110 protein-coding genes, 2 tRNA genes and 3 pseudogenes (1 of these 115 running past the window's edge) are annotated in these 115,343 nt (G+C 30.7%); 34 read left to right on the forward strand and 81 right to left on the reverse strand.

Annotated elements, in window-relative coordinates; all coding sequences use genetic code 11:
- The 14 genes and pseudogenes from P8H50_RS05880 to P8H50_RS05940 form a co-directional block, all read right to left on the reverse strand.
- A pseudogene (locus P8H50_RS05880) lies at positions 1 to 509 on the reverse strand (F0F1 ATP synthase subunit alpha); the annotation flags it as partial.
- A gap of 27 nt (positions 510 to 536) precedes the next feature.
- The gene (gene atpH / locus P8H50_RS05885) at positions 537 to 1,073 is read right to left on the reverse strand and encodes an ATP synthase F1 subunit delta (RefSeq protein ID WP_300206590.1); all 537 of its coding nucleotides are present in this window, start codon (positions 1,071 to 1,073) and stop codon (positions 537 to 539) included.
- A 5-nt stretch (positions 1,074 to 1,078) separates the two neighbouring features.
- Entirely contained in the window at positions 1,079 to 1,579 is a 501-nt protein-coding gene (locus tag P8H50_RS05890) for a F0F1 ATP synthase subunit B (protein WP_300206592.1), read from the reverse strand.
- 93 nt (positions 1,580 to 1,672) lie between these two features.
- Entirely contained in the window at positions 1,673 to 1,873 is a 201-nt protein-coding gene (gene atpE / locus P8H50_RS05895; protein ID WP_092465958.1) for an ATP synthase F0 subunit C, read from the reverse strand.
- A gap of 34 nt (positions 1,874 to 1,907) precedes the next feature.
- Positions 1,908 to 3,035, reverse strand: a complete 1,128-nt coding sequence (gene atpB, locus P8H50_RS05900; protein WP_300206595.1) for a F0F1 ATP synthase subunit A — start codon at positions 3,033 to 3,035, stop codon at positions 1,908 to 1,910.
- A 69-nt stretch (positions 3,036 to 3,104) separates the two neighbouring features.
- Positions 3,105 to 3,518, reverse strand: coding sequence for a DUF6168 family protein (locus tag P8H50_RS11040; protein WP_366900957.1), 414 nt, complete (start codon positions 3,516 to 3,518; stop codon positions 3,105 to 3,107).
- Positions 3,511 to 3,732 (reverse strand): AtpZ/AtpI family protein, encoded by a 222-nt coding sequence (locus P8H50_RS05905; protein WP_300206597.1) that lies wholly within the window; start codon positions 3,730 to 3,732, stop codon positions 3,511 to 3,513. Before P8H50_RS05905 ends, P8H50_RS11040 begins: the two co-directional genes overlap by 8 nt.
- Positions 3,704 to 4,105 carry a polymer-forming cytoskeletal protein gene (locus P8H50_RS05910; protein ID WP_300206600.1) on the reverse strand — a complete coding sequence of 134 codons (402 nt, stop codon included), beginning with the start codon at positions 4,103 to 4,105 and terminating at the stop codon, positions 3,704 to 3,706. Before P8H50_RS05910 ends, P8H50_RS05905 begins: the two co-directional genes overlap by 29 nt.
- Positions 4,106 to 4,131: 26 nt before the next feature.
- Positions 4,132 to 6,681, reverse strand: a complete 2,550-nt coding sequence (locus P8H50_RS05915) for a tetratricopeptide repeat protein (RefSeq protein WP_300206602.1) — start codon at positions 6,679 to 6,681, stop codon at positions 4,132 to 4,134.
- A gap of 157 nt (positions 6,682 to 6,838) precedes the next feature.
- Complete coding sequence (locus P8H50_RS05920; protein WP_300206604.1) at positions 6,839 to 7,546, reverse strand: ABC transporter ATP-binding protein; 708 nt, start codon at positions 7,544 to 7,546, stop codon at positions 6,839 to 6,841.
- A gap of 7 nt (positions 7,547 to 7,553) precedes the next feature.
- Entirely contained in the window at positions 7,554 to 9,029 is a 1,476-nt protein-coding gene (locus tag P8H50_RS05925) for a DUF5687 family protein (RefSeq protein ID WP_300206606.1), read from the reverse strand.
- Positions 9,030 to 9,356: 327 nt separating this feature from the next.
- Entirely contained in the window at positions 9,357 to 9,635 is a 279-nt protein-coding gene (locus tag P8H50_RS05930) for a hypothetical protein (RefSeq protein ID WP_366900958.1), read from the reverse strand.
- Positions 9,636 to 10,361, reverse strand: coding sequence for a hypothetical protein (locus P8H50_RS05935; RefSeq protein WP_300206608.1), 726 nt, complete (start codon positions 10,359 to 10,361; stop codon positions 9,636 to 9,638).
- Positions 10,361 to 10,699, reverse strand: coding sequence for a PadR family transcriptional regulator (locus tag P8H50_RS05940; protein ID WP_300206610.1), 339 nt, complete (start codon positions 10,697 to 10,699; stop codon positions 10,361 to 10,363). The genes P8H50_RS05935 and P8H50_RS05940 overlap by 1 nt, the downstream gene beginning before the upstream one ends.
- Before the next feature lie 109 nt (positions 10,700 to 10,808).
- On the opposite strand from P8H50_RS05940, the gene P8H50_RS05945 reads away from it, so the two are divergent.
- Positions 10,809 to 11,864 (forward strand): ferredoxin--NADP reductase, encoded by a 1,056-nt coding sequence (locus tag P8H50_RS05945; protein ID WP_300206612.1) that lies wholly within the window; start codon positions 10,809 to 10,811, stop codon positions 11,862 to 11,864.
- Between the two features lie 45 nt (positions 11,865 to 11,909).
- Here P8H50_RS05945 and P8H50_RS05950 read toward each other — a convergent pair whose 3' ends face one another.
- Positions 11,910 to 12,926, reverse strand: a complete 1,017-nt coding sequence (locus tag P8H50_RS05950) for a glycosyltransferase family 9 protein (protein ID WP_300206614.1) — start codon at positions 12,924 to 12,926, stop codon at positions 11,910 to 11,912.
- Positions 12,927 to 12,996: 70 nt separating this feature from the next.
- On the reverse strand, positions 12,997 to 13,605 hold the full coding sequence (locus tag P8H50_RS05955; protein ID WP_300206616.1) for a DUF4254 domain-containing protein: 609 nt from the start codon (positions 13,603 to 13,605) through the stop codon (positions 12,997 to 12,999).
- Positions 13,606 to 13,676: 71 nt separating this feature from the next.
- Here P8H50_RS05955 and upp point away from each other — a divergent pair, with 71 nt between their 5' ends.
- Positions 13,677 to 14,336, forward strand: a complete 660-nt coding sequence (gene upp, locus P8H50_RS05960) for a uracil phosphoribosyltransferase (RefSeq protein WP_300206618.1) — start codon at positions 13,677 to 13,679, stop codon at positions 14,334 to 14,336.
- Here upp and P8H50_RS05965 read toward each other — a convergent pair.
- On the reverse strand, positions 14,325 to 15,248 hold the full coding sequence (locus P8H50_RS05965; RefSeq protein WP_300206620.1) for a DUF6427 family protein: 924 nt from the start codon (positions 15,246 to 15,248) through the stop codon (positions 14,325 to 14,327). The genes upp and P8H50_RS05965 overlap by 12 nt on opposite strands.
- 41 nt (positions 15,249 to 15,289) lie before the next feature.
- Between P8H50_RS05965 and P8H50_RS05970 the strand changes: the two genes are divergently transcribed.
- Complete coding sequence (locus tag P8H50_RS05970) at positions 15,290 to 15,517, forward strand: uracil phosphoribosyltransferase (protein ID WP_300206622.1); 228 nt, start codon at positions 15,290 to 15,292, stop codon at positions 15,515 to 15,517.
- Here the strand turns inward: P8H50_RS05970 and purD are convergent.
- Entirely contained in the window at positions 15,512 to 16,783 is a 1,272-nt protein-coding gene (gene purD, locus P8H50_RS05975; RefSeq protein ID WP_300206624.1) for a phosphoribosylamine--glycine ligase, read from the reverse strand. The two genes, P8H50_RS05970 and purD, sit on opposite strands and share 6 nt — an antisense overlap.
- A 64-nt stretch (positions 16,784 to 16,847) precedes the next feature.
- Between purD and P8H50_RS11045 the strand changes: the two genes are divergently transcribed.
- Entirely contained in the window at positions 16,848 to 17,237 is a 390-nt protein-coding gene (locus P8H50_RS11045; protein WP_366900959.1) for a hypothetical protein, read from the forward strand.
- A 60-nt stretch (positions 17,238 to 17,297) separates the two neighbouring features.
- Entirely contained in the window at positions 17,298 to 18,158 is an 861-nt protein-coding gene (locus P8H50_RS05980; protein WP_366900960.1) for a hypothetical protein, read from the forward strand.
- On the opposite strand, the gene P8H50_RS05985 is transcribed toward P8H50_RS05980, so the two are convergent.
- The 26 genes from P8H50_RS05985 to P8H50_RS06110 all read right to left on the reverse strand — a co-directional run bounded on the left by P8H50_RS05985 (position 18,139) and on the right by P8H50_RS06110 (position 46,774).
- Positions 18,139 to 18,918: a glycosyltransferase family 2 protein gene (locus P8H50_RS05985; RefSeq protein ID WP_300206626.1), complete on the reverse strand. Its 780-nt coding sequence runs from the start codon at positions 18,916 to 18,918 to the stop codon at positions 18,139 to 18,141. The genes P8H50_RS05980 and P8H50_RS05985 overlap by 20 nt on opposite strands.
- A 2-nt stretch (positions 18,919 to 18,920) precedes the next feature.
- Complete coding sequence (locus P8H50_RS05990) at positions 18,921 to 20,330, reverse strand: exopolysaccharide biosynthesis polyprenyl glycosylphosphotransferase (protein WP_300206628.1); 1,410 nt, start codon at positions 20,328 to 20,330, stop codon at positions 18,921 to 18,923.
- A gap of 3 nt (positions 20,331 to 20,333) precedes the next feature.
- Entirely contained in the window at positions 20,334 to 21,326 is a 993-nt protein-coding gene (locus tag P8H50_RS05995; protein WP_300206631.1) for a UDP-glucuronic acid decarboxylase family protein, read from the reverse strand.
- Positions 21,326 to 22,624, reverse strand: a complete 1,299-nt coding sequence (locus P8H50_RS06000; RefSeq protein WP_300206634.1) for a UDP-glucose/GDP-mannose dehydrogenase family protein — start codon at positions 22,622 to 22,624, stop codon at positions 21,326 to 21,328. Before P8H50_RS06000 ends, P8H50_RS05995 begins: the two co-directional genes overlap by 1 nt.
- A gap of 63 nt (positions 22,625 to 22,687) precedes the next feature.
- Positions 22,688 to 24,652: a nucleoside-diphosphate sugar epimerase/dehydratase gene (locus P8H50_RS06005; RefSeq protein ID WP_300206636.1), complete on the reverse strand. Its 1,965-nt coding sequence runs from the start codon at positions 24,650 to 24,652 to the stop codon at positions 22,688 to 22,690.
- A 94-nt stretch (positions 24,653 to 24,746) separates the two neighbouring features.
- Positions 24,747 to 25,874, reverse strand: a complete 1,128-nt coding sequence (locus P8H50_RS06010; protein ID WP_300206638.1) for an aminotransferase class I/II-fold pyridoxal phosphate-dependent enzyme — start codon at positions 25,872 to 25,874, stop codon at positions 24,747 to 24,749.
- Positions 25,871 to 26,482: an acetyltransferase gene (locus P8H50_RS06015; protein WP_300206640.1), complete on the reverse strand. Its 612-nt coding sequence runs from the start codon at positions 26,480 to 26,482 to the stop codon at positions 25,871 to 25,873. Before P8H50_RS06015 ends, P8H50_RS06010 begins: the two co-directional genes overlap by 4 nt.
- Positions 26,482 to 27,087: a sugar transferase gene (locus tag P8H50_RS06020; protein ID WP_300206642.1), complete on the reverse strand. Its 606-nt coding sequence runs from the start codon at positions 27,085 to 27,087 to the stop codon at positions 26,482 to 26,484. Before P8H50_RS06020 ends, P8H50_RS06015 begins: the two co-directional genes overlap by 1 nt.
- A gap of 7 nt (positions 27,088 to 27,094) precedes the next feature.
- On the reverse strand, positions 27,095 to 28,243 hold the full coding sequence (locus P8H50_RS06025; protein WP_300206644.1) for a glycosyltransferase family 4 protein: 1,149 nt from the start codon (positions 28,241 to 28,243) through the stop codon (positions 27,095 to 27,097).
- Positions 28,243 to 29,127, reverse strand: a complete 885-nt coding sequence (locus P8H50_RS06030; protein ID WP_300206646.1) for a hypothetical protein — start codon at positions 29,125 to 29,127, stop codon at positions 28,243 to 28,245. Before P8H50_RS06030 ends, P8H50_RS06025 begins: the two co-directional genes overlap by 1 nt.
- 242 nt (positions 29,128 to 29,369) lie before the next feature.
- Positions 29,370 to 30,143 carry a glycosyltransferase gene (locus P8H50_RS06035; protein WP_300206648.1) on the reverse strand — a complete coding sequence of 258 codons (774 nt, stop codon included), beginning with the start codon at positions 30,141 to 30,143 and terminating at the stop codon, positions 29,370 to 29,372.
- A gap of 585 nt (positions 30,144 to 30,728) precedes the next feature.
- A complete protein-coding gene (locus P8H50_RS06040; protein WP_300206650.1) occupies positions 30,729 to 31,655 on the reverse strand; it encodes a glycosyltransferase family 2 protein in 927 nt (308 codons plus the stop codon).
- Positions 31,642 to 32,325 (reverse strand): O-antigen ligase family protein, encoded by a 684-nt coding sequence (locus P8H50_RS06045; RefSeq protein ID WP_300206652.1) that lies wholly within the window; start codon positions 32,323 to 32,325, stop codon positions 31,642 to 31,644. Before P8H50_RS06045 ends, P8H50_RS06040 begins: the two co-directional genes overlap by 14 nt.
- Positions 32,326 to 32,884: 559 nt before the next feature.
- Positions 32,885 to 34,120: an oligosaccharide flippase family protein gene (locus P8H50_RS06050; RefSeq protein ID WP_300206654.1), complete on the reverse strand. Its 1,236-nt coding sequence runs from the start codon at positions 34,118 to 34,120 to the stop codon at positions 32,885 to 32,887.
- Positions 34,121 to 34,126: 6 nt separating this feature from the next.
- Entirely contained in the window at positions 34,127 to 34,894 is a 768-nt protein-coding gene (locus P8H50_RS06055; RefSeq protein WP_366900961.1) for an O-antigen ligase family protein, read from the reverse strand.
- A 594-nt stretch (positions 34,895 to 35,488) separates the two neighbouring features.
- On the reverse strand, positions 35,489 to 36,058 hold the full coding sequence (locus P8H50_RS06060; RefSeq protein WP_300206658.1) for a hypothetical protein: 570 nt from the start codon (positions 36,056 to 36,058) through the stop codon (positions 35,489 to 35,491).
- A gap of 5 nt (positions 36,059 to 36,063) precedes the next feature.
- Entirely contained in the window at positions 36,064 to 37,050 is a 987-nt protein-coding gene (locus P8H50_RS06065; RefSeq protein WP_300206660.1) for an SDR family oxidoreductase, read from the reverse strand.
- A 2-nt stretch (positions 37,051 to 37,052) separates the two neighbouring features.
- The gene (locus P8H50_RS06070) at positions 37,053 to 38,324 is read right to left on the reverse strand and encodes a nucleotide sugar dehydrogenase (RefSeq protein WP_300206662.1); all 1,272 of its coding nucleotides are present in this window, start codon (positions 38,322 to 38,324) and stop codon (positions 37,053 to 37,055) included.
- A 3-nt stretch (positions 38,325 to 38,327) separates the two neighbouring features.
- Positions 38,328 to 39,179, reverse strand: coding sequence for a dTDP-4-dehydrorhamnose reductase (rfbD, locus tag P8H50_RS06075; RefSeq protein WP_300206665.1), 852 nt, complete (start codon positions 39,177 to 39,179; stop codon positions 38,328 to 38,330).
- Positions 39,176 to 39,721 (reverse strand): dTDP-4-dehydrorhamnose 3,5-epimerase, encoded by a 546-nt coding sequence (gene rfbC / locus P8H50_RS06080; protein WP_300206667.1) that lies wholly within the window; start codon positions 39,719 to 39,721, stop codon positions 39,176 to 39,178. Before rfbC ends, rfbD begins: the two co-directional genes overlap by 4 nt.
- Position 39,722: 1 nt before the next feature.
- Entirely contained in the window at positions 39,723 to 40,589 is an 867-nt protein-coding gene (gene rfbA, locus P8H50_RS06085; protein WP_300206669.1) for a glucose-1-phosphate thymidylyltransferase RfbA, read from the reverse strand.
- Positions 40,590 to 40,593: 4 nt separating this feature from the next.
- Positions 40,594 to 41,604, reverse strand: a complete 1,011-nt coding sequence (rfbB, locus tag P8H50_RS06090) for a dTDP-glucose 4,6-dehydratase (protein ID WP_300206839.1) — start codon at positions 41,602 to 41,604, stop codon at positions 40,594 to 40,596.
- Positions 41,600 to 42,667: a hypothetical protein gene (locus tag P8H50_RS06095; RefSeq protein WP_300206671.1), complete on the reverse strand. Its 1,068-nt coding sequence runs from the start codon at positions 42,665 to 42,667 to the stop codon at positions 41,600 to 41,602. The genes rfbB and P8H50_RS06095 overlap by 5 nt, the downstream gene beginning before the upstream one ends.
- 16 nt (positions 42,668 to 42,683) lie before the next feature.
- Positions 42,684 to 44,372, reverse strand: a complete 1,689-nt coding sequence (locus tag P8H50_RS06100; protein WP_300206673.1) for a hypothetical protein — start codon at positions 44,370 to 44,372, stop codon at positions 42,684 to 42,686.
- A 28-nt stretch (positions 44,373 to 44,400) separates the two neighbouring features.
- Positions 44,401 to 45,900 carry a GH3 auxin-responsive promoter family protein gene (locus tag P8H50_RS06105; protein WP_300206675.1) on the reverse strand — a complete coding sequence of 500 codons (1,500 nt, stop codon included), beginning with the start codon at positions 45,898 to 45,900 and terminating at the stop codon, positions 44,401 to 44,403.
- A gap of 1 nt (position 45,901) precedes the next feature.
- Positions 45,902 to 46,774, reverse strand: coding sequence for a M23 family metallopeptidase (locus tag P8H50_RS06110; protein ID WP_300206677.1), 873 nt, complete (start codon positions 46,772 to 46,774; stop codon positions 45,902 to 45,904).
- 127 nt (positions 46,775 to 46,901) lie between these two features.
- On the opposite strand from P8H50_RS06110, the gene P8H50_RS06115 reads away from it, so the two are divergent.
- A complete protein-coding gene (locus P8H50_RS06115; RefSeq protein WP_300206679.1) occupies positions 46,902 to 47,087 on the forward strand; it encodes a twin-arginine translocase TatA/TatE family subunit in 186 nt (61 codons plus the stop codon).
- 72 nt (positions 47,088 to 47,159) lie between these two features.
- Here P8H50_RS06115 and P8H50_RS06120 read toward each other — a convergent pair whose 3' ends face one another.
- From P8H50_RS06120 to P8H50_RS06130, 3 genes are read right to left on the reverse strand one after another with little or no spacing between them, the layout of a single operon-like run.
- On the reverse strand, positions 47,160 to 48,146 hold the full coding sequence (locus P8H50_RS06120) for a DUF4837 family protein (RefSeq protein WP_300206681.1): 987 nt from the start codon (positions 48,144 to 48,146) through the stop codon (positions 47,160 to 47,162).
- Positions 48,147 to 48,171: 25 nt separating this feature from the next.
- Positions 48,172 to 49,755, reverse strand: coding sequence for a LysM peptidoglycan-binding domain-containing protein (locus P8H50_RS06125; protein ID WP_300206683.1), 1,584 nt, complete (start codon positions 49,753 to 49,755; stop codon positions 48,172 to 48,174).
- 58 nt (positions 49,756 to 49,813) lie between these two features.
- Positions 49,814 to 51,001, reverse strand: coding sequence for a phosphoglycerate kinase (locus P8H50_RS06130; protein ID WP_300206685.1), 1,188 nt, complete (start codon positions 50,999 to 51,001; stop codon positions 49,814 to 49,816).
- Between the two features lie 163 nt (positions 51,002 to 51,164).
- Here P8H50_RS06130 and P8H50_RS06135 point away from each other — a divergent pair, with 163 nt between their 5' ends.
- Positions 51,165 to 52,319, forward strand: a complete 1,155-nt coding sequence (locus P8H50_RS06135; RefSeq protein WP_300206687.1) for a DNA polymerase III subunit delta' — start codon at positions 51,165 to 51,167, stop codon at positions 52,317 to 52,319.
- A complete protein-coding gene (locus tag P8H50_RS06140) occupies positions 52,319 to 53,239 on the forward strand; it encodes a diacylglycerol kinase family protein (protein ID WP_300206690.1) in 921 nt (306 codons plus the stop codon). Before P8H50_RS06135 ends, P8H50_RS06140 begins: the two co-directional genes overlap by 1 nt.
- A gap of 89 nt (positions 53,240 to 53,328) precedes the next feature.
- Here P8H50_RS06140 and P8H50_RS06145 read toward each other — a convergent pair whose 3' ends face one another.
- The 5 genes from P8H50_RS06145 to P8H50_RS06165 all read right to left on the reverse strand — a co-directional run bounded on the left by P8H50_RS06145 (position 53,329) and on the right by P8H50_RS06165 (position 60,923).
- Positions 53,329 to 53,841, reverse strand: a complete 513-nt coding sequence (locus P8H50_RS06145) for an OmpH family outer membrane protein (RefSeq protein ID WP_300206693.1) — start codon at positions 53,839 to 53,841, stop codon at positions 53,329 to 53,331.
- Positions 53,842 to 54,055: 214 nt separating this feature from the next.
- A complete protein-coding gene (locus tag P8H50_RS06150; protein ID WP_300206695.1) occupies positions 54,056 to 54,913 on the reverse strand; it encodes a class I SAM-dependent methyltransferase in 858 nt (285 codons plus the stop codon).
- A gap of 49 nt (positions 54,914 to 54,962) precedes the next feature.
- Entirely contained in the window at positions 54,963 to 56,834 is a 1,872-nt protein-coding gene (mnmG, locus tag P8H50_RS06155) for a tRNA uridine-5-carboxymethylaminomethyl(34) synthesis enzyme MnmG (protein ID WP_300206697.1), read from the reverse strand.
- 167 nt (positions 56,835 to 57,001) lie between these two features.
- Positions 57,002 to 57,412 (reverse strand): rRNA maturation RNase YbeY, encoded by a 411-nt coding sequence (gene ybeY, locus P8H50_RS06160; protein WP_300206699.1) that lies wholly within the window; start codon positions 57,410 to 57,412, stop codon positions 57,002 to 57,004.
- Positions 57,405 to 60,923, reverse strand: coding sequence for a DUF4175 family protein (locus P8H50_RS06165; RefSeq protein ID WP_300206702.1), 3,519 nt, complete (start codon positions 60,921 to 60,923; stop codon positions 57,405 to 57,407). Before P8H50_RS06165 ends, ybeY begins: the two co-directional genes overlap by 8 nt.
- Positions 60,924 to 61,077: 154 nt before the next feature.
- Here P8H50_RS06165 and gltX point away from each other — a divergent pair, with 154 nt between their 5' ends.
- A complete protein-coding gene (gltX, locus tag P8H50_RS06170; RefSeq protein ID WP_300206704.1) occupies positions 61,078 to 62,586 on the forward strand; it encodes a glutamate--tRNA ligase in 1,509 nt (502 codons plus the stop codon).
- Between the two features lie 155 nt (positions 62,587 to 62,741).
- Here the strand turns inward: gltX and P8H50_RS06175 are convergent, their stop codons facing one another.
- Entirely contained in the window at positions 62,742 to 64,571 is a 1,830-nt protein-coding gene (locus P8H50_RS06175) for a T9SS type A sorting domain-containing protein (RefSeq protein ID WP_300206706.1), read from the reverse strand.
- Positions 64,572 to 64,846: 275 nt separating this feature from the next.
- On the opposite strand from P8H50_RS06175, the gene P8H50_RS06180 reads away from it, so the two are divergent.
- Positions 64,847 to 65,785 carry an SPFH domain-containing protein gene (locus P8H50_RS06180; RefSeq protein ID WP_300206708.1) on the forward strand — a complete coding sequence of 313 codons (939 nt, stop codon included), beginning with the start codon at positions 64,847 to 64,849 and terminating at the stop codon, positions 65,783 to 65,785.
- A gap of 214 nt (positions 65,786 to 65,999) precedes the next feature.
- Complete coding sequence (locus P8H50_RS06185; RefSeq protein WP_300206710.1) at positions 66,000 to 66,326, forward strand: hypothetical protein; 327 nt, start codon at positions 66,000 to 66,002, stop codon at positions 66,324 to 66,326.
- Between the two features lie 67 nt (positions 66,327 to 66,393).
- On the opposite strand, the gene P8H50_RS06190 is transcribed toward P8H50_RS06185, so the two are convergent.
- The 3 genes from P8H50_RS06190 to P8H50_RS06200 form a co-directional block, all read right to left on the reverse strand.
- Entirely contained in the window at positions 66,394 to 67,548 is a 1,155-nt protein-coding gene (locus tag P8H50_RS06190; protein ID WP_300206713.1) for a GNAT family N-acetyltransferase, read from the reverse strand.
- A gap of 67 nt (positions 67,549 to 67,615) precedes the next feature.
- Positions 67,616 to 68,095, reverse strand: coding sequence for a DUF1761 domain-containing protein (locus P8H50_RS06195; RefSeq protein WP_300206715.1), 480 nt, complete (start codon positions 68,093 to 68,095; stop codon positions 67,616 to 67,618).
- Positions 68,096 to 68,198: 103 nt separating this feature from the next.
- The gene (locus tag P8H50_RS06200) at positions 68,199 to 70,202 is read right to left on the reverse strand and encodes a glutamine--tRNA ligase/YqeY domain fusion protein (protein ID WP_300206718.1); all 2,004 of its coding nucleotides are present in this window, start codon (positions 70,200 to 70,202) and stop codon (positions 68,199 to 68,201) included.
- Positions 70,203 to 70,333: 131 nt separating this feature from the next.
- Between P8H50_RS06200 and folB the strand changes: the two genes are divergently transcribed.
- Complete coding sequence (folB, locus tag P8H50_RS06205; protein WP_300206720.1) at positions 70,334 to 70,696, forward strand: dihydroneopterin aldolase; 363 nt, start codon at positions 70,334 to 70,336, stop codon at positions 70,694 to 70,696.
- A 91-nt stretch (positions 70,697 to 70,787) separates the two neighbouring features.
- Positions 70,788 to 70,858, forward strand: a tRNA-Cys gene (locus P8H50_RS06210).
- Between the two features lie 171 nt (positions 70,859 to 71,029).
- On the opposite strand, the gene P8H50_RS06215 is transcribed toward P8H50_RS06210, so the two are convergent.
- The 4 genes from P8H50_RS06215 to rnr all read right to left on the reverse strand — a co-directional run bounded on the left by P8H50_RS06215 (position 71,030) and on the right by rnr (position 75,266).
- Entirely contained in the window at positions 71,030 to 71,713 is a 684-nt protein-coding gene (locus tag P8H50_RS06215; RefSeq protein WP_300206722.1) for a LysE family transporter, read from the reverse strand.
- A 191-nt stretch (positions 71,714 to 71,904) separates the two neighbouring features.
- Positions 71,905 to 72,579, reverse strand: coding sequence for a head GIN domain-containing protein (locus P8H50_RS06220; RefSeq protein WP_300206724.1), 675 nt, complete (start codon positions 72,577 to 72,579; stop codon positions 71,905 to 71,907).
- 62 nt (positions 72,580 to 72,641) lie between these two features.
- Complete coding sequence (locus P8H50_RS06225) at positions 72,642 to 72,974, reverse strand: YbjQ family protein (protein ID WP_300206726.1); 333 nt, start codon at positions 72,972 to 72,974, stop codon at positions 72,642 to 72,644.
- Between the two features lie 99 nt (positions 72,975 to 73,073).
- Positions 73,074 to 75,266 (reverse strand): ribonuclease R, encoded by a 2,193-nt coding sequence (rnr, locus tag P8H50_RS06230; protein ID WP_300206728.1) that lies wholly within the window; start codon positions 75,264 to 75,266, stop codon positions 73,074 to 73,076.
- 735 nt (positions 75,267 to 76,001) lie between these two features.
- Between rnr and rpiB the strand changes: the two genes are divergently transcribed.
- Both rpiB and P8H50_RS06240 read left to right on the forward strand, forming a co-directional pair.
- The gene (rpiB, locus tag P8H50_RS06235; protein WP_300206730.1) at positions 76,002 to 76,430 is read left to right on the forward strand and encodes a ribose 5-phosphate isomerase B; all 429 of its coding nucleotides are present in this window, start codon (positions 76,002 to 76,004) and stop codon (positions 76,428 to 76,430) included.
- A gap of 20 nt (positions 76,431 to 76,450) precedes the next feature.
- The gene (locus P8H50_RS06240; RefSeq protein ID WP_300206732.1) at positions 76,451 to 76,897 is read left to right on the forward strand and encodes a GNAT family N-acetyltransferase; all 447 of its coding nucleotides are present in this window, start codon (positions 76,451 to 76,453) and stop codon (positions 76,895 to 76,897) included.
- 11 nt (positions 76,898 to 76,908) lie between these two features.
- Here P8H50_RS06240 and P8H50_RS06245 read toward each other — a convergent pair whose 3' ends face one another.
- From P8H50_RS06245 to rnpA, 3 genes are read right to left on the reverse strand one after another with little or no spacing between them, the layout of a single operon-like run.
- Positions 76,909 to 77,769 (reverse strand): OmpA family protein, encoded by an 861-nt coding sequence (locus P8H50_RS06245; protein WP_300206734.1) that lies wholly within the window; start codon positions 77,767 to 77,769, stop codon positions 76,909 to 76,911.
- 22 nt (positions 77,770 to 77,791) lie between these two features.
- Positions 77,792 to 79,438: a S41 family peptidase gene (locus tag P8H50_RS06250; protein ID WP_300206736.1), complete on the reverse strand. Its 1,647-nt coding sequence runs from the start codon at positions 79,436 to 79,438 to the stop codon at positions 77,792 to 77,794.
- 4 nt (positions 79,439 to 79,442) lie between these two features.
- Complete coding sequence (rnpA, locus tag P8H50_RS06255; RefSeq protein ID WP_300206738.1) at positions 79,443 to 79,808, reverse strand: ribonuclease P protein component; 366 nt, start codon at positions 79,806 to 79,808, stop codon at positions 79,443 to 79,445.
- Between the two features lie 130 nt (positions 79,809 to 79,938).
- On the opposite strand from rnpA, the gene P8H50_RS06260 reads away from it, so the two are divergent.
- Positions 79,939 to 80,097 (forward strand): hypothetical protein, encoded by a 159-nt coding sequence (locus tag P8H50_RS06260; protein WP_300206740.1) that lies wholly within the window; start codon positions 79,939 to 79,941, stop codon positions 80,095 to 80,097.
- Between the two features lie 72 nt (positions 80,098 to 80,169).
- Here P8H50_RS06260 and P8H50_RS06265 read toward each other — a convergent pair whose 3' ends face one another.
- The 5 genes from P8H50_RS06265 to P8H50_RS06285 form a co-directional block, all read right to left on the reverse strand.
- Positions 80,170 to 82,005 carry a M1 family metallopeptidase gene (locus P8H50_RS06265; RefSeq protein ID WP_300206742.1) on the reverse strand — a complete coding sequence of 612 codons (1,836 nt, stop codon included), beginning with the start codon at positions 82,003 to 82,005 and terminating at the stop codon, positions 80,170 to 80,172.
- 62 nt (positions 82,006 to 82,067) lie between these two features.
- Entirely contained in the window at positions 82,068 to 83,681 is a 1,614-nt protein-coding gene (locus tag P8H50_RS06270; RefSeq protein WP_300206744.1) for a S8 family peptidase, read from the reverse strand.
- Between the two features lie 24 nt (positions 83,682 to 83,705).
- Positions 83,706 to 84,569, reverse strand: a complete 864-nt coding sequence (locus P8H50_RS06275) for an MBL fold metallo-hydrolase (RefSeq protein WP_300206746.1) — start codon at positions 84,567 to 84,569, stop codon at positions 83,706 to 83,708.
- A 51-nt stretch (positions 84,570 to 84,620) separates the two neighbouring features.
- Positions 84,621 to 86,807 carry a SulP family inorganic anion transporter gene (locus tag P8H50_RS06280; protein ID WP_300206748.1) on the reverse strand — a complete coding sequence of 729 codons (2,187 nt, stop codon included), beginning with the start codon at positions 86,805 to 86,807 and terminating at the stop codon, positions 84,621 to 84,623.
- Positions 86,804 to 87,652 carry a universal stress protein gene (locus P8H50_RS06285; RefSeq protein ID WP_300206750.1) on the reverse strand — a complete coding sequence of 283 codons (849 nt, stop codon included), beginning with the start codon at positions 87,650 to 87,652 and terminating at the stop codon, positions 86,804 to 86,806. Before P8H50_RS06285 ends, P8H50_RS06280 begins: the two co-directional genes overlap by 4 nt.
- Before the next feature lie 306 nt (positions 87,653 to 87,958).
- On the opposite strand from P8H50_RS06285, the gene P8H50_RS06290 reads away from it, so the two are divergent.
- From P8H50_RS06290 to P8H50_RS06300, 3 genes are read left to right on the forward strand one after another with little or no spacing between them, the layout of a single operon-like run.
- Positions 87,959 to 89,809, forward strand: coding sequence for a sodium:proton antiporter (locus P8H50_RS06290; protein ID WP_300206752.1), 1,851 nt, complete (start codon positions 87,959 to 87,961; stop codon positions 89,807 to 89,809).
- A gap of 3 nt (positions 89,810 to 89,812) precedes the next feature.
- On the forward strand, positions 89,813 to 90,838 hold the full coding sequence (locus tag P8H50_RS06295; RefSeq protein ID WP_300206754.1) for a DUF3137 domain-containing protein: 1,026 nt from the start codon (positions 89,813 to 89,815) through the stop codon (positions 90,836 to 90,838).
- Positions 90,839 to 91,315 carry a hypothetical protein gene (locus P8H50_RS06300; RefSeq protein WP_300206756.1) on the forward strand — a complete coding sequence of 159 codons (477 nt, stop codon included), beginning with the start codon at positions 90,839 to 90,841 and terminating at the stop codon, positions 91,313 to 91,315. It begins immediately after the preceding gene.
- A 330-nt stretch (positions 91,316 to 91,645) separates the two neighbouring features.
- Here P8H50_RS06300 and lepA read toward each other — a convergent pair whose 3' ends face one another.
- Positions 91,646 to 93,442 (reverse strand): translation elongation factor 4, encoded by a 1,797-nt coding sequence (lepA, locus tag P8H50_RS06305; RefSeq protein WP_300206758.1) that lies wholly within the window; start codon positions 93,440 to 93,442, stop codon positions 91,646 to 91,648.
- Positions 93,443 to 93,602: 160 nt separating this feature from the next.
- Here lepA and P8H50_RS06310 point away from each other — a divergent pair, with 160 nt between their 5' ends.
- Complete coding sequence (locus P8H50_RS06310; protein WP_300206761.1) at positions 93,603 to 96,041, forward strand: outer membrane beta-barrel family protein; 2,439 nt, start codon at positions 93,603 to 93,605, stop codon at positions 96,039 to 96,041.
- A gap of 25 nt (positions 96,042 to 96,066) precedes the next feature.
- On the opposite strand, the gene P8H50_RS06315 is transcribed toward P8H50_RS06310, so the two are convergent.
- Positions 96,067 to 97,179 (reverse strand): hypothetical protein, encoded by a 1,113-nt coding sequence (locus tag P8H50_RS06315; protein WP_300206763.1) that lies wholly within the window; start codon positions 97,177 to 97,179, stop codon positions 96,067 to 96,069.
- A 59-nt stretch (positions 97,180 to 97,238) separates the two neighbouring features.
- Between P8H50_RS06315 and P8H50_RS06320 the strand changes: the two genes are divergently transcribed.
- The 5 genes and pseudogenes from P8H50_RS06320 to P8H50_RS06340 all read left to right on the forward strand — a co-directional run bounded on the left by P8H50_RS06320 (position 97,239) and on the right by P8H50_RS06340 (position 101,123).
- Positions 97,239 to 98,471, forward strand: coding sequence for a M28 family peptidase (locus tag P8H50_RS06320; RefSeq protein WP_300206766.1), 1,233 nt, complete (start codon positions 97,239 to 97,241; stop codon positions 98,469 to 98,471).
- Positions 98,472 to 98,535: 64 nt separating this feature from the next.
- A complete protein-coding gene (locus P8H50_RS06325; protein WP_300206768.1) occupies positions 98,536 to 98,919 on the forward strand; it encodes a DUF4345 domain-containing protein in 384 nt (127 codons plus the stop codon).
- 22 nt (positions 98,920 to 98,941) lie between these two features.
- Positions 98,942 to 99,531 (forward strand): annotated as a pseudogene (locus P8H50_RS06330) (heme-binding protein).
- A gap of 43 nt (positions 99,532 to 99,574) precedes the next feature.
- Entirely contained in the window at positions 99,575 to 100,570 is a 996-nt protein-coding gene (dusB, locus tag P8H50_RS06335; protein ID WP_300206770.1) for a tRNA dihydrouridine synthase DusB, read from the forward strand.
- Positions 100,571 to 100,640: 70 nt separating this feature from the next.
- A complete protein-coding gene (locus P8H50_RS06340) occupies positions 100,641 to 101,123 on the forward strand; it encodes a hypothetical protein (protein ID WP_300206772.1) in 483 nt (160 codons plus the stop codon).
- Positions 101,124 to 101,147: 24 nt separating this feature from the next.
- Here the strand turns inward: P8H50_RS06340 and P8H50_RS06345 are convergent, their stop codons facing one another.
- On the reverse strand, positions 101,148 to 102,362 hold the full coding sequence (locus tag P8H50_RS06345; RefSeq protein ID WP_300206775.1) for an FtsX-like permease family protein: 1,215 nt from the start codon (positions 102,360 to 102,362) through the stop codon (positions 101,148 to 101,150).
- Between the two features lie 5 nt (positions 102,363 to 102,367).
- Positions 102,368 to 102,769: a 30S ribosome-binding factor RbfA gene (gene rbfA / locus P8H50_RS06350; RefSeq protein WP_300206777.1), complete on the reverse strand. Its 402-nt coding sequence runs from the start codon at positions 102,767 to 102,769 to the stop codon at positions 102,368 to 102,370.
- 172 nt (positions 102,770 to 102,941) lie between these two features.
- On the opposite strand from rbfA, the gene mce reads away from it, so the two are divergent.
- Both mce and P8H50_RS06360 read left to right on the forward strand, forming a co-directional pair.
- The gene (gene mce / locus P8H50_RS06355; protein WP_300206779.1) at positions 102,942 to 103,370 is read left to right on the forward strand and encodes a methylmalonyl-CoA epimerase; all 429 of its coding nucleotides are present in this window, start codon (positions 102,942 to 102,944) and stop codon (positions 103,368 to 103,370) included.
- Between the two features lie 46 nt (positions 103,371 to 103,416).
- Positions 103,417 to 103,490: transfer RNA gene (locus P8H50_RS06360), tRNA-Ile, on the forward strand.
- A 449-nt stretch (positions 103,491 to 103,939) separates the two neighbouring features.
- Here P8H50_RS06360 and P8H50_RS06365 read toward each other — a convergent pair.
- The 7 genes and pseudogenes from P8H50_RS06365 to P8H50_RS06390 form a co-directional block, all read right to left on the reverse strand.
- Positions 103,940 to 104,308, reverse strand: a complete 369-nt coding sequence (locus P8H50_RS06365) for a hypothetical protein (RefSeq protein ID WP_300206781.1) — start codon at positions 104,306 to 104,308, stop codon at positions 103,940 to 103,942.
- A gap of 6 nt (positions 104,309 to 104,314) precedes the next feature.
- Entirely contained in the window at positions 104,315 to 104,620 is a 306-nt protein-coding gene (locus tag P8H50_RS06370) for a hypothetical protein (protein ID WP_300206783.1), read from the reverse strand.
- 138 nt (positions 104,621 to 104,758) lie between these two features.
- Positions 104,759 to 104,911, reverse strand: a pseudogene (locus P8H50_RS11050) (zinc ribbon domain-containing protein); the annotation flags it as partial.
- A gap of 251 nt (positions 104,912 to 105,162) precedes the next feature.
- Positions 105,163 to 106,656 (reverse strand): hypothetical protein, encoded by a 1,494-nt coding sequence (locus tag P8H50_RS06375; RefSeq protein WP_300206785.1) that lies wholly within the window; start codon positions 106,654 to 106,656, stop codon positions 105,163 to 105,165.
- 3 nt (positions 106,657 to 106,659) lie between these two features.
- On the reverse strand, positions 106,660 to 107,040 hold the full coding sequence (locus P8H50_RS06380) for a superinfection immunity protein (protein WP_300206788.1): 381 nt from the start codon (positions 107,038 to 107,040) through the stop codon (positions 106,660 to 106,662).
- 28 nt (positions 107,041 to 107,068) lie between these two features.
- Positions 107,069 to 108,214 carry a hypothetical protein gene (locus P8H50_RS06385; RefSeq protein WP_300206791.1) on the reverse strand — a complete coding sequence of 382 codons (1,146 nt, stop codon included), beginning with the start codon at positions 108,212 to 108,214 and terminating at the stop codon, positions 107,069 to 107,071.
- A gap of 914 nt (positions 108,215 to 109,128) precedes the next feature.
- A complete protein-coding gene (locus P8H50_RS06390) occupies positions 109,129 to 109,299 on the reverse strand; it encodes a hypothetical protein (protein ID WP_300206793.1) in 171 nt (56 codons plus the stop codon).
- On the opposite strand from P8H50_RS06390, the gene P8H50_RS11055 reads away from it, so the two are divergent.
- On the forward strand, positions 109,277 to 109,336 hold the full coding sequence (locus P8H50_RS11055; protein WP_366900964.1) for a hypothetical protein: 60 nt from the start codon (positions 109,277 to 109,279) through the stop codon (positions 109,334 to 109,336). The genes P8H50_RS06390 and P8H50_RS11055 overlap by 23 nt on opposite strands.
- Here the strand turns inward: P8H50_RS11055 and P8H50_RS06395 are convergent.
- Entirely contained in the window at positions 109,333 to 109,923 is a 591-nt protein-coding gene (locus P8H50_RS06395; RefSeq protein WP_300206795.1) for a riboflavin synthase, read from the reverse strand. The two genes, P8H50_RS11055 and P8H50_RS06395, sit on opposite strands and share 4 nt — an antisense overlap.
- A gap of 66 nt (positions 109,924 to 109,989) precedes the next feature.
- On the opposite strand from P8H50_RS06395, the gene pdxA reads away from it, so the two are divergent.
- The 6 genes from pdxA (at position 109,990) to accC (ending at position 115,005) form a co-directional block, all read left to right on the forward strand.
- Positions 109,990 to 111,069: a 4-hydroxythreonine-4-phosphate dehydrogenase PdxA gene (gene pdxA / locus P8H50_RS06400; protein ID WP_300206797.1), complete on the forward strand. Its 1,080-nt coding sequence runs from the start codon at positions 109,990 to 109,992 to the stop codon at positions 111,067 to 111,069.
- A gap of 72 nt (positions 111,070 to 111,141) precedes the next feature.
- On the forward strand, positions 111,142 to 111,681 hold the full coding sequence (locus P8H50_RS06405; protein ID WP_300206799.1) for a DUF177 domain-containing protein: 540 nt from the start codon (positions 111,142 to 111,144) through the stop codon (positions 111,679 to 111,681).
- Between the two features lie 9 nt (positions 111,682 to 111,690).
- On the forward strand, positions 111,691 to 111,894 hold the full coding sequence (rpmF, locus tag P8H50_RS06410; RefSeq protein ID WP_013869593.1) for a 50S ribosomal protein L32: 204 nt from the start codon (positions 111,691 to 111,693) through the stop codon (positions 111,892 to 111,894).
- A gap of 180 nt (positions 111,895 to 112,074) precedes the next feature.
- Positions 112,075 to 113,070 carry a beta-ketoacyl-ACP synthase III gene (locus tag P8H50_RS06415; protein WP_300206801.1) on the forward strand — a complete coding sequence of 332 codons (996 nt, stop codon included), beginning with the start codon at positions 112,075 to 112,077 and terminating at the stop codon, positions 113,068 to 113,070.
- A 31-nt stretch (positions 113,071 to 113,101) separates the two neighbouring features.
- Entirely contained in the window at positions 113,102 to 113,572 is a 471-nt protein-coding gene (gene accB, locus P8H50_RS06420) for an acetyl-CoA carboxylase biotin carboxyl carrier protein (RefSeq protein WP_300206803.1), read from the forward strand.
- Between the two features lie 83 nt (positions 113,573 to 113,655).
- Positions 113,656 to 115,005 carry an acetyl-CoA carboxylase biotin carboxylase subunit gene (accC, locus tag P8H50_RS06425; protein ID WP_300206805.1) on the forward strand — a complete coding sequence of 450 codons (1,350 nt, stop codon included), beginning with the start codon at positions 113,656 to 113,658 and terminating at the stop codon, positions 115,003 to 115,005.
- 34 nt (positions 115,006 to 115,039) lie between these two features.
- Here the strand turns inward: accC and P8H50_RS06430 are convergent, their stop codons facing one another.
- Positions 115,040 to 115,343, reverse strand: partial view of a hypothetical protein gene (locus P8H50_RS06430; protein ID WP_300206808.1) — the 3' portion only. The gene runs 212 nt beyond the window's last position; the window shows 304 of its 516 coding nt (coding positions 213-516); the start codon falls outside the window, past its right edge — the gene reads right to left on this strand; it ends in the stop codon at positions 115,040 to 115,042.

Genomic DNA, 115,343 nt, shown 5'->3' on the forward strand with positions numbered 1-115,343 from the left:
ATTACTAACTCACGTTGTCCTCTACCAACTGGAATCATGGCATCAATGGCTTTAATTCCTGTTTGTAATGGCTCTGTTACTGGTTCTCTGTAAATAACACCAGGTGCTTTACGCTCTAATGGCATTTCATATGTTTCTCCAGCAATTGGTCCTTTACCGTCAATTGGATTTCCTAGAGTATCAACCACACGACCAACAATACCTTCACCTACATTAACAGATGCGATACGTCCAGTTCGTTTTACAGTTGAACCTTCTTTTACTTCTTTTGAATGCCCTAATAATACAATACCAACGTTATCTTCTTCTAAGTTAAGAACAATTCCTTCAAGCCCCCCATCAAATTCTACTAATTCTCCATATTGTGCATTTGACAATCCATAAGCACGTACAATACCATCCCCAATGGTTAATACTGATCCAACTTCGTCTAGTGAAGCAGATGCTTCAAATCCTGATAATTGTTGTTTTAAGATTGCTGATATCTCAGCTGGTTTTACTTCTGCCATCTTATTATTTATTTAGATATAAATATCTTAGTTTAATATAAATTCTCTTTTTAATTTGCTTAGTTGATTTAAAATACTTGCGTCGTATTGTAAATCCCCAACTCTTAGAACAAAACCTCCTAAGATGTTTTCGTCTATAATATTTTCTACCGCAACTTCTTTTCCTGTGAGTTCTTTAACTTTTGCTAAAACTTTTACCTTTAAATCTTCTGTTAGCGGTAGAGCTGTGGTTACTGTTGCAAGTTCTGTACCTGTTAATTTATCGAATAAAACAGAATATTGCTTAGCCACTTCTGGAAGTAAAGCAATTCTTTTATTAGACATTAAAGTATCTATTGCATTAGCAGTTAAAGGGTTTATGCCTTTAAAAATTTCTAATAATGCAGATTTTTTAATTGAAGGACTAACCACAGGACTATTAAGCACATCACTTAACTCTATATTTTCTGCAATAGTTTTTGCTATTAGCTTCATATCGTTATTAACAACATCAGTTGTTTTTTGATCTTGTGCTAAACTTAACACTGCTTTTGCGTAACGTATTGCTGCTCTTGATCCTCCCATAACTACTAGTTAAGTGTTGCTTCTCCTAATAAAGAATCAACTAATGCTAATTGCTTGTCTTTGTTAGTTAATTCTTGGCGCACTACTTTTTCTGCTATATCTATAGATAATCCTGCAACATGACTCTTTAGTTCTGCCATTGCGGCTTTCTTTTCGCTTTCTATAGCTGCTTGCGCTTGAGCAATCATTTTGTTTGCCTGTGTTTGTGCTTCTGCTTTAGCATCGTCAATCATTGTGTTTTTCATCTCACGTGCCTCTTTAAGCATAGCTTCACGCTCTGCTCTTGCGTCGTTTAATAACTTTTGGTTATCTGCTTGAAGATTTTGCATTTCTAACTTTGCTTTTTCAGCAGCATCTAATGCATCTTGTATGCCTTCTTCTCTTTCGTTTAAAGAATTAAGAATTGGTTTCCACGCGAATTTTACCATTAGGGCTATTAATGCTAACAATAGTATTGTTGACACTACAAATAATCCTGGCGAAAAATCATTTAATAACTTATCCATTTCTAAATGTATTTAAAGTTTTGTTTGTTTAATTTTAAAAACACAACCTGCAACCAACCGTTGCAGATTTGTGTTTTAAAGTTTGATTGCTGCTTATTTTCCTAAGAATAAAGCACCGAATGCTAAACCTTCTAAAAGTGCTGCAATAATAATCATTGCTGTTTGGATTTTTCCTGTTGCTTCTGGTTGTCTAGCAATACCTTCCATTGCTTTTCCACCAATTTGACCAAGACCAATTCCTGCTCCGATTACGATTAAACCTGCTCCAATTAAATTGTAAGTTACTGGTTCCATAATAATTTGACTTTAATTAATTAAACAAAATGTATTAATGATGTTCGTGCTCTGCTACTGCCATACCTATAAATAACGCTGAAAGCATTGTAAAGATATACGCTTGTAAAAAAGCTACTAAAACCTCAATTAATGTTATAAAAAATGATAATACTAATGACAATCCTGTTGCACCAACGACTCCTAAAGATTCTTTTAAGGTGAACATAATTGCTATTAAACTCATTACCACAATATGACCTGCTGAAATGTTTGCGAACAAACGCACTAATAATGAAAACGGCTTTATTACTAAAGCGCCTGCTAATTCTATAATTGCCAATACTGGACGAATTAAGACAGGTACTCCTGGCATCCACAATATGTGCATCCAGTAGTCTTTGTTTCCACTAACCGTATATATTACTAATGTAAAAATAGCTAGACATGCTGTTACCGCAAGTTGACCTGTTACATTAAAACCTAAAGGTGTTAAACCTGCTAGATTTAATAACCATATAAAAAAGAATACTGTTAATAAATAACCTGTGAATTTTCTGTAGTGCTTTTCGCCTATATTTGGTCTTGCTATTTCGTCTCTAACATATAGCACAAGAGGTTCTAATACTCTTCCAAAACCTGTTGGTACTTGTTTTGTTTTGTATTGCTTTGCTAATCTTGAAAACGCAAACAACATAAATAAACCAATAAGTAAAACTCCAACTACACTTTTAGTGATTGAAAAGTCTAACACTTTGTGTGCATTTGTTGCATGATGATCTGCATCGTAAGCAACGGTTGTCGCTCCTGCATCTAATTCGTAGATTTTTGAATGAATTTTTACAAACTTAGAACCGTTTTTCTCTACAATTACACTTCCATCATCATTGTGATGAAACTCTGAAGACATAAATGTTGCTAATCCATTACTAGACCATAAAATTACTGGTAAAGGAAATCCTACATGTTTACGCTCACCTTCATCGCTTGTGTAAGAGAACAATGAAAAATCGTGAGAATCTTGAATATGGTGAAGTATATAATCTTCAACTTCCTTTTTTGTATCTACTTGACCACCATCTGATTTACCATCATTAATGGTTGTGTCAGCCATTACAAAAGCACTTGTAAAAAGCATAGATAAAAGGACGAAAAATTTAAAAGTTTGTTTAGCTACCTTCATTGTTAAAAAAATCAAAAAAACTGTGTTTTTAAATTCCGTGCAAAGGTAGGTAATTATTTGAAAATAAAATTAATTTTTCTTTAATAACTTTTTATCCTGTTTTTTGTTCAAAATCTTAGCTATAAAATAGACTTCAAGAAATAAAAATAAAAAAACTGGTATTAGTAGATTTAAGCCTTCTAATTTGGTTAAATTTTTGTCGCCAAGAATACTGTTTTTGAAAATTAAAACGAAGAACATAATCTTAGTAAAAAATGTAAACATGTAAATATAGCCTAATTGTGAAGCCCATTTAATAGATTTGGAAAGGAGCAAGAAAACAGAGACTATAATAAAGGACGCAGAGAAATGAAAGCTATACATTTGAAAAAGAGAAAAAGGCAAGTAGCTTTTTGAATTGTTTAAAATGAAATCGTGAATAAAAAAAACAACAAGAAACAAGCTCAAAAAAGAGATAAAATAGAGAACAATTTGCTTAATCATTGTCCTTAGAGATTTTTAAAACTTGACTTATTACTAAATACATTGCAGCAAATACTACAAATAATGTCATTATATTTTCCCAATACGTGGTGTTAAATTTTGTATCTAACCAATTCCCAAAAAAATTACCTAACCAGATAGCTCCTCCCATTTGAAAAGCTACAGAGGTAAACCTTAAATATGGATTAAGCGATTTTTTTTGTTTCTTTTTCACTTTTAAAATCTTTTACAGTGCTTTTCATCACGCAAGAGACGTTAAAAGTTGCACCAGGTTCTACTGCTAATTTTTCAGTGATTACATCTCCTTCAATATATGCAGAAGATTTTAAAGTTAGTGTGCCAGTGAGTTTTAGTTGACCTATTAATTTACCTTCAAAATACGCATTAGAACTCTCTAAAGAACCATGTATTTCTCCTGTTTTTCCAACTACAACTTTACCTGAAGTTAATACATCTCCTTCTATAATACCATCTATTCTTATATCTCCTTCGCTATAAAAAGTTCCAACAATTTTGGTGCCTTTTGCTATTATGTTTTGAATTGAAGAGTTTTCGTTTTGTTTATTTTTTTTATTTTCAGAAAACATTGCTATTAAATTTAGGGTTAGGCGAACTATAGGTTAGTTGTGTATACTTGTAGGTTTTTATGAATTTGAATAATTCTATAATTATTAGTTGATATTCCAAAATATGGACGCTCAATTTTTTCTCGTAATTCTTGAGTAAATAAGGCATTAAACGCTTTTGCTGTCTCTATACTTCTTAATCCGTGTACTACTAAAAATGTTTTGTCTTTATCGTAAACATCTATAGAAGTAGACATATTGTTATAATTAGCTTCAAATAGTGTCTCGTCTAAAGTTTTCTTAAAAGCATTCATTTCTTCTGTTTCAGAACTTGCAAATTGATAGACTACTTTGCACTTGGTTGCGCTTGCATCGTCTTGAAATTCTGATTTTTCTAATCCTTTTAAAGACTTATCTATAATGGATTGTGCTTGTACACCTTCTTCTGTATTTGCATAATTTACTGCAACATCGTTTAACGCTTTTTTGTAGGCATTAAAACCTTGCAATCTACCTTGCGCAAAAGCTTTTAATAATTGAAATTTAGGCACAATAGCGTCTCCTTCAAAAGTACTAGCATACAGTTCGCATTTTTTTATTACAGCTTCAAATTCTTGAGCTTCAAACTGTCTATACGTGTCTTCATAAATACTTTCTGGACTACTATCGTCTTTAGCTAAAGCTGTTTCAGGATTGCTTAAAATTTGTGCGTAACGCGACTCTGGGTAATTAGTAATAATGTCGTTTTTAAGTATTTCTGCATCTGCAGTATTTTCTAAAATTTCGTTTATTTTAAATAAATTGTATTTTGAAGGTAATATTAAGCGTTCTTCTGGATTGTTTTTTAACACCTTTGTAAACTTAGATTTAGCCAAGTCGTACTCTTTAAATTTCTCTTTGTAAATTAATCCTAATTGGTAATAGGCAAAATTACGCTCTTTAGAGATACTGTCTATTACTTTTTTATCTGAAGGAATTTGTTCTAAATAAAAATTAGAATCTAAGAATTTATCGCCTTCTGTACTTGCCAAATCTGTATTAGAGCCTGTTTCTGATTTTGTGTTTCTTGAACCGTCTGACCATCTCCATTCATCTTGATTTTCTCTGTCTCCCCAAATACGCTGAAATTCGTTTTTGCCATATGCAACCGTTTGGTCATTATAAAAATAAAATGATGAAGTATTTGTGTTTCCATTTTTAGGATTAACAATGTTTCCAGGATTTTTGCCTGCGTTATTTTGAGCCAAACCTGCTTTTTGTTTTTCTATTGCTAAACGTTCTGCTTCTGCCTCTTTTGCTAGCTTTAATTTTGCAACATAATCATCAAAATAAGCTTGTCGCTCTGGATTACTCATATTTACTAAACGAATTATGCTATCGTTTACTTCGGCTATACCTTCGTAATAAATAACATCGTCTAGATTTTCTCTTTTACGTTTAATAATACGATATGGCTTACTGTTTTTAACCATTTTAGTCATCGTACTATCAAAATAAGCTCCTGCAACTTTATAATTATTGTTATCGAAACTCATGTCTCCAAGAATCTCGTAATTTCTTGCCATTAAGATTTTATCTTGAGAATTTGTACGAAGCGACTTGTTGTAATATTCTATTGCTAAAGAATCTGAGTTTTGATTAGAGTGGTATTGCGCAACTTGATGGTATATTTGATCTAGAAAAGGTCTGTTTTCTCGATCTTCTTCTAAATCTGTTAAATACTCTATAAACTCTAGTTTATTTCCTTTGTTGTAATCGAAATTTTTTGCTTTTTCAACGTGAGCACTTATTAGGTATTTACGAGGGATTTTTCGATTTAAATCTATTACTTTATCAAACGCTAAGTTTGCACTGTCTTTATCTTTTAAAGCATTGTATAGCTGGCCTTCTATAAAGTAATATCTGCCTTCTTCGTTACGCTTTTTTGTTGCGTTTGCAGCAATTTTAATTTGGGCTAATGCGCTATCCAGAGACTGTGTGTTAATATAGGCTTGTGCCATTGTAGAAGTAGCATCTGCTAAGTCCTGTCCTTTTAACTCTACTTGTTCTGTAAGTGTTTTAATATTTTTAATAGCTAACTCATTGTTCTCTAAACGTAAATTAGTTTTTTCTCTCCAAATTCTAGCTTGATTAATATTACTACTTGCTGGATATTTATATAAAATGTAATTGAATGCTTCTAATGCTGGCACAAAACGTTGGTCGAAATAACGTGCCTTTCCTAAAAGTAAATACGCTTCGTCTATTTGTGGATTGTACTCTTTACCTTGAATATTCATACCATGTTTCTGTATGGCTTTTACAGCTTTCTCTTCTGCAGTATTAAAGCTTGGATTTTTAGATTCTCCAGGCATGAATAGTTCTTCTGAAACTTGCATACGCTCTATTGGTAAGATTTCCCAATAGTTATCTCTGTAAGCATCATTTAAAGTTTTTCTTCCTTGCTCTAGAGCGTTATATCCATTAAACAAGGCATTATATTCTGTAGTTACCGCATGAAAATTTCTAGTGATAAAGCTGTTTTTTTTACGCGAACAGCCTGTTATAACTAAGGCAGAAACTGCTATAAATAGTATGTGTTTTTTTACTGTTTTCAACGGTGTTGTATTTAGTCTAATACATAACTTTAAACTTAAACGAATATTGTTAGCTATTAGATAAGCACGTAAAAATAAGCATCTTTTTGAGTTTTAGCGAAAAAACGATAAGAAATTCTAGAAAAGCAAGTATTAGGTTTTAAAAGTTTTAATTCGTTTAGGACTCTGTAACTCCAGAAAAATGAGCTTCTAATTCTTTTAAAGTAGCTTCACTTGTAGCTAGATCTTTAATTACTTCACCTTTTTCTAATACTACAATACGCTCACAAACATCTGTAACGTGCAATAAATCGTGACTTGACACCAAAACCGTTACACCTTGAGTTTTTGCTAAATCTTTAATAATCCCTTTTAATCTAATTTGTGTTGTTGGATCTAAATTTGCAAAAGGTTCGTCTAAAATTATAACTTCTGGATTACCAATAAGTGCGGCAACAATACCTGCTTTCTTTTGGTTTCCTTTACTTAAATCTCTTAAATATTTTTTTTGTTTAAGAATTTCGCCATGGAAAAAATCTTCAAATTGTGCTAAAATCGCATCTACCTCTTGTTTATTTTGTCCTCGAAGTTCGCCAATAAAATAAAAATACTCTTCGGCTGTTAAGTAGCCAATTAAAAAGGTTTCGTCTATAAAAGCTGAAGTAAATGGTTTCCAGTCTTCACTTTCGCTAACTAAAACGTTATTGTTTTTTATATGTCCTGTTGTAGGTTGAATAAGGTCTAAAAGCAAACTAAAATACGTTGTTTTTCCAGCACCATTATTACCAACTAAACCAAAGCTTTGTCCTTTTGGAATGTCTAAATTTTCTATGTTTAAAACCGTTACACCGTTGTAAGATTTTGAAAGGTTTGTAGTTGTTATCATTGCACTATTAATTATTTTGTTTGTAGGCAGCCAAAGTTTTATATTTTTCTGCTTTGTATATTTTTTCTATTATTTCGAAGACTTTGTTTTTAAACAAAAAGCCAAATAAACCAAAAACGGCAACCAATACAAAACCTAGCATTTCTCCTTGTATAAAATGTCCTACAGCGTAGATTATCATTGGTAATACTAATTTTGGGATAGTTAACAATAAGGTTTTTACATTAAAGGCTTTTTTGTCTCCAAAAGCTTTTTTGTTAGATGTTAAATCTATTGGAGTTTTAATATATGCGCCTCCCCAAAGTACAACATGAGAGTTTACACCTATATTGTAAATAGCTCCAACAACAACTGCTGCATAAGCTTGCCAACCAAAATAAAGGTAAAAGGATGCTAAAAGTGTTGATGCTATAGTTGCAATAACCATTAAATACCATTTTGATTCTAAATACTCTTTGTAACGAATATTTTGACTCATCATTAACGGATAGTATGCACTATCCCAACTTGGTACAAATTGCCCGAAACTAAACAGAAAGCCTCCTGAAATAAAAATTCCAGCAAAAACACGCCAAAAAGGGCCATCGTAGACTTCTACAGCTCCTGTAAAAAATAACAAGCCATAAAAAATAAAAACAACGCTCATGATTACTGTAGTTTTAGAACGTTTATTTCTTTTTATAAGTTTTATATCGTTTTTTAAAAAGGTTGAAACACTACCAAAACGATCTAACCAAGACATATTATCTGTCTCAGCAATGTCTACTTTTTTTGCTAATCCTGCATCAAGGTAAAAGTTTTTTCTAAAATAACTAAAGGCCATTTTATAAAGCACAAATGCTAAAACTAATGGAATTATTGCCAAATAAGGTCTATCGAAAAAGGCTTGAAAAATTGGTGCTGAATAAACAGTAATATCAAAAATATCATAATATATTAAACCTCCTAAAGTAATTAAAATGCCTATTATAGAATAGAATACAACGTCTTTACTATTTACAAAGATGTTGATAAAGTTATTACAGAAGAACAAACCTAATAAAGCTAAATGCCATCCTAAAACATTAACAAATTCGTGGCCTCCTTTTAGAATTAAAACAATAGAAAACGGAATAAAAAAGAAACCATGTAGAATATTAAAAAAAGAGATAATGGTTTTATTAATACCAAAACTTACTATTTGATTTTTCTGCAACGGTAAATACAACAACGGTTTAATATTGACAATTGGCATTTTTTGTAAAAAATACCGGATCACTAAATCTACAGCTAAATAAAAAATAAGATACTTATTAATTACTTTTAAAGGATTTGGATCTACAAATTCTTCTATTATAAAGTAAGCACCTATGCCTATTCCAACTGCATATAAAAGCATAAAAAAGGCTCCTATAATCATAAATATTTTAAGCACAAGATTTACTTTAAAAGAGGCAGATCTAAAAAAAGACTTCCATTCTAGGCTAATAAAATGTTTGAGCATGATTTTAAGTTTGGTTCGTTACAAAGGTAAGTATTAAAAGTAGTCCATTTGTTACAAATAAAATTCTGGACAGGTATCTTTTAGTAACTTTTCTGCTTTACTTGGAAGTAATTCTAGACTTATATAGCTTATTAAAACCAAAACGGTAAAAGCTAAAGCTAGTCCACCAATTTTATAACTATTAGTTATAGGAGAATCTGAAATGGTAAAGAAAACATGAATTTGAGCTAAAACACTAAAACGGTTCCTCCAGCTTGTCTAAAAATTATATCTTCAAGCATCCATTTTTTATTTTTATGTTTAAATACTTTAATTAATGTATAGCTTTTATAGGTGCTCCAAACACCAATTGAAGATGTTTTTGTAATTCCAACAGGCGGTATTGACACTATGTTTAATGCTATGAGGCCTAAATACGAAAACACCAAATTTTTTAAAGGCTTTAGTTTTGGCTTCTTCAAAAGACAGCTGTGGTTGTTCTTGCCACATGGCTTCAATATCGTTTGCAAGATGGTCTACCAATTCGGTTTGTAAATCGTAATACTCTACATAGTGTTTTCTTGTAAAAGTGTATAGATTTTGTATTTGAATTTGTGATATTTTCATTTAAGATAATTTCAATTTATAAAGCGCTTTATTTTCTTTTAGGATTTTTAAATACAAATTCATTGAGGATCTTAGAAATTGATACATAATGACCAACATAATTACAAAAAACTCATAAGGTTTAGGCTCGGTTTTTTCGTAAAAGAAAGTAAGAGATTGTAATCCTAGGTTGTAAATACTCCAGTATAATATAGAAAAAGTGCCAACCATATTAAAGCTTAGGGACTTTTTTAGAGCTTTTTCTTCAAACGTATGGTAAAACCCATAAAATGTAGGAAGCATTAAAATTAATAACCCGCTAAATACTGTAATTTTAGGGAAATACTGAAAAACAGTTAAAACGAGACCAGAGAAAGCTAGATATTCAACTATAAACTTATAGTTTAACATATTGTTTTTAAAGGTTTTAATCGCTTGATTTCTATATTTTCTTCCTAATTCTTTCTGCTTTTGTTTTGTAAATTTTTCAAATCCTTTTTTATCTGCATATAAACCGGATTTCATTAATTTATGGTTATAAATAACATAAGTTTTTAAATTGTTTCCAAAACCTTGATGTACTTCTTGAAGTGCTGCGTTAAAAGAAAGACCTTTATTAGTCATTTTTTCTTCAACTGAATTAATGATATGGTCTAAGAGTTCTAAACGTACGTCCCAATATTTTACTTCGTTTTTAATGAGGTAATTTTCAATAAACCGTATTTCTTTTAAACTTAATTTAACCATTATTCTAAACTTAATTTAGGATTAACTAATGCTTGCATAGTTGCAATATAACTTGCTAATTCACTTAGTTGATGACTCGATTCTTTTTCTCCATTTTCTGTAATTTTATAATACTTACGCAAGCGATTATCTACTTTTTTCACCTCAACATCAAGCAACCCGTCAGCTTCTAGTTTGTGCAACGCTGGATATAAGGCGCCTTCTGTTATTTTTAATTCACCTTTAGTTAGTTCTTTAACTTTTTGGGTTATTTCGTAACCATACATTTTATCACTTTCGTTTAAAAGTTTTAAAATAATAGTAGTTAAACTGCCTTTATATAATTTAGAATTACTCATGGCTCAAATATACATAATTTTCTTATGCATAAAATACTTAGGTATTATTTTTTTCTTAATTCATTTTTATTAGTTTAAAGCTTCACTATTTTTACAAAAAAAACAAAACATGGCCCATTTTCATACATTATCTATTAAACACATTTTACGTCAAACCGATAAATGTGTAACTATTTCTTTTTCTGTTCCAGAGCAACTAAAACAAAATTTCAGCTTTATTGCTGGACAATATATTACGCTAAAAACAGTAATTAATGGCGAAGAAGTGCGTAGAGATTACTCTTTATGCTCCTCACCAAAAAGTGGAGAACTTACTGTTGCTGTTAAAGAAGTAGAACATGGCACGTTTTCTAAATACGCAAATAACACCTTAAAAGAAGGAGATGCCATAGACGTTGCAGAACCTCAAGGACGATTTACTTTTACTCCAGATAGTTCTAAAACAAGAACTGTAGCTGCTTTTGCTGCTGGAAGCGGTATTACTCCTGTATTAAGTATTGCAAAAACAGTTTTAGAAGAAGAGCCTAACAGCACTTTTATTTTGGTTTATGGTAATAAAACAAGTGAAGACACTATCTTTTTTAATGAGTTGCTTAAACTACACCACAATTACAAGGATCGTTTCTATATAAAATTTGTATTTAGTCAAGCGCAAGAACCTGATGCTTTATTTGGACGTATTGAAAAAAGCACTGTAAATCTTATTGTAAAAAATAAATACAAGCACACCACTATAGATGCTTTTTACCTTTGTGGTCCTGAAGCCATGATACATACTGTAAAAGATGTATTAACCCAAAATAACATCTCTAAAGACCGAGTATTTTTCGAACTTTTTAAAGTTGCTAAAACAGAGCAAGCGATTGAAAACTCAGTAAATAAAGGAGAAACTGAAATAAAAGTAATTGTGGACGACGAAGAGGAAACGTTTGTAATGTCACAATCTCAAACTATTTTAGAAGCTGCTTTAGATAAAGATATAGATGCACCTTACTCTTGCCAAGGTGGTATTTGTAGTAGCTGTATTGCCAGAATAACTGAAGGCGAAGCGACCATGAGGCAAAACAATATTTTAACAGATAATGAAGTAGCAGAAGGTTTGGTGTTAACTTGCCAAGCGCATCCTACAAGCTCAAAAATTGTTGTAGATTATGATGATGTTTAAAAAGCACTCTGTTAGTGTTTAAGTCTTAAAAAATAGAATTTGTTTTTATAAAACAGATTCTATTTTTTTTATAACAGTTTCAGGTGCAATAGTTCGTGAGGCTTCTTTATAATGTTCAGGGTACTTGTTTCCATAAATAGAGGTTGGTATTAATGGAAACTGCTCTCTATTAGCTAGTATATTATGTGATTGTGGTTGATTAAATGGCGAAAAACCAGCAAATGGATGTGTAACATTCCAAATCGTTATTACTTTTTTTCCTAACATTGCAGCAATATGTGCATTTCCAGAGTCCATAGATAGCATAACATCGAGGTTTGAAATGACTTGCAACTCCTCAGTTAAAGTTAATTTTCCTGCCAGATTAATAACATTATCATATTTATTTTGAAAACTATTTAATGTTTTAATTTCTTCTGGTCCTCCACCAAATAAAATAACTTTATGTGTTTTAGATAATTCTTGAATAACACGCTCTAATAAATCTAATGGATACATTTTAGATTGGTATTGAGCAAAAGGCGCAATACCTATCCAGTGTTTATTATCTTTTACTAACAGTGTTTGCGTACTATCTTTAAGTTTTAATTGTTTAGGAAAAGTAGGATTACTGAGCGCTAAAGTGTAGCCTAAGTTTCTAAACACATCTGCATACCGCTCGTGTGTTGTTTTTAATTGCTGAAATAATTTTCCTGAAACTAAAGCTTTTTTATCGTTTCGGCCTTTATCTATTTGCTTGAAAGTCTTTCCAAAGAAAAAAAACTTTAAAATCTTAGTTCTTAAAACATTGTGCAAATCTGCAACTTGATTTATTCCAAGATGCTTTAGTTCTCTAGAAAGTTTAAAAAGCCCGATAATACCTTTATGCTTTCCTTTTAAGTCTGCAGCAAAGACTGTTACATTTTCTAAATCTTGAAAAAACGGTTTAAAAAATGGTCTCGTTAAAACAGTAAGTTTAACCTTAGGATGTTGTAGTGTAAAAGCACGTAAAACAGGAACACACATAGCAACGTCTCCCATTGCAGAGAGACGAATAACTAAGATGTGTTTTGGTTTTGGCATATTAAAATACTTGCTTTGTATAGCAAAAACGCCATCGTGTAGATGATATTCCTGACTTGGCAGGCATAAATTACTTCTGTCCTCTTAAAACAGGATTTAACTCATCGTCATTATACATTTTCATTTGCTTATACACTTTCATGTACTTATCTCCAACAGCTATATCTTGTAATAGCGTATCTATTGCTGAGGACAAATCGACTTGTTGATCTAGTAAAATATCTAGTTTTTTTTGGCAAGCCGCTTTATGAGAATCTGAAGCATCTGTTCTTGTCGCCTCTTCTTTCATATGATACACTTTTAAAGCAAGAATAGAAAGCCTATCTATAGCCCAAGCTGGACTTTCTGTATTAATAGTTGCAGTCTCTTTAACAACAACATCGTTATGGCGTTCTAACAAATAACTGTCGATATATTCAACCATATCTGTTCGGTCTTGGTTAGAGGCATCTATTTGACGTTTTAATTTTAGCGCTGCAACAGGATCTATTTGTGGATCGCGAATAATATCTTCGTAATGCCATTGCACTGTATCTATCCAACATTTTCTATATAGTAAATGTTCTAATAAATGAGAGTCTTTATCGTATTCGTTTATAAATGGTTGATCTACGCTATTTATAACGTGATATTTTTCAATAACGTCTTGAAATATTTTATTGGCTTTACTGGTAAACATGATTTTTTATTTTAATATACAAATATAGTTCTAAATAATTAACTTTACATTCCAACTGTTATTTCAAACCTATGCTTACTCATAATTTATCTGAAGAAAATTCAATTTTAAACACTTTTATTGCTGAAATACGTGATGTTAACATTCAAAAAGACAGTATGCGTTTTAGGCGAAATATAGAACGTATAGGTGAAATATTAGGTTATGAAATGAGTAAATCTTTTAGTTTTGAACCTAAAAAGATAACGACTCCATTAGCTGAAACTGAAGTGCAAACCATAGAAAACGAGGTCGTTTTATGTTCTGTATTAAGAGCTGGTGTGCCTTTACATAATGGCTTATTAAACTATTTTGATACTGCCGAAAATGCTTTTATTTCTGCCTATAGACATCATTTAGAAAAACCTGAAACATTCGAAATTGTTGTCGAGTATTTAGCGTGCCCAAGTTTAGAAGGTAAAACATTAATTCTTGCAGACCCAATGGTTGCAACAGGACAATCGCTATTGGCTACTTTTGAAGCCTTGAAACCTTTTGGTACTCCAAAAGAAATTCATTTAGCTGCTGTAATTGGAGCTCAAGAAGGGATTGATTTTGTAGCTAAAAATTTTCCAGAAAACACCCATTTATGGATTGCTACAATAGACAAATATCTTAATAGTAAAGGTTATATTGTTCCTGGCTTAGGTGATGCAGGAGATTTAGCTTTTGGAGAGAAATTACAGCATTAATAAAACAAAAGGTAGTACTAAAAGTGCCAAAAAAAAGACTTCTTTAAACCATTTTTCTTCTATAGTTTCTATATAGTTTGAAATAATAATACTTAAAGGTGCGAACAAAAATAAAAATTCACTCCCATCTTTTTTATTAGCAATAATTAAAACTATTGTAGCGATTATACAGGCTACAAATACTACTTTGTATGAAGGTCTATAGGTTTTTGCTTTCTTTTTTAAATCTTTTAAATAAAACAAGGAGGACCATAAGCCAAATGACAGCAACACTGTAATTACTGAAATAAATTGAACAGAATTATAGGCTGTAAAATTATATCCTACAATTGGATTTATATTTAGGGTTGTAAAAAAATCGTTGTTGTAAAGTAGCGAAAAACCAACTGCAATTATTACCGTAGCCGTTAATCCTAAAAAAGGAATAAGCCATTTTTTAATTTCGGATTCTGCATAAAATAAAAGTGCACTAAAAATGAGTAGAAAAAACAGAATCGACCAAAAATAAAATACGCTTGCCAAACCAATTAAAAAGCCTGCATCAAATAGTTTTTTTACTTGTTCTTTTTGGGTTCTTAAACTAAGAATACGTCTTAAAGCTAAAAGCACAAAAAAATTAGATAATACAATTTCCCAGTCTGTAAGCACCTGTGGTATAGTTAATAAAAACGAACTAAACAATAAAATTTCGGTATTACCTTTTATAGATAATGAGTTTTTAGAAACTATAAAATCTACTAATAAAACCGATAAAAAGCAACACAAGAAAACAGCAAAAAATTTAAAAGCTGACACTGTGTTAAAATTAAAATCACTGTGCTTATTAATTGCTATAAACAACGCTAATAAGCACCACGAAAAAACAACTAAAAAATTAATTGGTTTAGATTTTGTAAAAATACTTGTTATCATTATCTGTTTTTGTATTTTTGTGTTTTAATAATATACTACTTATGAAAGATTTTTTTTACGGCATACAAGACTTTTTTGTAAATGTTGCTTTTGCACCATACGATATGTTTAGAGCATTAGAACTAGAAAACTGGTTTGCAGCAAATGCTGTTAACTGGCTTTTTGCAATTATTGGAATGGCAGCTTTTGTATACTGGATGCTGCAATTAAAATCATTTAGTAGTAATAATGAGGAAGATAAAAGTATCACTTCTCATTCTTACTTATAAATCGAAACCAATATCTTTTCTATAATTCATCTTATCAAAATGTAGTTTTTCTATGTTTTGATAAGATTTTTTTATGGCCTCTTGGTACGTTTTTCCATAGCTAGTTATTGCCATTACGCGTCCACCAGAGGTTACGATTTTATTGTCTTTTATTTGTGCTCCAGCATGAAAAACGATAGAATCCTCTACGTTTTCTATACCAAAAATTTCTTTTCCTTTCTCGTAAGCTTCTGGATAACCTCCAGAAACAAGCATAACTGTTGTTGCAGCGCGCTCGTCTATTTCAATATCAATTGTATCTAAAGTTTGATTAGCTACTGCTTGAAAAACCTCTACCAAATCATTTTTTAAACGTGGTAAAACGACTTCTGTTTCAGGATCACCTAAACGCACATTATATTCTATAACAAAAGGATCGGCTCCCACTTTAATTAAACCAATAAAAACAAAGCCTTTATATGGTAAATTATCTTTTTGTAATCCGTTAATAGTTGGTATTACAATACGTTCTTTAATTTTAGTCATGAAAACGTTATCTGCAAAAGGTACAGGAGAAATGGCTCCCATTCCACCAGTATTTAAACCAGTATCACCTTCACCAATACGCTTATAATCTTTTGCTGTAGGTAGAATTTTATAATGTTTACCGTCTGTTAATACAAAACAGCTTAATTCTATACCGTCTAAAAACTCCTCAATAACAACTTTAGCACTAGCATTACCAAATTTAGAATCTACTAGCATGGCTTTTAGTTCGGCTTTGGCTTCTTTAATATCTTCTAAAATAACCACTCCTTTTCCAGCTGCTAAACCATCTGCTTTTAATACATAAGGTGGTTTTAGTGTCTCTAAAAACGCATAACCATCTTCAACAGTATTGGCATTAAAACTTTGGTAAGCTGCTGTTGGTATGTTGTGCTTAATTAAAAATTCTTTAGCAAATTCCTTACTACCTTCTAATTCGGCCGCAGCCTTTTGTGGCCCAATAACCGCAACGTTTTTAAGCGCTTCGTCATCTAAGAAGAAATCATGAATACCAAATACTAAAGGATCTTCTGGGCCTACAATAACCATGGAAATATTATTGTTTAATACAACCGTTTTTATAGCTTGAAAATCAGTTACGCTAACAGGAACATTAGTAGCAATTTCGGCAGTTCCAGAGTTGCCAGGAGCAACATAAAGGTTTCTACAGTTGTTGCTTTGTGCAATTTTCCAAGCGATGGTATGTTCTCTTCCGCCTGAGCCAAGTATTAAAATGTTCATAGTTGTAGTTGTTTGGGCAAAAATAATTATTTCCTTTACAAATTCATATTTATAATTTTTTCTTTTGAATCTATTTAATCTTTCATTAAAACTAAAAGGCTTTCCAATACATAAAGCAAAGCTTGCTTTGGAGAAAATTAAGGTGTTATCTCCTAAAGAGAAAACACAATATATCTTAGATAAAAGAACAGAAATTGTAACCCATCATTTACAACACAATCCGTTTTATAAAAAATTTGCAGCACATGCAAATGTGAAAGATTGGAACAGTATTCCTGTTTTGACTAAACGTGATTTACAGCAACCTTTAAATAATAGGCTTTCTAGTGGTTTTACAAAAAAAAACTGCCAAATAAATAATACATCTGGTTCTTCTGGTTATCCGCTTTCGTTTGCTAAAGATCAATTTTCTCATGCTTTATCTTGGGCTGTTTTTATGGATAGATACCGTTAGCATGATTTAGATTTAAATAGTTCTAAGCAAGCGCGTTTTTACGGTATTCCTTTAAATAAAATGAGTTATTATAAAGAAAGACTAAAAGATAAATTGAGTAATAGGTTTCGGTTTTCGGTTTTTGATATGAGTGATAAGCAACTCGCTAAAAATGTAAAATTATTTGGTAATACTAACTTTGAATACCTTTATGGTTATTCTAATGTATTAACACTTTTTGCAAAATATTTAGAACGCAAAAATAGTGTTTTAAAAGACAACTGTGGCAGCCTAAAAGCTTGTATAGCTACCTCTGAAACTTTGTTTGAAAACGATAAAAAACTTCTAGAAAAACAATTTGGAGTACCAGTAATTAACGAATACGGTTGTGCCGAATTGGGCTTAATTGCTTTTCAAAATAAAGACGATAAATGGCTTATTAATAGTGACGATTTATATGTTGAAATTCTGGATAAAAATAACAATATCTTGCCTTTTGGAAATGAAGGAAGAATAGTTATTACGTCTCTGTATAACAAAGCACATCCTTTTATTCGCTACGATTTAGGTGATATTGGTACGCTTTCAAAATCAAGCACCTTACATCAACCAATTCTAGAATCTTTATCAGGAAGAACCAACGATACATTAAACTTGCCAAGCGGAAAAACTGCTGCTGGTTTTACCATGTATTATGTTACTAAAACGGTTATTGAAGACACTTCTAAAATAAAAGAGTTTATGCTAGAACAATTTAAACTCGATACATTTAAAGTGAGTTATGTTGCAGACGAAGCACTAACTGAAGTACAAAAAGCTACTGTAAAAAAAGCGTTAGATGAGTATTTAGAACCTGGTTTAACCGTTTCTTTTGAAAGAAAAGAAAGCTTAGAGCGAGCTAAAAGCGGTAAAGTAAAACAGTTTATTTCTTACGTAAAGTAATTGTTTGTTTGCTTTTTATAAAAAAATGTTCGTATAGAAAAATAAGCATATAATAGATAGATTTAGTTGTAGAAAAACTAAGGCCTTTTTTATAAACCCAATAATTGTGTTTTAACAATTCTAATTTGTTAGAAGATATAGAGTTGTCTCTAACACGGTAAAGTGCTAGAGATTCTTCCAAGCTTTTAGCTGGTTTACCTGAAAGTTCTATAGCTTTTAACCATAATAACCAATCTTGGCGTTTGCGCAGATTAGGCGCTTTTACTTTGCCCAGTTTCTTTGCGTTGTAAATTCCTGTTAAGTTAACTATATAATTACTTTTTAAATATTTCTTATACGTTAAAACAGGTAGTGCTTTTATTAATTTGTTTAAAGGTTTACCTTTTTCGTCAATTTGCTCGTAACTATAAAAACAGACCTCACAACCTTGATCTTGCATAAAAGCGATCTGTTTCTCTAATTTTTTAGGTTTCCAAAGATCATCTGCATCTAAAAACGCGATGTAATCACCTTTGGCTGCCATTACGCCTTTGTTTCTAGATACTGCAGCACCTTGGTTCTCTTTGTTTTTAATAAGCTTAATTTGGTTGTTTCCTGCAATAAAATTATTTACAATAGTAATAGTGTTATCTGTAGAACAATCGTCTATTAAAACAAGCTCCCAATTGGTATAAGATTGTTGTAAAACAGAATGAATTGTTTGGATAATAAACGCTTCCGAATTATAAAGTGGTGTTATTATAGAAACGAGTTGGCTCACAATTAATAGGCTTTTTCTTGACCTCTAAAAATATTTAAAGTAGTTTGAATTATTATTTTAATATCTAATAATAGCGACCAGTTTTCAATATAAAAATTATCGAATTTTATACGGTTAATTATGTCTTCGTCATTTTTAATTTCACCTCTATAACCTTTTATTTGGGCTAAGCCAGTGATTCCTGGTTTTACATGATGACGAAAAATAAAATTATATTTATCTATTTTTTTAGAATAGTCTTCAGTATAAGATAACATATGTGGTCTTGGTCCTACAACTGACATATCTCCTTTAAGAACATTAATAAATTGTGGTAACTCGTCTATACTTGTTTGGCGTAGAAACTTGCCAATTTTAGTAAGCCTGTTATCGTTTTGCTTAACGTAAGTGCCTTTAACTTCTTTAACTGTTCTTAGTGATCTAAACTTATAACAATTAAATTCTTTATAATTTATTCCATTACGCTTATGCTTATAAAATAAAGGGCCTTTAGATTCAATTTTTATTAAAATAAATAAAAGAACGGAAACCCAAGACAAAATAAAAACAATAATAAATATCGAAAACAAAACATCGAAAGTTCGTTTTACTAATTTATTAAAATCATGATTTATTGCGACTTGTTGTATGGACAACACAGGAAGATAATTGTAAAAATCAGTTTTTAAACGCTTAGAAAATAGCTTTTTAGTTTCAGGAATAAATTTAATATTACAATGATGGATATTGGCATACTTTACAAATTCGTTTACTTGGTTTTCAGTAAGTTCATCTATAGCACAATACACTTCATCAATACCATCATTAGCTTCTAAAAAAGAAAAACTTTCTTTTAAATTTCCGGTAATATCTTCTGCTTTACTATTACTAAAACGCGCTAATAGTTTGTAGCCTAGTTCTTTTTTTTGAAGAAAAATTGTTTTTAATTCGTTTGCTCCTTCAGTGTCGCCAATAATAACAACTCTTCTTACGTTTCCTTTTAATTTTAATCTATAAGCTCTAAGCATATAATAGCTTAAAAGTTTTATAAAAGCAATGATTGCAAATGAAGATGTTAAATATTTAAAGGTTATAAAAGCCTGAATGTTAACACTTCTAAAAATACCAATAAATGCGTATACTAAGATTGAAAATATTAGAAACTGTTTAACTAAAAGTGATAAAATATTTAATGCTGAAGTGTATCTATAAACACTATAAAAACTAATAAAAGACGTTGAGAACATCCAGAATAAAAAGGAATAAACAATGTAAAGAAGGTGTTTGTTATTTAAGTAAGCCGAAGAGAAAAAGTGTAAGTTTTCTTCATTAAAATTAAACGAATAAAACGCAAGAAAATTAATAACAAAAAGGTCGAAAAACACTAAAAGTGGTCTTATTAACCAAGAATATCTTCCGCGTATGTATTCCATTTGCTACTTGTTATTATAACTTGAAAAGTCTTTGTGTTCGCTTTTATAGAGTTCATCTTTACTTAGACTTTTAAAATAATCAAAGGTAATTTTCATACCTTCTGCTCTTCCTACTTTTGGTTGCCAACCTAGCAACGTTCTAGCTAAGGTAATATCTGGTTGCCTTTGCATAGGATCATCAACAGGTAAATCTTTATAAATTACTTTCTGTGTTGTATTTGTAAGTTTAATAATTTCCTCTGCAAAATCTTTTATTGTAATCTCGTTTGGATTTCCAATATTAATAGGATGACTATAGTCGCTTAATAGTAACTTATATATACCTTCAACCTGATCGTCTACATAGCAAAACGAACGTGTTTGCAATCCATCTCCAAAAACGGTTAAATCCTCTCCTCGTAATGCTTGTCCCATAAAAGCAGGGATTACACGACCATCGTTTAGTCTCATTCTTGGTCCATAGGTATTAAAAATACGAACTATACGTGTTTCTAATCCATGAAATCTATGGTAAGCCATTGTTATAGATTCTTGAAAACGTTTAGCTTCATCATAAACACCTCTTGGGCCAATGGTGTTTACATTTCCATGATACTCCTCTGTTTGAGGATGCACCAAGGGATCTCCATAAACTTCTGATGTTGAGGCAATGAGTAATCTAGCTTTTTTGGCTTTTGCTAAACCTAGTAAATTATGGGTTCCTAAAGAGCCTACTTTAAGTGTTTGAATTGGGATTTTAAGGTAATCTATAGGGCTTGCAGGAGATGCAAAATGTAAAATGTAGTCTAAATCTCCATTTATGTTAATAAACTCTGTTACATCATGTTTAATAAAGCTAAAATTAGGATGGTCTTGAAGATGTACTATATTTTTAATATCTCCAGTTATAAAGTTATCCATACCAATAACATGATAGCCTTCTTTAATAAAGCGATCGCACAAATGTGAGCCTAAAAATCCTGCTGCTCCAGTTATTAATACTTTTTTTAAACTCATTATCTTCCTATTGATACGTATTTAAAACCTTCGTTTTCAATGTCTTTAACATCGTATAAATTACGACCATCAAAAATAACATTACTGTTCATTGCTAGCTTCATTTTGTCTGTATTTGGTGTTCTAAAAATACTCCATTCGGTACAGATTACTAAAGCGTCTGCATGTTCTATGGCTTGATACATACTTTCTGCATAGTTAATTTTATCGCCCAACTTTCTTTTAACATTTGGCATAGCCTCGGGATCGAAAGCTGTAATATTAGCACCAGATTGTAATAAGCTATCTATCATGAAAAGTGCAGGCGCTTCTCGAATATCGTCGGTTTCGGGTTTAAATGCTAATCCCCAAATAGCGATATTTTTTCCTTTTAAATCGTTATTAAAATGAGACTCTATTTTAGGAATTAATACAAGTTTTTGTCTTGCATTAACGTTAATCACTGCGTCTAAAATTTGAAAATTATAATTATTATCTTTTCCAGATTTGTGCAATGCTTTAACATCTTTTGGAAAACAAGAACCACCATAACCAATGCCTGGGAATAAGAAGCGTTTTCCTATTCTAGAATCTGTTCCCATTCCTATTCTTACCTTATCGACATCTGCACCAACCTTTTCACAAAAATTAGCAATCTCGTTCATGAATGTTATTTTTGCTGCTAAAAAGGCATTTGAGGCATATTTAGTAAGTTCAGCAGACTTCTCGTCCATTATAATTATTGGGTTTCCTGAGCGCACGTATGGCTTGTATAGTTTTTCCATAAGCTTAATAGCTTTTTCACTACTTGCGCCTACAACTATACGTTCTGGTTTTAAAAAATCGTCTACGGCAAATCCTTCTCTTAAAAATTCTGGGTTAGACACCACATCAAAATCTACAGTTGCATTTTTAGCAATAGCTGCTTCTACTTTTTCTGATGTACCAACTGGTACAGTACTTTTATCGACAATTACTTTATAGTCTTTTATAAGTTTACCAATATTGTTTGCTACTCCTAAAATATACTTTAAGTCGGCCGAACCATCTTCATCTTCTGGTGTTGGTAAAGCTAAAAATATAATATCTCCATGTTCTAACCCTTCGTATAAATTTGTTGAAAACCTTAAGCGATTCGCTTTAATATTTCTTTCGAATAAAACATCTAAATGTGGCTCGTAAATTGGTACTTTACCGTTCTGCATTTGTTTAACTTTATTCTCATCTATATCTATACAAAGCACATCGTTTCCTGTTTCTGCAAGGCAGGTACCTGTTACTAAGCCTACATATCCTGTACCTATAACTGCTATTTTCATATGGGGAATTATACTAATTATATTAAAAAAGCTTCAAACTAATGAAGCTATAATATTTAAATTTTAAACTATTTTTTTGTCTAGTCTCTCAAAATCTGAATTCATACTTAAAAACTCTGGTACGATGTCTTTCATTTTAAGTACTATTTCCTTTTTGGTGCCTTCTTTGGCTATATCTGCGAGATCTAAAATTAGCTTGTTAATTATGTTGTAATCATAGCTTTCTATTTTGGCTATCATTATTTTTTCGTTGTACGTTGGTAAAGTTTGACAGTTGTCGTTTAAAAGCTCTTCGTATAACTTTTCTCCTGGTCTTAAACCTATAACTTTAATATCTATTTCTTTATAAGGTGTAAATCCAGCTAGACGAATTATCTTTTTTGCTAAGTCGATAATTTTTACTGCTTCTCCCATATCAAAAATAAAAACTTCGCCTCCATTTCCCATTGCTCCTGCTTCTATTACCAGTTGGCAAGCTTCTGGAATAGTCATGAAGTACCTAATAATGTCTGGGTGTGTTATGGTTAATGGTCCTCCTTCTTCAATTTGTTTTTTAAACAAAGGAACTACAGAGCCATTAGAACCTAATACATTACCAAACCTTGTGGTAACGTATTGGGTTGTAATTTTGTTATCTGTTTTTAATTTTTCTTGTAATGCTTGAATATATATTTCTGCAATACGTTTTGATGCTCCCATGACGTTACTCGGGTTAACAGCTTTATCTGTAGATACCATTACAAATTTTTCGGCTTTGTATTTATAAGCCATATCTGCTATATTTTTTGAACCTACAACATTTGCAAAAACTGCTTGAGCTGGATGTTTTTCCATTAAAGGTACATGCTTATATGCTGCTGCATGATAAACAACATTAGGTTTATATGTTTTAAAAACATCATCTATAATATCTCTATTTCTTACATCTGTTATAATAGCTTCAAAATCTAAATTTGGAAAATTTTGATTTATTTCATGTTGAATGCGATATAGAGGTGTTTCTGCATTATCTAAAATTAAGAGTTTTTTAGGTTTATAATTAACAACTTGTCTAACAATTTCACTGCCTATTGATCCTGCTCCTCCTGTTACTAGAATACATTTATTATAAATTTCTTTTGCTACTAGCTTGTTGTCTAATTTTATTGGTTCTCTTTCAAGAATATCTTCAATTTGAATTTTTTCAATTTGGTTAGATAAGCTTTTATTGTTTTCTATATCTGAAATTAAAGGCGCTCTAAAGACTTTAAAATTATATTCTAAACAATTGTCTATAATTTCTATGCTTTCTTCTTTAGATAGTTTATTATCTGCTATTATTAATGCTTGAGCACCATTTGCTCTTAAGGTTACGGCTACTTTTCTATGTAAGTGTACAATTGGAAGCCCTAATATTTCTTTACTTTTATTTTTCCCTTCTTTATCAATAAAACCTAGCACTTTATATCTTGAAGGTTTTTCAGACTTTAATGCTGAGGCAATAGCAATTGCATTCTCGTCTGTACCAAAAACCAATACATTTATTTGATCTTCTGAATGTTGTAAGTTGATATAGACTTCGAAAACTTGTTTTACTAATATTCTAAATAAAAATAACCCACAAAATGATATTATTGAGTAGACTAAAATCTCTGGAACTAGAAAGATACTAACCTCAGTAATTACAAAATATAAATAGTGAATACCTAAGGTTGTAATTAATGTTGCCGCAGATGCTAAAAAAAATTTTACTGCATCTATAAAGGTAGAGTGCCTTATTAAACCAGCATAAGTTCTAAAAAATATAAAGAATATAATGTTTACAAATACAACTATTAATTCTTGAACTGTTGGAAGGTAGGATATGTAAAGAGTAGAGTTCTGTAGGTTTCCAATAATAATTTTAGTTATAACTAAAGCTATTAATAAAATAGTGCTGTCAAAACATAGTATTGCCCATCGTGGCAAATAGTTAATATTTTTAAAATCTATCTTTTTTCGACTAGATTCTAAAACTTGAAACAGTGCTTGTTTTAATTTTCTAAACATTTAGACTATTATAATTGGGACTACAAATATCATAATTATAATTACAATATAGAAATATAACAGCGTATTCCAAGCAAAATAAGTATATTAAGGTTTATTTAAGAGATTCTACTATTCTATAAATTCTCTCTCTCTCTTGTTTGGTAAGATTTGATCCACTTGGTAAACATAGTCCACTATTAAATAACGTCTCGCTTATATTAGAGCCATAATAAGGTGCATTTTTAAATACTGGTTGAAGATGCATTGGTTTCCATAATGGTCTTGTTTCTATGTTTGCTTCTGTCATTTTATGATACAGTTCATTTTTTGTAAAAGGTGCATTTTCACCTATAATGATACAACTTAACCAATGATTTGAGAATCTATTTTGATTTACTTCTGTAAAAACTGTTACCTCTTTTGTGTCCTTAAATAATTCTTTGTAGAAAGTATTCATTTCACGTCTCAATTTTATATGCTTATCTAAAACCTCCATTTGACCACGACCAATTCCTGCACTAATATTACTCATTCTATAATTATAACCAATTTGCGAATGCTCGTAATGTATTGCTTCGTCCCTAGCTTGTGTTGCTAAAAAAATTGTGTTTTTCTTTTTTTCTTTAGTATTACAAACCATTGCTCCGCCACCCGAAGTTGTAATTATTTTATTTCCATTAAAAGATAAAATTGAATAGTCTCCAAAAGTTCCACATTTTCTTCCTTTATAGGTTGAACCTAATGCTTCAGCAGCATCTTCAACTACTGGAATATTATACTTTATGGCAACTGCTAATAACTCGTCAACTTTTGCTGGCATACCATAAAGGTGAACTATTATTATTGCTTTAGGTTTTTTACCTTTAGATATTCTGGCTTTTATTGCTTCCTCAAGATGTATTGGACACATGTTCCAAGTTTCAGATTCGCTGTCTATAAATATAGGTGTTGCGCCTTGATATATTATTGGGTTTGCTGAAGCCGAAAAAGTAAAGGTTTGGCATATTACCTCATCGTCTATATCTACTCCTAGTTGAACCAATGCTAAGTGAATTGCTGCTGTTCCTGATGATAATGCTGCAACATGCATATCTTCTTTAAGATATGTTTCTATATCTTTTTCAAATCCAGTTACGTTTGGACCTAAAGGTGCTATCCAATTAGTGTCGAAAGCTTCTTTTATATAGTTTTGCTCGTTTCCTCCCATATGAGGTGATGAGAGCCATATTTTTGAGTTCATTTCTTATTGCTTTTAATTATTCTGGCAGGATTACCAACAACTATTGAATAATCTGGAATATCATCTATCACTACTGATCCTGCGCCAATTACACTCCATTTACCTATTCTGATATTAGGTATAACGACTGCGCCTGCGCCAATATGAGTGCCTTCTCCAACTTTTACATTACCTGTTAAAGTGGCATTAGGCGATACGTGCACAAAGTCTTCAATTACACAATCATGTTCTATTACCGAAGATGTATTTATTATGCAATGATTACCTATTTTAGCATTAGAATTAACACTAACATATTGCATTACAACTGTGCCTTTTCCTATTTCACTGTAAGCTGATATAAAACAATTACGATGTAGTGCAGTAAAATATCGTGATTCAATATTATTTACAATTTGTTTTCTTATTTCATTGTTTCCAATAGCAATTATTAACTCTCCTTTTTTTAAGACCTTGTTGTCTTTTTCTAATTTACCTAAAAATGGAATATCTTGAAAACTCTCTAACAGCAGGTGGTCATCAAAAACACCAATAATTTTATTATTAGTAGAATTAATAACATCAACTACAACTTTAGCATGACCACTAGCTCCAAATAAATATTTCATTAGTTATTTCCTGTATATTTTTCGGTTGTTACTGCGTTAACAGCGTTAATACCTTCAGATTTTACTACTTTTAAAACTGTTTTTAGCAGTATTTTAATGTCTAGAATTAAACTTATGTTATTTACATACCAGACATCCAATTCAAATTTTTTAGACCAACTAATAGCATTTCTTCCATTAACCTGAGCCCAACCTGTTATTCCTGGCTTTACATCATGCCTTTTTTTTTGAGTTTCATTGTATAAAGGTAGATATTCTGGCAATAATGGTCTTGGCCCAATAATACTCATATCTCCTTTTAAAACATTAATTAATTGTGGGAGTTCATCTAACGATGTTTTTCTTATAAATTTTCCAATACTGGTTAATCTTTTCCCATCTGGTAGAAAATCTCCATTGGAATCCTTCTTGTCTGTCATTGTTTTAAACTTAATAACTTTGAATATTCTTGTATCTTTTCCAGGTCTTTGTTGGAAAAAAAAGGGTTTACCATTGTTATTAACTAATAAAAAAACTAATACAAAAATAAAAATAGGTGAAAAGATTATTAAAGCTAATAAGGCAGTAATGCAATCTAATAATGGTTTAAAAAAAGACTTATACATATAATATCTATTCGAATGTTTTGTATTCTTTTAAAAGAGCTTTGAAAAAGCTAGATCTTTGATATTTGTTTACTATTATTTCTCTAGTATTATTTTGGATATTTTTATATTCTTCTGTATTTTCTGCGTAATTTTTCATTTTATCATAAAGAGAGTTTACACTCTTCACCATTACAATACTTCCATTAATATTATCTTTAATAATCTCATTACAACCATTAATATTCGAAACTATACTAGGAAGTCCCATAGCTCCAGCTTGCATAACTACATTTGGAAATCCTTCTCTATAACTTGGAAACACTAGCACATTAGATATTGCAAAATATGGTCTAACATCTTGCTGATAACCTGTAGTTATTATTTTTATGTTCTCATTTATTGTCTTATTAGTTTTTTCTTTTATGGGATCAAAATCTGCCTCTGTAGGTCCAACTAAGAGTAATTTTATTGAATTAAGTTCTAAACTTAGTTTATTAAAAGATTCTACCAATTCATTAATTCCCTTATCACTAACAATTCTACCAACAAAAATAAACACAAAATCTTTATTAGACACTTTTAAATCTGCTCTTAAAGATTCTTTATCATTTTCATTAATTAGTCGTGGGTTAAAATAATTAGTGTCTATTCCATTAGAGCTTCCGTTTCCAATTACCTTTATTTTTTCCGAGGCTGTAAAATTCTCTTGCTCTATTATTGATTTTAGGCCATAGGAATTAGGATACACTCTATTTGCACAACTATAAGTTAATTTCTCTATATAATTTAGTATTTTTCGCTTAAAGCCTTTTGCTTCTAATAAAGGTAAACCAGCAACCGTATGCAGTCTAATTGGAACATTTGCTAGTTTAGCTGCTAACATTCCTATAATACCTGCTTTTGGAGTGTGTGTGTGAACTATTCTTGGCTTTTGTTTTTTTAAAAAAAAATAAAGTTTTACTAATGAGGCTAAATCTTTTAAAGGTGTTATTTTTCTTGTCATTTCAACATTAAATGTTGAAACTCCCTCTTTCTGTCCTATCCTTTTTAGAGCCTTATCGTCAGACGAAACAGCTATAACGTCATAATGTTGATTCATAAAGTTTAATTGCCCTTCAAGCAATTTATTTAATGACATTGGAACAGTTGTAATTCTTATCAATTTCTGTTTCATTAAATTCTATTATTTTTAATTTTAGCATAAAAAGTAAACATCAATAAATATAGGTAAGGCATAAACATAACTCTCATGCGAGAAGCCAAACCTAAATTGTAAAGATAGGAACTAAAAAAAAGTATTAATAGAATTACTGTTAATGATAAAAATACTTGTTGCTTAAATATAAATTTATAGGCTTTGTTTTTTATCACTTCAAATATAAATTTAAATAAAATTATTGCAGTTATTAGGTTTTCAATAGATATTAGATATTGAAAAAACGTTTTAGAATCATAAAAAATAGGCTTAAATAAAACTAAAAACATACGGTAAAAGTATGTTGAATTTTCTAAGTCTATAGATGATGTACCATTATTTTGACTGTAGACAACTATCCGTTGGAAGCTTTGTTGTATCTCTTCAAAGTTTAAATTATCAACTCTTAAGAACCCTTTTAATATGGGTAAACTTATTATTGTTCCCAATAATGCTAGTAAAACTAGCATTATTTTATTCATTTTAATATTACAGAGAATAAACACAAAGTAAGATACAAGAATAATCCCAAACAAATAAGGACGTATAAGTAAAATAAATACTAAAGATATTATTAAAGGAAAACTGATAAGACCTTTTTTAACTGTCTGGAAAAACACAATACTCATGAAATAAAATACAAGTGCTTCTTTTGTTAATCCAGCTGTCCAAAAATGTAATGATGGTGTTAATATTAACAATAACGATAGCAACATTAATATGTTACTATCTAATTTCTTAATTTTTGAAAAAATAAAATTTAAATAAAATGTAAAGCCGACTAAGCTAAATGTAGAAAAAAAAAGCGATAAATTAAAATACGATATATTTAATTTTACTAACGGATAAATTAATAAACTCATGAACTTGCTTCCTGGTTGTGTAAAATCTGAAATATTATTACTATTTAAAGCACGTTCGTAAAAAATATAACTATCGAACTGTTGTCCATTATTAAAATTATAAAATAAAAAAAGAGAGACAATATGAATAATATATAGTAGTAGTATTATAATTCTCTTGTAACAACATTCGTGTCTTTTTATAGTTCTATAAAAAAAATAACAAGTAAAAATAATTAGTAATGTGAGAAATAATATATTCATTAAAAATTCTTAAATAAATTTAGATAACTTTCGCTATTTGCTTGAATACTATAAAAGTCTTCAATTATTTTTCTGTTTTTTAAACCAATTCCTCTGAATTTTATAGGGTCAAGTTGGACTTCTTTTAATGCAGAATACCATTCATCTTCTGTTGAAGCAAATAAGTTACCATTTCCTTTATCTACCTTCACATTCGCCTCTAATGGAGTTGAAATAGTTGGTTGTAAGCATGCCATATACTGAATTAACTTAAAGGCGCATTTTCCATTATTAAATTGATTTTTCTCTAGAGGCATTATACCAACAGAAAACTTATGAATTTCTAGCAACTCAGTAGCTTCAGACCAGTCTATTATGCTTATTGGTAAACCAACAAAATTTTTAGACAGTTTTTTATCAAAACCTATGAATCGGAGCTCAAAATTTATTCCTTCTTGCATAAATCTATTAAATACAGGAATTAAATCAAGAAGGTTTTTAGAGGTTGTGCTGGATCCTATCCATCCAATAACAAACTTATCTTCCATCAATTTTTGCTCCTTAATATAATATTTTTTTAAATCTATGGATGTTGGTATTTCAGTTATGTTATTGTTGTATTTAGTTGCATAAGCTGTCAAGTAAGGACTTCCTGTAATAACGTGGCTAGCGTTTTTTATTACTTTCTCAATCTTGTGTTGAAATAGGGTTCTAACTATTGCGTTTTTGTGCTGATCATAGTCGTGAAAAGCCGCATCATCAAAATCGACTATGTACCTTATTTTAAAAAACATAAAAAAAAAGGTGTTATATGGTAAAAATGGTGTGAATTCGTATTGAACAAAAACTAAATCTTTCCGTTTAATTAATAAAATTTGTATTATCTTTTTTATATAGAGCTTTGATAAATAGCTTAGTCCTTTTAAATTTCGATATGATATTGCTGGTTTATAATCGCTATCAAAGAAAGGATATATCTTGCAGTTATATTTCTTAAAATAAGATTGGTATTGGTATATCCTATACCTACTACTCGCTCCTTTTTTAGTATATTTTGGAAAAAATTTTATAACCATAATCTAAGTTAAATTAATACATACTAGGTTCAAATATAAAACACTCAAAATAAGTATTAAGTATTAATATTAAGAAACTATTTTTTTTGAGATATAAATTATAAATAACCAACTATAAAGCAAAGATACCAAATAGAAATGCTCTTGTAAATAAGATAACTCTAACAAAAATATAAGTATAAAAGAAAGAATATTTAATATTAAGGAGAGATATCCTTTACTCGAGCGAAATAAAAAAATCACTTTTGATAGTAGTCCTCACTTTCTTTAGGTGTTTGCATAACTGGTTTAAATTAGTCGTTCTTATCGATTTGCAAAACCAAACCTTTTAATGTAAAGCAATTTGTAGCTCTTAAAAACCTCAAAAAAGCCTTTTAAATCCAACTTGATCATTTCTGAAAATAGTCTTAATAAAGGCTCAATAAAAATAATAATAATAAACATGATAACATATTTGAAGCAACTTAAATGTTTTTTGCTAAAGATCAAGATGGAGTCTAGAGAATAAAAAAGTCTTTCTGCCTTAACGCTTTCTGATGCTCCACCTCCTTGGTGAAAAATTTCTATTGTTGAATCGTAATAAATTTTACCACCATTATCTACTATTCGTTTAGATAAGTCTAAATCTTCATAATACACAAAATAATCTTTACTAAACCCATTTGATTCTAAAAAATCTTTCCTTCTAATCAAGTAAAATGCCCCTATAACGTGATCAACATATTTGGATGATTCGTGGTCCCAATCACTCATATGAACACCTTTAAAAACATTAGGAAACAAGATGTTAAGCTTAAGCAGTTTGTTTATATACCTATTTACTGTTAGGTATCTAGCACAACTTCTATGTGTAATTTTATTCTCATCTATTTGTTTACAACCTAACACAGTAATTTCTGGTTTCTCTTTAATAACACTAATAGCTTTAGATAAGGAGTTTTTAAACACTTTTGTGTCTGGGTTCAAAAACAATAAATATTCTGACTTAGAGGCCTCAACTCCTAGATTACATGCAGCACCAAACCCCTCGTTCTTTCTGTTTTTAACAATTTTAATTGCCTTGTCTTTAAAATTGCTTAAAATCGAGGAGTTAGAGCCATTATCGACTATAATAATTTGAATTTCGTCTAATGCACTAAACTCAATTATTGATTGTACACATTGATTAACTAATTCTTCTGAATAATAATTTACAATGATTATACTAAGTTCAATTCTATTGTGGCTCATGTTTATATATAGATGTAAGTTTAAATATTCCTGCAAAGAAAATAAACATAGTAAATAGTAACGTTATAGCCCTAGTACTTAAGATAAAACCGCAAATAAAAAAAAGGAAAAGCGCAAATGAAAATTGCTTTATAAATAGATTCTTAGATTTAAAGCCAACGTAAAAAACATAAAGAAACATTGATAGAATTATAATAAATGGAAACAATCCATTATCTAAGTAAAAATCTACTAAAAAAAATTCGGAGGTAAAAGAAGACAACGAAGCAGATGCATTTTCATGTTTGTAACCATTAAGATAAACTTCTCTAAAATTACCATATCCAATTCCAAAAATAGGATTGTCTTTTATCATTTCTATGGAAGAATCTAAAATATATTTTCGTTGGTTTATGCTACCGTCAAATAATCTACTGTTATTTAATCTTTCGTAAATTCTAAAACTAGATTTTAATTTATCCTGAAAAGTCTCACTAAAGCTAACTATGAATAATGCAATACTAAGAAAAAATGAAGAATAAACAATTGCTTTAACATGTTTTCTAAGATAAACTAAAAGACATATTATAATTATTAGTACAGCTAATTTTGAAGCCGTTAATATTAATGTTAAATAAATTAATAGCACTAATAGTTTGTTTTTCCATGTTTTGTTTTTTTGGAATTGCATAACACCTAATGGAAAAACTAAAAAAGCACATAAATTCAAAGGGTTTGAAAAAGTAGAAATAGTCCTAAAAGATATTAAAATATAATCAGGAAAATTATTAACCCAAAAAATAGTTGGTAACATAAACTCTAAAAAAACTGTTTGAAGTATACCATAAACGCAGACAATCCAAGTTGCAGTATATAGACCTTTAATTAAGTATTGAATGGATACTTTATTTATATAGTTTATTGTTAAAACAAAAACAGAAAAGTATTGTGCCCAACGTAATTGGTACTTTATTTTAGAGGAAATATCATGAAAGTCATTAATTAATAATGAAATTATAGAAAATATAATTAGTATGAATAAAAATATCGAGCCAATATTTACTGTTATTTTTTTCTTTATATAAATATATAAGAAAAATAAAGTAATATGAATATAAATAAATAACTCAGGTAATGAAACTACTTTTAGAAGGTATTTTGTAGGGTTAAAAAAAATTATAGTAATAGGTATGTAGTATAAAAAATTATACTCTATAAGCTCTGTAAGCTTTTTTTTGTTGACTAAAAACTTATCCTTTCTCACTATAAAAAATATTTGTAATGTAAATTAATAATAGATAAACAATACTGGCTAAAAGGTTAATATAAGATAAAATACTAAAATCATATTTTGGAAGAAGCCAAATAGAACAAAGAGAGCTCAGTAAAACAACAATTACTATGTATAAAGTTAAAATTTTAGTTTTTTCTAATGCTTCAAGTTTTTTCTGCAATATAATAGCTAGTTGCCATATTATCGCGCTAACAGCTAAAGGAATGACTATTTTTTTAAGAAGGATAATGTTGTTTTCATCTGTAAAGCCCAAATACTTTCTTAAAATAAAGTCTTGAAAATAAAATAATAGCCCTAAAAATGGTAAACATATTAGCATTAAAGTAATTAACCCTCTCTTAAGTGTTTTTTTAAATAGTACTTTATCTCCACTACTATGAATATTCATAAGTAAAGGTTGGTAAACGCTATTAATTGGGTTTACCAGTTGAGTGAAGATTTTAAATATTACATCGTAAACTGCTGCGTATTGGGCTAAAACAATAACGCCTAAATAACTTTTTACAATATATTTCTCAATACCGTTTGCGCTTGGTGAAAAGACCATCCAAATACTTAATGGTAAGCCAAAACTTAAAAACTTCTTAACCATAGAAAAATCAACAGAAATAAATTTTATTTTTATTGATTTAACCAAATAAATATACGAAGACATATAACTAATAAACAGGGATAAAAACAAGGTTTCAAGTACATTAAAAAGAGATAATGTTTTTAGTCCAACGACACATAAAACAAAACCTAAAAGCCTAATTATCTCAGCTATGGAAAACCTCAAAGATTTTAATTCCGCTTGTGTTTCAATTAATTTAGAAGTATAAATACAGGCTGATATGTACCCAATCGCAATTAAAAATATAAGAAGAATAGTTTCTTCTTGAATATTTAAAGAAACAACTATCAAAAGAGGTACAACAGATATTAACGCCATTACAAAAGAAATACTATGTGCTTTTCCATAGAAAACCTTTCTATCTATATACTCACCATGATATTTTATTATGGACTGATTGACCCAACCTATAGATCCAGAAACAAAAATTAAAAAAGTAACATATATTATAATATAATTACCATAGTTTTCTTCTCCAAACCATTTAATAAATAATGGGATTATAGCCAAAGATATTAGCGCTGTTAGTGCTTTACCAAAAAAATAGATTAGGACTTTAAATTCTACTGTTTTAATCATATATCTTTATTTCCTATCAAATATATTCTTTGCTAACAAAGAGTTAATTAATGTAAACGATAGAACTCCTGTCATTCTATCGAACAAGTTTTCGAAAAAAAGACAAATAACGATAATTATTAAGAAACTTAAATAAGAATACTCTTTGTTTTTAATAGCCATTCCCATATTGTAATACATCATAAAGATAAAAGATATTAAAAGTAAAGGGCCTCCAATTAGAATAAGATTATAATAATAGTTATGAGAATTTAATTTATTAAGATAGAATTTTAAATATTGTTTAGTGGTTTTAGAATTTGCAAAGTTTTGATCATTTAATTGGTCTTGAACATCGCCAATACCATATCCAAAAATTGGCGATTTACTTATTACTTTTGTTGATGTTTTATTAAGAAAAAACCGTTCTGATATTCCATTTAAATCACTTTCTTCGAGACCATCTTGATTTTGTATTGTTTCTTTTTTAAAATTGTTAATTACAACATCTTTCTTTACTATAACTGCTGAAATAATAATTAAAACAATTACACCAGATAAAAACGCTGCAAGTTTTTTATTATATTTTAAAAACAAAATATTAATTGGTAAAATAGTGACAACTAAAAATATCACTGTTAGCGATTTGAAATAAATAATTGAAATTAAAAAAACAGCCAGCAATAGTAACAGAATAAGTTTTGTAATTATAGAGTTGTTTCTTTTAAAATATAATTGAATTATAAATAAGCTTGCTATTAATAAGTTTATTGAGTTATATGTTTTATGTAGCATAAAAAACGGTTCTTTTTTTTGCTCTGCACACCATAAAAAAGTTTTGAATTCATTATCCCATACATAAGGTATTTTCTCAAACAAAGAGAGCTCACTAATATCGTAAAAACAATGTTCTACAGAATAGTGTAAAAAATAATATAAGGTAAATATTAAAAATAAAAAATTAGATAAAATAAAAAATAGATAAAATAAAAAATATTCGTTTTCGCTATACTTTCGTTGAAGATATACAATAATTAATGGAGAAATAATAAACGGAAGAAGCGTGTTTATTTTTTTAAAACCCGCATTAAGATTTGCAGTATATAAAAGTGTAAAGGTAATTAAAACAATAAATAAGTTATTGATTAACAAATACTTATATTTTCCTTGTTTTAAATTACGAAGCCCATATCTCCAATTAAATGCTATTGAAAGAAATGAAAAACATATTAAAAGTATTGAAGAAATATTATAAGGTAATATAGGAAAAAAGAGTAATAGTAAAAGAAGAAAAAAAGTAAGTTTACTATTAAACCTTTTAAAGATTTTAGTCTTTTCTTTTAACCTAAAAATTAAAGTTTTTCCCAAAACACTATTAAATTATTTACTCTATAAACGGACAAGTTCTTTAATTAATAATGGTGTACTTACAAGATATGGATCGTAAGATTTTTTTTCGTTTGTTGTAATAACTTTTAAAATAATTTTATTGTTTTCACCAAATGAAATAAATTGGTTGTTAGTGAAGTATTGGATAAAATTTGATGCATCAATTATTAGGGTTTCTTCATCGTAATTAATCAATATCTCTTCAAGATATATTTCTTTCATATTAGAATTACTACCTAGGTCTAACCTTATTTTTTCTGGATAAAAATCTATTAAATCAAAAACAAGTTCTTGGACTTCCTTTTTTCCTTCAAAACCACGGCTTATTGTGTTTTCTTGCGAAAATGGAGTTGTTGCTAATTCACTGAAAAAAAGCTCAAACGAGTCGTTCTGAGGAAATATACCTTTAATAAATATTTTACATATTTTACTCTTAGGCTTACTTGTTACTGCCTCTGTTTTTTCCTCTTCGATAACTATATCTTTAGTATTGCTCTTTTTTTCTTTTCCACAAGAAGAAACGAATAGAAGTATTACTAATTGTAGAGCTGCTTTTTTAAATAATTTCATAATAATTAATTGTTGTTTTTATACCAATTCAAAGCTTTTTCAAGACCCTCTTGCAGCTTAAATTTTGGTATATAATTTATCTCTTTTTTTGCTTTATCTATATTAGCTAATGAATCACGAACATCACCTTGCCTTTGATCTCTATAAATAATGTCTGTCTGAGATTCTGTTAACTTCTTAATAGTATTCCAAAGATTATTAATACTTATTCTTTCTCCAACAGCAACATTATAAACATTGTGTTGAATTTGATTTGATAGTAAAGCTTTAATATTTGCTTGTACTACATTTTCTATAAATGTAAAATCCCTAGTTTGCTCACCATCACCATTTATATAAACCTCTTTATTGTTTATTGCTCCATCAAAAAATAAAGGTATAACTGCTGCATATGCACCTTTCGGGTCTTGTTTTGGGCCAAAAACATTAAAATATCTTAATCCGACACTATGAAAGTTATAAGTCTTAGAGTAGATATCAGCGTATAATTCATTAACATATTTTGTTATTGCATAAGGAGAAAGGGGCTTACCTATAACATCCTCTATTTTAGGTAAAGCTTCACTGTCTCCATATGTGCTTGAAGATGCAGCGTAAACCATTCTTTTTACTGTCTTAGAATCCTTTGCGCATTGTAAAACATTTAAAAACCCATTGACATTAACTTCGTTAGAAGTAAGCGGGTCTTTTATAGATCTTGGTACAGACCCTAAAGCTGCCTGATGCAAAACATAATCAACTCCATCAATTGCCTTTTTACATGCTTCAATATTTCTTATATCTCCTAAAATAAATTCAAAATTCAAATTTTCAATAAATGGTTCAATGTTGTGCTTAAACCCATTAGACAAATTGTCTAAAACTATTACTTTTTTTGCATTGTATTTTAGTAAATACTCAACTAAATTAGAACCAATGAAACCTGCTCCTCCAGTAACTAAAAAGGTGAAGTTCGATATATCTGCTTTATGGTATTTTGTGTTATATAACATCTTTATAATCTTTTATTAACTTTGTCGTATTTTAAACTTCCTTTAACATCGTAAACAATGGTGTTTTCGTTTTTTAAAGCGTTAATATTAATTTCTTGGAATGTTTCATGAGCAACAACATGAATTATTGCATCATATCTTCCTTTTAGGGAATCAATTATGTCTAACCCATATTCGTGCTTTACCTCTTCTGCTTTTGCCCAAGGATCATATACATCTACATCCATATTAAAATTTGATAGCGCATTATAAACATCTATCGCTTTGGTATTTCTTATATCTGGACAGTTTTCCTTAAAAGTTATTCCTAACATTAAAACTTTAGCATTCTTAATTGTAATATCATTTTTAATCATAAGTTTTAAGACTTCGGTTGCAACAAATTCTCCCATAGAATCATTTAATCTTCTTCCTGCTAAAATAATTTCTGGATGGTATCCAACTTCCTGTGCTTTTTGTGCTAGATAATAAGGATCTACACCTATGCAGTGTCCACCAACTAAGCCTGGTTTAAAGGGTAAAAAATTCCATTTAGTAGCAGCAGCTTCTAACACTGCATGCGTGTCAATATCTAATTTATTAAAAATTTTAGCTAACTCGTTTACAAAGGCGATGTTTATATCTCTTTGTGCATTTTCTATTACCTTGGCAGCTTCTGCTACTTTAATTGAAGGCGCTAAATGTGTTCCAGCTGTAATAATTGATGCATATAGCTTGTCTACTTTTAGTCCAATTTCTCGAGTAGACCCAGAAGTTATTTTTTTGATATTAGCTACAGTATGTGTTTTATCTCCTGGATTAATGCGTTCTGGAGAATATCCGCAATAAAAATCTTTATTAAACTTTAACCCACTAATTTTTTCTAAAACCGGAACACACTCATCTTCTGTAACACCAGGATAAACCGTTGATTCATAAATTACAATATCTCCCTTCTTTAAAACACTACCAATAGTTTCTGAAGATTTTATCAATGGAGTTAATATTGGTCTATTATTTTTATCTACTGGAGATGGAACTGTTACAATAAAAACTTGACTTGAAGCGATAGAACGAACTTCACTTGATATAGTTAAACCTGTTTTTTCGCTTTTTTCAAGTGCGGTTTGTAAATTAACATCTGTAATTTCTAAAGTACTGTCGTGTCCGGAATTCAAATCACTTACTCGAGTTTCGTTAATATCGAAACCTACAACTTGATATTTCTTTGCAAACTCCACAGCTAAAGGTAAGCCTACGTATCCTAAACCTATTATTGCTATTTTATTATTCATTTTTTATAATTGTCTTAAACAGTTTTCAAGGCTTGTTCTCCAATAAGGGATTGCCATTGAAAAATTGTTTTTAATTTTTTCTTTATTTAAAATACTATAAAGCGGCCTTTTGGCTGGTGTTGGATAGTTTTTGGTTGGGATAGGTTCTAAACTTAAATTCATTTTTTTAATATCAAAAATTGCTTTAGCAAAGTCATACCAACTAGCTGTTCCTTCATTACTGTAATTATAAATACCATAACTAGGTTTTTCTGAGGTAATCAAGGTCATTATTGCATTAGCTAGGTCCATTGCATAGGTAGGTGTACCTATCTGGTCTGAGATGATTGTAAGTTTATCTCTTTCAGAACCCAATTTAAGCATTGTTTTTACAAAATTATTTCCAAACTCAGAGTATAACCATGATGTTCTAATAATATAATACTTTGTTAAAATTGAAACTATTTCCTTTTCTCCATTAAGCTTAGTTCTTCCGTATACAGAAACTGGATTTGTTTTATCATTTTCATTGTACGGGTGATTTGATTCTCCGTCAAAAACAAAATCTGTAGATATATGAAACAATGTAGTTTGTGATTGTTTACAAGCTAAAGCTAAATTTCTTGCTCCTTGCTCATTAACTCTTGCTGCAGACTCCTCTTGTTCTTCTGCTTTATCTACTGCTGTATATGCTGCACAGTTTATGCAATAATCGTATTTAGATTCTAAAAAGGCCTTATTAACGCTGACTAAATTAGTAATATCTAAATCTTTACTATCCATAAAAACCAATGCCATGGTTTCGTGTTTTTTAGAAATTGCATTTAAACATTTTCCTAATTGACCATTAGCTCCTGTTACAAGAATTTTTTTCATTTAAACAACTCTTTTAACGTTGGAAGAATTTTATCTTTTTCAGAAATAATAAATAGACTTGGACTTAGTTTCCAATCAATATTCAAGTCTCTATCATTATATATCAATCCATTTTCTGATGATTTGTTGTAAACGTTATCACATTTATAGTTAAATACTGCTGTCTCGCTTATAACTATATAACCATGAGCAAATCCTCTAGGAACAAATAACTGTTTTTTATTTTCAGCAGATAATTCTACTGCAATATGTTTTAGGAAGGTGTTTGATGTAGGTCTTAAATCTACCGCTACATCAATAACAGCTCCTTGGGTTACACGTACTAATTTAGCTTGAGCAAATTCTCCTTCTTGAAAATGAAGACCTCTTAAAGCTCCTTTTTTTGAAAAGGCCTCGTTATCTTGTATAAAATCTACAGGTTTATTTATTAAAGATTCGAATTTATTTTTATTGTAGCTTTCAAAAAAGTAACCTCTTTCATCACCAAAAATACTGGGTTCAAAGATGAAACAATCTTTAAGGTTTGTTTCTTTTATTTGCATATTACTCTTGATTTACTAAGCTAATTAAATGCTCGCCATATCCACTCTTTAGTAAAGGAGTCGCAAGATCAATTAATTGTTGTTTTGATATAAATCCACTACTATAAGCCGCCTCTTCTATTGCTCCTATTTTTAAACCTTGCCTTTCTTCTATAACTTGAACAAATTGAGAAGCCTGCATTAGAGAATTAAATGTTCCTGTATCTAACCAGGCAGTTCCTTTGTCAAGTATACTCACTTTAAGCTTTCCTCTCTTCAAATACTCTTTATTAACGTCTGTTATTTCTAACTCTCCTCTATGACTTGGTTTAATGTTTTTAGCGATTTCAATTACTGAATTATCATAAAAATAAATTCCAGGAACCGCGTAGTTAGACTTGGGTTTTTCTGGTTTTTCTTCTATAGCTAATGCTATTCCATTTTTATCGAAGTTAACAACTCCATAACGCTCTGGGTCAGTTACATGATATGCATAAACAATACCTCCATCAGGATTATTGTTCGATTTTAAAAGATCAGATAGTCCTGTTCCATAAAAAATATTATCACCTAAAATAAGAGCAACTTTATCGTCACCAACAAAATCTGCACCAATTATAAAAGCTTCTGCTAATCCGTTGGGTGCGTCTTGTACAGCGTATTCAAAACTGCATCCTAAGTGACTTCCGTCACCTAATAATTGTTTAAAAAGTGGTAAATGTTCTGGAGTAGAAATAATTAAAATTTCTCTTATACCAGCATGCATTAAAGTTGATAGAGGATAATAAATCATTGGTTTGTCATAAATAGGCATAAGTTGCTTGCTTAGCACCTTAGTTAATGGATGTAAACGTGTGCCAGATCCTCCTGCCAATATTATTCCTTTCATTTATTTATGCGTTATATTTTTTTAAATACCATTCTATGGTTTTCTTTATTCCAGATTCAAAGTTTTCATCTGCTTGCCACCCTAATTCTTTTTCAATTTTAGAAGCGTCGATCGCATATCTAAAATCGTGACCAGGCCTGTCTTTTACAAAGGTGATTTGTTCTTTATATGATTTTTTTTCTGGTCTAACCTTATCAAGAATGGTACAAATTACATCTACAATATACAAATTGTCCCTTTCGTTTCTACCTCCAATATTATAGGTTTCTCCTGTTTTTCCGGTTTTGTAAACTAAATCTATCCCTTTACAATGATCTAGAACATATAACCAATCACGAATATTTTTACCATCTCCATAGATTGGAATATTCTCTCCTGAAATGGCTTTTCTAATAATGGTAGGAATTAATTTTTCGTTATGCTGTTTCGGCCCATAGTTATTAGAACAATTAGTAGTAACTACATTCATGCCATAGGTGTGAAAGTAACTGCGCACTATAAAATCTGAGGCTGCTTTAGAGGCACTGTATGGGCTGTTTGGTGCATATGGCGTTTGCTCTGAAAACAAACCGGTTTCTCCCAAAGTCCCATAAACCTCATCTGTAGAAATATGATGAAATCTTGCGTTTTCAAAACCTGTTTTTATTTGATTTGGACCAACCATCCAATAATTTTTTGACACATCTAATAAATTAAATGTTCCAGTAATATTTGTGTCTATAAAAGCTCCTGGGCTTTTAATAGAATTATCAACGTGAGATTCGGCAGCAAAATGAATGACACCTTGAAAATGATACTTACTAAAAAGTTCTTCTATTAAACTTCTATTACAAATATCTCCTTCAATAAAAGAATAGTTTTTGTTTTTAGAAACATCTTCTAAATTTGAAATGTCTCCTGCATAAGTAAGCTTATCTAAATTTATAACTTTTGTATCATTGTTTTGTTGTAGAAAATATTTAATAAAGTTAGAGCCTATAAAACCTGCTCCTCCAGTAATTAAAACAGTATTAATCTTCATAATTTTTAGTATAAATTACCACTCTTTTTATAATATAAAATAGACATAATAAAATAAATCCTAATGCAGGAAATACTAGTGAGTACTTTTCTAATAATCTAGTAGCTCGATAACCTACAGGTTGAAAACTAGAAATAACATCTACAAATGTATCTTCAGTTATACGCTTTTCATCTAGTTTTCTTAATTCGTTTCTTAAAGCTAACTCCTTATCTAATAAAGCATACTCTTTAGTGTCTAGCTCTTTTTCCTTTGTTAAAAGAAATTCTCCAGCATTAATACGTTGTCCTGGGTTTTTAGATTGATCTTGTAATGCTTGAATATAAATGTCTTGAAGATTTTCTACCTCCTCTAAACTCTTTTCAAGATTCGCTCTTTGTATTTTGTAAAGCAAAGTATCTTTAGCTTTTTTAGAGTTTGAATATGCGTTGGTAAATGCTGAATTGACACCATAAGCTAAATCAGTGAAAATATCTTTTTTATTAGACTTTGCTGTGATTAGAAAAATACTTGCAGAATATATGCTTCTGTTTTCTACATAACTTTCAAAATCAGCCCTTGTGCGTCCAACACTGTCTAGTTGTTTAACGAAGTTTTGATATTGTAGAATACGCTCGTTTTCTGTTTCAGGTCCTGGCTCAATATCAAAACCTTTTATATTTTTTAGGTCTATTTTATTTGTACTATCTGAATTAAAAATTTTATCTAATTGTTCATAATCTTCATTATCAATTAGTGCATTAAAAAAACTAATATTATTAACTAATTGAAATTTAGAATCAAAATATGGTTTAACCAACATTTCAGATTGGTATACTACAGGTTTTGATCGTTCTAAAGCATATCCTATTATTGCGGAGATTAAAATAACTCCTAATATAACTTTCCAATTATCTATAAATACTTTTATAGTATGTATAATCACTGAAAAAACAGCTTTTAAAATTGAAACTATAAATTTAAAAAGCCTGCTAAAAGCATCTCCAATAAGATTAAAAAACACAATTAAATCTACTTCTTCGCTTGCATTTTTGTTTGGTGGTAATTCTTGACTCATAATATTATTCTAGTGGTTAATTGAATATTTGTTGTAAAATTTTTCTTGTAATTAAATAGGTTGGTTTAACACCTGAGGCTCCTAGGCCTCCTGAGGCTAATGTACTTCCTGTTTCTAATGGGTTATCACTTGCATAATAGGCATATCTTACTTTAACATCTGGATTAATACTTCGTCTTACTTTTGATGCTGCTTGAATAGCTTTTTGATAATGTGCACCTTCCATTTCAAGACCTATAACATTCCATGTTGAAGTAAAAAAGAATTTTAAAATGTCTTTGTTTTGAAGCGATGTTCCTAATACAGTAATCATACTGCCTTCGTAAACTGTAACACCTTGTCCTTCTAAGTCTTCTTTTGTTAGCTCATTTTTAAAAGGATAATTATCTGCTGTTCCCTCAAAAATATGTGCTGAAGGTATCATGATATCTCCTTTTCCTCCTTCTAGTATACCAGCTTTTCCCATAATTGAGATTGACTCAACATTTAAATGGGTCTTATCTTTTTGGTTCCCATAAGGTTTTAAAAACTCATCAATTGTTTCATAAGCTTGCTCACCAAAGGCATAATCCATTACAAAAAGTACTGGTTTTTCGCTTGCTTTCTCTTCTTTTTTTAATCCTAAATCTGTTAAATCTAAATCTAGCTTTGCTGTATCAAAAATCTGAACATTTATGTTGGTTCCAGAGGTATCTTTGATGTATATCATACCTTGCTGTAACGCTTTTTGTGTTACTTTATTGCGTAAGCTTTGATTTTCTGAACTACTTAACGCTTCGTAAACCTCAAAAATATTCTTTTTGGCAGCTAAACTTTTAAGTGCTTGTGGTGCATACAACGTGTTCATGACACTATGTAAATTAGCACTAATAATATGAATTGGCCTTGTTAAGAGACCATTATTTTTTAATGTTTCCTTTATGGTATCTGCCCAACGTTCTCCATGAATATGGTGACCTAAACGCTCACGTAAAACAGGACTAAAAGTAATGGTGCGTTTGTTATTATGTATAACCTCGTCTATTGCTAATTTTCCTAACCAATAGACAATTTCTAATAAACGTTCTGGATGTTTTGCAGTTGCAAATACACCATAAACATCGCTTAACTCTTTAAAAGTACGCCCTAAAATATTTGCAGTATGCGTTATTGCTATTTCGCGCTCTTGATTGGTTAATTTCTTTTTACTTAAAACAGCAAGCTCTAATTTGGTCCAATCTCTGGTTGTAGAACCTTTATCGTCTATAACAACGCGTTTAAAAATTTTATGTGATTCTATAAAAAGAAATGTTAAATGAGTTAAAATATCGTAAATCTCACTACGTCCACGTGTGATTTCAATATTCATTTGCTCCTCATCAATCCTGTAACAATTACGTCTTCTTTTGGGTGGAATTATAGCTTCAAAATGAGAATCTGCATAACCTTCGTCACTGGTAAGATTAATAAAACGACACTCTTCTATTCCTATTGGAAGTCTATCTATAACATATAATAAACCTTCTAATTCTGCTTTTTCATCTGCAATAGAACCATAAATCTCTGGTCTTAAAACTAATAGTGCTTCGCGTAAGGTTTCACCAGAAATTCCCATAGGTTTATAAAAACCACGATTGAATAAATGTCTCATTGTAATGTACATTTTTTCAATAGCATTCGAGCTTTCTTGGGCTCTAGTTCTCTCGTGTTTTTTAATTTTAATCATGTATCTTCGTTAGCTGGCAAATATAGTATTATTTACTTATTATTTTAGTATTTAAAGCATCAGCTATTTTGCGATCGTTTGCTAAACGTGGAATTTTATTTTGTCCACCAAGTTTTCCTATAGATTTCATATAATTTTGAAATCCGTTTTTTTGAATTACAGTTATTTTTAAGGGTTGTAAAACCTTACCAACAATTAAATCTAAATAGTAGCTGTTTTGCTGCTGTAAAGCTTGATCTATTGATTTTGCTAAAGTTGAAATACTTTCTGGTTCGTTTTCAAATTCTATAAACCATTCGTGATATGGCAATCCAGAATTTGGGCTAATTTGTGGTGCTACTGTAAACTCGTTTATTCTTACTTGAGTATTTTCTGTAGCTTGTTTTAATGCGTGTTCAACTTCTTTACCAATAACGTGTTCTCCAAAAGCTGAAATAAAGTGTTTTATACGTCCAGATACTATAACACGATATGGTTTTGTGCTAGTAAAAATAACTGTATCGCCAACATTATAAGCCCATAATCCTGCGTTTGTTGAAATAATTAAAACATAGTTTTTACCTATTTCTACATCTTTTATTGTGATGCGTTTAGGATTTTTAACAAAAAATTCTTCGGCTAAAATAAATTCGTAAAACATTCCAGAATTTAACTGGAGCAACATGCCTTTTTCATTCTGCTTATCTTGAAAAGCAAAGAAGCCTTCGCTTGCAGGATATAATTCTATACTGTCAACTTTTCTTCCTATTAAGTTTTCGAATTTTGCACGATAAGGTTCGTAATTAACACCACCAAAAATAAAAAGATTAAAATTTTTAAAAATATCGCCTACTTTATGACCTGTTTTTTTCTGAAGCTTTTCAAAATACATTTGAACCCAAGATGGAATGCCAGAAATAATAGTCATGTTTTCTGGTAAGGTCTCTTCAACTACAGCATCTACTTTGGTTTCCCAATCTTCAATACAATTGGTTTCCCAAGATGGTAGTCTGTTTTTTTGAAGGTATTTTGGCACGTAATGTGCTACAATTCCTGAAAGCCTTCCTAATTGTACTCCGTTTTGTTCTTTTAGAATTGGACTACCTTGCAAAAAAATCATTTTACCATCTACAAATTTAGAATTTCCGGTTTCATGGATGTAAAGCAAAATGGCATTTCGTGCAGCATTTACATGATTAGGCATGCTTTCGGCAGTAATTGGTATATATTTTGCGCCAGATGTTGTACCAGATGTTTTTGCAAAATAAAGTGGTTTTCCTTTCCAAAGAATATCTTTTTCTCCTACAACAACTTTATCTACATATGGTTTTAGTCCTTCGTAGTCTCTAACTGGAACACGTTTTACAAAATCGTCATGATTTTTTATATTACCAAAATCATGGTCTTTACCAAATACAGTATGCGAAGCTTCAGAAATTAAATTTCTAAATACTTTTTCTTGAGTTTCGATAGGGTTATTAGCCCATTTCTGGACTTTTTTATAAATCCTTGATGCAAATGGTTTGGCAAGTATTGATTTTATTGACATATTATTTCTTAAAATCTATAAAGTTGGTTGGGTTTACAGAATAGCCATCGCTCCATAATTCGAAATGTAAATGTGGTCCTGTTGTTAAGTCTCCTGTGTTTCCAGACGTAGCAACTACTTCGCCTGCTTTTACAAAATCGCCTTGTGCCTTTGTAAGCGTAGCATTGTGCTTATAAACCGAAATAAGGCCGTAACTGTGTTCTATTATAATTACATAACCTGTTTGGGCTGTCCATTCTGCAAAAATAACTGTACCATCTGCAGCAGCTTTTACAGGAGTGTTTTTTGCCACCACAATGTCTACAGCATAATGTTTTTCTTCTGCATTATATTGTTCACTTATTTCTCCGTTAACAGGAGGAAACAATACAAAATTTGTTTTAGATTTAGCTGTTTCAAAAAGGCTATATTTATCTTCCTTATCTACTTTTGCTCTTAAAATAGAATCTGCTTCATTGGCAGATAAATTTATTTTGCTTTGGTCAACTTCTGCTGCTTCAATAATAGAATCTCTATTAAAACTTACTGCGGTTACTTCTCCTTTTAATACTTTTTTAATTGATGCATAGTATTGATCGTTATAAGTAATGACCTGTTGTAAAGAATCTGTTTTAAAGTTAAGCTCTACTGCTTGCTTTTTTAACGCTGTTGATGAGTAGCCTGGAATGTATTCACGTAATGGTGTAAAAGCAATGAGTAAAATAGTGAAACCTATTAACATTACGCTAGAAACACCAACAAGTACAAATACATTTAATAGTGTAAGTCTGAAAGATAATCGTTCCTCAAAAGTATCTTCGTTTAAAATGACTAAACGATACTTGTGCAACAATTTTTTCGAAAGTTTTTTTCTAGGTTTAGTCTTCTTTGCCATGAGATCTCTTATTGAAACAAAAGTAAATAAAAATATAACTTCAACTATTTAACAATATGCTAAAGTTAGGTTTAAAACGCTTTAATTAAACTTAAATTACTAACTTTGTATCTTAAATAAATTTATTATGATATCAACAAGTATATTTTTAGGTGCAATAGGTCCTTGGCAAGTTGGATTAATTGTAATAGCCCTTTTATTACTATTTGGAGGCAAAAAAATCCCAGAACTTATGAAAGGACTTGGTAGCGGCATTAAAGAATTTAAAGACGCTAGTAAAGAAGATGAGGAAAACGCTAAAGAAAAAAAGTAAATTTCAGGATTTAAATTATATAAAAAAACCATCGCAATGCGATGGTTTTTTTATATTCTATGTTTTACTAAATTAGTCTATTCTAATAGATTTTATAATAGATTCCATCTCAAACACATAATCACGTTTAGACACTGATGGTGCAAAAGCAAAACCTTCTGCAACTACGTATCTATCGTTAACCTTATCTTCAATTAAGTACATAATAAAAGGTCCAGACATGAATTGTTTTTTTACATCCCAAAGCCCTTTAACTTCTATTGTTGGTTTATTATCTATTATGGTTTCGTATACGTGAGGAGCATATGCCATTTCTGTAGCCATATAACTTCCATCTACAGGTCCTGGAATATATTTTTTACCTATTGAATCTCTTGTTTTTATAATTTGACTTACCAAACTATCATTCTTTTTTATAGCACTTAATGGCAGCTCGTAAAATACAACGTTAGTATACCCTGTAGGTATATCTCGTTTTATCCAATTAAATTTATCCTCTGGTTTAGCTATTGTATTCGCTACTCTATAATACGATGGAAAACTAACATTTATACCTAAAGACTCTTGAATAGCTTTGCTTCTAGATAATGATTTAGACATTTGTTTTTGCTTGTGTCTAATTTCTTCGGCTTTTATGGCTTCTATAATTTTAGCTGCATTTTTGGCAATCTGAGCTTTTATTTCAGCTATATCTTTACCAGAAACTGTTACTATTTTTTGAGGTCTTGCGTATACATCTCTTTCTATTTTAAAACTTGCTTCGCCTAGTTCTACTTTTAAAATACTTCTATTATTTTTTGCAAAACCAGTAAAGACTTGTATTGGGATTTGTGACAGAGAAAACATGGGTTCTGGTTGCGGTAAACCATCTATAGATTGTGCCATGAGCGCTCTAATAGTTTCGCCTACGCTATTATTCCATAATTCGTTATCCACAACAATGGCAACTTTATTAAATGGTCCAGCAGAATCAGGTACTATTTTTACACTTTTATTATCACTGTTATTACAAGAAAATGTAGTTATTACAATAGCTACTAATAAAATAATTTTACGCATAATACTATATTGTTTTGTTTAGTTACTAACTTTTAGACAAACGTAAAATCATGCCTAGTTTTAAATTAGTACCACTAATATCGTTCCATTCTTTAATATTTTGAACAGAAACTCCAGGAAATTTTTGAGAAATACTCCATAATGAATCTCCACTTTTAACTTTATAGGTCTTTCCATTAAATTTAGCGGTGCTTTTAGGTTTGTTTGATGCGTTTGTTACCGCTGAAGGATTTCGTGGATAAACCGTTAAGCGTTGCCCTATTTTTAAATTATTACTTCGTAAACCATTCCATTGTTTTAATTGGCTTACGCGAACTCCAAATTTTCTGGCTATTTTACCTAAATAATCGCCTTGTCGAACTTTATATCTTGTTTTTGTATCTGCATTTAATAGTTGTGGTAAAGGTTTTTCGCGTTTATCGAATTCTGCTTTTGCGAAAGCATACATTTCATTTTCATTATTTACAAAAGTGCCAACAACATCTCTAGGCAACCTCAAGGTGTAGTTTTTTCCTTTAATGTATGGAATAATATCTAACTTATATGACGGATTTAAAAACTGAAGTGTTTCCATTTCTACACCTGTAAATTCTGAAACTTGATCTAAAGTTATCATTTGTTTTACATGAATAGTATCAGTTTCTACATAATTAAATATGGGTTTGTGTTGAACAAAACCATGTTCTTTAGCATATTCAAAAATATACATTGTAGCTAAAAATGCTGGCACATAACCTGCCGTTTCACGTGGTAAGTTTGGTCTAATATTCCAATAATTTTTATAACCACCAGAACGCCTAATGGCTTTACTTACATTTCCTGGTCCCGAATTATAAGCCGCTAATGCTAAATCCCAATCTCCAAAAATCTCATAAAGTCTTGCTAAGTATTTTGAAGCAGCTTCTGTAGATTTAATTGGGTCGCTTCGCTCGTCTACATAACTACTAACATCTAATCCATATTGCTTTCCAGTAGCAAACATAAATTGCCATAAACCTGTTGCACCTACTCTAGATTTTGCTCGAGGTTTTAAAGCAGATTCTACAATCGAGAGATATTTCATCTCTAAAGGAATATTATAGTTGTCTAACTCACGCTCAAACATAGGAAAGTAAAATTTACTTAAACCCATTAAACGCTCCATAGATTGGTGTCTGTTTTTTAACCAATTTTTTATTACGCTTTCTAATTGAGGATTGTACTCTACATTAAATGGTGTTCTAGCGTTTAAACGTTCTAGCCTAAGCTTTAAAGTATCTGTTGGGAGTTCTGGGTAATAAACAGCTTCGTATTTTAAGTCTGTGACCTCACGATAAATAGTATCGAAAAGCGATGTGCTATACAACTCTTCCATCCACTTTTTATCGATTTCTAACGCTAAAGGATTGTCTTGTAACTCTTTTGTTAAGTCTATTTTCCTAATTGGTTGTATAGCCTTTTTAAAAAAAGCTTTTCCGTCTACAATAGTGTCTATTACGTAATTTTCACCAGCAATTAAATCGGATTCTGTAAGCCTTGAGGTTTTTACAGAAAGTGAATCTTGTGCGTTGAGTTGCAAGCCTATTAAAATAGAAAATAATACAATTTTATAATTGAAAACTATTGTCATTAAATAAAAGTTATGTTTAAACCAAACGCTAAAGTTGTAAAAATGTTATAAATCTAGTTTACTCTAAAATAGCTGCAATTCCAGGAAGTGTTTTACCCTCTAAACTTTCTAACATTGCGCCTCCACCTGTGCTTACATAACTTACTTTGTTCTCGAAACTAAATTGTTTTACTGCAGCAACAGAGTCTCCTCCTCCAACTAAAGAAAAGGCTCCATTTTTAGTAGCTTCTGCAATAGAATTTCCTAGAGCTATTGTACCATTAGCAAAGTTTTCCATCTCGAAAACGCCTAGTGGACCATTCCATAAAATGGTTTTGCTTTGCATAACAACATCGTGAAATTGTTTTCTAGATTCTGGACCAGCATCTAATCCCATCCAACCATCTGGAATTGCTGTTATGTCACAAACTTTAGTATTTGCATTGTTATTAAAATGGTCTGCTATTATAGAATCTATTGGTATATATATGGTAACATTTTTAGCTTTGGCTTGTTTTAAAATATTTAATGCCATGTCTAATTTATCGTCTTCTACTAAAGAGTTTCCAATGGTTCCTCCTTGCGCTTTTACAAAGGTAAAAGCCATACCTCCTCCAATAATGATAGCGTCTACTTTATCTAAAATATTTTCTATTACTGTAATTTTAGACGACACTTTTGCGCCTCCTAAAATTGCTAAAACAGGTCTATCATCAGACTTTAAAACTTTATCTATACTTGTTATTTCCTGCTCTAATAAATAACCAAAACACTTGTTTTCAGGAAAAAATTGTGCAATAATAGTAGTGGATGCATGTGCTCTATGCGCTGTTCCAAAGGCATCGTTTACATAAATATCTCCAAGTTTTGAGAGTTTTTGGGCAAAATCATAATCTCCTTTGGTCTCTTCTTCGTGAAAACGTAAATTCTCTAAAATTAAAAGTTCTCCTGGTTTTAGGTTTGCAGCTTCATCCTCAGCTTCTGTTCCTATGCAATTGGAAACAAATTTTGTTTCTACTCCTATAAGGTCCTCAACCTTGCTAACAATATGTTTTAAAGAAAACTCGTCTTGAGTGCCTTTTGGACGACCTAAGTGAGACATTAGTATGCAACTTCCTCCATCTTCTAATACTTTAATAATTGTTGGTTTTGCAGATGCAATTCTTGTGGCATCTGTTACATTAAAATTATCATCTAATGGCACATTAAAATCTACTCTTATAAGTGCTTTTTTATCTTTAAAATTAAAATCGTTTAAGGTTTTCATAGTGTTTTTATATACTTTTTATGTTTCAAATATATATAAATAGTGCGATACCTTTTGGAGATAAAGTGTTTAAAATTCGTTTTAAAACCATAACTGCTTAAAAAAGTAGTATTTTCTTTGACGTTACTTTCTAACTATACTAGGTATAAACTATATTTGCTATATGCTATTTAGTGATATTATTGGTCAAGCACATATAAAAAAACATCTTACCACAAGTGTTGATAATGGTCGTGTACCTCATGCTCAATTATTTATTGGTCCTGAAGGTTCTGGAACTTTACCAATGGCAATAGCCTATGCACAATATCTTTTATGTATTAACACTGAAGGTGAAAACACCAATGGAAATGCTACTTGTAATTTAAAATTTAATAATTTTTCGCATCCAGATTTGCATTTTGCTTTTCCAGTTACTACAAACGGTAAGGTTAAAAAACATCCTGTATCAAGTCATTTTTTAGAAGAATGGCGAGATTTACTTACAAAGCAACCTTATGGAAATTTATTTGATTGGTATAAACAATTAGGTGTAGACAATAAACAAGGACAAATTGGTGTAGATGAAGCTCAGGATATTATAAAAGCCTTAGCATTAAAAGCTTATGAAGGCGGTTACAAAGTGATGCTAATTTGGATGGCAGATAAAATGAATACTGCAGCTGCAAACAAACTTTTAAAGCTTATTGAAGAGCCTCCAAATAAAACTGTTTTTCTTTTAATTGCAGAAGATGAAGAACAAATAATTAACACCATTAAATCTCGATGTCAATTATTACATTTTCCACCTTTAGCAGAAATTGATATAAAAAACGCACTTATTAAAAACTATGGTTTAAATGAAGCTATAGCAACTAAAATTGCACATCAAGCCAACGGAAACTACAATAAAGCTTGCGATTTAGTGTATAACGATAGTGAAGATATACAGTTTGAAACTTGGTTTATTTTCTGGATTCGTGCTGCTTTTAAAGCAAAAGGTAATAAAGCAGCAATACACGATTTAATAAAATGGAGTGAGGATATTGCTAAAACAGGTCGCGAAACTCAAAAACAATTTTTAGACTTTTGTTTGCAATTTTTTCGTCAAGCATTACTATTAAATTATAATGCCGAAGCTCTAGTTTATATAGACATAAAAACTAAGAAATTTGAATTGAGCAAGTTTGCACCTTTTGTACATAACAATAATATTTTAGATATTTCTAACGAATTACAAGACGCTATTTACCATATTGAACGTAACGGAAATTCTAAAATTATTCTTACAGACTTATCTATTAAATTAACGCGATTACTTCATAAAAAATCTGAATAATGAATCCTTTTAATTGGTTTGTTATTCTTAATCCTACAGCAGGACATGGAGCTGCATTAAAACAATGGCCAAAAATTCAAACGCATTTAAAAGCTTCTGGTTTTAAATATCAGTTTCAATTTACAGAAACTGTTGGACATGCTTCAATAATTGTATTAAATGCTGTAAAAAAAGGTTTTAGACACATTATTTGTATAGGTGGAGATGGTACATTACACGATATTGTTAATGGTTTAATGCTGCAAAAAGAAGTAGATTCTTCTGCTATTTCTGTTGGTATTATTCCAATAGGTACAGGAAACGATTGGATTAAAACTTACAATATTCCACATAGAATAGCAGACGCAATACAACTTATAAAAAACAACAATACTAAAGTTCAAGACCTTGGTAAAATAGAGTTTTTAGATTCTAAGAAACCAGTACTTTATTTTAATAATCTTGCTGGAATAGGCTTTGATGGTTTGGTTGCAAAAAAAACCGAAAAGCTTAAACATCTTGGTAAATTGTCTTACTTAATTGCTGCTTGCCAAGCTTTTATTCGTTTTAAAAATTTTAGTGTGGAAATTATTTATAATAACAACCGTTTCACAACGCAATCTTTAATGGTTTTGGTTGGTTTGTGTAAATATTCTGGAGGAGGTATGAGACTAACAGATACTCCGGATCCAAAAGACGGTTTGTTTGATGTGACCAATGTAACCCAATTTTCTATTTGGGATTTTATTATCCATTTACCTAAATTATATAATGGGAAAGTAAAAGCTGCTAAAAAAGTAAATACCTTTAAAACAGAATATCTTGTTATATTAACCAATAAAAGGATAAGTGGTTTTTATTTACAAGCAGATGGAGAAGTTATACCAGCAGAAAACATTGCTGTTTCTTTAATTAAACAAGCCTTTACTTTTTACTGCTAATTGCTTTAACAAACTTATAATGAACGTTTTAAAATTAAAAAAAGCGCTAAACATATATTTAGCGCTTTTTTAATATCTTTTACTACTAATTATTTTTTATAATTGGCATCTATTTCTTTAATGATAACGTCAGACAAATCAGATGACTCTTCTGCATATAAAACAGTACCTATAGACTCGTTAGTGCCAATAATAAATTTATAACCATTAGCTTTCCCGTAATCTTTAACAGTGCTTTTCATTTTAGAAATTAAAGAATCCATTTCTGTTTGATATGCTGTTTGCATTCTCGTTTGTTCTGCTTGCATACCTTGTTGGTATTGCTGCACTTTCATTTGAAAAGGTTGCAATAATTCTTGTTGCTTCTTTTCTGAAAGCCTGGCAGCTTTAACCTGAAGTTCATTGTATTCTGCTTGGTATATTCTACCTAAACTATCTGCTCTAGATTTAGACGATTCGTTTATTAAATCGTATTTAGTTTCAATGTCTTTTTTCTCTTGAATCTCGTTAATTACCTTTCCATTGTCAACGTAACCTATTTTTTGTTCTTGACAAGAAGCCAATGTAAATAATGCAACTAATGCTAATATTAAATTTTTCATTTTTTTATAAAATTTTATGTTGGCGCAAAAATAGAAAAGTGAACATAATTTTTGTCTATTAATTTAGAAAAAAGAAATTATAAGAAAATCTTATAACAAAACACAACTCTTATAGTTTAAAACTATAAAAAACAAGTTAAAATTAGGCGTTTTAATGCACTTTTATAAATTTGGCAACAAAATATATTGCTTAAGCTTTTTTAATGTTTAAAAACTAATCTTTGTCGTTTTTTATTACATAAATAAGTGAAGAAAACTCTCCAGAGCGTTTTGCTTTACTATTAGACAGCCATCCAATAAAAAATGCAGGTATAATTTTTAATAAACTGTTTTTATATTTTTCTGAAAGTAGACTCACATAAAACGCATCGAAAACCATTGGTAGAGTATTTACAACTTTCATCTCTACGGTTTTAAATAATCTAAGTATTGATTCTCTAGAAAAATGCCAAAGATGTCTAGGCACATCGTAAGCTGCCCAAAAGTTTTTATAATATTTAGCGTCGTAACTTTTATAATTAGGAACTGCAATTACTAAAGTGCCATTTGGTTTTAGTAATGTTTTTAAAATTAATACTTGCGCATGTAGATTAGGTAGGTGTTCTAAAACATGCCACAAGGTAATAACATCGAAACTTTGGGCTTTAAAAACTTCAAGTTTTTCGATATTAAAAACGGAGCCTTCACAACTTTTATTTGCTATATCTCTTGCTTTTTCATTAGGTTCGATTCCAAAAACCTCCCAACCATCGTCTTTAGCTGTTTTTAAAAAAGCACCTGTTCCACAACCAATATCTAATAGGTTTTTTTCTTCAGAAGAAAATGAATTAATAAGCTTTAATTTTCGTTTTAAAGCCATGTTTCGAATAACATGATATGTTTTTTCAAAGAGATTGCGTTTAGCGTTTGTATGCGAAATATAGTTTTCACTTTTATAATATTCTGGAAGTTTTTCTACCAAAGGTTGAGGAGTGGTTTCTAAATAACCATACTCATTATTTACTATCAATTGAAACTCTTCTCCTGAAACAGAATGGTCTTTAACTTTAATATATGTTTGTTGTTTCTGCACTATTTTGTGTTTTGTTCCACGTGGAACAGTAATTAAATACAATCATAACCTATCGTCCCATATAAACTAAAAGCACTGATATATCTGCTGGCGAAACTCCACTAATTCTTGAAGCTTGAGAAATATTAACTGGTTGAATTTTATTTAATTTCTCACGTGCCTCTAAGCTCATTGATTGTAAATTAGAATAATTAAAATGAGGTGGTATTTTTATATTTTCTAACCTGTTTAGTTTGTCTGCATTATTTTTTTCTTTATCGATATAACCAGAATATTTAACTTGAATTTCTGTTTGTTCAATAACTTCAGTATCTAAGTTATGGACCTTAATATAATCATCTACTGACTTAATTTTACGCATATCATCTATAGTAATATTTGGTCTAGCAAATATTTTATGCATCTTTCCTTGCTGTTTTACTGTAGCAGAATTCTTTGCTTCTAGAATAGGATTTGCTTCTTCTTTAGTAACACTAGTTTCTTTAAAAAAAGTAACAAAAGCTTTAGAGGCTTTAAGTTTTTCTTCCATTCTTTTAAGACGTTTTTCACTAGCTAAGCCCAATTCATAACCTTTAGGTGTTAACCTGAAATCTGCATTATCTTGACGTAGCAAAGTTCTGTATTCTGCACGAGAGGTAAACATTCTATATGGTTCTTCTGTGCCTTTAGTGATTAAATCGTCTACTAAAACACCTATATAAGCTTCGTTACGTTGTAAAATAAAAGACTCCTTCTCTTGTACTTTAAGCGCTGCATTTATTCCTGCCATAAGACCTTGTGAAGCGGCTTCCTCATATCCTGTAGTTCCATTAATTTGTCCTGCAAAATATAAACCTTCAACAAGTTTAGTTTCTAAGGTGTGTTGTAATTGAGTAGGTGGAAAATAATCATACTCTATAGCGTAACCTGGTCTAAAAAACTTAACATTTTCAAAACCTACTATAGAACGCATAGCTTTAAATTGCACATCTTCTGGCAAAGAAGTAGAAAACCCATTAACGTACATTTCTACAGTATTCCAACCTTCAGGCTCTACAAATAATTGGTGACTGTCTTTATCTGCAAACCTGTTAATTTTATCTTCTATGCTTGGGCAATATCTTGGTCCTAAGCTTTTAATTCTTCCATTAAACATTGGCGAACGATCAAAACCTTCACGTAGTAAATCGTGAACCTGCTCGCTTGTATGAGTCATATAACAAGACCGTTGGTGCTCTAATGGTTTGGTGATGTCTAGGTAAGAAAACTTTTCTGGAACAAGATCTCCAGGTTGTTCAACCATTTTTGAATAATCTAAAGAACGACCATCTACTCTTGGAGGTGTTCCGGTTTTCATTCTTCCAGATTCGAAACCTAGATTAACCAGTTGTTCTGTAATACCAGTTGCAGCCTTTTCACCTGCTCTTCCTCCACCAAAATTCTTATCTCCAATGTGAATTAATCCATTTAAAAACGTACCATTAGTTAGTACTACAGATTTAGCTTTAACTTTTATTCCTAAAGAGGTGGTTACACCAGTAACTTTTCCGTTTTCAACTATTAACCCAGAAACCGTCTCTTGGTAGAAATCTAGATTTTTAGTGTTTTCCAAAAGCATTCTCCAATCTTCTGCAAAACGCATTCTGTCGCTCTGTACTCTAGGACTCCACATTGCTGGCCCTTTAGATTTATTAAGCATTTTAAACTGTATAGCAGAGGTGTCGCTTACAATACCACTGTAGCCTCCCAAAGCATCTATTTCTCTTACTATTTGGCCTTTTGCAATTCCACCCATTGCAGGATTACAAGACATTTGGGCAATGTTTTGCAAATTCATGGTTATAAGTAAAGTCTTGCTTCCCATATTTGCGGCAGCTGCGGCAGCTTCACTGCCTGCGTGACCTGCTCCAACAACTATAACATCGTAAATTTCGTTAAACATAATTTTATATTCTTTAAAAGTGTTTAATGTTTATTAAAAACACCTCATTAAAACAATATTTTGTTTGTTCCACGTGAAACAATTGATTTGATACAAGCATAATGTTCCACGTGAAACACTAAATCAAATTAATAAAAGTTTGCAAATATACTACGAATTAATGAATTCTAAATAAACGTTTTAAGATAGAACTCTTCTTTAGCTCTCATAAGTTTGGCGTCTTCAGGAGTCTTGTCCTTGTAGCCACAATAATGCAAAATACCATGAACCATAACACGCTGTAATTCTTCGTAAAATTGTACTTTGTAATCATTAGCATTGTCTTCTACACGTTCAGTAGAAATATAAATATCTCCTTGTAAGGTTTTTCCTGTAGAATAATCAAAACTAATAATATCTGTAAATGTATCATGATTAAGGAATTCTACGTTTATTTTATGAAGATATTCATCGTCGCAAAAAATATAGTTGATCTCACCTTCTATACAGTTCTCAGTAAGAATAACTGACGATAGCCACTTAGATAACTTAATTTCGTTAGTAAGATTAAAATTGTTTTCGTAATTAAAACTAATCATTCTTTTGTTTAAAATACTCTTGTACTTTTTGTTTATATATTTGCTGCAAAGGTAAGGCTTGTTTATTCAAAATTTCGGTAGTGTTGAAATATTCTTTAGCTCTTGGAATTTGATTATTTGTAGTGTTTGTATACTCTTTTTTATTAACTTCAGATTTACGTTTATTATCTTGACCTTGTTGAAAGGTCGCCTTCTCTAACTTTAATAATTGGTGTTGCAGATTCATCATTTTAGATAATACTTCATTTGTTAAGCCACTATTTATTAAATCTAATTCTACATCTTCCATTTGTTTAAGAAGTTGTTTTGCTTGAGCTGGTGTTCCTAATCCCATTTTCTCATCTAAAGCGAGTTTATCTTCCAGTGCTTGACGGATTAACTGTTGTTGTTGGTAGATTTTATATAGTTCTCCATTGACATCTTCATTAAAACCATCTTGACCGTCTTGGCTTCCTCCTTTACCTTCACCATTATTCCCTTTACCTTCTCCTTCTCCCTTTCCATCGCCTTTACCTTCGCCCTCTTTCCCATTTTTACCGTCCTCGCCTTTATTACCATTTTCTCCTTCTTTTCCATCCTCTCCTTCATTACCAGGTTTTTTGCCTTCACCTGGTTTTTCTCCTTGCTTGTCTCCAGGTTTCTCTCCTTCTCCTTCTTGAGGTTGTCCGCTTTCACTTTTATTTTTAGTATCTTCTGCTTGCTTATTAAGTTCTTCTTGACTTATAATAATGTCTGGTAACGGCATACCCCCTTCTCCTTGACCTGATCCAGGAGATGGCATAGCATTCATTAAACCGTCTAAAGTGTCACTTAAAAAATTAGCTAGATTATTTGCAGAAGTAACCGTGTACTGCTGTGAAGAAACACCTTTGTATATGTTGTTTTCTGCTAACTCTGCAAGTGCTTTATCAATATTAAAATACACTTCAGAAATCTCTTTATTAACTTGTTCAGAGATTTTAGGTTGACGTAATGAAATAGCAAATAAGCTGTCGTCTATATGCTCAAAATGTGTACGTAAATCTTTCTGTTTTTTTAGGTATGTCGCATATTCGTTATGGTTAACTTCTATACTTTTAAATTGATTCATAACCTTCTCCTCATCAAATGAAAACAACACTAAGTTGTCTAAAATTTGACGTAACATTTCTATATCTTCTTGAAGTGCTTCACCTCCTGCTCCACCTTGTCCCATTTGGGCTTGTATTTTCATGCTCATCTCTTTCATTTTTTGGGCTGCAGCTTTTTGTTTCGCTTTGGCTTTAGCATTTTGTTCTTCTTTTGCTTCTTCTTCTTGAATATCTTCTTTTTTATCTAATGCTTCAGTAGCTTTCTGCTGGTCTTCTTTTACATTTTCTTCTTTATTCTCATCTCTTGGAAGCTTTAGAGGTTGTTTAAGTTGCTTATTATCTTTTTCAAGTTCATCTAGTTGTTTTTGTATGTCTTCAAACTGTTTGTTTAAAGCGTCTTGCTGTGCCTTGGTATTCTCTTTTGAGTCTTTATTAGCTAATTCGTCTTGTTCTTTTGCAAGCTTATCTAACTCATTACCAATCTTTTCCATTTTTTTAGAGACATAGTAACGCTTTGTAAGTTCTAACATTTGCTCCAAACTTCTTTTTTGGTTTTTTGCTTTTTGGGCGAGTTTGTCTAATTTCTCAGAAAACTCTTCCTTATTCATCTTATCACGCAATTTTTCAAGCTCCTCAAGAAGTTTTTCGTCTTTTTTAAGCTGTTCTTCATTTTCTTTTAATCGCTCTTTTAGGTCTTCTTTAAATTGATCTTCTTTTTTGTTTTCTTTTTGAAAATCTTCTAAATTCTCTTGTAGCTTTTTATTAAACTTCTGCATCATTTGCTCTTGCTGCTTTTGGCGCTTAATAAAGTTTTCGAATTTCTTTTTATCATTAAAATTAAGTTCGCTTTTTTCCTTTTGTGTTTTTGAGAGTTCTTCTAATTCTTTTTGCTGGTCTTCAAACTTTTCTAAAGATTTATTTAAATCTTGAATGGTTTCATTTTGCTCTTGTAACTGTTTTTGTTCTTCTTCATCTGTAGTGCGTTTTCTATAGCTAAACACACTACTTTTTGTGCTTTTGTTTTTATTAACAGCATCGTTATCGAAAACCTCAAAGTATAAATCATAGCTTACACCTTGGGTGATTTGTAAATTGTTTGGAAAGGCACTAACAAATTGGCTGAAATTAGATTTAGAAATTGGTATGACTTCTGTTTTTTTATCCTTATTGTTTCCGCTAGGATAATACACTAGCTGTAACTTGTAAAGTCCGTAATCATCACTCACTTGTCCTAAAAAGTATAAGGATTGTTGGTCTAAAGAATCGACTTTTGACTGTAACTTCAACTCTGGATATTCGTCTCTTACAACTTGTATATTAAACGCTAAATTTTCGTAATCGTTTAATTTACTGTTGCTTGTAGCAATACTATAATCTATAGTATTGTATAACCTTTTGGTCGTATTAAAATTGCCATTATTAGTATTATTAAACAACACAGTATCTTTAGAATAAAGCGTTGCGTAATCTGTAGCTTTCGTTCTTAATTTCCAAGTCACATTAGTTCCTGAAGGCACAACTGCATTTCCTGAACTTTTTAAGACCTCATCTCTTTTATTAGTGTAATTTGGATAATCTAAAACCATATCAAAACTAAGCAAAGTAGGTACAGGAGCCACAGTAATGGTATAAGGTTTTGAGGTTACATTATTAGCAGATAAGTAGAACGTGATGTTGGTTTTTGGTTGCTCGAAAACATATTCAAAAGCACCAACGCCAAGTTGCTGAAGATAATAGGTCTCGTTGTTAAATGTTATTTGTGCGTTTTCTGGTGTTACCTCTCCTGCTGTTTTTACAATTAATCGAAACTCTTTATTTTCGACAGCTTGCATGTCTTCATTTAGAACAAAAAACTGAAATGGTGCTGGAGGTTCATAAGCGGTCTGATAATTTACAACGCGCTCATAACTGTCGCTAAACCAATTTAATTTTCCTGAAATGGCTGTTACTAAAATAATAAGCAGTGGAATGGTTGCATATTTTAGATATTTCGCGTTTTTTTTAAAATTAATAGCCAATTTAAAAGGAATTGGTGTTAATTCTGCCGATTTCTGGTCGATACTTGCTAGAAGGAGTTCAGAATTTGATGTTGTATTTTTAAGCTGAAGAACATTTAATAATTTATCATTTACTTCTGGAAAATGATTACCAATTAATACAGAAGCGTCTTCGTAATGTATTCCTTTTTGAAATTTAAATAGTTTGGCAAGAGGTAATATTATAAACTTTGAAAATAAAGCGAGTTCTACGCTAACAAACAACCAGAATAAAATGGTTCTTGCAGAGGAGTTAAGCCATAAAAAATGCTCTACTAAAAGAGTTATTAAAAAGTAAAGCAAACCTATACTAAAAAACAAAATCACACCTTTAATCAACTCATTGACGTAATATTTTCTAATAAATTGCTCTAATTTATATTGTATGTTTTTAAAATTATTCAAAATAAAATTGCTTTTTAGCTTTATAACTCACTAAAATACATTTTTATTTTCTAAACAATATTAGCTTTTTGTTAAAAGCTTATTTTAAACAAAGCCCTCTTTTCTTTGTACTGTTCATATATCAAATTATCTTTGCCAAATCAAATTAAAAAAAATGTCTAAAAACGTTCGTGTGCGTTTCGCACCAAGTCCAACAGGACCATTACATATTGGAGGAGTTAGAACCGCACTTTTTAATTATTTATTTGCAAAAAAACACAATGGTACTTTTGTGTTGCGAATAGAGGACACAGACCAAAACAGGTTTGTTGAAGGTGCAGAACAATACATTATTGATGCATTAAATTGGTGTAATATTCCTTTTGATGAAGGACCAAACAAAAACGAAAAATTTGGGCCTTACAGACAGAGCGAGCGTAAACATTTATATAGAGAATATGCAGATAAACTTATTACTTCTGGTCATGCTTACTATGCTTTTGATACCGCAGAAACTTTAGATTCTAAAAGAAAGGAGTACGAAGCAAATAAACAAACATTTATATACAATTGGCATAATCGTTTAGAATTAGACAACTCTTTAGCGCTCACTGCTGAGGAAACTAAAAATAGATTAGATAATGGAGACGACTACGTGATTCGTTTTAAATCGCCTCAAGACCAAACGCTTCATCTTAAAGATTGCATTCGTGGTGATATTAAAATTGACACCAATGTTTTAGACGATAAAGTATTATTTAAAAGCGATGGTATGCCAACCTACCACTTGGCAAATATTGTAGACGATTATTTAATGGAAATCTCTCATGTTATTCGTGGTGAAGAATGGTTACCATCTTTAGCATTACATGTGCAATTATATACTGCTTTTGGTTTGGAAGCACCTGAATTTGCACATTTACCTTTAATACTAAAACCTACAGGAAAAGGAAAATTAAGCAAGCGTGATGGTGATAAATTAGGTTTTCCTGTGTTTCCATTAGAATATACTTCTCCAGAAGGAGACGTCTCTAAAGGCTATAAAGAAGAAGGTTATTTTGGAGAAGCTGTAATTAATTTCTTAGCTTTTTTAGGATGGAATCCAGGAACAGAACAAGAACTTTTTAATCTAGAAGAATTAGTTTCTGCTTTCGATTTAGATCGCGTAAATAAAGCTGGAGCACGTTTTGATCCTGATAAAACAAAATGGTTTAACCACCATTATATGCAAGAACAAAATAATGAGGTTTTAGCTGAAGTTTTTAAAACAATGCATTCTAAGTTAGACGATATTGATGTAAATTATATTGCCTTGGTTGTAGGTTTAATTAAAGAACGTGCAACTTTTGTAAGCGACTTTTGGGGTTTAAGCAGTTTTTTCTTTGTTGCACCTGAAAAGTATGATGAGAAAGCCTGTAAAAAAGCCTTTAAAGAGGATACCAAAGAGCTAATGACGCATCTAATATCAATAATAGCATCTATTGAAGTTTTTGACGTAGAAACACTTCAAAAAGAAATAAAAGGATGGATTACCAGCAACTCTATTGGTTTTGGAAAAGTAATGATGCCCTTACGTTTGGCCTTAGTTGGTGCTTTACAAGGTCCTGATGTTTTTGATATTATGTATTTAATTGGTAAAAACGAAGGTGTAAAACGTATTGAAAAAATAGTTTCTATGCTATAATGCCTTTTCTCATTTGAAAAACCGCACTAAAACACCTTTTATATTTTACTATGATTTCAAATTAGAATTGATATAAAACTTAAAAGGTTTCATAAAAAAGCGAGCTCATATTAATTTAGAGCTCGCTTTTTTATTTAAATAATGTTATGTGTAATCTATTCTTTTATAAACTTTAAAACAGTGTCAACATCTGAAAATTTAATAAAATAGGTGCCAGTTACTAAATTAGATACATCCATGGTATTAGAAGTTATATTAACTGTTTGGTTTTTTACTTTTTGACCTAACATATTAAAAACAATAGCATTGTGCTCTTGCTTAATATTCTTTAAGGTTATTATTCCATTTGTTGGGTTTGGGAATATTGAAATTGTATTTGCAGCAAACTCATCTACACTTAAGTTACAAGTGTAAGGAGGCATATTATATCCTTGAGCTGTAAACCTATCAGTAATTGCTTGAATATCTGCACAAGTATAACCACCAGCAGTTCCCATGTCTATGGCAGCTTGCCTTACAGCTATGGCTGCGTTTTCTTGATTGGTACCACTATTTGTCATACCTAAACCTTCTAAAAACGCTCTGTCTGTTTTATTTCTTCCTATATCTTCCCAAATTTCCATTAAAGTAGTTGCCCACATTTGTCCATCTGTATGTATTTGTCCTGTTAAGTTAGTTGGATATTGTCCTGTATAAACAGTTGTTCTTCCGTTCCAACATGGATTATGTCCATCCCAACCAAAAACAAAGTTTCTTGCAGCATCGCTTACAGACCACAATCCTAAGCTTCTTTTGTAAGAATTTGCCCAATAATCTCCACTACCTTCACTTAAGCCGTCTACTTGCGATAAACCACCATTAGTTATCCAATCGTGTAAACCATGGCCTAACTCGTGAAGTATAACATCTGCATCTTCTGCATCATCAACACAACCTTCACCAAAATTTAAAGTTCCTGAGGTATAAAACGAATTATCTGCTCCACTTGCTCCATGTGGATCAAATCGAATAACGCCTCCATTTTGTGGTGGTGCTAAAGCTATACCTAAATCGTTATTAATATATCTCATTGATTTATCTGTATGATAATACACATTTACTGCTTCGAAGCCATCTTCTTGTCTATTAAATTCAAAATTATTTGTGCTTTGTATAAACAAACCTTTATTAGGCGATGTTAATTCTGCAATTTCAGTAAAAGGACCTCTTAATCTATATTGGCCTCCAACTAATTCAATATCTAAAAGGGTTACGGCTGTTCTTGCGGCATCTAAAGCGGCATTGGTAGCATCGTTCCCGTCAACAAATTGTCCTCCAAAAGCACTTGAGGTTGCTGTTAATGGATCTGTATCATAAATCATTGCAGAACCTGTTGCCATAAAAGATACAGATTTATTTTGCTTATTGGCTTGCTTTTTCTTGTCTTTGTCTTTGTCTCCATGATAATAAATAGCAATGTCTTTAGAACTTAAAATAGCTCCTGTTTGCGCATCTACCATAACTTCCCAACCTCCAGATTTTGAATAGGCTTGAACAAAAACTCTATACGCTAAAGCTGTTTCATTATTTTGATTAATAAGAAAAAGGGCTCTCTCTTGTTGAATAATACTAGAAACTTCAACATTTAGATTGTTTAATGCAATATTAAAAGCTTCGGTCTCAGTAATACTTGGTGTTGTGTTTATGGTTTGTATAGAGTCTTTATAAGTACTTGCATAATAAGTAACAGTGTTTCTATTAGATACATGAACTGTTACTTCAGCATCAAACACCTGTACTCCATTCATCATTTGATAAAAACGAAATGTTTCTCCAGCTAAACCTGCTCTACTAAACAACATTTCGAAAGTATGATGTTCTTGTATGTTTAGTTCGTGTTTATTATCCTCTAACCAGTTTGTAGCAACGGTTAACTTTTCTACTTGAGCAAAAAGCGAAAAGCAGCTGAATACGCTAAATAGGGTAAAAAGTAGTTTTTGTTTCATAATTTAATGTTTTAAGTGTATGTAATATAGTTAATTTAACCTTAGTAGTTTATCTAGTATAAAAAATTTTGAAATATAGGCTTAAAAATTTAATATTACTTACAACAAAAAAAATGTAACAAACATAGCCAAATAGCTACTAATAAGGAAAGTTGTGTGTTTTTCATTGTAAATAGTAATGTAAATGGATAAATATAACTTATTTTAGTATTTCAAATTTTATAAACTTTAAAAGCTAATAATTTAGCTTTTTTTAATCTTTTAAAAAAACTGTCATGGGAAAAATTTTTCTTATTCCGATTTTATTCTTCGGAATCATCATTCTAATTTCGGCTTTCTTCGTTGTAAAGCAACAAACTGCTGCAATTATTGAGCGTTTTGGTAAGTTTCACAGTATTCGCCAGTCTGGTTTACACTTAAAAATTCCACTAATTGATAAAGTGGCTGGACGCTTAAGCTTAAAAATTCAGCAACTAGATGTTATTATTGAAACTAAAACGTTAGATGATGTATTTGTTAAGTTAAAAGTATCTGTTCAATATAAAGTAGTTACAGCTAAAGTTTATGATGCATTTTATAAATTAGATTATCCTCACGAACAAATCACGTCTTATGTTTTTGATGTAGTACGTGCCGAAGTTCCAAAAATGAAGTTAGACGACGTTTTTGTTGAAAAAAACAATATTGCATTAGCAGTAAAAGCCGAGTTAAATGATGCCATGATTGATTATGGTTTCGATATTATTAGAACTTTAGTAACAGATATTGATCCAGATCCTCAAGTAAAAATAGCAATGAACCGAATTAACGCTGCAGATAGAGAAAAAACAGCTGCACAATATGAAGGTGATGCGCAACGTATTTTAATAGTAGAAAAAGCAAAAGCAGAAGCAGAAAGCAAACGTTTACAAGGACAAGGTATTGCAGACCAACGTCGTGAAATTGCTCGTGGTCTTGAAGAAAGTGTTGAAGTCTTAAATAAAGTTGGTATTAATAGTCAGGAAGCTTCTGCCTTAATCGTTGTAACACAACATTATGACACCTTACAAGCGATTGGTCAACATACCAACAGTAACTTAATTTTAATGCCTAATTCGCCGCAAGCAGGAAGCCAAATGTTAAACGATATGGTTGCTAGTTTTACAGCAAGTAACCAAATTGGTGAAGCTATGAAAGAAGCAAAACTTAATAAAAACAAGAAATTAGGTAATTAACATTTAAAACCTATTACGTTATGTTAAAAAAAGTATTTACATCCTTTTTATTTGTTTAACTGCTCAGGTTTTTTCGCAAAACACAGAAACACTTAAAGCACATGCTTTACGAGATGCTAAATAAGCTACACAGGCAACTTTAAAAGAAGATTTTAAAAAATTACTAACTTATACACATCCAAATATTTTAGATGCTGCTGGTGGCTCAGAAGTTATGGAATCTTATTTAAAAACAACTTTTGCACAAATGAAAGCAGACGGTTTTGCATATGAGGTTGCGGAAACGAGAGCAGTTTCAGATGTTGTAAAAGAACAAGGAGAATATCGTTGTTATGTTGAAAATTATATTGTTATGGTTATGAAAGACAAAAGAATTTTCTCCACAAGCTATATGTTAGGTTTTTATAACGAAACAAGCAAAAGGTGGTCTTTTGTAGAAGCAAAGGAAATGAAAAATACGGGTTCTATAATTGCTTATTTTCCAGATTTTAAAACCAATTTAGATATTCCTGAAAACACAATGAAAATGGAAGACATTTAAATAGCTTCTTTCTTTACAATAATAAAGGCAAACTCAATGAGTTTGCCTTTATTATTTTTAACACTATTTATTTAAAAGGATGTCTTTCTACCCATTTAGTAACTGGATTTAGGTATTTAACAATTAATTTAAGCATAGAATTTGCTAGGAAATTGGTATGCTTCATATAAATTTTCATGGTTTTTGGTTTTGCACCAACAGAACTCTTAATTTCCATTGCTGTTCTAGCATAAACAATGCTTTTATAGCTATTTTCAATACCATATTGAGCCATATCGAAAAGCATATTTAAATACATTTGGTGTTTATATTGATACTTCTGATTATAGCCTAAAAAATAAGTTTCTAGAATTTTATTATTGAGTATTAAAGTAAAAAACCCAACAAGCTCTTGATCTACAAAATAACCAATAACTATAAAGTTTTCCTTTAGTTCTTTTTTTAAGATTTTAAAATGATTTTTATTTAAGATGAATGAGTTTACACGTGCATTGTGTGAAACATTTTTATAGAGTTGAAAAATTTCTGACTCTAAAACAGTTAAATCTTCTAAAGATAATTCTCTTTTAAAAAGCTGTTTTCCTTTCTTTCTTGCCGACTTATAGCGATCTCTATACTTTTTGGTAAAAGCTGTTATATAATCTTCAACAGATTCCCAAGACTCTGGAACTTTAAAAATCATATTAGGTTGCACTTGTACTTTATAAAGCTTGTGCGCTTTAAAAAATGCTTGATTTTTATGTATAGTGTCTGTTTCGAAGTAGTCTTTAAAAGCAATTAACCTTACTTTTTTATTGTGCTTTTGTTTAAGTTGGGATGTAATGGTTTTAATAGCCAGGGAAACTTGATTTAGGTAGTCTATATAACTTATGCTTTCGGTTTTAAAGTACAGACCATGCTGTCCTGTGTGCATAATATTACCAATAATTAAAGCATTACCAGTTACAATTTTTGAGATGAGATGTTTTGTTTTTTGAATTAAATATTTATCGTTCGTGTTTCTAAAAATATCTTCTAAATACATTTCTACACGTTGTATTATAGCCAACCCAACAAGTTCATTGTTTTTAAAAATACCTAAGTAATTTGAAGTAATATTTTTAGGGCTTGATTGTTCTAAGGCCTTTAAAAATGCGGTTTTTAAAAACAAGTCGTTGTTTGGCAAAGCATCCCAAGAGTATGGGAGTTCGCTTACTTTAGAATAAATTTTATAATCAATCAAAATTCTAGACAAGAAAAAAGACCGAAACAGTACATTTCAGTCTTTGTAAAGTTAGCATTTATACTCATTATCTCCAACCGCATATAATGGCTCCCATAATTGCTAAAGAAACGATCCAATATCCAGAGTTGATAAAAATATATTTCCAGCTTTTGCGTTCAAACATTCTGTTTATTGCAATAACAGGTAAAAACAAGAAGACACCTGCTAAAACACCGTGTAGAGCACCATGTTTAAAGGTTCTAAACTCGTTTCCATATTCTTCCATAAAAGCAAGATAAGTTGCAGTTTCACCTAATTCTCCTTGTGCTAATGCAAAAGCTCCCATTTGATGATTAGTTAATTGTTGTAAGAAGAAGGCTAAAATAAACGATAAAAACAAGGTTAGACCAAAAATAAGAGCCATGTTTCCACTTTTCATTTTCTCTTCAGTCATTTCTGCTTCTCGCATCCATACATTACCAAAAAGTTTTGGGTTATACCATAAAAACCCTAGAACAAGAGGTGCAATTGCTGCTACTAAAATTGCTAAAAAATTAAATTCCATATTTATAAATGTATTAGTTAGATCGTTCAATTTACAAAAAAGTAATTACTTAAAGATTTTATTGATTTATTAACCACACAACAAGCTTAAGGTTTGTTATTTATTATTTTAATGCACTAGCTTCGGCAACAAGCAATTCATTTTTATCGTTTAAAGCTTTAGAGATAAAATCATTAATAGCATCATTTTTTTGTAATCCGTTGTCTAATAAAACACCCAAACTTATCATAGTAATTAAACGAGTACCTGTTTTTTTAACAGCAGTTCCAAATAGAGGCTCTAAATCTTCATACGTAACGTTTTTAGCTAACTCTTGAATTTCAGCTTTCGCCTTTTCGCGTTGCTGGTCTTGCATACGATCGTACTTTTTACCGTAAGATTTTATTTGCTCGATAGCTGAACGCTTATTTTGTTGTGGTTGCTTTTGCAAATTATTATTCTCTTTCGGCTTTACTTTAGCCCATGAATCTCTTAATCCAACTGTTTTATTAAATACTAATTTTTGTGATGTGGAATCTTTATCTACATTAAAATAACCTAAACGTTGAAACTGAAACTGCTCTCCTATTTTAGCTTTAGTTAAACTTGGCTCTACAAAAGCTTCTATAATTTTTAAAGAATTAGGATTTATAAAATCCATAAAATCTTTGTCTGTATGACTATCTGGAGCTTCGTCTGTAAACAATCTATCATATTCTCGCACCTCAACTTTAATGGCATGTTTTATAGAAACCCAATGTAAGGTACCTTTTACTTTCTTTTCTGTGTCTTCAGAATAAGTACAGTGAACTTCTGTTACATTACCTTTAGCGTCTTTTACAACACGTTCTGCTTTAATAATGTATGCGTTTTTTAGTCTTACTTCACCTCCTAATGTTAAACGAAAAAATTTACTTCCTGCTGCTTCTTTAAAGTCTTCCTTTTCAATATATAGTTCACGAGAAAATGGTACTTTTCTATAACCAGCACTATCATCTTCTTGATTATTTTCTGCCTCAAGCCATTCTTCTTTATCTTCTGGATAATTGGTAATAATTAGCTTTATTGGATTTAAAACAGCCATAACACGATCTGCTTTTTTATTTAAATCTTCACGAATACAAAATTCTAAAAGCGATACATCTATTATATTTTCTCGTTTTGCTACACCAACAGTTTCTACAAATTTTCTAATAGCTTGTGGTGTGTAACCACGACGACGTAATCCTGAAATAGTTGGCATTCTTGGGTCGTCCCAACCTGAAACCACACCTTCTTCTAAGAGTTTAAGCAACTTGCGCTTACTCATTATTGTATAATTAAGGTTTAAACGCGCAAACTCACGCTGTTTTGGCAACATAGGATACTTGTTCTTGGCGAAACCGAAAACTTGCTCCTTAAACCAGTCGTAAAGCTCTCTATGAGGCTTAAATTCAAGAGAGCATAATGAATGCGATATTTGTTCTATATAATCGCTTTCGCCATGCGTCCAGTCGTACATTGGATAAATACACCAATCATTAGCTGTACGATGGTGATGCTTTTTTAATACACGATACATAATGGGATCACGCATGAGCATATTAGGATGTTGCATATCTATTTTCGCGCGTAAAATATGTTCTCCTTCATTGCATTCTCCAGCTTTCATTTTTGCAAATAACTCTATGTTTTCTTCAACTGTTCTGTTTCTATATGGACCATCTATTCCTGGTTGTGTAGGTGTTCCTTTTTGCTCTGCCATAGCTTCGCTAGATTGAGAATCTACGTATGCTTTGCCTTCTTTAATTAACAAAACAGCCCAATCGTATAGTTCTTGAAAATAGTCTGAAGAATATAGCTCTTCTGCCCATTTATAGCCTAACCAAGAGACGTCTTCTTTAATGGCATCAACATACTCCTGCTCTTCTTTTGCAGGATTTGTATCATCGAAACGTAAATTTACTGGTGCATTATATTTTTCACCTAAACCAAAACTAATACCAATGGCTTTAGTGTGGCCAATATGTAAATATCCATTAGGCTCTGGTGGAAAACGAAAACGTAATTTATCTTTAGATAATCCGTTTGCTAAATCTTCTTCTATAATATGCTCTAAAAAATTGAGCGCTTTTGTTTCTGTAGACATAAATAATACTATTAATTCCTTAACATAATCGTTTGTAAAATTAGTTAATTTTATTCTTAAAGAATTCTCAAGTGATTATAAATTAATTTAAAACGCTTTTTTAGGTACATTTGCCAACATAAATACTGAAAATGGGAATAATTAAAGTTGAAAATATCCGCGTTTACGCTTATCATGGTTGTTTAAAAGAAGAAACAGCTATAGGAAGTGATTATCGAGTGGATTTAAAAGTAAAAGCTGATTTACAAAAAAGTGCTAATTCTGATGCGCTTAGCCATACTGTAGATTATGTGCTATTAAATGCAATTGTTGTTGAAGAAATGGCAACACCAAGTGCGCTTTTAGAGCATGTTGCAAAACGTATTTTAGACCGCATTTTCACTGAAGATAAACTAGTTACCATCGCAACAGTTGCTGTTAGTAAAATAAATCCACCAATAAGTGGAGATGTAGAAATGGTGACTATTGAATTAACAGAAAAAAGGAAAAACTAAGCGTTTTTAAATTTATTACCAATCTAACAGAAGTTTATTTGGTATAAGTAGCGTAAAAAGGGATTTATTTTTATATTTGCCTACCTAATTAGGTGTCGTGGCCGAGTGGCTAGGCAGTGGTCTGCAACACCATCTACAGCGGTTCGAATCCGCTCGACACCTCGATAAAACCTTCAACTTATGTTGAGGGTTTTTTTATGTTTTAAATTTTATGAAAATTTAGAGTAATGGTTTACAGCAGCTCGAATACGCCTAAATGCTCAAGAAATCTTTAGTGAAAACAGAAGGTTTTTTTATTTCTAATTTTTAGGAAAAATACTTAATTGAAAGAACTTAATGATTGGTTTGCTCTTCGATTTGATCTATAATTTGTTGCGGATTCAATTTATCTTTAGGAAGAAAGCCTTTAATAATAAGTACTGTACCACAAACCGCTAAAATAAGACCTAAAAAACGTTTAACCTTAATAATAGCTTGAGGTGTTAACTTGTTTTTTAATTGTTTTGCTAGTAATATTTTTATTATATCTGTAACAAAGTAAGCTGTTATCATGGTTCCAAAAAAAACAATAAACCTATTGGTATTATTATCTAAACTAGGACCAACAACAATAATGATTCCCAACCAAAAAACAAGAACGCCAATATTTATAAAGTTTAAAAAAAAGCCTTTAATAAATAATGTAAAATAGTTTGTTTTTGGTGCTGATAGCTGTTTGGTATCTATGGCTTCTTTTTTGGGTTTTTTAAAATATATAATGAATCCATAAACCGCTAAAATTGTGCCGCCAAACACATATAAACCTGGTTGATTACTGAGGTTTTCTAATAACTGAAAACTAGAGAAATAGGCAATTGCAATAAATAAAATATCTGCTAGAATAACACCTAAATCGAAAGCTAAAGCTGCTCTAAAACCTTTAATTACACTTGTTTCTAGAAGTACAAAAAAAACAGGACCAATCATAAAAGCTAAAAAAAAGCCTAATGGTATTGCTGCCTGAATATCTTCAATCATAAAAAAGGAAAGTCTATTTACTACAAAGTAAAGAAATTATGTGATTAAAGTAAAGAATTAATAGTTTTTAGTAAGCTATTGTTATTTAAACACAAAAAGCTTCAGAAAATATGAAGCTTTTTTATATTCTTTTAATGAGATTATTTGGAAGCCTATTTTAAGCAAAGACTAAAAACTTAAAATAACAGAATTTAATTTTTAATCTCTATTCTACCTCCAAAAGTTTGTTTTTTCTTAACGTTTTTTGGGTTTCCATAAATATAAATGTCTCCACCTGCTGTTATTCTTGCATCTACGCTTTCGCTAGCATTAATATCTGCTTCACCTGCTGCTCTAATTTTAACTTTAGTGTCCTTAGAGATGAGTTCTTTTCCTTGATAAATACCACCTGTGTTTATGGTTACATCTTGAGATTTTGATTTTCCTTTAGTTTCTATAATTCCACCAGATACAGATCTTACTTCCAGGTTTTTAACATCTAATCCTATTTTTAAAATAGCACCTTCTTGTACTCTAAGTTCTATTTTATCTTGTTCTATAAGCTCATTACCAACAATTTTTGCACCTTCATTACCATCTATAACCTCTAGTGTTGTGTAGTGTACTGCTACAAATGTTTTTGTGCCATCAAAAGTACGCTCAAATTTCATACGTACTTTTAATATGTTATTTTTTGAAATAATTTCTACATCGTCTGCATCTTGTCCAGAGATAACAACTTTGTTTTGGTCTGATTTTACCAAACTAATATGAATTAAATCGTAGACTTTAACGGTTGTAAAGTCTTGTACAGTCATCTCTTTTGGGTTTTGAGAAAAGAGAGAAATTGAAATAAATAGAGAGATTACAAATGTTACTAGTTTCATAATAAAAATAATTGTTTCTTATAAAGAGTCTATAAAACTAGAAGTGTTACAGTTTTTAAATATTATTTTTCTATTACAACACTTACAGCTGTTCCTGTTATTGAAATTATTAATGTAGCTGATTGCAATAAAGGTTCTATATCTACTTTAATACCAACTATAGCATTTGCATTTAAAGCTTGAGCGTTACTTTTTAATTTTTGAAATGCTTCCTCTTTAAGATTTTGAAGTCCTTCTTCGTAAGCTTCATAATATTTTTTCATACTAAACATATCTTTAAAAGACATCTTTTTACCTTTATAAGAATAACTTGAGTTATATGAAATTCCTGTTACAATACCTTTGTATTCTACTATTCTAAAACCTTCTATAGAGTTTGTTGTTGTAAGTACCATAATTAATTTTTTTATATTGGTTTACTAATTTAAAAAATAAAGCTTCTCGATACAATTCTGAAGGCTTTTAGAATCACTCGAAGTGATAAATATTTAAACTTAAGGTTTTCCTATTAATTCGAAATCTAAATGACGTTTAATTAAATCGGCTTGTTTTACTTTTACAATAACTTCATCACCTAGTTGGTACATTTTTTTTGTTTTTTGGCCAATTAATGCAAATTGCTCTTGATCGAACGTATAGTAATCTCCTTTAATATCGCGTGTTCTTACCATACCTTCACATTTATTGGATACAATTTCTACGTAAATTCCCCAATCTGTTGCTCCAGAAATAACACCTAAAAACTCTTCGTCTTGGTGGTCTTGCATAAAACGAATTTGCATATATTTAATAGAATCTCTTTCGGCTTTTGTTGCTAAATATTCCATATCACTCGAGTGTTTACAACGTTCTTGGTATACTTCTGTATTTGCAGATTTTTCACCATCTAGATAGCGTTGTAATAACCTGTGTGCCATAACATCTGGATAACGACGAATAGGAGAGGTAAAGTGACTGTAATAATCGAAAGCTAAACCGTAATGACCAATGTTTTTGGTAGTATATTCTGCTTTAGACATGGTACGTATTGCTAAAGTATCGACTAAGTTTTGTTCTTTTTTTCCTTGAACATCACTTAATAACTTATTTAAAGATGATGCTATACCTTCTTTATTGTTGAAATTAAGCTTATGTCCAAATTTAGATACAACGCCTTGTAAAGCCATTAATTTATCTTCGTTTGGTTCGTCATGTACTCTGTAAACAAATGTTTTTTCTGGTTTTTGTTTTCCTATAAACTCTGAAACCTTTCGGTTTGCTAACAACATAAATTCTTCAATTAATTTATTGGCATCTTTACTGGTTTTAAAGAATACACCAACTGGATTAGATTCTTCATCTAAATCGAATTTTACTTCTACTTTATCGAAACTAATCGCACCAGAACGCATACGTTGTGCACGCATAATTTTAGCGAGTTCGTCCATTTTTAAAACTGCATCTGCAATGGCTTGATCTGTTTTGTATACTGCTCCTGTTAGCGATACTTCGGCTGGAATAGTATTATTTTTATTTTCTATAATTGCTTGTGCTTCTTCGTAAGCAAAACGAGCATCAGAGTAGGTTACTGTTCTACCAAACCATTCGTTTTTAATATTAGCTTTAGTATCTAATTCAAATACTGCAGAAAAGGTATATTTTTCTTCATGCGGTCTTAAAGAACAGGCTCTATTACTAAGAATCTCTGGAAGCATTGGTACTACTCTGTCAACTAAATAAACAGATGTTGCACGTTCGTAGGCTTCATCGTCTAGAACAGTGCCTTCTTGAAGGTAGTGAGAAACATCTGCAATATGGATTCCTATTTCGTAATTACCATTTTCTAAAACAGTAAAAGATAAAGCATCATCAAAATCTTTTGCATCTTTTGGATCTATGGTAAAGGTTAAATCTTTACGCATATCGCGTCGCTTTGCAATTTCTTCTGGTTTAATATTTAAATCTATAGTGTTTGTGTAGTCTTCAACTTCTTTTGGAAATTCGTATGGTAAACCATAATCTGCAAGAATAGCGTGAATTTCGGTATTATGTTCTCCAGCTTTACCAAGTACTTTAATCACTTTTCCGTTAGGAGAATCAGCTTTTTCTGGCCATTCTTCCATAGTTACTAGTACTTTGTCACCATCTTCTGCATTCTTGGTTTTATTAATTGGTACAAAAATGTCTGTTTTCATTTTGTTACCATCAACCACTACAAATGCAAAATTTTTGCCTTTATGAATTTGAATAATGCCAACATAATCCGTTTTTGCTCGTTTAATTATTTTGGTTATTTCGCCTTCAAGTTTACCTTGTTTTCTACGTTTATAGATGTATAATTCTACTTCATCACCATTCAACGCTTTGTTAACATTATTGGATGCTATGTAAATATCGTCTTCAAAATCTTCGCAAATAACATAACCGTTACCCCGTTGTGCAGCATCGAAAATTCCTGTGTGATATTCTGTATTATTTATAATCTGGAATTTACCACGATCTATTTCTTTAATATCTTCTTTAGCTTTAAGTTGCGCTAATTTTTTTATAATCTGATTGCGACTACTAGCATCGTTAACACCTAATTTAGCTGCAATTTGTTTGTAGTTATAAGATTGGTTTCTGTCTTTTTTTAAAATACTTAGAATTGTATTTGTTAGGTTAGAAATCTTGTTATGTGAAGGTTTCCTGTGTTTCTTTTTTGTCATTTAATTTGTAATCATATTGAATTTCTAAAGTTAAGTGAAATTCTGTTATTTTTTAACTTAATATAAGCGAAGAGAGGTTATTAAGTTTATGCAAAGCTACGTTTTTAATATTAAATCGGTATTTCTTTAATATTAAGTTAACTAAAACTCTTATCAACATTTATAATATATATTATTATTCTTTATTTAAAATTAAAAAAAAAAATGATGATGATTATTGCTTGTGAATAGCGGTATAACTTTTTAAGGTTTTAATTGTTTAGGTTACTTTTCTCTTTCTACTAACAGTTTATAAACATATTAAAAGACTGGTTTTTATACTATTTAACTTTACTATTAACAACTGTTTATAACCTAAGTTCACAACTAATTTTTAATAAGTATTTTATTTTTTTGTGTTGGTATCTGTTCTTTTTTTAATGATAAATAACCAAAAGAAAATAGCTAACTTTTTTGGTGGTTAACTTTGTACTTTAGTATGAAAATTTAACTGGAAAAACCTAATAAAAGTTTTAATAACCTATAATTAGATATTAACAAGTAGTCAATAATAAATAGTACACTTGTTAACAGCAACTATAAATACTACTATAGTATTCGTTTTATTAAACTTAAAAAATTTGAATAAGTAAAAGGTAGTATGTTATGGATACTTATAATCAATTATTAACTTTGAATTTATAAATAATTTAAGAATAGATTTCTGTGAAAGCGGAAAATAAAAAACTTTTTTCAATGAAAATATCTATAGGTAACGATCATGCTGGTACAGATTATAAATTTGCTATTGTAAAGCATTTAGAAGCTAAAGGTATTACAGTTCTAAATCACGGAACAGATGCCACAGAGAGTGTAGATTATCCAGATTTTGTTCATCCTGTAGCAAAAGATGTAGTCTCTAAAATTTCAGATTTTGGTATTTTAATTTGTGGAAGTGCCAATGGTGTAGCCATGACAGCAAATAAACATCAAGGTATTAGAGCAGGTATTTGTTGGACTAAAGAAATTACAGCACTTACTAGACAACATAATAATGCAAATATTATTTGTATTCCAGCGCGTTATACAGCTATACAACAAGCTATTGCTATGGTAGATACTTTTTTAGAAATTGACTTTAAAGGAGGAAGACACCAAAACCGTGTAGATAAAATTCCGTGTTAATATTATTTTAAAATAAAGCTATGCTTAATATAGTTATTAAACCATTTAATGAACTTTCTATACTAGAGTTGTACAATTTATTACAATTAAGAAGTGAAGTGTTTGTTGTAGAACAAGATTGTGTATATCAAGATATTGACGGGAAAGACCAAAATGCATTACACGTAATTGGTTATAAAAATGACAGAATCGTAGCTTATACTCGTCTTTTTAAACCAGGAGATTATTTTAAAGCATCTAGTATTGGCAGAGTAGTAGTTGCTAAAAACCAAAGGCAATTTAAGTATGGTTACGATATTATGGAAGCCTCAATTAAGGCTATAAAAACACATTTTAATGTTACAGAAATTAAAATATCTGCACAGTGTTATTTAAAAAATTTTTATAATAATTTGGAGTTTTTTGAAATAGGAGAGGAGTATCTTGAAGATGGAATTCCACATATTGCTATGTTATATAAAAAGTAAAAAATTATTATTTAATTCTTCTCTGTAACATAAGTAACTAATATCTCGACTCTTCTATCTAATTCTGGTGCACCACCAAGAGGAAACTTTCTACGCATACCAACGTATTTCATTCGTTTTTTATCGACACCTTTTTTAGCTAAATAATCGTAAATAAAACGAGCTCTTGCAACCGATAGATTTCTCTTTCCTGTTTTTTTATCTACTGCATCTCTACTGTTTTGCGTACAACACACATGACCTTGTATTGTAAAATATATATTTTTATTTTCTACCATAATTGTAGCTAGCTCTTCGAGTGTTTTTTTAGAACTTGAAGTTACATAACTATAACTTGTTTTAAAATAAATTTTATCTAAACGAATTTTATCTCCTTTTTTAACAGTCCCTTTTTTTATATCGTCTGTGGTTTTTTCTTTTGTTTTTTCTTTGTCTACAATTTCAACCGCTTCTTTAATATCTTTTTTAGGTGTTTTTTTGGTAACAATTACTTCAACTTTTCTATTTAAACCACGAATTTGGTGCACTTCTTCTTCGTTTAAAACTTTTAAAAGTATTTCTCCTTTTCCATTAACATTAGTAATTAAATCTGGATCTATACCATAACCAGAAAACATATCTTTAATGGTATTTGCACGATTTTGAGAGAGTTCTAAATTGTATTCGTTTGTACCTCTATCGTCTGTAAAACCGTAAATAGAAACTTTTTCTACTGGAATACTATCTAGAGAAGATATAAACAGAAGTAATCTGTTTTCTTCTGTTAAAGGCACTTCATATTTATCTGTATCAAAATAAACATCATGAGTTAATTCTTGTTGTGAATATCCTGATAATGATACCAATAAAAAAAGAGTAATTAAATATTTCATTTTAATATATTTTTTATTAAAATTAGTTTAAATAGCGCTTGTATTTAGTTGGATTTTCTAATATTTCTGTAGCTTTTTTAATTTCGTTATTATGAAGCTTATAATACTCGTATAAACCTTCTCTATAGACATAGCGTTTAATAATCTCATCACTTAATAAACCCATGAGTTGAGATTTATTATCGTCTAAAGCTTTAATTTTTGATTGGTTTAGATTTTGAATTAATGTGTTATAATCACGTTGAATATCATCATCTAAATTTTCTGTTTTAGCTATTTCTAAAGCCTTATTAAGAGACTTTTCTGTTTCTGTCTCGAAAGAGAACTCTGTAGTATTTAAAAATGTTTTAAACTCTTTAAAATCTGAATCTGTTAATTTCCAGTCGTTAATATTAGTAATATTTGTGTTGTTATAGTAGTATTTTGTTGCAAAATCAAAAATAGTTTGGCTACTTAAAACAGCCTTTGTAATAGTAGAATTTTTTGTGTTTTCTAAAGCTTCATCTGGAAAAACACCACCACCATCAAAAACTTGTCTTCCGTTTTTTGTTTTAAAAACATTATAATCTTTTTGTTTTACTCTTACAGCATTTCCTTTTTCGTCTTTATTCCAGTAGTCTAAAGCTTGAATACATCTTCCAGAAGGTGTATAATAACGAGAAATAGTAACTTTTAACTGTGTTCCATAAGTCATTGCTTTAGATCGCTGCACTAAGCCTTTTCCAAAACTTCTTGATCCTACTATAACACCTCTATCTAAATCTTGTATGGTTCCAGATACAATTTCACTTGCAGAAGCACTACTACCATTAATTAACACAACGAGAGGAATCTCTGTATCTATAGGTTCATTTTTTGTATAATATGTTCTATTGTATTTTTTTACTTTAGATTTTGTTGTTACAACTAGTTGTCCTTTTGGAACAAATAAATTAACAACGTTAACAGCTTCACTTAATAATCCGCCAGGATTTCCACGTAAATCTAAAATTATATTTTTTGCACCTTGAGCCTTTAAATCTTTTAAAGCATATGCTGTTTGTTGTGATGTTTTTTGGTTAAATTTTGTAAGCACTATGTAACCAGTTGTTTCATTAATCATAGAAAAATGAGGTACAGCATCTATTTCTATTTCACTATGTTTAACTGTAGTTTTAGCTGTTTTACCTTGTCTTACGTATGTTATTTCTGCAGACGAGTTTGGCACGCCTTTAAGTAGGTTTCCAGCATCTTCTTTGTAATTAGCAACTAGCTGTCCATCTATTTCTATGATTTCGTCTCCAGCTTTTAAACCTGCTTTGTCTACTGGATACCCTTTATAAGGCTCTATTATAACTAGTTTTTCTTTTAATATTTTTACATGAGCTCCAACTCCTGTATAATCTCCAGTTCTCTTAATTCTTTCAGCTTCAACATCTTGTTCGTTATAAAACTTCGTATAAGGATCGAGTTCGTTTAACATGTTTTTAATAGCATTATCCATTAAATCTCCTGGATTAGTTTCGTCTACATAATTCATATTCAACTCTTTAAAAAGAGTGGTGAATATTTCAATTTGCTTAGCAATTTCAAAGAAATCGTTATTAAAGGTTTTAAATGCTGAACCTGTAAGTAGTATTGTAAGTGCTAAAATAGGGATGAGCACTTTTTGTTTTAGTAATTTTTTCATTGTTCTAGCTATTAGAAATAAAGTCTGTAAATTTAGAGATTACCTTTTTTGTTTTAGTATTTACCAATTCAAAATCTGGCATATCTTTACTAATATATAATATCATTAACGCGTAATCGCTAACTTCATTATTTATTAACATGGATTTATTTAATCTGTAAGCTTCTCTTAACAAGCGTTTTATACGAATTCTATCTACTGCACGCTTGAAATTACGTTTACTTACTGAAACACCTACCTTTAAAGATTCACCATGTTTTAAATACACCAACCGCAAAGGATATGCCGAAACCGATTGTCCTTCAAGAAATAATTGCTCGATGGTTTTTTGGCTCTTTAATTTTTCGTGTTTATTATAGGTTAGTTTCATTTGTGTTGATATAAAACAAATATAACAAATACATACAAGTTTTAAGCTTCATTTTTACATATGATATATGTCATATTTTATTTTTTAGATTTCTCTTAACTTAATGTTTTATTATTAAAACCTTTTAAGAATGGGAAATTTAAATGTTACAAAACTTTTAGCTAAACAAATCTTTCACCTTTTTGGTTTTAGAGGTCAAAAGTTAGATAACACACATCTTTTGTTTAATAACAGAGAGCGTGTTGCCAGAGTAGATTTATATAAAAACGAAATTTGGTATAAAAATTAATAATGTGGTTTATTAAATACAAAAAAGCCTTATCAGTAACGATAAGGCTTTTATTTTTATGTTGTTATCTTTTTACTTTTTATTATTTGTCTTGTCTATATCTGCCATTAAATTATTGGTATCAATTTCTACGCTTTTTACAGTTTTTTTAGCGTCAAAAGAATACGTTGGGTAAGCCCAAGCCCAATCTTTAATAATAGTTGCACTTGTTGGTTTTTCTCCACGCATCATTTGTAGAGGTATGTATATACTTTCTTTAGAACCATCGGTATAAGTAACTTCAAGATCTATTGGCATTGGCATTTCGCCAATACGCTCTAAAGTAACTGTGTTACCTTCTATACTTTTTACACCATAATCTATTGTGTTTGTAGTCATAGTCCAATCAGTTAAATACCACTCTAATTCTAAACCAGATACTTTTTCTGCAACGCGAATAAAATCGTTTGGTGTTGGGTGTTTAAAAGACCAATCTGTAAAGTATTGTTTTAATGTTTTCTTTAAGTTGTCTTCACCAATAACATAACCTAATTGAGATAAGAAAACCGATCCTTTGTTATATGCTGTAATACTATAAGCCATATTCGTTTCGTAACGGTCTGCATGTGTTGTTTGTGGTTTTTCTTTTCCAGATTTTGCTAAGTAAGTATAACCTCTATAAGCTCCTGCTGCAGGATTATCACTGTTCTTATTGTTAATTTCATCCATTGCATGATCACTAATATAACTAGTAAAACCTTCGTCCATCCATTCATGCTTTCCTTCGTTTGTTGCTAATAAGAATTGAAACCATGTATGTGCCATTTCGTGCGCTGTAACACCCATTAAACTTCCTAATTTACGTTTTCCAGTAATTAAAGTACACATAGCATATTCCATTCCTCCATCTCCACCTTGTATAACAGAGTATTGATCGTAAGGATATTTACCAACATTTTCGCTAAAATATTGCATCATTTCAACTGTTTTGGGCTGAAGGTCTTTCCAGAACTGAAGATTTTCTGCTGGCAAATCGTTTTTGTAATAGAAATGAAGCATTGGGCCATTAGGTACTTGCATAGTATCGTGAATATAATCTGGATCTGCAGCCCAAGTAAAATCATGAACATTTGGTGCCTTAAAATGAAGCGTTTTTTTATCACCTTTAACTACTGGGTTAGGTTGAAGATACCCTGTACCACCAACAACATAGTTCTTATCAATAGTTAATTTTAAATCAAAATCTCCCCAAACACCATGAAATTCTCTAGCAATATATGGGTAAGCGTGCCAGCCCTCAAAATCATATTCAGATAATTTAGGATACCACTGCGTCATTGATAAAGCAACACCTTCTGCATTATTTCTTCCAGAACGACGAATTTGAACAGGTACTTGAGCATCAAAAACCATATCGAAAGTTACACTTTCTCCAGGTTGAATAGCCTTGTTTAAAGTCACCTCTAAAATTGTTCCAACGGTTTCGTGCTTTACACTACTTCCGTTTTGTTTAAGAGAGGTTACGTTTATATAACCTATTTCATTAGGCTTTAGTTTGCTTATTCGGCTTTCTTTTTCACTATTAACCTCGTTTACCATTCTTCCATCTGGATCTATAATAGATTGTAGTCTTGCATCCATTTCACTTCCTGGTTGAAATGCATTAAAGAATAAATGATAAAACACTTTATTTAATACATCTGGAGAGTTGTTAGTATAAACCAATGTCTGTTTTCCTTGATATTGGTAGTTATTAACGTCCATATCTATCTCCATTTTATAGTCTACATGTTGTTGCCAATATGTTGATTTTGCAGAAGAAGAATTTGTTGTAGAACCTGTTTTAGTTGATGTTGAAACACTTTTTGATGAGCCACAACTCATTAAAAATAAAGAAGCCGAAAAGCTAAAAAGAAGCACTTTTTTCATTTTAATTTATTTAAACAAAAAAGCCTCAGTAATTATTACTGAGGCTTTTTTAAGATTATTAATTATTTAGATAATTGCGATGCCATAATTAAGGCATTATAAGCATTAACCATTTTACCAGACTTTGTTAAATCACTAAATGGTCTAATATCTTCTGCATTACCACCTACAACAACTTTAGTGTTAATAGCTAAACCAGAGTCCATAATAACTTGCTTAACTTGAGCAGCAGTTAATTTAGGGTATTGAGACCAAACTAAAGCAGCAACACCAGCAACAGCAGGAGCAGCCATAGACGTTCCGCCTTTAGTATCATATTCGTTTTCTGGTGTTGTAGAATATATTTCAGCTCCAGGTGCAAAAACGTCTACGTTTTGTTTTCCGTAGTTAGAAAAACTAGCAACCATATTTGTACCATATTTTGGGCCTAATGCGCCAACACGAATATACGTATTACTAACTTCTACATAATTTACATTATCATCTGGAAAATTAGGTTCGGTATCTACATCTTCACTAGAGTTTCCTGCTGCGTGAACAAAAACAACACCTTTATCACTTGCATATTTTATTGCGTCTCTAACCCAATCAGCATGTGGAGAAAAACTTTTACCAAAACTTCCGTTAATTACTTTTGCACCATTATCTACTGCATATCTAATGGCTTTAGCAACGTCTTTATCATATTCATCTCCATTTGGTACAGCTCTAATAGCCATAATTTCTACATTGTTACCCACACCATTTGCTCCTAAACCATTGTTACGTTCTGCAGCAATAATTCCAGCAACGTGAGTACCATGACTTTCAGATTTTTTAACAGGCATCACGTTTCCGTTTCCGTAACCAGGTTTATCGTTAAAATCGTTAGGATTATCTCCTGTTTTTCTACCATTAAAGTCTTTGTTTAGGTTATAAGCTACTTGATCTCCATAATACTCAATACCTCCTTTTATTTGGTCTAAAACAGCAGGTAAAGAAGGTGCACCTCTAGAAAACATATTAGTTGCTGCTTGAACTGCTCCTTTTAATGTTTCATCTTCTGTTTCTATAGCTGCAACTTCTTTAGCAGTATAATCTTCTTTATTAAAATGAGTTGTTAATGTTTTGTGCGCACCACCAACCATTTTGGTAAGACCATCCATTTGTTGTTTTCCAGCAAGTGCTTGATTGTAATCCGTATCTAATTTAGCTTTAGCCTCTGCAAATCTTGGAGCACTTGTGTCTCCACTTGCTACTAAGCGAACGTATTCTAATTGCTCATCGTAGCCATCTCCTAAAAAGTTCCAGCCATGAATATCATCTACATAACCGTTTTTATCATCATCTATACCATTGCCAGCAATTTCTTTTTTGTTAGTCCAAAGTACACCATCTAAATCTTCGTGAGAGATATCGATTCCAGAATCAATAACTGCAACTATTATTTTCTGTCCTTTTTTTCCTTTTATAATTTCAGCGTAAGCTTTATCTACACTCATTCCAGGAATAGTGTCTTTTGCAAGGTCTAGGTGTCCCCAATTATGAGCTTCTGCTTCTGTAAGCGCAGCTTCTTTAAGAGGTGAAGTGTCTATGTTTTCTAATGGAGTTGTTAAAATTGGTGCTCCACCACCACAGCTAGATAAAATAGCTGCTGAAAATACCGAAAACAAAAGTGTTTTATTTATTAATTTCATGTTATAAATGTTTAGTTGTTTTTATTAAAGATTAAAAATATCATTACTTGAAAAAGTCCCCTTTAGTCTCACTCCTTTTTCTGTGTGTTTCACAGTAATTAACTCATTAAGTGCATCGTGTTCCAAAAATAAGTAATAATTATTATCTGCGGCTAAATTTAAGAATTTTTCTTTTTCGTCTAGAGTTAATAAAGGTCTTGTATCGTAACCCATTACAAAAGGTAAAGGAAGATGCCCAACAGTAGGTAGTAAGTCTGCCATAAAACAAATGGTTATACCGTTGTAATTAATCATGGGAATCATTTGTTTTTCGGTATGACCATTAGCAAAGAAAATATCAAATCCTAAAGCTGAATTTTTTAAGATATCATCCTCTGGAAGTTTAGTAAATTTTAAATGACCACTGTCTTCCATAGGCATAATATTTTCTTTTAAAAACGAAGCCACTTCTCGACGATTGGGTTGTGTTGCCCATTCCCAATGTTTCTGGTTGCTCCAGAAATGAGCATTTTTAAAAGCTGGCTCTAAAAGTGTTCTATCTTTGTTGTATTGAATAGAGCCTCCACAATGATCGAAGTGTAGATGCGTCATAAAAACATCTGTGATATCATCGCGATGAAAACCATATTTTGCTAGTGATTTATCTATAGTATCGTTTCCCCAAAGATGATAATAGCTATAGAATTTTTCGCTTTGCTTGTTTCCCATTCCTGTATCTATTAAAAAAAGACGTTTTCCATCTTCAATTAGCAAACAACGAGCAGCAATATCAATCATGTTATTGCTATCTGCTGGATTGGTTCTAGTCCAGAGTGATTTTGGAACTACTCCAAACATAGCACCTCCATCTAGCTTAAAATTTCCTGCGTTTATTGGGTACAAATTCATAATTGCAAATTATGAAAAACTATGGAATTGTGAGTAAGTGTTAAGTTTTTATTAAGAAACAACTTGTTGCAAACGCTTACCAAAATCGTAAAGTGCTTTTATTTCTTTAATACTTGCTAATCTTTCTCTTCCAAAAATAAGTAAATCTCGACCATTAGACTCTACGTGGTAGTATGGGTTGCTTTCAAAGAAATGAGTGATATCATCTGTAAAAAAAGCTTGAATAGCTTGAGTGTCTTCACCTAATAAATAAAATCTATTAGAGAAATCAGTATGATTTTCTATTGGAATATCTTTAAAGCCAGCAAAAGCATAGACTTTTTCTAGAAAACCTTCTTGGTCAAGTGTAAATTCTGGGATGTTTTTATTTAATTTTATGTGAAGCATGGTCGAGCGTATAACTTCTTTAGCAATAAACTCACCTTCTGAAAATTCTATATCGAAAGTGTTTAGTGTTTTATTTTTGTCTATTAATTGATTGTAGACATAACTAATTTTTTTTGTTCTAAAAAATAGAAAGTTATCTAAAAAATGGGTTTCTCTTACTTTTTTAGAGGTATAATTTAATTGATAATCTTCTGCTAATTCCTCTATTGTTTTTTGTCTTCTTGTTAGGCTATTTTTTATAAGTTTTGGCACTGGTAATAAGCGACGCAAAGCAAAAGGATGTTTAGAATCTGTATCATGTAAATCTAGACCAAGAACCTCGAAATGACCACCTCTTTTAATAAATAATTCTTGATAGTTATTTAGATTCTCCATAACTGTATGATCGACAAATTTACAAAGCGAGAAATCTACTATTACATCTTCTGTTTCTGGAATGGCTTCAATTTTTGATTTTAACTTATAGAAATTTAAAAAGCTACAAAAATGTTTAACACTTACATAATAATTACGATCCTCTTGATACATTAAAACATTTGGCTTTAATAAGTTTCGCCCAAAAAGACCAAAGCTCTTATTAATGATTATATGGATAATAAAAGTTACAAAAACACCTGAGGCAATGCCAGAAATTAAACCTACTTTTAGTGTAACTAATAGCGTAACAAAAAAGATAATAAGCTGCTCTCTACCTATTTTAAAAATCTTTCTTATGTTTTCTGGAGCGGCTAATTTATAGCCTGTATATACTAAAATTGCCATTAATGCAGGTAATGGAATACGTTGTAATTGAGTGCTAAATAGCACAATAAAAACAACTAAAAACAGGGCATGAAAAAAGTTCGAAGACCTATTGCTAGCTCCATTATTTACGTTTACAGAGCTTCTAGCAATAACGGTTACAACGTTTAATCCTCCTAAAAAACCACTACCAACTGTTGCTAAGCCTAAGGCTTTTAAATCTCTGTTTACATTACTACGTCGTTTTTTTGGATCAAGTTTATCTACCGCTTTAATACTTAATAAGGATTCTATACTCGCTATCAACGTAAGTGCCAATACGCTTGTCCAAAAAGGAAAGGTTGCTATTTTACTAAAATTTACAGTTGGTAATTGAGCAATAATTTCAGAAAACTCTGGTATTCCAGAAATCATATACTCCAAAGCGATTGGGTTTTTTTCGTGGGCTACTAATTCAAAATAATAACTAAATGCGATGGATAGTATTACAATCCACATTGGAGCAGGAATTAATTGTAAATATTTGTTTCTAATTTTTGAATAAAATATCATAATTAGAAAACTTAATACACCTGCAATCGCAGCAAAAACAAGACCTGTATTATCGTAGTGAACAGCATCGTTAATGGTAAATGGAATTTCTAGTAGGTAATCTATAGTGTCTTTTCTTTTTATACGATGCGCTAACATAATATGAAATTGTTTACCAAGAATAATTAGCCCAATTGCAGCAAGCATACCTTGTATAGCTGAAGATGGAAAAAAATCTGCTAATTTTCCTAAACGTAAAAAACCAAGCACTAATAAAATAACACCAGAACAAATTATGGCTGCATAAGCACTTTCCAACCCTAGTGTAGTAATAGCTACCAAAAGCACACCAACCAGTCCGTTTCCTGGCCCAGCTATTGTAACATTACTACCTCCTAAAAGCGATACTAAAATACCACCAACAACCGCAGCAATAACACCAGCAATTGGAGGAGCCTCGCTTGCCATTGCTAAGCCTAAACCCAGAGGTAAGGCTATAAGACTAACTACAAAACCCGAAAAAATATTTTTGGGTAATGCCTTAAAAAATGTTTTTATGTTGTTCTTTTTTTTGCTCATTGAATAATTAAAACATCTGTTGGTAACTCGGTTAAAATATGCTCAATATCGTGAGGAAACAACCTGTCCCAAAAAGACATTTTTGTTGGTGCATTCATTATTAACAAATCGGCTCTCGCAATTTGAGCATAATGACCTATAGAGTAGCCTTGCGTCCCGAAAATGGGTTGCGATTTTATGGCTATATTTTGAGTATATTCCTTTGGAATATCTTCAATGATATGGTTTATTCTTGAGCGTTCACGGTTTCGCAAACGTTCTTTTATAATTTGTGCTTTTCTTAAAGATTTATCATCTTCAACATTAACATGAATTTCGTTTTGTTTTATTTCTTCAACAATGGTTAATTTTTCCGCTTTAAGTTTTAAACCAATATAAAATGCAGTAGCAATAGTTTGTTCTGTTTTTGGGTCTTCCAAACCATTAACAACAATGTGTTGACAAGGTACGCGCTCTATTGATGGATTAATAAGTAATAATAAACAGCACTTTGCTTTTCGGGTAATTTTTCGAGCTATAGAACCAACATAATAAGTAAACAGTTTTTCTCTTTTAGCAGCACCAATGATTAATAAGTCAATATTTTTTTCTTCAGATGCGTTTAAAATAACGTCAACTGGATTACCAGGTTTAAAGAGGATTTTATAGCTTAATTTTTCATTTTTAAAATTGTCTAGAAAGTTTTTTAGGATTTTTATTTTTTCTTCAGAAGTCTCACCTACATGAATAATTACAAGTTTACATTCAAAAAATAATGCTAACCTTGCAGCTTCGTATAAGTTAGCTTTTAAGTTAGGTGAAAAGGCAACACCTATGCCTATGGTTTTAAATGGTTTTGGAAGCACGTACAGAAAAATTTCAAAAAAAGTGAAGATAGTATTTTTTACATTAACACAAATTATGCAATACAACTTCGTAATGAAGGTTGAAACTACAATAAAATCTATTGTTTTCTTAATTTAAGCATAGCATTGTTATGGTTAAATTAAAAAACAAAGCAACGCTGTAGGTTTTGCAGTAGTTTCAAGATGTAATAGATTTTCTATTGCATAATTTGTGTTTAACCAAACAAGTCGTTAAGATTTGTTAATAGCTTGTAAGTTTTGATATAATTATCTTTAACTTTAACATTTAAAAACAAGAACAACATTATGTTAGAATTAGCAGGAATTATTATATTAGGAATACTAGCACAATGGGTCGCTTGGAAATTTAAAATTCCAGCTATTTTGCCCTTAATATTAATAGGCCTTTTAGTAGGACCAATTGCTGCAGAGTTTTTAAGTGAAGATGGTACCAAATGGATAGAGCCTATTTGGAATGGAGAAAAAGGACTCTTTCCTGGAGAAAGCTTGTATTACTTTGTGTCTTTGGCCATTAGTATTATTTTATTTGAAGGCGGTTTAACCCTAAAGCGTTCTGAAATAAAAAATGTAGGTCCAGCAATAACAAAACTAATAACCATAGGCTCTGCAGTAACTTTTTTTGGTGCAGGTGTTTTAGCGCATTATATTTTTGAATTAAGTTGGGATTTGTCGTTTTTATTTGCTGGCTTAATTATAGTTACAGGACCTACTGTAATTACACCTATTTTAAGAAACATTCCTTTAAAGAAAGACATCTCCACTATACTAAAATGGGAAGGTATATTAATAGACCCAATAGGAGCCTTAGTGGCTGTATTAGTTTTTGAGTTTATAAGCGTTGGTGGAGATAGTGGTTTTACAAAAACAGCCTTTTTAGAGTTTGGTAAAATTGTGTTATTTGGTACCACTTTTGGTTTTACATTTGCACATGCTTTAGCTTTTGCAATTAATAAAAAAATGATTCCTCATTATTTATTAAATGTTGTTGCGTTGTCTACAGTGCTTCTTGTTTTTGTAGAATCAGAAATTTTTGCTCATGAGTCTGGCCTACTTGCCGTTGTGGTTATGGGAATGGTTCTAGGAAATGGAAAATTAGAAAATTTAAAGGAATTATTATATTTTAAAGAATCGCTTAGTGTCTTATTAATTTCTATACTATTTATATTACTTGCTGCTAACATTAATATAGAAGATTTAATGTTACTATATACTTGGAAAACAGCTTTGCTTTTTGCTGTTGTTGTTTTTATTATTAGACCAATTGCAGTGTTTTTAAGTACTCATGGTTCTAAACTAAAGTTTAAAGAAAAACTCTTTATTAGTTGGGTTGGACCTCGAGGTATTGTGGCAGCAGGTATTGCTTCCTTATTTGGAAGTAAGCTTATAAAACAAGGTGTAGAAGGTGCAGAATACATAACTCCTTTAGTCTTTATGATTGTTTTAGGAACCGTATTGTTAAACGCAACAACAGCACGATTATTTGCTAAAATAGTTGGTGTATTTTTAACAAAATCTGATGGAATATTAATTGTAGGTGCCTCTAAAGTTTCTCGTTTAATTGGGCATTATTTAGAATCTAATGGCAGACATGTGGTGTTAATAGATAGCAATCAAACCAATATTGATAAAGCAAAAGAATTAGGTCTTGAAGCTATAAACACCAATATATATTCTGATACTTTAATGGATAATATTGAATTAAACGATGTTGGCTATTTAATGGCTTTAACAGGAAGTAACGATATTAATAAGTATGCTATTAATAAATTTAGTAGCCAGTTTGGAGAAAATGGTTCGTTTAGGTTGGTAAGTGTAGACGAAATGCTGGATAGTAATAACAATCCAAAAGAAGGATTATTTTCACATACAGATGATTTTACAACACTTAGTGATGTTACTAGAAAGTTTCCTAGCATTCAAGAAATTGAGTTAAAAGACAAAGCACATTATACTAGCTTAATTGAACTCTCTGATAACGATAAAGATATTATTCCATTATTTTTAAAGAATGAAGCTTCTGAAATACAAATTATATCTTCGTATAACAAAGATATTGAAAACGTTGGAAAAAACTGGTGTTTAGTTTACCTAGGCAAACCTTTTGATGTTGAAAAAGTAGCGAATGAAGAAGATTAATTAATGAATAGTAAACTTAAAGATATACTTAATAAAAAAGCAAAAACCTTAGAACGCAAACGTAAAGTCGTTTTACTATGGTCTAAAGTTTACAGAATAATCATAGTGCCTTTAAAAATAACCTTTAGAGCTTGTTCTTTTATTTTAGCAATTATATGCGCTGCATTTCCTCCAGCTTTAGTTTATCTATTAATAACTGGAGTTATTTACTTTTTACTTGAAATTATAAATAACCCACTTAAAGCTTATAATAACAATTTTAAGAAGAACATTATACCAGCCATTTATAAAGAATTAAATACCTCTATCACTTATTATCCATCTGCAATACAGGTGTCTGATATTAAAAAAAGCGGATTATTTAAACCATCTTATTTTAATAATAAAACACATTTTGAAGGAGACGACTATGTTGTTGGAAAAGTTAATGATACAGAGTTTTCTATTAATCACATTAAGCTTTATAACGAGGTTGTAGATTATTTAAAAACAGCAGGAGGCTGTTTGTTTTCAATTTTATTATTCCCAATCTTTATTATAAGAAACCTTTTTGCAGATTACGCCCACGATGATGAACTTCCTTTATTGGGCATTGTAAAAAAGAAAGAAGTTATTTATGATGGGTTTTTTATAAAAACGACATTAAATACGACTTTTAATGGTAGAATTATTCTTATTCCTAAAGCAATGGACAAGGCTAATGGTAAAGAGTATTTATCAGTTTTTGGTGTTAAATTAGTACGTTCCTTAGACAAAACTATTGATGCTAATTATAATGTTTACAGCACTAACAATTTTTTGTCAGATCAATTTTTAATTGAAAACATAAGCAACACATTACAGTACATTTTTAAAGAAGAACAAACACCAACCTTGACGATTATTAATAACCAGCTACACCTCTTTATTCCAAGACAAAAAGAGTTGTTTAAAACGAGTGTTCATAACAAAATAAAAGATGCTTCTTTTTTCGATACTTATTTAAGAGATATAAAATATATAAACGACCTTATTTCTAAAATTAACTAAATGGATAGCACATACAACAACCACATAGACTATTCTAAATACCAAGTAGATGAAGTAACAGAAACCATTTCAGATGCTTTATTCTTTCCAGTTTACATTGGTAGGGTTTTAGTACTTAATCTGGTTGTTTTTTGGATACTGTTATCTTTGTTCTGTATCTTTTTTATCGATAATACTTTTCTAAGTTTTTTATATTGGTTTTTAGCTTTTATAATTTCTATTCCATCTATAATATTGTTTTCAATTGTAAGGTTGTTTAGCACCATTAAAAGTGATATTGATAAAGTGTTTAAAATTACTTTAGAAACATCTAAACACGTTTATGAAGATGCAGGATTAATTAAACAGCAACGCGAAGAAAGCGTTCCTATTAAAACAACCTTTTCCGATGTTTTTAAAGGTGTAGCGATCTATGTTATTAGACCTTCATTGAAGAAAGTATTACAAAAACGAATAAAGTTTTTGCTTGGCCACTAACATTTTTAATAGATCTTATTTTTAAAAAGACAGTTATTAAATCTCCACCAGTAATAGAAGTTGATTTAGATAGTGAAGACCATATTATCTTGAAAGAAAACACTAAACTAGATAAAATAAATAAAGGCGGAACAAAAACAACATCAGTAGCTTTTACTGTTGTTAAGTTTCCTTTTCGATTAGCGCTTATAATTTATGGACTAGTAAATTTTACGCTTAACTATTTACTTTATTTACTGTTTAGATAATGTTTATTCTTAATAAGTTTAAAACAAAAATGCTTTCTTAAAAAGAAAGCATTTTTAAAATCTAATATAGTCTAAAGCAAGATTAATCATTCAACTTTAAAACAGCCATAAACGCTTGTTGAGGTATTTCTACATTACCAACTTGGCGCATACGTTTTTTACCTTTTTTCTGCTTCTCTAAAAGTTTACGCTTACGTGAAATATCTCCACCATAACATTTTGCTGTTACATCTTTACGTAACGCTTTTACAGTTTCTCTTGCAATAATCTTTGCTCCAATAGCTGCTTGAATTGGAATATCGAATTGTTGACGCGGAATTAATTCTTTCAACTTTTCTGTCATTTTTTTACCAATATGGTGAGCGTTATCTGCATGAATAAGAGCAGAAAGTGCATCAACTGGTTGAGCATTTAATAATACATCTAAACGCACTAATTTTGAAACCTTCATACCAATTGGATGGTAATCAAAAGAAGCATAGCCTTTAGAAACGGTTTTCAATCTATCGTAGAAATCGAAAACAATTTCTGCTAAAGGCATTTCGAAAGTTAACTCCACACGAACAGGAGTTAAATACGTTTGATTAGTAATCATACCACGTTTCTCTATACATAAACTCATTACGTTACCAACAAAATCTGACTTTGTAATTATAGTAGCCTTAATAAACGGTTCTTCAACGCGATTAATCATGGTTGGTTCTGGTAAATCACTTGGATTATTTACAATAAAAGGAACATCTGGTTCTTTATTTGTGTAAGCGTAGTATGATACGTTTGGAACAGTAGTAATGACTGTCATGTCAAATTCACGCTCTAAACGTTCTTGAATAATTTCCATGTGAAGCATTCCAAGGAAACCACAACGAAAACCAAAACCTAAAGCAGCAGAACTTTCTGGTGCAAACACCAAAGAAGCATCGTTTAGTTGCAACTTTTCCATAGAGCTTCTTAGCTCTTCGTAATCTTCTGTATCTACAGGATAAATACCTGCAAATACCATAGGTTTTACATCCTCGAAACCTTCAACAATATTTGTAGTTGGGTTTGCAAAATCTGTGATAGTATCTCCTACTTTTACTTCTTTTGCGGTTTTTATTCCAGTAATTAAATAACCAACGTCTCCAGTTTTTACACTTTGTTTTGCAACTTGTGTTAGTTTTAATGTCCCAACTTCGTCTGCGTAATATTCGTTATCTGTAGCAACAAACTTAATTTTTTGTCCTTTTTTAATTTCGCCATTAAACACTCTAAAATACGTTTCAATACCTCTAAACGTATTGTAAACCGAATCAAAAATTAAAGCTTGTAATGGTGCATCTGGATCTCCTTTTGGAGCTGGAATACGCTTAATAATAGCTTCTAAAATATTTTCAACACCAAATCCAGTTTTTCCACTTGCGTGAATAACCTCTTCAGGATCGCAACCTAAAAGCTCTACAATATCATCTGTAACCTCTTCTGGATTTGCACTTGGCAAATCTACTTTGTTAAGTACAGGAATAATTTCTAAATCGTTTTCAAGTGCTAAATATAAATTAGAAATGGTTTGTGCTTGAATACTTTGTGCTGCGTCTACAATTAATAAAGCACCTTCACAAGCAGCAATAGAGCGTGAGACTTCGTAAGAGAAATCTACGTGACCAGGAGTATCAATTAGATTTAAAATATATTTTTCGCCTTCAAAAGTATAATCCATTTGTATAGCATGAGACTTAATGGTAATACCACGTTCGCGCTCTAAATCCATACTATCTAAGAGTTGCGCTTGTTGTTCACGAGCAGTTACAGAACCTGTTGCGTCTAGTAAACGATCGGCAAGTGTGCTTTTTCCGTGGTCAATATGTGCAATAATGCAAAAATTTCTAATATTCTTCATAATCTATCTGCTCTTAAAAAGAAAGAGATTGCAAATATAATGCAAAAATTGCCCATTTTTTAGATTTTCTTCTGAATAGAAACATCTATTGATTATTGCGATTTTCCGCAATAAAAACTAAAAAAAAAGTTGTTATATTGCTTTTGCATTATCAAAATTGATGAAACACCTCTTTTACCTACTTATTTTTCTTTTTTCTTCGGAAATTATTGCTCAGGAATATACTATTTCTGGGACAGTTGTTGATGAGGAAAATAATGCGATTCCTTACGCTAATGTAGTACTTCATGAATCTGTTGCACAAAATATTGAAGGTAGTTCAGGAATTTCAGGAAATAATCGAAAAGGCGCTGTTACAGACGAAAACGGTTACTTTGAGTTTACCAATTTAAAAGAATATGGATACTTTATTATGTCTAGTTATATTGGTTATAAATCTAAAAAAACTCTTTATCCAATTCAGCTTTCCAAAGACGAGTATCTTAAAATTATTTTAATAGAAGATACACAAGCTCTAGAGGAAGTTTCTTTAACATCTAATAAACCCACTTTAAAAAAAGAAGTTGACCGATTGGTTTTTAATGTTGCAAACACCTCACTAAGCGAAGGAAGTATTTTAGATGTTTTGCGAAGTACACCAGGTGTTTTAATTTTAGAGAATACCATTACAGTAAAAAATGGGTCACCAACAGTTTACATAAACGATAGAAAAGTAAACCTCACAGCAACAGAAATTACACAGCTTTTAGAAAATTCACCTGCAAACACTATACAAAAAATCGAGGTTATTACTAATCCACCAGCAAAATACGACACTGGAAGTGGAGCGGTTTTAAACATTGTTATGAGCAAAAACTTAATTACAGGTTATCGTGGTAATGTATTTAGTAATTTTACCCAAGGTGTGTTTTCAAGATATAATACAGGAATTAATCAGTTTTATAAAACAAAAAAAATAAACCTAAACCTAAATTATAGTTTTACTAAAAACAAGATTAATAGAGTAAACGATAACACCATAAACTATCTTGACAATTCTGGAAATTTAGACCAAAAATGGCAAACTAATAATAATAGAAATTCTAGAACAAAAGCACACAACATAAACTTAAATTTCGATTATTTAATAGATGATAGCAACACGTTAAGTTTGTCGTCTAATGCCTTATTAACTCCTTATTATCGTTACAGAATACATGGCCAAACAGATGTTACAAATAGTTTAAATGAAAGCCTTTATAGTTTTAATGCTAATAATTATTCTCAAGACGAAAAACATAATTTAGGTTTCGATTTAGACTTTATACATCGTTTTGAAAACAAGAGCAAACTAGTATTTAATACACATTTTACAGACTATAATTACTACAGACACCAAGACGTTAATAGTACTTATTTTTTTACAAATAATACTAATAATTTTAGTACTGCTTTTTTAACAGATAATAACCAGAACACTAATATTCTAGCGTTTAAGATGGATTACGAACAGCCAGTAGACGATAGCACTGAATTAGCCTTTGGTACAAAATGGTCTACCATTAATACTAATAGCGATATTACTCAGTTTGATATTAACCAAAACACAGGTTCCGTAGATTTTAACGCTCAAAACTCTAATGCTTTCGATTATAAAGAGTCTGTTTTTGCAGCTTACATGAGTTATAAAAAAGCATGGGAAAAATGGAGTTTTAGTGGAGGATTGCGATTAGAACAAACACGTGTTGAAGGTTTATCTGTGTCAGATAACGTTAAAAGTAATCAAGAGTATTTAGAGTTCTTTCCAACATTAAGTTTAAGCCATCAAGTATCAGAAAAAACAAGTGTTTACACAAATTACAAACGCAGCCTTTCTAGACCTAGTTATCAGTTATTAAACCCGTTTAATTTCTTTTTAAACGATAATACCATAGCAACTGGTAATCCTAACTTATTGCCATCTTTTACAAATCACTTTGTGGTTGGTACAGAAATTAATAAACGTTACACGGTAGAGGCTTATTATAAAGATATATCTAATCAAATTAACGAGTTACCAAAACAAGATAATGCTAATAATTTTCTAATTTATTCTCCAACTAATATTGGTAAAACCAAAGAGCTAGGATTCGATTTTATAACTTATTTTGATGTGAATGATAATTGGTCTGTTTATTTTGTGACTTCTTTTTATAATATTCAAGACGAAGCTTTTATAGATAATCAATGGCTTAAAACAGATCAATGGAGTAATTACTCTGTATTTAGCAACGATTTTTCTTTTTTAAAAGACAAGAGTCTTAAAGCAAACTTTACATTAACTTATGTTGGTAAAAACCAACAAGCATTCCAAATTGCAGACTCTCGTTTGGTTTCAGATTTGTCGTTTAGCAAATCGGTTTTTAAAAATAAAGGTACTTTGTCTCTTGCTTTTGCAGATTTATTTAACACACAAGATTTTGTAATAAGTTCAAGATTTGGGAACCAAAACAATGTTAATTATAGCGATTTAGATAACCGTTATGTTAAGCTAGGTTTTAGTTATAAATTTGGAAATACAGGATTAAAAACCAATGCTCGCAATAAAAACATTAATGAACGCGAAAGATTAGAAAAATAAAAAACATTTATTTTTTAAGCTTTTTTTAATCCTGCCACTCTGCAATAAATAAGTTTGTATCACGACCACCACCATTATTTCTATTAGAAGAAAAAGCAAGTTTCTTACCATCGTTAGAAAACACTGGAAAAGCATCAAAAGTTTCACTGTGTGTTACACGCTCTAAATTTTTACCATCAATATCTATTAGGTATAAGTTAAAAGGAAAACCACGTTCTGCTTCAAAGTTTGAGGAGAATAATACTTTTTTTCCTGAAGGATGAAAAAACGGGCTCCAATTTGCATTTCCTAAGTCAGTTAATTGACGTAAATCGCTGCCATCTGCATTACAAATGTAAAGTTCCATATCTGTTGGCTCTACTAAGCCTTCAGCTAACAAATCTTTATAGTCTTTAATTTCTTCTTCTGTTTTAGGTCTAGACGATCTAAAGATAAGTTTAGTACCATCTGGTGAGAAAAACGCACCTCCATCATAGCCTAACTTATTAGTAATTTGCTTGACATCGCTTCCATCAATATTCATGGTGTATAATTCTAAATCACCACTTCTAGTTGAAGTAAAAACAATCTTATCTCCTTTTGGTGAAACAGTTGGTTCTGCATCGTAACCTTTTTCGTTGGTTAATTGTTTAACAATATTGCCTTCTAAATCTGCAATAAAAATATCGAACGAATCGTAAACTGGCCAAATGTATTTTCCGTTTTTACGTAAAGGAACTTCTGGACATTCCTCATCTACCAAATGTGTAGATGCGTATATTATATGCTTATTGTCTGGCATAAAATATGAGCAAGTTGTGCGTCCTTTTCCTGTACTAACCATAGGTGGTATAGTACCATTAAAAGTCTCGTCTGCATTCATTAAAAACATTTGGTCGCAACTAACATTCCATTTTTCGTAATTAGATTGAAAAACCAATTGCTTATCATCAAAACTCCAGTAAGCTTCAGCATTATCACCACCAAAAGTTACTTGACGTAAGTTTTTAAAATGAGTTTCTTCAGGGAAAATTAACGGATTATTAGCAGCTGTTTGCTCTGTAGTTGCTGTTGTTTTTTCTGTTTCCGTTTTCACTTCATTTTTACACGAAAAAGAAATTAATGCAATAAGTAATAAATAGAATAGAGGTGTTTTCATCTTTAACTTTAATAAATGACATATAATGCCTAATTTTGTGCAAAATTAATACTCTTATCATGAAATACATAATCACATCACTTATTTTATTGTTTTTAACAGCATGTAAAACAGAAACAAAAGAAACTATTAATACAGTTTCTATAAAAGAAGACGTCGCTTTTCTAGCGTCTGATGCCCTAGAAGGACGACAAACAGGAAGCGATGGAGAACAAAAAGCAGCAACATATATTGCCGAAAGATTTCAAAATATTGGATTACAAGAAAAAGGAACAGAAAAATATTTTCAAACTTTTTCTTTTCGCCCAAAAACAGATCCACACCAAGAAGTTAACTACACGGTAAAAGATGGTGATAGTACAATTACAGGAACAAACGTCATTGGTTATATAGATAACAAGGCAGAGAATACTATTATTATTGGTGCGCATTACGACCATTTAGGTTATGGTGCAGAAGGTTCTTTACACAGAGGAGAAAGAGCAATCCATAATGGAGCAGACGATAATGCAAGTGGTGTTGCTGTGCTTTTAAATTTAGCTGGAAGATTAAAAGCTAAAAACACAAACAACAATTATTTGTTTATGGCTTTTTCTGGTGAGGAACTAGGATTATTGGGTTCTAATTACTTTGTAAAAAATCCAACTATAGACACCAAAAAAGTAGATTACATGATTAATATGGATATGGTAGGACGCTTAAAGGCAGATAGTACTTTAGCTGTTTATGGTGTTGGTACCTCTCCAATTTTTAAGCAAACAGTCACTGCTAACAATTCGAAATTTAAAATTGTAGCTAAAGAATCTGGTGTTGGACCTAGTGACCATACCTCTTTTTATCATGCAGATATTCCAGTGCTACACTTTTTTACAGGACAGCATGAAGATTATCATAAACCAACAGATGATACCGAAAAACTAAACTATGAAGGTATGCAAACCATTTCAAATTATATTTTTGAAATTATTACAGACCTTGACAACAACGGAAAATTACCATTTAGAGCAACTAAAAACGAAAGCGACTCTGTGCCAAAATTTAAAGTAGGCTTAGGTGTAACACCAGACTATTTATACGATGGAGAAGGCATGCGAATTGATGGTACCCGAGAAAACACTCCAGCAACAAATGCAGGTATACAAAAAGGAGATGTTGTAATGAAAATTGGAGATAACGACATTTCAGACATGATGAGTTATATGAAAGCATTAGCAGCCTTTAAAAAAGGAGATACTACCAAAGTAACTGTAAAGCGTGAGGAAGAACTAATTGAAGTTGAGGTTACTTTTTAATGAGCTAAATTATTGTTACTTCTGGTTATTTTGAGGTACGAAAAATAGTATCGAGAAGCTAAACATGTTTAAAAACAAACAAGATATTATTACTAAAATTCACTTAGTTATTTCGGTGTCTATTGTTGTTCCTATAGCCTTAATTTATGGTTTCAAACCAGAATTAAGTTTCGACATGTTTCTAGAAACTATAGATGAGCATAATTTCTACAAAGCAGTTATGGGATTGTATTTAGGTTTTTCAACAATATGGCTTTTAGGTGTATTTAAAGTGCACTATCTTAAAACAGCTTTGATTACCAATGTTGTTTTTATGCTTGGCTTAGGTTTTGGAAGATTGCTGAGTTTAACTTTAGATGGAATTCCAACAGTTGGATATCTATTTGGAACAGTTGCAGAACTTTTTTTAGGGCTTTACGGTTTATGGGTTTTAAATAGAAAGAGTTAGTGCTCTAATAAAACATATTATTATGAAAATAAAAACAATACTTATTATTCTTGGTGTTATTATAGCAGCTTTTTTAATTTTTCAGTTTTACTTTATTTATTCACAAAAAGATATCGAAACACACCAATACCAAACACTTAAGAAAATAGATAATATTGAGATCCGTAAATATGAATCTGCATTATTTACATCAATAAAATTGGCAACAGACGATTACGATAAAGCTGGCTCTGAAGGTTTTAATGCATTAGGAGGTTATATTTTGGAGATAACGAAACCAAACAGAAAATAGCCATGACCTCTCCTGTAAATATGAGCTTAGAAGACTCTGTAACCATGCAGTTTTTAGTTCCTAAAGCTTACAAAAAAGAAGATTTGCCAATACCGAATCAAAAAAAAATTCAGTTTAAACAAATGCCAGAAAAAACAGTTGCAGTAATTAGCTTTGGTGGCTGGGCTAATAAAGATAAGATTGACAAATATAAAAACGCACTAAAACAAACCTTAGATAAAAACGGTATTGCTTACTCTAATAAGTTCTCTTTTTTAGGTTATAATGCACCTTTTGAGGTATTTAATAGAAAGAATGAAGTTATTGTTGTGTTAGAATAAGTATAACATAAAAAGTATTAATTTTGTTAATAAACAAAAAATCTTGGTAAAAATAGACAACATAGAACTTCCAGACTTCCCATTGCTTTTAGCACCAATGGAAGACGTAAGCGACCCACCATTTCGAGCATTATGTAAAGAGCAAGGTGCAGATGTTGTATATACAGAGTTTGTAAGTAGCGAAGGTTTAATTCGTAACGCAGCAAAAAGTGTTATGAAACTAGACATTTACGAAAAGGAAAGACCAGTTGGGATTCAAATTTTTGGAGCTAATATGGACAGTATGTTAGAGACCATTGACATTGTTTCTGCTTCTAAACCAGATATTATAGACATTAATTTTGGGTGTCCAGTAAAAAAAGTAGTGAGTAAAGGTGCAGGAGCAGGTATTTTAAAAGACATCTGTTTAATGGAGCAATTAACTGCCGAAATGGTTAAGCGTACCAATATTCCAATTACTGTAAAAACACGTTTAGGTTGGGATCACGACTCTATTAAAATAGTTGAAGTTGCAGAGAGACTTCAAGATGTAGGCTGCAAGGCTATTGCTATACACGGAAGAACACGTGCGCAAATGTATAAAGGAGAAGCAGACTGGAAACCAATTGCTCAATTAAAAAACAACCCAAGAATGCATATTCCTGTTTTTGGAAATGGAGATGTTACAACTCCAGAAAAAGCTATGGAAATGCGAGATGTTTATGGTTTAGATGGCTGTATGATTGGTCGAGCGACCATTGGTAATCCATGGTTTTTTAAACAAGTAAAGCACTTTTTTAACACTGGAGAGCACTTAACACCAATTACAATTGCAGAGCGTGTGGAAGCTGCTCGAAGACATTTACAAATGGCTATAGATTGGAAAGGCGAAATACTTGGTGTTTTTGAAACCAGAAGACATTATACTAATTACTTTAAAGGCATTCCTCATTTTAAAGGACACAGAATGAAAATGGTTACAAGTGATGCATCAAAAGATGTTTTTGCTGCTTTTAACGAGGTTGAAAAACTGTTTAGTGATTATATTTTTACGGAATAAACACTCTAAAATTTACTGTTTTTACTTTTTCTGATAGTTTTAAGTAATTTGAAGAAAACAAAATAACTTAATGAGTTTTATAGCAAGTGGTTCGTATAGTAATGGTTTAAAAATTTATAAATCATCTGATTTAGAACTTTACTCTACAATAAAAAAATCTTGGTTTTCAGGTAGTTTAATTTCAATTTTTAATTCTGAAAATCAACTTATTTTAGAAATAAAAGAAAGTAGATTTTTTGGTTCTAAATTTAAAATTATTTTTAAACACAATTCAATTTTAAAAAGACAGTTCTTAATCAAGGACTCAAACCTAGCTAATTCTGAATTAATTTTCGAGAATAATGATAAGATAACACTTGCGCGTAAATGGATTCCTTTAGTTAATCCATATTCAAAAATCATATATAATGAAAAAGTAATTGGAAAAGTAAAAATGAATATATTTTCACTTGAACGTAATTATGAAATCAATTTAAATCATGCTCAAACGGAAATTGAATTATATTTACTAATATTATTCTTATGTACGGAATCGAATGTTAATTTTGAATAAAAATGACCTAATGTTAGTTTGATTCTAACTCGTTTTTATCATATTCTTAGTAATCCTAACCGAAGCTATTTTAGAGGCTACAATACCTAAAACAGTTATTGTTAAGAACACAATCACTAAATTTTTAGCATGAAAAGCAACAGGATATGCTAGTGTTTGGGTAATCATTACTTTCATGTTATCTGGACCATAAAGTTGAAAAAGCACTAATAGCGTACTAACGACTAAGCCTATTAATCCTCCAAAAACACTCATGAGTGTGCCTTGTAAAAAGAAAATTTTCCTAATATCTTTTACAGTAGCACCAACGTTAAATAAGGTGTTGAGGCTTTTCTTTTTATCAAGCATCATCATTATTAAAGAACCAACAACATTAAAAAAGGCAATAATTAAAATGAGTGTAAAAATAAGATAAACAGCAAGGTTTTCAGTATTAAGCATTTTATACAAGGCATCATTTAATTGTGCTGTATTTTTTAGTGTTATATTGTTTCCTAAAACAGCTTGAATTTGAGATTTCACTTTGTTTTCATCTGCACCTTCTGTTAATCTAAACTCAATATTTGTAATCTGATTTTCTTTATAATTTAGTAATTCTTGAGCTAGTTCTAAGCTTGAGAAAATATGACTATCATTTAGGTTTTCGTTTACACTAAAAACGCCAACGTTAATAGCTTCTACTTGATTAAAAGCCTGCTGTATAGATGTTATTTGTCCTTTACCAGGTTTTGGCACAAACAAAGACACGCGTTTTCCATAATCTAAAACACCAATATTTAAACTGTTAGAGACGCCATCTCCAACAACAACTTGGTTGGTTTTATCTGTTAACCAACTGCCTCTCCATATTATAGAGTCTACAACATTTACGAATTTATAATTAGCATCAACGCCTTTAATATATAAGGCTTGCTTATTACCATCGAAAGAAGCAATTATACGTTCTTCTATTACTTTTGAATAACTTGCAATACCATTAATCTCGTTGAGTTGTTTTGCTAGATTTGGTTCTAAAATAAAAGATTTTCCAATGGAGGTTTCTGCTTTTAAATCTGGATCGATAACCGTTGTAAATGCAAGTGTAAAGTCTCTTAAACCCGCAAAACCAGAAAGCACAATAAACAAAGAAGCAGAACCTAAAATAATGCCAACTATAGCAATATAAGTAATAAAATTAATCGCATTGTTAGTGCTTTTAGAACGTAAATACCGTTTTGCGATGTAAAGTGAAAAACTCAAAAGGGTTATGATTTTTTATGCTTTCCTAGAAGATTTGGGTCTTTTAATGGGTTGTCCACACCTTTTAAAGATTGCTCAATTTTATCAATATGTTCTAAAGAATCGTCCACAAAAAAGTAAAGCTGTGGCATTCTTCTTAATTGGTTTTTTGTGCGTTGCGCTAATTCATGACGAATAAAAGGCTGGTTAGATTTTATACCTTCAATTAAAGTTTTTGCTTTATCGTTTGGAAAAATGCTTAAATACACTTTGGCTACAGACAAATCTACAGTCACACTCACTTTAGATACCGAAATAATAACACCTCGCATACCTCCTTGAGTCGCTGCTGTTTGTAAAATATCTACAAGATCGCGCTGTAAAACCGATCCTATTTTTTTTTGTCTTTGGCTTTCTTCTGTTTTCATTCTGTTGATTGCTCCTAAATAAAAGGAATATGTATAGATTGCAAAAATACGCTTTTTAAATATTATAGTATTTTTGAAAGCAAAATTTGTAAATTAATTTAATGCAAATTGAAATTTAGAGAGAAATATTAATTATATTTTTGTTTTACGAAAATAAATAACACTGTTTTAAATGAATAAAATCGAACACATAGGAATTGCTGTAAAAAGCTTAGAAACATCCAATATGTTATTTGCCAAACTATTTGGCGAACCTCATTACAAAGAGGAGAAAGTAGAGTCCGAAGGTGTAAAAACTTCATTTTTTCAAGTTGGAGAAAATAAAATTGAATTATTAGAAGCTACAAAAGAAGACAGTCCAATAGCTAAGTTTATTGAGAAAAAAGGTGAAGGTGTTCACCATATAGCTTTTGACGTAGAAGATATTGAAGCAGAAATTAAAAGACTAAAATCTGAAGGTTTTATAATTTTAAATGAAAAACCAAAGAAAGGAGCCGACAATAAACTAGTAGTGTTTTTGCATCCTAAATCCTCTAATGGCGTGTTAATTGAGCTTTGTCAGGAAATAAAGAATAAAGAAAATAAAGATATAGAGAAATAAATCTTGTAGAGTTTTAAAATTAATATTAGATTTGCACACCAATTTTGGTCCCATAGCTCAGTTGGTTAGAGCACCTGACTCATAATCAGGTGGTCCTTGGTTCGAGCCCAAGTGGGACCACTTTATAAACCACTCTGTTTTAGGGTGGTTTTTTTGTGAATCATATTAAGTGTAAATAACTAACAAACAATACTTTATGTGTTTTTTATTTTATTTTTCTCTATGATAAAAGATAAATTTCTTCTTCATTCTTAAGACAACTTCATGATTATGCATCATTAGATTTTTGTCAATATTGTCCAATATTTGTTCTTGTTATCATATTTGTTTGCAATTTGCAAACAAATGAGTATGGTTATGATATTAATTTTAAAGGAAGTCATATTGCATAGTTCGCTTGTTTCATCTTGTTAATAAAACATAACCAACTCAAGTGTCATATAATAAAAGCTACACTCAAAATTAAAGATGTTGAATATTTTAATTCATAATATTACCCATCTTTGGTTATTTCCTTTTTTTGCTCCAATTACCCATAACGGTTTGGCTAAACTGCGTTTTAATGCAGTTTAGGTTTTGTTATGAGACTGACTGTTTCTAAAAGAATTTACTGTGGCTACAATGGAAAATGCAATACACCATAATCCGAAAACAGCACCTACCAACGAAAATTCCTCTTTACTTATACCGATACTCGTTATAAATAAAAGATACCAAATGAAAAATATTGCGCTTAATATTATGCTTAAAATAGAAAGTGTTTTCATGGTTTTTGATTTTGATAAAACGATTTTTTTTGTGTTTTCAGAAATTTCAACAGGAGTTGTTTCAGCTTGAGCCGGCTCCCCCACCTTTAAATTTTCTGGCTGGTGGCCGCACTGATCGCAAAATTTTGAACCTGCGTTAAATTCACTACCACATTTTGAGCAATACTTCATAATATATTAATTTTGAGAATTAAGAATCTGACATAAACTTTTTTTAGAATATTTTGAAACCCAAATAAAACCTTGTGGAACCTCTATGGACTCCCCATCAAAATCTACAGAAACAGTATTAAATCCTCGAGCTGCACGTACTTTATTAAGAAAATTTTGGTCATTATACATTTTGGCCTTTATACGTTTTACTCGTTTTTTTCCTTTGCGATATCTAAAAATAAAAATTGGAGCAATCAGTATCCCTATTCCAAATGTCAAAATTATGACTAACCATATTTCAATCATTCTATTCTTAAGGTATTTTTTCATACAAAATTCTATTGCCTCAATTTTTTCATTATTGACTTTGTCGTTGTTTGCATTAATACTTTTAGAAACAATATTTATGTTGGGATCTTGATTGCCACTAATATTAGCTTGCTGAGAAAAATTATTACCACAACCGGAGCAAAATTTTACATTTTCTTTTTTTTCAGCACCGCATTTGGCGCAGAAAACTACTTGGGGCTTTGACTCATTTTTTATACCACAGAATGAACAAAATATTTGGTCTTCTTGAATGGGGTTTTTGCAATTAGAGCATTCCTTGTTATTTATTATTGTTGGCTCTACATATTTCTGACCACATTAATTGCAGAATGCATTATCCTCTGATAGAGATGTATTACAGTTAGTACATGTTTTAGTTTTCATTTTTTTAGTTTTTTGTTAAATTATGTCTCGTTTACAACAATTTTTTTTTTTGAAACAGGCCTCTGCTAATATTAAGTTTTTTGGTTACTCATGAAAGCGCTCATTATTATAAGGGTTTAAACCTGTCAATCAACCGGTATTTAATTCTGACGCATCTCTTATACTCGATATTTATTGTACTCCTCGCAAGCGTCATTTATTGCAGCCACGATGTCTGTAAGTTTATATTTCCACTTTGCCCATGGTGCATCTAAAAACCCATTTTTTGGTTTATATAATCGAACCTTGGACAAATCTCCACCGTCAAAATCAGAATTAACAATTTGTATACTTGCGTACAATTTTTTTTCTTTTAAAACTTTCAAATGACCGATATTTCCATCCCATCTGCAACAAGATCTTTCCATATCTGCTTTTCCCTCAGCTACAATGAGAGTGACAATTTCATATTCATTATCTTTTTGAAGGGTTAATACAAGCAGAAAAGAATCATTTAGTAATCGCTGATGGTTATAATACATGAAATGGTATTCGAAATCTACTTTTTTTTCTTTAAAACTTTCAAAAAAATCTGAGAAATTTTCATGAAATAAATCATTTATATCTTTTGATTTTGTATTTAAAGCAGTAGTGATATTCTCATGTCCTAAAAAAGTGGTTTCATTATCAACAAAAGTTGAAAGGTACAATTCAGGGTTAATAGTTCCATCTTCCAATATCATTTCTTCATTAGTTTCTGGTTCTAAATCTATAGTTTCATCATCATCATCCAAATCTCTTAAATTTTTATATTCGTCATATTTACCTATAAATTCAATTACCCCATCAGAGTTATAAATATTACCTTCAATAAATTTATCAAATTCCCATTTCCCTTCACAATACTTATTCTTAGTTAAGTAATGAAAATTAACACCATATCCATGTCGATCGTCATCTTTAAAATCTCCTTCAAATCCTACACCTCCATCTTCCCCCAACCATTTTCCTTTACCATGAAGACTTCCGTTTTTATAATTCCCAATGTATTTAGCTTTTTTAGTTCCATATTTAATTCCCTTCCCGTTATATAAATCATTCTCCCATTCTCCCTTATAACTTAAAGTTCTGTAAAAATTATTGACTTCAAATCCCTTTCCTGACCTTTTATCATCAACCCAAAAACCATTATATGTCATTATAAAATTATCTTCATTTTTATGTTCGGGTAAATCAATATCTCCTTCATTTTCAAAATATACTCCAAACCCATTTCTAAAACCATTACTTAACTCACCAATATAAATTTCTTTATTTGGATATTTAATAACACCTCTCTTATCGGAAGATAATTTTTCTAATTCTTCTATTTCATCTCTTGTTAAACAAAAACAATCCATGAGTTTTTGAATATGGTTTGGAAAAGAGAATTCTAATAAATCATCATCCCAATCAAAAATATCTGGTCCTGTTCCAAAGTCAGATAAAATTTTTATTTGTTTTTCATCTATTTTTAATTTATTCCAAAATTCATCAGTTTTTATTTCTTTTGAATCTTCTGAATTCTCTGGTAGAATATCTTTTGTAGATTTTTTTTCAATCTTGTTCCCACATTCTCCACAAAATTTAGATGAATTTTGGGTAGCTGCTCCGCAATTTGTACAATATTTCATAGTTTATAATTTTAACCGATTTCTGTGGTTTTGAAATTCTTCTTCTGTAATAGCGCCCATTTGTTTTAATTCATAAAGTTGTTTCATAGAGGTTATTTTATTTGAATGTGTTTTTAAATCATTAATACGGTCACCGTATTTTTTTGCGCTCATGGTTCCGCTTGGATCTATTATAGGATCTATAATTATTTTATCTTTTGGAAAGTAAACATATATGAGTAATATGAACCAAACTATAAATGTCCAACCAAAGAATATGTTTACTAATAATATAATTCCCTTGAAGGGATTATTATTTTTAAAAGCAATTCGAGTAGGCCAGAAATATATATAAAAACCTATTATACCTATGAGGGCGATACCAATAAAATGTTGCAATTCCATATTTATAATTTTAGTATTGTTGCTATTGTTAATAAATTATGAGATCTAAATTATAGGGTGTTTTTGGCTCTGTCTGTGTATTAATCATCTGAATCCTATAACTCCCAAGAGGATAATTACTAATATCTAAACCAACGCTATCACCACCGTCTATGATAAATTTAAAAACTTCACTATCATTTTGATCATAAATAGTTAACTCTCCGTATATGAAAAGGGGATAATGAAGGATAGTAACCTGTTGATTTTGGGTTGCATGAATTACGTTTCTAAAGCAATATGTAGTATTAATATCATACATTACTTCCTCACAGTTATCCGAATAAATTTTTAAATAATCATAAGATTTTAGAAGGGATTTTCTTATTGATAAATTTGACATACAGCTATAATAATCTCTGCCTCTAATTTTGTTAAACTCCTCCCAAACTTCGCAATCAATTTCTTTTGTTAAAAATAAAGACTGTGTAGAAACTAACATTTTAATAAAATCAAACGCCTCTTTAGAATCACTATTATTGTATGTCACACTGATAACGTTACCTTCATCATCTATAAAATTATCCAAGACGTCAAAAACAAGAGACGCATCCCAATAATTATCCATTGCTAATAAATATAAGTAAACGGTATAATTATCTTCGACACCAAATCCTTTGTAATCGGAATGTGAACGTATAATATCTTCTGGTGTCCAGAGAGATTCAACAGCATCGTATTTTTTATCAAAATCATCAACTGACTCATAAAATATTCCTTGGATAAAATGTTTGTCATTTTTATCATTCCTCAAGATGTCACCATTATCATCAAATTCTAAATTATCCCAACTAAAAGGTGGTGCTTTTAAAAGTTGTTTACGATATTTTTTTATAGAATTTAAATGTTCTTTTTTTAATTTATTTAGAAATATTTCTGAGTTTTTAAATTTGGAATTACTGTCCCATCCCATCGCATTAACAAGTGCTATTTTATCAAAAATAGTTGTATTGGAATCTGTTAAAAATTTAAATCTAACATTATCAAGTTTTTTCTTCCCTGGTTCTTTACCAATTTTTAAGACGTATAAATCCTCAGACACCTTCCAAAATTCTATTGAAGTTAAAGGGGAATCGGCCATAAGGTTGTTTGAAAAAAAACAAACAGTTAAGAGAAGCAGAATAATTCTTTTCATTTGTATCGCATTATGGTTCCATTCGTATTCATTAAAATCTTTACCACAACAAATTTTACATTACTTACTATGATTCTGTTCGATCAGAATCCGACATTATTAGATAAACTCCAATAAAAAGGCTAATTAACTTAGCATACCATGGAAGGGTGAATATTAAAGATAAAACTTTGGTTCTGGCAGGTGCATCGATTAAATCATCCGGTGTAACATGGATGAAAAATCCCACTATGGATAAAATCACAATAACGATTGCGATTAATTTTTTCATATAAAAATTTAGATTATAACTAATTTAAATAAACATTATCTCTTTTGGTAGAAATTTTATAGAAAACCCTAATCCACCCCCTATTTTTAAGTTGATATTTTTTAATCTCTTTAAAAGTATTTTCCCAAACAAAGAATCCAGAGATTAGAACATATCATTACATCGGTAGTTTGGATAAAAAGATATTATTCGAAACGAATGGTTGTTTAAAAGCGTTTTAATCTTGAAATGTTTGCAAGAATGTTTGCAAGAATTAATTTTTACAAGAATTTTATCTTTAAAAAGGTAGTGTTTATTAGGGTTTCAGAAGATATTCAAAAAAATCAGTTCAATACTCATAATCAGGTGGTCCTTGGTTCGAGCCCAAGTGGGACCACTTAAAAATTGTAAAGCCTTTCATACTTTTGAAAGGCTTTTTTTATGAAGCAGGTTTATTCTATACTCAAAGCTTAATAAGCCAATATTTATTAAATTAAATATTGAGGAAATAAAGAGAATTATAATAAGTTAGAAAAAGGTTTTAGCAGTTTTATAGTTACATTTTGTGTATTTTATCGAAAAAAAACACCTTTCGTGGGATTTTTTTTTGAAAAACTTGTCTAAAAGTTTTGTTAACTCCGTTTTTTTTTACATTTACGACTTGTTATATTATACAAAATAAAAAAATATTTGCCTCAATCTTATTTGTATTAATAAGTTTCGTGTGCGCTGCACAAACACCACCACCTCCACCTCCTGGACCTCCTGGACCTGTTGGAGCACCAATAGATGGAGGATTGCTTGTCCTATTAATAGTGGGTCTTTTTTTTGGCATATACAAGATGTATAAATTTCAAAAAAAAACGATTTAGTTCCTTAGCTCGTTTAATCTAGAAACGTATTTTCCTATAACATCAAATTCTAAATTCACAGTAGAGCCTATTTTAAAGTTTTTAAAGTTTGTGTGCTCATATGTATATGGAATGATTGCAACGCTAAAAGAATTTAGTTTAGAGTTTACAACTGTTAAACTAACACCATTTACCGTTACCGAGCCTTTTTCAATTGTAATATTGTTTAAAGAACCATCGTATTTAAAACTAAACAACCAGCTGCCTTGTGTCTCTTCAATACTTGTACATTCTGCAACTTGATCAACATGACCTTGTACAATATGGCCATCGAGTCTGTCTCCTAATTTCATTGCGCGTTCTAGATTAACAATATCAGAAATTTTTAAGTTTCCAATATTAGTTTTGTCAATAGTTTCTTTAATTGCAGTAACGGTATAACAGTTACCATTAATACTAACTACCGTTAAACAAACACCATTGTGAGCAACACTTTGATCTATTTTTAATTCATTAGTAATGGTGCTTTCTATTGTAAGATGTAAATTCTCTAAATCATGTTTTACATTTGTAACACGACCCAAGGTTTCAATAATTCCTGTAAACATACTTTTAACTGTATTATTTGGTTAAATTTGCGAGTATAAAATTACGAACAATAGTTAGCATTATTAATGAAGAGAGAAGAAAAAATAATTGTAGGCATCTCCATAGGAGATTTAAACGGTATAGGATCAGAAATTGTACTAAAAATTTTTGAGGATAATAGAATGTTAGATTTCTATACACCAGTAATTTTTGCATCGACAAAAACAATAACATTTGTTAAAAATCATTTTAAATTAACCATTAATTTAAATGGTATTAATAACACTAATGAAATTCTTCACGGTAAAGTTAATGTTCTTAATTGTTGGAAAGAAAATGTAAATATTAATTTTGGTCAAGAAGATACTAAAATTGGAGAATATGCTATAAAATCTTTAGAAAGCGCAACAAAAGCTTTAAAGAATGAAACAATAGATGTTTTGGTTACAGCACCAATTAATAAAAGCAATATTCAATCTGAGACTTTTAAGTTTCCAGGTCATACAGATTATCTTGCACAAGAATTAGAAGGTGACAGCTTAATGTTTATGGTTACAGATACATTGAGAGTTGGTTTGTTAACAGACCATGTTCCAGTTAAAGATATTTCTAGCCATATTTCTTCAGAAGTAATAACCCAAAAAATCGAAACAGTATATAATTCTTTAAAAAAGGATTTTAGAATTAATCAGCCAAGAATTGCTGTTTTAGGTATAAATCCGCATACAGGAGATAATGGCGTTATTGGTAACGAAGACGATACCGTTATGAGACCAACTCTTAAAAAAATTAAAGAGAGCGGTAAATTAGTTTTTGGACCTTATGCTGCTGATAGTTTTTTTGGAAGCGACAATTATAAAAGTTTCGATGCTATTATTGCCTCTTATCACGACCAAGGTTTAATTCCTTTTAAAACATTATCTTTTGGTCAAGGCGTAAATTTTACAGCTGGTTTAAACAGGATAAGAACATCACCAGACCATGGAACAGCATACGAAATAGCAGGAAAAGGCATTGCAGATACAGGTTCTTTTAAAGAAGCACTATTTACAGCAGTTGCTATTTTTAATAATAGAAGAGAATTTGAAGAATTAAATAGAAACCCATTAGCTGTAAGCAAAAGGAAGCGTTTTGATGAAAGAAAATACGAAACAAAAAAGAAGTAAACAAAAAATTGTTGATAAGTCTGCTCAATAAATAAAAATTTGTATATTTGCAGGCTCAAAATAGATGTGACAATGAAGCCATTGAAAGAGTTTACAATTCCATTTGTAGGTTTAAAAGAAGGAAAGCATCTTTTTGAATATGAAATATATAATGCGTTCTTTGAATATTTTGAGTATGAAGATTTTAATAGCAGTAATTTAAAAGTTAATGTTGTTTTAGAAAAAAAAACAACACTTTTAGAACTGCATTTTGAAGTTTCAGGAACAGTTAATGTTAATTGCGATGTAACAAACGAACCATATGAGCAACCTTTAGAAAGCGAGTTTGATTTGGTAGTAAAGTTTGGAGAAGAATATAACGATGAGAATATAGATATTTTAATTATACCTCATGGAGAATACGAAATAAGTATACAACAATATGTTTACGAATTAATAGTATTATCCATGCCAACAAAGCGAGTGCATCCTGGAGTAGAAGATGGAACATTAGATTCAGAAATACTTGAAAAATTAGAAGAATTAAGTCCTAAACAAAAGGATATAAAAAAAGACCAAGAGGAAATTGATCCTCGATGGAATACATTAAAAAAACTATTAACGGATAAATAAAATAATAAAATGGCACATCCTAAAAGAAAAATCTCAAAAACAAGAAGAGATAAGAGAAGAACACATTACAAAGCAACTGCGCCACAAGTTGCAACTTGCCCAACAACAGGTGAGCCGCACTTATACCATAGAGCACACTGGTTCGAAGGTAAATTATATTACAGAGGTCAAGTATTAATTGACAACGCAGTAGCAGAAGAGAATATAGCATAATTTATTATGCATGCATATAGAAAAACGCTCACTTGTGAGCGTTTTTTTTATGATATATTTTTCTTTAAGTTAAAAACAACTTAATTTGCACGTAATTAACCAAAAATTGATTATTTTGAACAAAATATCGCCTATTTTAGACGGTTTTGAGCAATTTTTGGTCAAATTAACTTGAAAAGTATGAGTAAAATCTCAGCAGCCATTACAGCTGTAGGTGCTTATGTACCAGAATATGTATTAACCAACAAGATTCTAGAATCCTTGGTTGATACTAATGATGAATGGATTACCTCTAGAACAGGAATCAAAGAACGTCGCATCCTAAAAGGAGAAGGCAAAGGCACTTCATATATGGCTATAAAAGCCGCTCAAGACCTTCTAAAAAAATCAAATACAAATCCAGAAGATATAGAATTAGTTATTGTGGCAACTGCAACACCAGATATGCAAGCCGCATCTACTGCTGCATATACAGCAACACAAATTGGTGCTGTTAATGCTTTTTCTTTTGATTTAGAAGCTGCTTGTTCAAGCTTTTTATTTGGCATGTCAACTGCAGCAAAATATATTGAATCAGGACGTTATAAAAATGTATTATTAATTGGAGCAGATAAGAATTCTTCAATGATAAATTATGAAGATAGAGCGACCTGTATCATCTTTGGAGATGGAGCAGGAGCTGTATTATTTCAGCCCAATCAAGAAGGTTTCGGTTTACAAGACGAATACCTAAGAAGTAATGGAGCTGGAAGAGAATTTCTTCAGGTAAAATCTAGTGGTTCTTCTTACCCAGTAACTGCCGAAACTATAGCAAGAAAAGAAAACTTTGTTTTTCAAGATGGTAAAACAGTCTTTAAAAATGCAGTATTTAATATGGCAGATGTTGCAGTTAAAATTCTAGAACGTAATAATCTCACAAAAGAGGATATTGCATGGTTAGCAGCTCATCAAGCAAATAAGCGCATTATAGACGCAACAGCTAACCGTATAGAATTAGAAAACGAAAAAGTAATGATGAATATTGAAAAGTATGGTAATACCACTTCAGCAACTTTACCATTATTATTAAACGATTACGAATCACGATTAAAAAAAGGCGATAATATTATTTTTGCCGCCTTTGGTGGTGGCTTTACTTGGGGCTCAATATATTTAAAATGGGCTTATAATTCTTAAAAAACTAACAACAACTTAATAACTCTAAATTATGGATTTAAAAGACATTCAAAACTTAATCAAGTTTGTAGCAAAATCTGGTGCAAGTGAGGTTAAATTAGAAACAGACGATGTTAAGATTACAATAAAAACAGGATCAGACGAGACTAACATTGTACAACAAATGCCAATGGCTCAAATGCCACAAATGCAAATGCAACAAGCAGCAGCACCTTCTGCTCCAGCAACTGTAACTCCAGTAGTAGAAAGTGAAGATTCTAAATACATAACTGTAAAATCTCCAATTATTGGAACATTTTACAGAAAGCCTTCTCCAGACAAACCATTATTTGTTGAGGTAGGACAAACCATTGCGGTAGGTGACGTGTTATGTATAATTGAAGCAATGAAATTATTTAATGAAATTGAATCTGAAGTTTCAGGTAAAATTGTTAAAATTTTAGTGGATGATTCTTCTCCTGTTGAGTTCGATCAACCATTATTCTTAGTAGATCCATCTTAATATAAATCACAATTTTTAATTCTAAATTCCAGAGGCGATACTTTTGGAGTTTGTTTTTTGAATATTGAAAATTTGAAGAATTTATGTTTAAAAAAATACTAATTGCCAATAGAGGAGAAATAGCACTTCGTGTTATTAGAACCTGTAAAGAAATGGGTATAAAAACAGTAGCTGTTTATTCTACTGCAGATGCCGAAAGTCTACATGTTAAATTTGCTGATGAAGCTGTATGCATAGGTCCACCAGCAAGTAGCGAGTCTTATTTAAAAATGTCAAGCATTATAGCAGCAGCAGAAATTACAAATGCAGATGCTATTCATCCAGGTTATGGCTTTTTATCTGAAAACGCAAAATTTTCAAAAATTTGTGCAGAACATGAGATTAAATTTATTGGAGCTTCTCCAGAAATGATTGATCGCATGGGAGATAAAGCAAACGCAAAATCAACAATGATTGCTGCTGGAGTTCCTGTAGTACCAGGAAGTGAAGGCGTTATAGAGAGTTTTGAAGAATGTGTTAAGATCGCTAAAGAAACAGGTTATCCTGTTATGCTTAAAGCATCAGCAGGTGGTGGAGGAAAAGGTATGCGTGCCGTTTGGAAGCCAGAAAAATTACAAGAAGCATGGGAATCTGCAAGGCAAGAATCTAAAGCAGCCTTTGGGAACGACGATATGTATATGGAAAAGCTTATTGAAGAGCCTAGACACATCGAAATTCAAATTGTTGGAGACTCTAACGGGAAAGCCTGTCATTTATCAGAAAGAGACTGTTCTATACAAAGACGTCATCAAAAATTAACAGAAGAAGTTCCGTCACCATTCATGACAGCTGCTCTACGAAAAAAAATGGGAGAAGCTGCTGTAAAAGCTGCTGAGTATATTAAATATGAAGGCGCAGGAACAGTTGAGTTTTTAGTAGATAAGCATAGAAATTTCTACTTCATGGAGATGAATACGCGAATACAAGTAGAGCACCCAATTACAGAACAAGTAATAGATTTCGATTTAATACGCGAACAAATTTTAGTTGCTGCAGGAGTGCCAATTTCTGGGAAAAACTATTTACCTCAACTACATTCTATAGAGTGTAGAATTAATGCTGAAGACCCATTTAATGACTTTAGACCATCACCAGGAAAAATAACAACACTTCATGCACCAGGAGGACATGGCGTACGTTTAGACACACACGTCTATGCAGGTTATTCAATACCTCCAAACTACGATTCTATGATTGCAAAGTTAATTACAACAGCGCAAACTAGAGAAGAAGCTATAAATAAAATGAAGCGCGCTTTGGATGAATTTGTTATAGAGGGCATAAAAACAACAATACCGTTTCATAGACAATTAATGGAACATCCAGATTATTTGGCTGGAAATTATACAACAAAATTTATGGAAGATTTTGTAATTGAAAAGCCTACAGAATAAAAACAAAAAAAGCGACTACTAATAGTCGCTTTTTTTATAGCTCAAAATTTTCATTTATCGCAGTAATAATTTGAGGAACTTCTTTTATTTTAAAGTTTAAAACTAAGTTATACTCTTTTTCTCTTATTTTGGTAAGTATTAAAATTCCTTCTAAAACACTATAGGCACCTGTTTGCCCTCTACAAAAACATAGTCTTTCGAAGCCTACAGTTGTATTTTTTAAATTTAAATCAGTTATATTTAGTTCATTAGAATTAATTTCAATGTAAATTATTTCTTTGTAACTAGAATCTTGAATCCCGTCTTGCTCATTTCTTTTGTATTCAAATTTTAAAACG

The sequence above is a fragment of the Lacinutrix sp. genome (assembly GCF_029238095.1).
GTDB lineage: Bacteria > Bacteroidota > Bacteroidia > Flavobacteriales > Flavobacteriaceae > Lacinutrix.

Bases quoted from the DNA above. Each gene is read 5' to 3' on its own strand.
- rpiB (WP_300206730.1), top strand. From the start codon at position 76,002: ATGAAAATATCTATAGGTAACGATCATGCTGGTACAGATTATAAATTT.
- P8H50_RS06275 (WP_300206746.1), bottom strand. From the start codon at position 84,569: ATGAATTTGTACCCAATAAACGCAGGAAATTTTAAGCTAGATGGAGGT.
- P8H50_RS05930 (WP_366900958.1), bottom strand. From the start codon at position 9,635: ATGAAAATATCACAAATTCAAATACAAAATCTATACACTTTTACAAGA.
- P8H50_RS06015 (WP_300206640.1), bottom strand. From the start codon at position 26,482: ATGAAATATTTATTTGGAGCTAGTGGTCATGCTAAAGTTGTAGTTGAT.
- P8H50_RS05940 (WP_300206610.1), bottom strand. From the start codon at position 10,699: ATGAGTAATTCTAAATTATATAAAGGCAGTTTAACTACTATTATTTTA.
- P8H50_RS06060 (WP_300206658.1), bottom strand. From the start codon at position 36,058: ATGAAATTATTTAAAAAAGCAGCTCTACAATTAGTAATACTTCTATTC.
- P8H50_RS06055 (WP_366900961.1), bottom strand. From the start codon at position 34,894: ATGCTACATAAAACATATAACTCAATAAACTTATTAATAGCAAGCTTA.
- P8H50_RS06200 (WP_300206718.1), bottom strand. From the start codon at position 70,202: ATGTCTACAGAAACAAAAGCGCTCAATTTTTTAGAGCATATTATAGAA.
- P8H50_RS06040 (WP_300206650.1), bottom strand. From the start codon at position 31,655: ATGAGCCACAATAGAATTGAACTTAGTATAATCATTGTAAATTATTAT.
- P8H50_RS06020 (WP_300206642.1), bottom strand. From the start codon at position 27,087: ATGTATAAGTCTTTTTTTAAACCATTATTAGATTGCATTACTGCCTTA.
- rfbD (WP_300206665.1), bottom strand. From the start codon at position 39,179: ATGAAAAAAATTCTTGTAACAGGAGCTAATGGTCAATTAGGAAAATGT.
- P8H50_RS06045 (WP_300206652.1), bottom strand. From the start codon at position 32,325: ATGCAATTCCAAAAAAACAAAACATGGAAAAACAAACTATTAGTGCTA.
- P8H50_RS06105 (WP_300206675.1), bottom strand. From the start codon at position 45,900: ATGTCAATAAAATCAATACTTGCCAAACCATTTGCATCAAGGATTTAT.
- rnpA (WP_300206738.1), bottom strand. From the start codon at position 79,808: ATGAAACTAACCTATAATAAACACGAAAAATTAAAGAGCCAAAAAACC.
- accC (WP_300206805.1), top strand. From the start codon at position 113,656: ATGTTTAAAAAAATACTAATTGCCAATAGAGGAGAAATAGCACTTCGT.
- P8H50_RS05970 (WP_300206622.1), top strand. From the start codon at position 15,290: ATGAAAGATTTTTTTTACGGCATACAAGACTTTTTTGTAAATGTTGCT.
- P8H50_RS06385 (WP_300206791.1), bottom strand. From the start codon at position 108,214: ATGAAAAGAATTATTCTGCTTCTCTTAACTGTTTGTTTTTTTTCAAAC.
- P8H50_RS06240 (WP_300206732.1), top strand. From the start codon at position 76,451: ATGCTTAATATAGTTATTAAACCATTTAATGAACTTTCTATACTAGAG.
- folB (WP_300206720.1), top strand. From the start codon at position 70,334: ATGGGAATAATTAAAGTTGAAAATATCCGCGTTTACGCTTATCATGGT.
- P8H50_RS06035 (WP_300206648.1), bottom strand. From the start codon at position 30,143: ATGTTTTTTAAAATAAGGTACATAGTCGATTTTGATGATGCGGCTTTT.
- rfbC (WP_300206667.1), bottom strand. From the start codon at position 39,721: ATGCAAATAAAAGAAACAAACCTTAAAGATTGTTTCATCTTTGAACCC.
- P8H50_RS06215 (WP_300206722.1), bottom strand. From the start codon at position 71,713: ATGATTGAAGATATTCAGGCAGCAATACCATTAGGCTTTTTTTTAGCT.
- P8H50_RS06025 (WP_300206644.1), bottom strand. From the start codon at position 28,243: ATGAAACAGAAATTGATAAGAATTACAACTGTTCCAATGTCATTAAAT.
- P8H50_RS06030 (WP_300206646.1), bottom strand. From the start codon at position 29,127: ATGAGTTTATTAATTTATCCGTTAGTAAAATTAAATATATCGTATTTT.
- P8H50_RS06115 (WP_300206679.1), top strand. From the start codon at position 46,902: ATGATATCAACAAGTATATTTTTAGGTGCAATAGGTCCTTGGCAAGTT.
- P8H50_RS06195 (WP_300206715.1), bottom strand. From the start codon at position 68,095: ATGGAATTTAATTTTTTAGCAATTTTAGTAGCAGCAATTGCACCTCTT.
- P8H50_RS06250 (WP_300206736.1), bottom strand. From the start codon at position 79,438: ATGAAAAAATTACTAAAACAAAAAGTGCTCATCCCTATTTTAGCACTT.
- P8H50_RS06010 (WP_300206638.1), bottom strand. From the start codon at position 25,874: ATGAACTCAAAAATATGGCTCTCATCACCTCATATGGGAGGAAACGAG.
- P8H50_RS06145 (WP_300206693.1), bottom strand. From the start codon at position 53,841: ATGAAAAATTTAATATTAGCATTAGTTGCATTATTTACATTGGCTTCT.
- P8H50_RS06175 (WP_300206706.1), bottom strand. From the start codon at position 64,571: ATGAAACAAAAACTACTTTTTACCCTATTTAGCGTATTCAGCTGCTTT.
- P8H50_RS06245 (WP_300206734.1), bottom strand. From the start codon at position 77,769: ATGAAATATTTAATTACTCTTTTTTTATTGGTATCATTATCAGGATAT.
- P8H50_RS05890 (WP_300206592.1), bottom strand. From the start codon at position 1,579: ATGGATAAGTTATTAAATGATTTTTCGCCAGGATTATTTGTAGTGTCA.
- P8H50_RS05995 (WP_300206631.1), bottom strand. From the start codon at position 21,326: ATGAGTTTAAAAAAAGTATTAATAACTGGAGCAGCAGGATTTTTAGGC.
- accB (WP_300206803.1), top strand. From the start codon at position 113,102: ATGGATTTAAAAGACATTCAAAACTTAATCAAGTTTGTAGCAAAATCT.
- P8H50_RS06125 (WP_300206683.1), bottom strand. From the start codon at position 49,755: ATGACAATAGTTTTCAATTATAAAATTGTATTATTTTCTATTTTAATA.
- P8H50_RS06365 (WP_300206781.1), bottom strand. From the start codon at position 104,308: ATGAAGTATTGCTCAAAATGTGGTAGTGAATTTAACGCAGGTTCAAAA.
- P8H50_RS06065 (WP_300206660.1), bottom strand. From the start codon at position 37,050: ATGTTATATAACACAAAATACCATAAAGCAGATATATCGAACTTCACC.
- P8H50_RS06260 (WP_300206740.1), top strand. From the start codon at position 79,939: ATGGGAAATTTAAATGTTACAAAACTTTTAGCTAAACAAATCTTTCAC.
- P8H50_RS06395 (WP_300206795.1), bottom strand. From the start codon at position 109,923: ATGTTTACAGGAATTATTGAAACCTTGGGTCGTGTTACAAATGTAAAA.
- atpH (WP_300206590.1), bottom strand. From the start codon at position 1,073: ATGGGAGGATCAAGAGCAGCAATACGTTACGCAAAAGCAGTGTTAAGT.
- P8H50_RS05910 (WP_300206600.1), bottom strand. From the start codon at position 4,105: ATGTTTTCTGAAAATAAAAAAAATAAACAAAACGAAAACTCTTCAATT.
- P8H50_RS05950 (WP_300206614.1), bottom strand. From the start codon at position 12,926: ATGCCAAAACCAAAACACATCTTAGTTATTCGTCTCTCTGCAATGGGA.
- purD (WP_300206624.1), bottom strand. From the start codon at position 16,783: ATGAACATTTTAATACTTGGCTCAGGCGGAAGAGAACATACCATCGCT.
- P8H50_RS06300 (WP_300206756.1), top strand. From the start codon at position 90,839: ATGGATAGCACATACAACAACCACATAGACTATTCTAAATACCAAGTA.
- P8H50_RS06340 (WP_300206772.1), top strand. From the start codon at position 100,641: ATGAGTTTTATAGCAAGTGGTTCGTATAGTAATGGTTTAAAAATTTAT.
- P8H50_RS06375 (WP_300206785.1), bottom strand. From the start codon at position 106,656: ATGAAATATTGTACAAATTGCGGAGCAGCTACCCAAAATTCATCTAAA.
- P8H50_RS06110 (WP_300206677.1), bottom strand. From the start codon at position 46,774: ATGGCAAAGAAGACTAAACCTAGAAAAAAACTTTCGAAAAAATTGTTG.
- P8H50_RS06390 (WP_300206793.1), bottom strand. From the start codon at position 109,299: ATGCCAAAAAAAAGACCCACTATTAATAGGACAAGCAATCCTCCATCT.
- P8H50_RS06295 (WP_300206754.1), top strand. From the start codon at position 89,813: ATGAATAGTAAACTTAAAGATATACTTAATAAAAAAGCAAAAACCTTA.
- P8H50_RS06095 (WP_300206671.1), bottom strand. From the start codon at position 42,667: ATGAGTCAAGAATTACCACCAAACAAAAATGCAAGCGAAGAAGTAGAT.
- P8H50_RS05945 (WP_300206612.1), top strand. From the start codon at position 10,809: ATGGCCCATTTTCATACATTATCTATTAAACACATTTTACGTCAAACC.
- P8H50_RS06270 (WP_300206744.1), bottom strand. From the start codon at position 83,681: ATGAAATTAATAAATAAAACACTTTTGTTTTCGGTATTTTCAGCAGCT.
- P8H50_RS06005 (WP_300206636.1), bottom strand. From the start codon at position 24,652: ATGTTTAGAAAATTAAAACAAGCACTGTTTCAAGTTTTAGAATCTAGT.
- mce (WP_300206779.1), top strand. From the start codon at position 102,942: ATGAATAAAATCGAACACATAGGAATTGCTGTAAAAAGCTTAGAAACA.
- P8H50_RS05980 (WP_366900960.1), top strand. From the start codon at position 17,298: ATGAGTTATTATAAAGAAAGACTAAAAGATAAATTGAGTAATAGGTTT.
- mnmG (WP_300206697.1), bottom strand. From the start codon at position 56,834: ATGTTTAACGAAATTTACGATGTTATAGTTGTTGGAGCAGGTCACGCA.
- P8H50_RS05920 (WP_300206604.1), bottom strand. From the start codon at position 7,546: ATGATAACAACTACAAACCTTTCAAAATCTTACAACGGTGTAACGGTT.
- P8H50_RS06220 (WP_300206724.1), bottom strand. From the start codon at position 72,579: ATGAAACTAGTAACATTTGTAATCTCTCTATTTATTTCAATTTCTCTC.
- P8H50_RS11040 (WP_366900957.1), bottom strand. From the start codon at position 3,518: ATGATTAAGCAAATTGTTCTCTATTTTATCTCTTTTTTGAGCTTGTTT.
- P8H50_RS06225 (WP_300206726.1), bottom strand. From the start codon at position 72,974: ATGGTACTTACAACAACAAACTCTATAGAAGGTTTTAGAATAGTAGAA.
- P8H50_RS06380 (WP_300206788.1), bottom strand. From the start codon at position 107,040: ATGGAATTGCAACATTTTATTGGTATCGCCCTCATAGGTATAATAGGT.
- P8H50_RS06000 (WP_300206634.1), bottom strand. From the start codon at position 22,624: ATGAAAATAGCAGTTATAGGTACAGGATATGTAGGCTTAGTAACAGGT.
- P8H50_RS06325 (WP_300206768.1), top strand. From the start codon at position 98,536: ATGTTTAAAAACAAACAAGATATTATTACTAAAATTCACTTAGTTATT.
- P8H50_RS06120 (WP_300206681.1), bottom strand. From the start codon at position 48,146: ATGCGTAAAATTATTTTATTAGTAGCTATTGTAATAACTACATTTTCT.
- P8H50_RS06140 (WP_300206690.1), top strand. From the start codon at position 52,319: ATGAATCCTTTTAATTGGTTTGTTATTCTTAATCCTACAGCAGGACAT.
- P8H50_RS06415 (WP_300206801.1), top strand. From the start codon at position 112,075: ATGAGTAAAATCTCAGCAGCCATTACAGCTGTAGGTGCTTATGTACCA.
- upp (WP_300206618.1), top strand. From the start codon at position 13,677: ATGCTTACTCATAATTTATCTGAAGAAAATTCAATTTTAAACACTTTT.
- gltX (WP_300206704.1), top strand. From the start codon at position 61,078: ATGTCTAAAAACGTTCGTGTGCGTTTCGCACCAAGTCCAACAGGACCA.
- atpE (WP_092465958.1), bottom strand. From the start codon at position 1,873: ATGGAACCAGTAACTTACAATTTAATTGGAGCAGGTTTAATCGTAATC.
- P8H50_RS06130 (WP_300206685.1), bottom strand. From the start codon at position 51,001: ATGAAAACCTTAAACGATTTTAATTTTAAAGATAAAAAAGCACTTATA.
- P8H50_RS06265 (WP_300206742.1), bottom strand. From the start codon at position 82,005: ATGAAAAAAGTGCTTCTTTTTAGCTTTTCGGCTTCTTTATTTTTAATG.
- rnr (WP_300206728.1), bottom strand. From the start codon at position 75,266: ATGACAAAAAAGAAACACAGGAAACCTTCACATAACAAGATTTCTAAC.
- P8H50_RS06280 (WP_300206748.1), bottom strand. From the start codon at position 86,807: ATGAGCAAAAAAAAGAACAACATAAAAACATTTTTTAAGGCATTACCC.
- rfbA (WP_300206669.1), bottom strand. From the start codon at position 40,589: ATGAAAGGAATAATATTGGCAGGAGGATCTGGCACACGTTTACATCCA.
- P8H50_RS06370 (WP_300206783.1), bottom strand. From the start codon at position 104,620: ATGAAAAAATACCTTAAGAATAGAATGATTGAAATATGGTTAGTCATA.
- lepA (WP_300206758.1), bottom strand. From the start codon at position 93,442: ATGAAGAATATTAGAAATTTTTGCATTATTGCACATATTGACCACGGA.
- rpmF (WP_013869593.1), top strand. From the start codon at position 111,691: ATGGCACATCCTAAAAGAAAAATCTCAAAAACAAGAAGAGATAAGAGA.
- atpB (WP_300206595.1), bottom strand. From the start codon at position 3,035: ATGAAGGTAGCTAAACAAACTTTTAAATTTTTCGTCCTTTTATCTATG.
- P8H50_RS05965 (WP_300206620.1), bottom strand. From the start codon at position 15,248: ATGATAACAAGTATTTTTACAAAATCTAAACCAATTAATTTTTTAGTT.
- P8H50_RS05935 (WP_300206608.1), bottom strand. From the start codon at position 10,361: ATGGTTAAATTAAGTTTAAAAGAAATACGGTTTATTGAAAATTACCTC.
- pdxA (WP_300206797.1), top strand. From the start codon at position 109,990: ATGAAGAGAGAAGAAAAAATAATTGTAGGCATCTCCATAGGAGATTTA.
- P8H50_RS06315 (WP_300206763.1), bottom strand. From the start codon at position 97,179: ATGAAAACACCTCTATTCTATTTATTACTTATTGCATTAATTTCTTTT.
- P8H50_RS05990 (WP_300206628.1), bottom strand. From the start codon at position 20,330: ATGGAATACATACGCGGAAGATATTCTTGGTTAATAAGACCACTTTTA.
- P8H50_RS06320 (WP_300206766.1), top strand. From the start codon at position 97,239: ATGAAATACATAATCACATCACTTATTTTATTGTTTTTAACAGCATGT.
- P8H50_RS06405 (WP_300206799.1), top strand. From the start codon at position 111,142: ATGAAGCCATTGAAAGAGTTTACAATTCCATTTGTAGGTTTAAAAGAA.
- ybeY (WP_300206699.1), bottom strand. From the start codon at position 57,412: ATGATTAGTTTTAATTACGAAAACAATTTTAATCTTACTAACGAAATT.
- P8H50_RS05925 (WP_300206606.1), bottom strand. From the start codon at position 9,029: ATGCTCAAACATTTTATTAGCCTAGAATGGAAGTCTTTTTTTAGATCT.
- P8H50_RS06050 (WP_300206654.1), bottom strand. From the start codon at position 34,120: ATGATTAAAACAGTAGAATTTAAAGTCCTAATCTATTTTTTTGGTAAA.
- P8H50_RS06070 (WP_300206662.1), bottom strand. From the start codon at position 38,324: ATGAATAATAAAATAGCAATAATAGGTTTAGGATACGTAGGCTTACCT.
- P8H50_RS06100 (WP_300206673.1), bottom strand. From the start codon at position 44,372: ATGATTAAAATTAAAAAACACGAGAGAACTAGAGCCCAAGAAAGCTCG.
- rbfA (WP_300206777.1), bottom strand. From the start codon at position 102,769: ATGAAAACAGAAGAAAGCCAAAGACAAAAAAAAATAGGATCGGTTTTA.
- P8H50_RS05955 (WP_300206616.1), bottom strand. From the start codon at position 13,605: ATGTTTACCAGTAAAGCCAATAAAATATTTCAAGACGTTATTGAAAAA.
- P8H50_RS06135 (WP_300206687.1), top strand. From the start codon at position 51,165: ATGCTATTTAGTGATATTATTGGTCAAGCACATATAAAAAAACATCTT.
- P8H50_RS06180 (WP_300206708.1), top strand. From the start codon at position 64,847: ATGGGAAAAATTTTTCTTATTCCGATTTTATTCTTCGGAATCATCATT.
- P8H50_RS06310 (WP_300206761.1), top strand. From the start codon at position 93,603: ATGAAACACCTCTTTTACCTACTTATTTTTCTTTTTTCTTCGGAAATT.
- P8H50_RS06185 (WP_300206710.1), top strand. From the start codon at position 66,000: ATGGAATCTTATTTAAAAACAACTTTTGCACAAATGAAAGCAGACGGT.
- P8H50_RS06290 (WP_300206752.1), top strand. From the start codon at position 87,959: ATGTTAGAATTAGCAGGAATTATTATATTAGGAATACTAGCACAATGG.